Origin of the sequence: Micromonospora sp. GCM10011541 (genome assembly GCF_042650725.1) — a bacterium.
GTDB lineage: Bacteria > Actinomycetota > Actinomycetes > Mycobacteriales > Micromonosporaceae > Micromonospora > Micromonospora sicca.
The window spans coordinates 112,425-227,329 of the sequence record NZ_JBHSBP010000099.1 but is presented as its reverse complement, the minus strand read 5'-3'; the positions used below and the strand labels follow the sequence as shown (position 1 = coordinate 227,329).

Here is a 114,905-nt window from a genome sequence, read left to right as displayed (position 1 = left end):
TTCGACGGGACGCTGGCCCGCGCGCTCGGCTCGCCGGAGACCCGCCGCGCGCCGGGCACCGCCGACCCCTTCGACCCGTCCGAGCTCGTCCTCGGCCTCGCCGACGAATGAGGGTGCGCCCGCAGCCGCCAACCGACCAGGCCGACCCCGCCGGCCGGCCGGCGGCCCGGTCCGAGCCAGGCTGGCGGCGGCTGCCCGACGACCCGGGCTGGCGGCGGCTGCTGACGGCCGCCCGGCGCAGCCTCGAGCGCACCGGTGGACGACTCGATGCCGCCGTGACCCTGACCGCCCCCACCGACGACGAACGTGTCGTGATCATCGGGATCACCGGTGCCCACCGGTCCGCCGGGTCGGCGCGGCTCAGCGTGCGGCTCGCCGACGTGGACGACCAGCTTCGCGCGGTCCACGGGGTGGGCCTGCTCGACCTGCTCTCCGCCACGGTCCCGCTGCGCAACCGGCCCGCCGAGGCGGAACGCGAGGCAAAGGCTCGGGACGACCTCCTCACCCTCGCCCGGGAGAGCCGGCACGCCACCGCCGTCTGGTACGCCGACTGGCTCGACGGCCTACGCCGCGACGGCACCCTCACCCGCGCCATCCGGGCCGGGCTGCCATTCCGCGACATGCTGCGGGTGCTCGACGCACTGCCCGCGCCGGACGAGCCGATCCCGGTCTTTGCCGACCGGGTGCTCGACGACACGAAGGCCCTTGCCGAGGGTCCGCTTCGCGGGCTCGTGCTGCGGGCCCTCGCCGCCTGGCAGCAGGTGCCCGTGCCCACCGGCGGGGAGCCCGAACGGGCTCTGTGGGAATCCGTCGGGCTGGTTCCCGATGACCTCGCCAGCCAGGTGTTGATACTCAACCTGCCCGCCAGCGGCGGCCTGCTGGGACGGTGGCTGACCGAGGCCGCGGACGCGGGCGTGCCGATGCGGGTCACCCTGCACCAGCTCCGCCTCGCCCCGCTCACGCTGACCTGCGACGAGATCTTCGTCTGCGAGAACCCGGCCGTGCTTCGGGCCGCCACCGCCGCGCTCGGCGCGCAGGCGCCGCCGCTGCTCTGCACCGAAGGCACGCCCTCGATGGCGGTGCACGCCCTGCTGCGCGCAGCGCACGGCGCGATGATCCGATGGCGCAACGACCTCGATTGGACGGGCGTACGGCTGACCGCCGCGGCCCTCGAGCGCTACCCGACGGCCGTTCCATGGCGGATGACCACGACCGAGTACGAGACCGCGGCGGTGTCCGGTTCGGCCCTGCTCGGCGCCCCCGCCCGGACGCCCTGGGACCCCACGTTGTCCGACATGATGCGCCGTGCCGGGCGCGCGGTGATGGAGGAGCGGTTGATCGACCTGCTGCTGGACGATCTGCGCGAGGCGGGACGGCGGGGGCCGGTCGCCGCCGAGGCGCGGGAGGAGGGCGCGACCCGCGGTGGCGGCCTCGGCCGCGCGGGCTGAAGCTGCCGCCGTCGGCCCGGGTGGCCTGCACCCTGGCCGGTCGCGCCGGCAGGTGCGTGCCGGCGCGACCGGTGTCCGGTCAGGACAGCCGCAGCCGGGGCTCCAGGATCACCTCGAAGAGCCGGTCCCACGGCAGCTCGACCCGGGCCGACTCGAAGTGCGCCAGGGTCGCGGTGAAATTCTGTGCGCCCCGCCGGCCCAGCACGACACGGTGTCCGGCGAAGTGGTCGACGAAGTACCGCTCGGTCAGCGGCACGAGCCGGTCGCGTACCCAGCCGTCGAAGTAGCTCTTCTGCTCGGGGGTCAGCGCGATTGGATCCCAGCCCCGGGCCCGCGCGTGCGCGTACGCCTCGACCTGCACCACGTTCTTCCACGAGTCGTCCTTGACGAACCGGTAGAGCAGGTACTCGGCGTGCGCCTGGCCAGGCCCGCGCAGATCGGGCACGCCGTACCCGTTGCCGGAGGAGCGAAGGTGGGCCCAGCGGGCGGTGCCGTGACCGAGCGCCAGACCGAGTGCGTTGCCCCCGGTGTTCCATCCCGAATACGACAGCAGCGCCGTGAGGTCCAGCCGGGCCTCCATCCGCGCGACCAGTTCGTGGTCCGCCTTGTTCACGATCAGCGGGTCCACCACGATCACCGGGGTGCCGGCGGCCAGCAGCCCGCCGATCCGCCCGACGAAGGCGTCCAGGTCCGCGGCCCGCTGCGCGGGCGCCGCCGAAGGGGTGTTCACGGCGAGCACGATGTCCGCGTCGCCGTCCACTACCCGTCCACCCACGGCGGTCACATGCCGACGAATGTTCTCCGCGAACGGGATGCCCTCCAGCTGGGCGGTCCAGTCCTCGCCCGAGACACCGGCGTACTCCACCCGGTAGCTGGGCGCCGTGCCCGCGGCGACCACCCGCGCGACCAGCAGCGCGTCGACCTCGTCGGCGCCGGGGAAGATCTCCACCCGGTCGCCGACGCCGAGCCGGGCCACCAGCTCCTCCAGCTCGACCCGCTCCGCCCGGGCCAGGCCGACCGGCGCGGTGTCGTCCTCGGAGAGCACGAGGTGGGTGATGGTGCGGTCGGCGACCCACTCGACCATCAGCCGGTTGACCTGGTGGTTGCGGGCCCGCGCGGCGAGGTAGTCCTCGACCACCTGGTCCGGAATCTGCGCCCGGACGGCGTCGAGACGGGCCCGCAGCTCCTCGTGCCCGAGGTTGACCACCTGGTCGTAGAGCTTCGCCCAATCGACCAGCAGCGCCCGGTAGTTGTCCAGCTCGGTGCCCGTGCTGGTGATGGCGAGCCGCTGGATGGTGTCGTGCACCTCGATCACCGCCTCGGGCCGGGTCGAGCGCAGGTTCCGGATCGCGGCCAGGTTCTCCAGCGCGGCGGCCAGGGTCGGGGCGGCGGTGCGCGAGGCGATCAGACCGCCGTAGGCGAGCATGCTGACCGAGATGACGTACCCGTCGACGTCGTCGGTGGCGCTGAGCCAGCGGGCGATGGCGGCGCCGTCGCCGGGGGTGAAGAAGCGGCCCAGCAGTTCCCGGGGCGGCAGGTGCACCTGGGCGCCGGCGCTTGCCGCGGTCATCTGAGGGCAGTAGGTGTTGACCGGCCGGTCGTCCAAGGGCACGAGTGCCACGGTTGGCTGCCGGTCGGCGGGCCCGGCGTACGCCGGTCGGCCGATCGTTGCGGCGGTCAGGCCGGCCACGCCGGTGGCCAGGAGGGTACGTCTCTTCATCTGCTCTCCCTCTTCTCTGGGGCGCCAGCCGCGCGGGGGGTGGCCGGTACGAGCCGGCGGGTGATCCACAGCGGTGAGGTGACGGCATTGCCCATCACCACCGCGTGCGCACCGGCCTCGAAGGCCCGGCCGATCTGCTCCTTGGTGCGGTACCGCCCTTCGGCGATCACCGGAACCGGTAGCAGTGCGACGAGTCGCGCCACGAGCCCGAGGTCGGGCCCGTCAGTCTGGGGGCTGGCCAGGGTGTAGCCGGACAGCGTGGTGGCGACCGCGTCTGCACCTGCCTCGACGGCGGCGACGCCCTCTGCCGTGGTGGAGACGTCGGCCAGGACCAGTGCGTCGGTCCGCTCGCGGATCGCCCGGACCGTGTCGGCGAAGCTCCGCCCGTCTGGACGGGGACGGTCGGTGGCGTCGACAGCGATGATGTCTGCCCCGGCCCGGGCCACCTCGAGCGCGTGGGCCGCCGTCGGGGTGATGAAGATGTCATCCGTGCCGTGCTTGTACAAACCGATCACCGGCACGTCGAGCACGGCACGGATAGCCCTGATGTCGGCCGGTCCGTTGGCCCGGACCGCCACCGCGCCGCCCCGCACCACCGCGGCGGCCACCCGGCCCTGGACGTAGGGGTCCCGCATCGGGTCATCCGGCTCGTCGGGCAGCGGCTGGCAGGACACCACCAGCCCGCCGGTCAGGTCGTCGAGCACACTCACCTGTCTGGTCCCTTCGTCGGTGCCGGGACGGCTCCCACCGTCACTGTTCACTGTGTGTCATGACCAACCGGACCGCGCCCACCATGACCGCGTCGGCTCCGAGGGCGGCTGGCAGCAGCGGCACGTCGGCCCATCCGGCCGGCAGTTCGGCCGAGTAGGCGGCCGACGCGGCGGGCAGCAGGGCGCCGGCCGCACCACCCGCCACCAGGACGGCCTGCGGATCGAGCAGGGCCACCAACCCGGCCAGGGCGGCGCCGAGGACGGTGCCGGCCCGGTCCAGGACCTGCTGCGCGACGGCGTCCCCCGCCGCCGCGCGTTGCGCTACGGCCTGTCCGGTGACGCGCGCGCCGGTCTCCACGGCGTACGCGGCGGACAGCCCCCTGCCCGAGGCGATCGCCTCCAGATGCCCGTACCGGCCACACCCACAACGCAGGCGTTCGGCACTCGGCACCGGCAGGTGGCCCACCCCGCCGGCGCCGCCGCGAGCGCCGGCCTCGATGCGGCCGTTACGGATGATTGCCGCACCCAGGCCGGTGCCGATCGAGACAAGCAGCAGGTGTGTTCTGGCCCGCCCCGCGCCGGACCAGCATTCGCCCAGCGCGGCAGCGTTCACGTCGTTGGTGACCAGAACGGGGCGGGCGAGGCGCTCGGCCAGGGCGTGGGCGACCGGAGTGCCGGTCCAGCCGGGCAGGCTGTCGGTGGCATACCGGATGGTGCCGGTCGCCGGGTCGACCGTGCCGGCGGTGCCTACCCCGACCGGTCCGCTACCGGCCGCGTCCAGCAGGTCCGCGGCCAGCACCGCGGCGGCGTCCAGCACGGCCTCGGGCCCCGACCGGGCGGGCGTGGGCACCTGACGGCGCTCGAGCACGTCCCCGTCAGGGCCGATCAGGGCCGCCGCCGTCTTGGTGCCGCCGATGTCGAGGCCGATCAGGGGTGCCGATGCCGTCATCCTTTGAGACCGGTGTGCGCGAGGCCCTCGACGAACTGCTTCTGGGCGATGACGAAGACCACCAGGACCGGCAGCGCGGTCATCGACGCCGCAGCGAGTTGGACGTCCCACATCGGACCGCCGTAGGCGTCCACGAACTGGGTGAGCGCCTGAGGCAGGGTGAACTTCTCCGGGGAGGAGAGGAACACGATCGGCTCCAGGTAGAGATTCCAGCTGTGCAGGAAGGTGAAGATGGCCACCGCGCCCAGTGCGGGACGCGACAGCGGCAGCGCGATCCGCCAGAAGGTGGCGAAGCGGCCAAGCCCGTCGACCCGGGCCGCCTCCTCCAACTCGCCGGGAAGGCTGATGAAGAACTGCCGCATGATGAACGTCGCCAACACGCTCGGCGCGCCGAAGATCGGTACCAGGATCAGCGGCCAGTGGGTGTTGACCAGGCCGAGCTTGAAGAACATCTGGAACAGCGGCACGATCGTCACCTCGCTGGGGATGAGCAGGCCCCCGAGGACGACCAGGAACAACAGGTTCTGGCCGCGAAACCGGATGCGCGCGAAGGCGTACCCGGCCAGTGCCGACACGCCCAAGGTGCCGACCGTGACCACCAGCGCGATGTAGAGGCTGTTGAGGTACTGCCGGCCGAACGGCTGCAACTCGAACACCCGCTGGTACGCCTCCAGCCGAGGGCTGACCGGCAGCAGCTGGGGCGGAAAGGCGAAGATGTCCGCCACCGGCTTGAGCGACGAGGTGACCATCCACCAGGTCGGAAAGACGAACGGGACGGCCAGGACCAGCAGTACGCCGTAGAGCACCAGCTTGGTCCGGGGCGACAGGTCACGATTCATGGAAGACCCACCTCTTGCGCATCTGCCACTGCAGCAGGGTGAGCACGAGCACGATCGCGAACAGCACGATGGACAGGGTTGCTCCGTAGCCGAAGTGGTGGAACTGGAACGCCTGCTGGTAGAGGTAGTAGACGAGCACCGTGGTGGAGGTGCCCGGCCCACCCTGGGTGAGCACGGCGATCTGCGCGAAGACCTGCAACGAGCCGACCACCGTGATGATCGAGGTGAGCAGGATCGTCGGGCTGATCAGCGGCACGGTGATCCGCCAGAACTGGCGCATCCGGCTCGCCCCGTCCACCTCGGCGGCCTCGTACAGCTCCGCCGGTACGCCTTGGAGAGCGGCCAGAAACAGCACCATGTTCAGGCCGACGTTCTTGAACACCTGCACCACGATGACCGACACCATCGCGGTGCCCTCGCCACGCAGCCAGTTCGGCCCGTCCACGCCGATCGTGTCGAGCAGGCCGTTCAGTCCGCCGTTGTCCTCAAGCAGGAAGCCCCACACGATGGTCCAGGCGACCAGGGAGACGACCACGGGGGAGAAGAACAGGGTGCGGAAGACGATGGTGCCCCGCAGCTTCTGGTTGAGCAGGACGGCGAGCAGCAACGCCAGGCCGAGGTTGAACACCACCAGGCCGACGGAGAAGAGTCCGGTGGCCCGCAGCACCGGGCCGAGGTTGGGATCGTCGGCGAGGGCGGTGTAGTTGTCGGTGCCCACGAAGTCGAAGGTGTCGGCGAGCACGTTCCACTCATGCAGGCTGTACCAGACGACCAGGAGCAGCGGCAGGATCACGAAGACGACGCTGCCGAGCAGTTGCGGGGCGATGAACAGGTAGCCGGTGAGCTGGTCGCGGCGGCGGGTGGTCCAGTACGGCCGTGACCGGCCCGGGGTGGGCCGGGCCTCGACCCGACCCACCCTGGTGTCCGTCCGGGACATGGTTACTTCGCCAGCAGCGGCTGGATCTTGGCGCAGACGCCCTCCAGCACCGCCTTGACGTCCGCGTTCGGCTGCCACAGCGGGTCCAGTCCGGCGCGTACCTGCTGGCTCAGCTCGGCCTGCCCGGCGTGGCTGGGCTTGACCACGCCGCTGGTGATGCCGTCGATGACGACCTTCTGGAGCTGCTCCGGCTTAAGCTTCGGGTTGGTCTTGGCCAGCGTCTCGGCGGTCAGCAGCGACTGCCGGGGCGGCGGGAAGAACCGGGCCAGCTTCGCCGAGTTGGTGGGGTTGGTCAGGAAGGCGAGGAAGTCCGCGGCGGCCTTGGCGTGCGGGCTCTTCTTCAGCACTCCGATGCCGGCCTGGCCGATCACCGCGTAGTTCCCCTTCGGGCCGGCCGGCAGCGGGACCAGGTCCCAGCCGAAGCCACCGTCCTTCAGCAGCGAGGCGCGGGAGATCTGGGTGACCGTCATGGCCGCGTCACCGGCGAAGAAGTCGGCGGTGGTGCCCGGCCCGGGCAGCGCCTTGTCGGTGAAGATCGCCTTGTGCAGGGTGGTCATCGCGTCGACCATCTCCGGCGCGTTGAAGCCGCACGTCTTTCCGTCCTCGCTCCACGCGCGGGCGTCCCAGCCGGTCCAGAAGGTGGACAGGTTGTCCCAGCCCTTGTAGTCGAAGTCGCGGATCACCAGCCCCGCCTTGCCGGTCTTCGCCTGGCTCGCGGAGGCGGCGGCCAGCGCGGCGTCCCAGGTCCACTGACCCGCGGCGATCAGCTCGGCCGGGGTCTTCTGGCCGGCCTTCTTGAGCAGGTCGGTGTTGACGAAGATCCCGAACGGCGAGGTCGAGAACGGGTACGCGTACAGCTTGCCGTCGTTCTGCCAGAGCTTGCGGGTGGCCGGGGACAGGTCGTCGTAGCCGTACCCCTCGGTGGACTTCAGCGTGTCGTCCAGCGGCCGCAGCGCGCCGGAGGCGACGAAGTCGGGGGCCGAGTTCTCGAAGATCCAGGCCAGGTCGGGGGCGTTGCCGCCGGCGATCTGGGTGGTCAGCGTGGTGGTGTAGCTGTCGAACGGCAGCGGGTCGAAGGTGATCGTCCCGACGTCCGGGTGGCCCTTCTTGTATTCGTCGGCGATCTCGTTGAACAGCTTGAGGTGCGCTTCGTTGGCCGACCAGATGGTCATCCGCAGGTTCGCCGGACCGTCCGAGCCGGCCTTCTCGCCGCCACCGCAGCCGGCCAGCGCCAGCGCCGCGGCCAGTGCCACGGCCACGCCGCGCAGACCCTTTCCTGTTGTCACCATGTTCTCCTCTACCGGGGGTGGTGGTTCAGTAGCCCGCGATCCGGGGCCAGCGCGGTTCCACGCCGGCCGCGGTGACGCGGTCCGAGAAGTCGGCCAGCAGACGGGGGGTGTTGCGGACCGCGCGCGGAGACTCGCCCCGCGCCAGACAGAAGTCGGCGAGCAGGCCGGCGACCTCGCCTACGTTCCACTCGACCGGGTGCAGCCGGTAGCTGCCGTTCGTGATGTGCGTGGTGCCGATGTTCTTGCCGGCCGGAAGCAGGTTCTCCATCCGCTGCGGAATCAGCGCACCGAGCGGGATCTCGAACGGGCAGGAACCGACGTCGATGTAGTTGTCGCCGCCGGTCGACGGGTGCAGGTCGATCCGGTACATCCCGACGCCGACGGAGTCCGGGTAACTGACCGCGCCGTGCTCACCGCGTACGGCCAGGGACAGGTCCTGCTCGACCACGGTGTACTCGGCGCGGATCCGCCGCGCCTCGCGGATGTACGGGGCCTGGGCCAGGCCGTCGGCGCTGCCGGTCACGTCGCCGCGCAGCCGCAGCCCGGGGAAGCCGGCGCCACCATCCGGCCGGGGGGCCTCGGTCTGCAGCCAGTAGAGCACCGAGTACGACAGCTCGCGGGCCTTGGACAGGTGCCAGGCGGCGTTCGGCACGTCGATGACCGGGGCCTCGAAGTAGTCGATCATCGGCCAGTTGACCAGGGTGATGTCGCTGGCGTACGTGCCGTCGAGGAAGTTGCGCCGGGCGGCGATCCGCCGGAACGTCCACAGGTTGCCGTCACCGGGGTTGACCCGCTGGTCGGCGTTGACGGCCCACGGGTCGTCGTCCGGGTTGGGGGTGAAGCTGCGCTCGACGATCTCCAGCGTGCGCGGGTGCGGCGACTTCCAGGACAGCAGCCGGTCGCCCCAGAAGTCGGGCTTGTAGTCGCGCCAGAAGTCGTACCCGGCGGGCCGGTCGATGGTGTGGTCGCCGGCGACGTGGTCCAGGGCGAAGCAGACGGAGACCGCCTGCATGTTCATCGGCTGCGCCTCGGCGGGCGCGCTGGGCTCGCCGGTCTGCTCGCGCGACTCGAACCCGGTGACGTACTCGGTGCCGGACAGCGGCAGCAGCTCACCGGTCTCGGTGGCGTCCAGCGTGTACGGCGCGGTGATCTCGATCCGGTCGTCCCGGTCCCGGTGCGCCACGGTGACCCCGACCACCCGGTCCCCGTCGGTCGCCACCGCGACCGGCCGGTACGGCTGGAGCACGGTCAGCCGGCCGGAGCCCCGGTACGGCGCCAGCATCTCCTCGATCACCGCCACCGCCACCCGCGGCTCGTGGCACAGCCGGCTCACCCAGCCGGCTCCCGGGTTGAGGTCCGTCCAGCCGCGGGAGCGTTCGGTCAGCGGGTAGTGCCGGCGGTAGTAGTCGCGGATCCCGGCGCGCAGGGCCCGGTAGCTGGCGGTGGCGCCGAACTGCTCGATCCAGGAGTGCTCGTCCGGCGGGACGGCCTGGCTGGTGAGCTGCCCGCCCAGCCAGTCGAACTCCTCGGTCAGGATCACCGACCGGCCCGCGCGGGCCGCGGCGAGAGCCGCCGCCACGCCGCCGAGCCCGCCGCCGACGACGAGGACGTCCGCACGCATAACTGCCACTTGCTTCCTTCCAGTTGCGCGGTCGCCGCTCAGCGGCGCTCGACCGCCCGATCAGGGGTGCCGAGGGTCTCGCCCTCGACGGGTTCGCAGGGGAGAAGTCGCTGCTGCAGGCCGCTGGAGCTGCCGTCGATCACACCGGCCAGCACCTCGACCGCCTGCCGGCCCATCTCCTCGCGCGGGATGTGGAAGCCGGTGAAGGCGATCTCCGTGGGGACCGCCACGGTCGGGTCGCCGAGGGTCAGCAGGGACAGGTCGCCGGGCACGCTCAGCCCGCGCCTCCGGGTGGCCAGCTCCAGCGCCACCGCGGTGGCGTAGTCCTCGACGAAGGCGGCGGTGGTCCGGTCGGCGAGCAGGTCATCGAGGACCGCGTCGGCGTCGCGTCCGGCGGTGGAGAGCTGGACGGCGCTTTCCGCGGCCCGCGCCGACTCGGCGAAGCCACGCCGGCGGTCCTCGGAGGACTCGGCGGCCGATCCCATGCCCAGGTAGGCCAGCCGGCGGTGCCCGCGGGCGACGGCCGACTCGACGAGTTGACCCACGGCGCTCGCGTAGTCGGCGCCGACGTAGGGGACCGGTCCGCCCGCGTCGTCGCGGCGGCCGACGGCCACGTACGGGTAGCCGTCGCGGTTGAGCCGGAGCAGCTCCGCCGCGTCGATCTCGCGACCCAGCAGGATGCACCCGTCGGCCAGCCGGAGCCGGTTGTCCTGGTGGAAGATCCGCCGCCGACCGTCGACGACAGGGGCGCTGGTGAACAGCAGGAGGTCACAGCCGGCGCGCTCGGCGTACTCCTCGATGCCGACCAGGAACGGGTGGAAGAAGTCCCGGGTGCCGCTGGGGAAGGCAGGTTCGTAGGTGAAGACGCCGATGATCCGGTTGAACCCTGCGGCGAGCCGGCGGGCGACGGGATCGGCCGCGTAGCCGGTCTCCGCGATCACCCGCAGCACCCGGTCGCGGGTTTCCGGCGCGATCCGGACGTCGGCGTCGGCACGGTTGTTGAGCACCAGGGAGACGGTCGCCTGACTGACCCCGGCCAACCGCGCGATGTCACGCTGTGTCACACGTCTGGGGGTCGAGGTCACGGCGTGGCCCTTCCGGTCGGGCTAATGCGTATTAGCGAGCGGCGTTGGCAGGTAGCCTGGCCGCCCGACGATGTGGTGTCAAGAGCTGTCAGCGAAATTTCGGCGAGATGAACTCCCTGAACTAATGCGCATTAGCGGGCCGGGGGCGGTGAGCTGCGACATCGTTGTGCCGGTCGGTCGACCGCCGGCACCACGCCTCTTGACAGGACCGTCCAGTGGGTGGCTAGATACGAGAGGTATCGATGCTAATACGTATTAGCAGCGTCGATCGGTCGCCTCGCACCGACGGCGGGTGCACCGCACTTCCCCCGACAGTCACCCTACGTGGCTGCCCGTCCCGCACCGTCCACCGTGGAACGCCCCCACCATCGAACAGGACAGGAAGGCTGACATGACGAGAGCATCCGGTTCACCGCGCCGGCGGGCCGCCCTGGCCGCGGCCGGCGTGGGCCTGCTCGCCGCCGCCGTCGGCGGCGCCGCGCCCGCCACCGCCGAGGCGGCACTCGACTTCCCACATTTCACCTACGCCGGTACCGCGTTCGACAAGAGCGCGCTCGCCTACAACCCGACCAACGAGTTCATCTTCCCGAGTGTCATCCGGGCCGCCGACTACTTCCCGAACCCGCGGGGCACCTACTACATGTACTACGCCCCCCATGAGCGTCCCGGCGGGATCGCCCTCGCCTACTCCGACTCGATCGACGGCCCGTGGACCGAGTACGCCGCCAACCCGCTGATCGGCAACACCTGGCTGCCGCACTACTCCACGGTCAGCCACGTCTCCTCACCACACGCGGTGTGGATCGAGGGCGAGCGCAAGCTGTTCCTCTATTTCCACGGCGAGAACTCCATCACCCGCTACGCCACCTCCGACGACGGCATCCACTTCAGCTACGGCGGCACTGCGGTAAGCCGGGACGACACGACCGGCGGGGAAACCTCCTACGCCCGGGTGTTCGAGCAGTCCGTGCCGCGCCTGGGCACCCGGTACCTGATGCTCTTCATGGACAATCCCACCGCGGCGCTGCCCGGCCCGACCGGGCCGGTGTCCCGGCGGATCCGCTGGGCGGTCTCCAACGACGCGCGGACCTGGACGATCCAACCCGAACCGATCGTGACCCCGCAGGGCATCGAAGGCCCGAACGCCTCAGGGCCGTTCTTCCTGCGCTGGTACGACCGCAACCTGGTGATCTACCACGCCGCCGACGGCAACATGCACGCGGTGGACGTCGGAGCGGACTTCGACCAGGAGATCCACCTCGGCATCGTGCACGACTCGATGCCTGGTGGGCCCGACCTCGGACGATCGGCCGCGCCGACGTTCTACTTCGATGGTCGTACCGCGCACATGTACTACGAGGCCGGCGGCCGACTCACCGCGACCATCGGGCACGCTACCGCAGCCCTCGCCAACCCGGTGCCGGTGCGGCAGCTGGACTGTGCGGTGGACCGACCGGTCCTCTGGCCGCCGAACCACGAACTGGTCGACGTCACCGTGACGGTGGACCTTCGCGACGGTGTGCTCGGCCCGAGGGCGTTCACCCTGACCGGCGTGACCGGCGGTGACGCCGCGGACGCCAGCGGCTTTACCACCGACACGCCGGACACCAGCGGCATGCTACGGGCGGAACGGGCCGGAGACGGCGGGGACCGGGTGTACAACCTGACGTACGCCGGCCACGACGAGATCGGGCGACCGGTCGGCTGCACGGTCACCGTCACCGTCCCGCACGACGAGGGCAGCAACTAGAACAAGCCGTCGGGCGGCACCGGGGTGCCGCCCGACCACGCTCGTTGTCCGTCGTTCGAGGACCACGACCACGCGATGGACGAGCCGATGGAGGCTAAGCTGCGCCACAACGGTGAGGCGTGCACGGCCGCCAACCGGTTCTACGTCCACGAAGCCATGGCGCGGTCCTTCGCGGGCCGGCTCGCGGAGCGCTCCCGCGATTTGGTCGTCGGCCGTGGCGTGGACGAGTCCGTCACGCTGGGCCCGCTCATCGACCGGACCGCCGTCACCAGCTGATCCGGCCTTCTGCCCCATCGCGTTGACGCCGAGGCACCGGGCCTGGACCTGGTGAACGTTCTACCATTTACGTCTCCGGTCTCGTTCCGGCTGTTAAGGAAGCGTCTGCGATGCGGTCCAGAGACAATGACGTGGTACGCCATGACCTGATCCTGCGGGAGTTCGCCCGGCAGGCCGGCAGCTTCGAGGACGCCCGCCTCAACGGCGCCTTCACCCGGCATCTCCAGCGCCTCGTCGACTTCGCGAGGCCGGACCCCGAGGACGTCTGCCTGGACGTCGCCTGCGGCACCGGACTGGTCGCCCGCGCGCTCGCCGTGCGCACCCGGCACGTGACCGCGCTTGACGCCACTCCCGAAATGCTGGAGACGGGCAAGATGCGGGCCGACGCCGAAGGCGTGTCCAACGTGGTGTTCCAGCGGGGCGACGCGGCGCGACTGCCCTTCCTCGACGGTTCGTTCTCGCTGGTGATCTCCAGGTTCTCGCTGCACCACGTGGCCGAGCCGGACAAGGTCGCGGCCGAGATGGTACGGGTGTGCCGCGCCGGCGGGCGGGTGGTGGTTGCCGACATGGTGATCAAGCCGGAGCTGCCCGGCGACCCCGACCGGGTGGAGCGGCTGCGCGACCCGTCCCACGGAGCGATGCTCGGTGCCGAGGCCATCCTCCGGCTGCTCACGTCGGCCGGGGCGGCGGTCGAGACGTCCGACGTCTTCGACGTCGAGCGTCCGCTTCGTCCCTGGCTCGAGCAGGCCGGTACAGGTGGCGATGTCGCTCGTCAGATCGAGGAGGAGCTGTCCGAAGAACTCTCCGGCCACGCTCCGACCGGCATGCGCCCGCTGACCGTGGACGACGAGCTCTGGTTCACCCAGACGTGGGCACACATCTCCGTGACCGTGCCGTCATGACCGGCCGCGCCGGCGGATGGGTGTGACGTGCGGCCCGAACCGGGACGTCGCAGGCGAGCTTTCACCCGCCGGCGAGCAGCTTCTTCTGCACCTTGCCCATCGCATTGCGAGGTAGTTGCTCGACCAGATGGACCTGCCGTGGGCGTTTGTGCGCGGAGATCCGACCGGCCACGAACTCGATGAGCTGCGCCTCGGTCACCGCGTCGGCGACCACGTAGGCGACCACCTGTTGCCCGAGGTCGGGGTGGGGCGCGCCGATCACCGCGGCCTCCCGGACCGCGGGGTGGGCGAGCAGGGCATTCTCCACCTCGCCCGCGCCGATCCGGTACCCGCCACTCTTGATCATGTCGATGGAGGCGCGGCCGATGATCCGGTGCCACCCGTCGGGGTCGATCGTGGCGATGTCCCCGGTACGGAACCAGCCGTCGGAAGTGAACGAATCCCGGTTGGCCTTCGGCCGGTTGAGGTACCCGCTGAACATCATCGGTCCACGTATCTGGAGTTCGCCCGGGGTCTCACCGTCGGGCGCGACCGGGGTGCCGTCCTCGCCGACCAGCCTGCTCTCCACCCCGGCGAGTCGCGTGCCGACGAACCCGGGCCGGCGTTCTCCGTCCGCGCGACTGCTGACGGTGATCAGCGTTTCGGTCATCCCATAGCGCTCGACGGGCGGCTGTCCGGTGAGCTCGGCGAGCTGCTCGAAGACGGGCAGCGGCAGCGGTGCGCTGCCGGAGACCAGCAGCCGGGCCGACGACAGGGCTCGGGCGGCGGACGGCTCGGCGCAGACCCTTGACCACACGGTCGGCACGCCGAAGTACAGGGTTCCGGCGGCGGCGGCGTAGGCGTCCGGCCTGGGCCGGGCGGTGTGGGCCAGCCGGGACCCGACCCGGAGTGCTCCCAGTACACCGAGCACGAGGCCGTGCACGTGGAACAGGGGGAGACCGTGCACCAACAGGTCGTCGGGGCTCCACGTCCATGCGTCCGCGAGCGCGTCCAGGTCGGCGGCGATCGCCTGCCGCGGGATGAGGGCTCCCTTCGGCGCTCCGGTGGTGCCGGAGGTGTAGAGGATCAGCGCGGTGCTCTGCGGCGCGGGTTCGGGATAGCTGGTGGCCGAGCGTCCGGTCAGGTCGACAGCGGCGACGGGAACTCGCGTACCTGCCAGCGGCGCGGTGCCGTAGCTGGCCGGGGGGACGAGCAGCAGCGAGGCGGCCGAGTCGCGCAGCACGTAGTCCCGTTCAGTGGGGCCGGAGTCCGGTGGCACCGGTACGACGGGCACCCCGGCGAGCAGGCCGGCCACGACCGCCACCACGGTCTCCATGCTGGCGGTCGCCCAGATCGCCACCGCGTCGCTGCCGGCGATGCGGTCGGCGAGGGCGGTGGCGGCGGACAGCACCGCTTCCCGGGACGCCCGCTGGTCCCCGACCCGGATCGCGTCCGCGTCGTCACCGAACGCCCCGGACAAGGCCGGCAGCAGCACTTCTCCGCTCCCTCGTCGCATCGTGGTCACCGTCCGGTCCATGTCGTCGGCTGCTTGGCCGTGAAGGCCCGGACGGCGGTTCGGAAGTCGTCGCTGCCGTAGACCCGGGAGACGATGTCGTCGCCGTCGGTGCGGCCCCGGCGTAGCCGTCGGATCGCCTCCTTCGTCGCCCACATGGTCAGCGGGGCATGCCCGGCCAGGCGGTCGACGGTCTGCTGGACGGCCTTGTCGAGATCCTCCGTGGACTCGGCCACGAACCCTGCCGCGTGCGCCTCCCGACCGGAGTAGAACTTCGCGTTGAGCAGCAGATCCAGGGTGCGGGCCGGCCCGAGGTGGTGCAGCAGCAGCGCATAGGTGGGCATCGACAGGCAGTTTCCCAGAGTCCTGGCGATGGGGATCCCGAACCGCGCGTCGGGGGTGGCAAGTCGGAGGTCGCACACGGCGGCGATCGCCAGGCCCGCGCCGACGCAGTAGCCACGGATGGCCGCGACCGTCGGCACGTTGACGTCCTCCAGCCGGTCCAGCACCCGCGTGATCTTCCGCTCGTATTCGACCCCGTCGGCGCCGCCGGTGAAGTCCGCGAACTGTCTGATGTCGGTGCCGGCGACGAAGGCGTCCTCGCCCGCCCCGCGCAGCACGAGCACCCGCACGTCGTCGTCCGCGTCGGCCCGTTCACACGCCTGGTACAGGCCGTCGTACATCGCCCACGTCATCGCGTTGCGCTGCCGGGGTCGGTTGAAGGTCACGGCGAGGGCCGGGCCCTGCTTTTCGACCAGGACCTCGGAGCGGGAATCGGGCGACGAGGGCATTGCCTACCTCCTGGTCGTCGTTGTCGTGGCGGAGCTCGTGGTCGTGGCGCCGCCGACGTCGTCGGCCAGGGCGGCGCCGGCGGCGACGAGGTGATCGATCTCCGCCGCGCTGCAACCGGCGGCGAGCAGCACCTCCCGGGTGTCGGCGCCGAGGACGGGACCCGCGCCCGCGCGCTGAACCGGGGTCTCGGACATGCGCATCGGCGAGCCGAGTTGGCGCACCGACCCCAGGGTCGGGTGCGGGGCGTCCCAGAAGAAGCCGCGGGCCGCGAGATGCTCGTCGGTGAAGACCTCGCCGTAGTCGGCGATCGGGGCGCACGGCACGCCGGCCTTGTTGAGCCGCTCGATGATCTCCGCCGTGCTCATCGTGCTCGTCACGGTTTCGATGCTCTTGATCAGCTCCGCGCGGTTCTCCAGCCGGGAGAACGCGTCCGCGTAGCGCGGGTCCGCGAGCAGCCGGGTCAGCCCGAGGGCGCCACAGAACGCCTGCCAGTTGCGGGGGGTGGTGGCGCCGATCGTCACGTAGCCGTCGCTGCTGTGCACCGCCTGGTACGGAGCGTTGCTCTGGTGCGCCGAGCCCATCGGGCCACCCACCTCGCCGGTTGCGAAGTACTTTCCCGCCTCCCAGACGGCGAAGGACACCCCGGCCTCGAACAGCGAAACGTCGATGTGCTGCCCCGTTCCGGAGCGGTCCCGTTCCCTGAGCGCGGCGGTGACCGCGAGCGCCAGGTAGAGGCCGCAGACCAGGTCGCAGATCGGCACGCCCACCTTCGCCGGTGGACCGCCGGGGTGGCCGGTGATGCTCATCAGCCCGCTACGCGCCTGCGCCATGATGTCCAACCCCGGCAGATTCGCGAGCGGCCCGTCCTGCCCCCAGCCGGAGCCGGAGGCGTACACCAGACGGGGGTTGATCTCCCGCAGGTCCTGGTAACCGAGACCGAGACGGCGCATGGCGCCGGGGCGGAGGTTCTCGACGAGGACGTCGGCCCGCTCGACCAGTCGGAGGAACGCCGACCGCGCGTCCGGCGACTTGAGGTCCAGGGCGACCGAGCGCTTGTTGCGGTTGATGCGCACGAACGGCGAGCTCTCCGTCCCGAGGAACGGACCGGTCTGGCGTACGGGGTCACCGCCGGTCGAGTGCTCGACCTTGATGACCTTCGCCCCGAGGTCGGCGAGTTGCAGGGCGGCGAACGGCGCCGCCATGAACGCCCCGATCTCCAACACGGTCACTCCGGTCAGGGGCGGCGTGCGTTCGTTGGTCATCGACCTGCCTCCGGGTGATCGGCGCCGGTACGTGATCGCGGGACAACCCGTGCCGCACGGGAGAGCACAGGGTGTTCGGATGGGAAAGCTACCGGTAGAGTCCACCGTTGTCTACAGAAGACAAGGCCCGTGGCGAGGAGTTCCGATGGCGGAGAGGACGACGGTGACGAGGCCCGACGAGGCGGCCCGCCGGATCGCGCCTCCGCCGAGCATGGCGCGGCTCGCCGCGGACGCCGTGCGGAAGATGATCCTCACCGGCGAGTTGCAGCCGGGTGACCGCGTGGTGGAGAACCAGCTCACTCACCAGCTCGGTGTGTCCCGGCCGCCGTTGCGCGAGGCGTTGCGCGTGCTGGAGCAGGAGGGCCTGCTCGTCCAGCAGCCCCGGCGCGGGGTGATCGTCGTCCCGATCAACCTGCACGACGTGTACGAGATCTTCACGCTCCGCGATCAGCTTGAGCGGATGGCGGTCGAGCTCGGCGTACCCGTGCGATCGCCGGATCGTCTCGAGCGCTGCCGGGCGGCGCTACGTGACCTGGAGGACGCCGCCCGGGCCGGCGACGCCGCGACGGTCACGGATCGCGCGTTCGACTTCCATCTGGCCGTGGTGGGGTTGGCCGGCCACCGCCGGCTCGAGGACTCCTACCGCTCCCTGTCTCTGCAGATGCGGCTCTGCATGGGCATGAACCAGCGGGCCAGGGTGGCCGGCGAGGGGCTGTGGGGAATCGTCGAACGGCACCGCGCGATCCTGGCGACCCTGGAGCGCGGGGACCCGCAGGAGGTCCTCGAGATGCTCACCGACCATGGGCAGCACACCTTCGTCCTCGAACTCGGCCACTCGCTCGGCGGCCGCTCGGCCGAGGCGGAGGCCTGGCTGGAACGGCTCGGCCGGTCCCGCTCCGACACTGCCCTTGGACTGGAGGCGCCCCGATCGTGAGCACTCAAGCGCTGGTCGTCCACTTCGGTGACCGCACGCCGAACATCCATCCCGAGGCCTGGGCGGCGCCGGGCTGCACCATCGTCGGCTCCGTCCGGCTGGCGGCCGGTGCCAGCGTCTGGTACGGCTGCGTGCTGCGCGCCGACACCGAGGACATCAGCATCGGCGCCGGCAGCAACATCCAGGACGGTTGCGTCGTGCACGCCGACCCGGACTTTCCGACAGTGGTGGGTTCGGGGGTCTCCGTCGGGCACCGCGCCGTGCTGCACGGCTGCACCATCGAGGACGACGTCCTGATCGGCATGGGAGCCGTCGTCCTCAACGGCGCCCGGATCGGCTCCGGCTCGCTGGTCGCCGCAGGTGCGGTGGTGCTGGAGGGCGCGGTGGTCCCGCCCGGCTCGCTGGTCGCGGGTCTGCCCGCGCGGGTGCGGCGTCACCTTTCCGAGGCGGAACGCGTGGGCATCGTGCGCGACGCCGCGGGGTACGTCGAGCGGGCCCGCGCGCACGCCGCGGCGACAGCCCTGCTCTGACGACCGGGCCGGGCGTCAGCCGGCGATGCGATCCGGTCCCGCGGAACGGGGAACGCTGAGTTCGTCGGCCAGGTCCTCGGCGGCCTGACGCAGCAGCGGTACGGCCCGCTCGACCACGTCGGGCGTCATGCGTGGCGCCGGCCCGGAGACCGAGACGGCCAGCCGGTTCGCGATGCCGAGCACCGGTACGGCGACACAGCGCACGCCGATCTCCTGCTCGCCGTCGTCCATGGCGTAGCCCTGGGCCCGTACCCGGTCGATCTCCTCGGCGAACCGGCGTGGTTCGGTGATGGTGTGCTCGGTCTGGGCCGGCATGCCGGTGCGCTCGAGGAGCGTATGCACGTCGATCGGCGGCAGGTGGGCGAGCAGGGCCTTGCCCACGGCTGTGCAGTGCGGGTAGACGCGCCGTCCGACCTCGGTGAACATCCGCATCGACTGCCTGGACTGGACCTGCGCCACGTACACGACGCGATCACCGTCCAGCATCGCGAGGTTCGCGCTCTCGCCGAGGGCGTCGACGAGTCGGGACAGGTACGGCCGGGACCAGGTGCCCAGCAGGTGGCTCGCGCTGTCGCCGAGCCGGATGAGGCGGGGCCCCAGGGAGTACTGCCGGGACGGCTCCTGGCGGACGTAGCCGAGGTCGACCAGGGTACGGATCAGCCGGTGAATGGTGGGCAGCGCGAGCCCGGACTCCTGGGCGAGCCGGGACAGTCCGATCACGCCTCCGGCGTCCGCCATGATTTCGAGCAGCTCGAAGGCTCTTTCCAGCGACTGGACGCCACCGGGCACCCGACCTCTCGGCTGCGGGCCGTCGGCAGCCAGGTCCAGGTTCGACTCGGTCACTCAGATCCTCCTTCGCCCGGATGCGCCTGGGAGGGTCACCGGCCACGCGGCGCTGTTTCCGCATCGCAGAAGTCTATCCGGCGTGACCGGGGTCCTCCGCGCGACCCTCCCCTTGACTTCCGTAAAGCGGAAATTATTATCCACAATGATGAAGGGCGCGGATCGGCGCCCGGCGGGGTCGGCTCGTGCCGCGCCGAAGACTTCGGCCAGATCGGCCGCGGGAGACAGGAGAAGGTGATCCGGATGCCCGAGATCGACGTGACCGGCGGCCCGGTGGCGCGCGGCGACGAGATTCTCACCCCCGAGGCGCTGGCCTTCGTCGCCGAGCTGCAGGAGCTGTTCGGCGCCCGCCGCGACGAGTTGCTCGACCTGCGCCGCCAGCGCCGGGACGCCGTCGCCCGCAGCCACCGGTTCGACTTCCTGCCCGAGACACGGGAGGTGCGGGAGACCGCGTGGACCGTCGCTCCAGCCCCTGACGACCTGCGGGACCGCCGGGTGGAGATCACCGGACCGACCGACCGCAAGATGACGATCAACGCTCTCAACTCCGGCGCCCGGGTCTGGCTCGCCGATCTCGAGGACGCGAACACGCCCCACTGGGGCAACGTCGTGGGCGGGCAGATCAACCTGTACGACGCGGTGCGCCGGGCGATCTCCTTCGCCTCCCCGGACGGCCGGGAGTACGCGCTGCGCGAGGACGGGCGACTCGCGACGATCGTGGTGCGACCGCGCGGCTGGCACTTCGACGAGAGCCATCTGCTCGTCGACGGCCGGCCGGTCGTGGGCGCCCTGGTCGACTTCGGCCTGTACTTCTTCCACAACGCCGAGGAACTCCTGCGCCGGGGCAGTGGCCCGTACTTCTACCTGCCGAAGATGGAGAGCCACCTCGAGGCGCGGCTGTGGAACGAGGTGTTCACGTTCGCGCAGCAGCGGCTCGGCATCGCCCATGGCACGATCCGCGCGACCGTGCTGATCGAGACGATGCCGGCGGCGTTCGAGATGGAGGAGATCCTCTACGAGCTGCGGGAGCACGCGTCGGGCCTCAACGCCGGCCGGTGGGACTACCTGTTCAGCATCATCAAGTACTTCCGCGACTCCGGCGCCGACTTCGTGCTGCCGGACCGGAACTCGGTGACGATGACGGCCCCCTTCATGCGCGCCTACACCGAGCTGCTGGTGCGCACCTGCCACAAGCGCGGGGCGTTCGCGATCGGCGGGATGGCGGCCTTCATCCCCAGCCGACGTGATCCGCAGGTCAACCAGCTGGCGCTGGCGAAGGTCCGCGAGGACAAGGAGCGGGAGGCCGGGGACGGCTTCGACGGTTCGTGGGTCGCGCACCCCGACCTGGTGCCCATCTGCCAGGAGGTCTTCGACCGGGTGCTCGGTGGCCGGCCGAATCAGCTCGACCGGCTGCGCGAGGAGGTCTCGGTCACCGCGGACCAGTTGCTCGACGTGCGAAGCACCCCCGGCGCGGTCACCGAGGCCGGGCTGCGCAACAACATCAGCGTCGCGGTGCAGTACCTCGCCTCGTGGTTGGCCGGCAACGGTGCGGTGGCCATCAACAATTTGATGGAGGACGCGGCGACCGCCGAGATCGCCCGGTCGCAGATCTGGCAGTGGGTGCACAACGACGTCGAGCTCGACACCGGTACGACCGTCACGGGCGAGCTGGTCGAGCGGATTCTCGACGAGGAGCTGGCCAAGATCTGCGACGCCCTGGGGAAGGAGCAGTTCGACGAGGAGCGGTTCGCCCAGGCCCGGAAGCTGGTCCTCGAGGTCGCCCTGGCCGACGACTACGCCGACTTCCTCACCCTTCCGGCGTACCAGGTTTCCTCCGAGAAGTAAGCATGAGCAGCAGCTGAATCCCGGCGGGGCTGCGACAGCAGCGCCGCCGGGGCCGCACCGGGAACGCGCCGTTGCGCCCACCCTCCGGTCATCGGCCGGCACCTGCGTCAGCGGCTGCCGATGGTCAGCTCGCGGCCAACGACTGGCGGACCAGCTCGAGTGGATGCCGGGCGACCCGCTGCGTGCCGTGCCGGATCTGCTGACGGCAGGACACGCCGGTGGCAGCCACCACGGTGTCGGCCGGCTCCGCCCGGACGGCCGGAAAGAGGCGGTCGTTTCCCACCGCCATCGACAGCTCGTAGTGCTCGGACTCGAACCCGAACGAACCCGCCATCCCGCAGCATCCGGCGTCCAGCTCGACCACCTCGACGCCGGGGATGCGGCGCAGCAACGCCACGGTGGCGGCCGTACCGACCTCGGCCTTCTGATGGCAGTGCCCGTGGTAGAGGATGCGTCGGCCGGACAGCCCCGACTCGGCGAGCCGCAGCCGGCCGGAGTCGATGGCCTCGACCAGCAGTTCCTCGACCTGACGCACCCGGCCGGAGACATCCCGCACGTCAGGGTCGTCGGGAAGCAGTTGCCGGTGTTCGTCGCGCAGGGTCAGGATGCACGAGGGCTCGCACCCGACGATCGGAGATCCGGGCGTCGACGAGCGGGCCAACCTTCTGGCCAGCGACCCTGCCTTCCTTCTGGCGTCGTCGAGCAGGCCCTTGGAGAAGCTGGCGCGACCGCAACATCCCCCGCTCTCCAGCCGGACTGTCCAGCCGGCGGCTTCCAGCAGCTCCACCGCTGCCCGACCGATTCCCGGCTCCGTGAAGGTGGTGAAGGAGTCGGCGAGCAGGGTCACCTCGCCCAGCGGTGCCGTCCCGTCCACCGAGCGGGCGTGGCGGCGGAACCAGCGGACGAGGTTGCGCCGTTGGAAGGCGGGCAGCGGACGGTTCGGCGTGATGCCGGCGGCTCGGTCCATCAGCCCGCGCAGCGGCCGGACACGGCCGGGCAGGTTGGACAGCGGCGCCACGGCCGAGCCAAGGCGGTTGAGCAGCCGGATGGCGCCGAAGAGCCGCGAGCGCAGCGGTACGCCGTGGACGTCGTGGTGCTGTGCGAGGGCCTCGGCCTTGAGCGATGCCATGTCCACCCCGAGCGGACACTCGCTCTTGCACGCCTTGCACATCAGGCACAGGTCGAGGATCTCGTGCAGCCGCTCGTCACCGAGCGCCGTCGCGGGGTCCGGCTCGGAGAGCGCCTTGACCAGTGCGTTCGCCCGTCCCCGGGTGGCATGCTCCTCCTGCCGGGTCGCCATGTACGACGGACACATGGCACCGGTCTCGCTCTTGCGGCACAGCCCGATGTTCATGCACCGGTCCGCGGCCCCCCGCATGCCCCCGACAACGTCGAAGGTCAACCGCGTCCTGATCGGCGGCGCCGGGGGGAGCGCGGCGTCACGCAGGTTCTCGGTCATCGACGGGGCGTCGACGATCTTGCCCGGGTTCATGAGATTCTCCGGGTCGAAGATGCCCTTGACGGTGCGCATCGCCTCGTACAGCTCTTCGCCGAAGATCTCCCGGTTGAACTCGCTGCGGGCCAGGCCGTCGCCGTGCTCGCTGGAGTTGACCCCGCCGTACTCCCGGACAAGATCCTTGATCTCTTCTGCGACCGCGCGCATCGCGCGGACCTGCTCGGGTCTGCTGACGTCCACGAAGGGCCGGATGTGCAGGCAACCGACCGAGCAGTGCCCGTAGAAGCCGGCTTGGAGGCCGTGTCGGTCGAGCACCTCGCGGAAGCGTCTGGTGTAGTCGGCGAGGTGCTTCGGGTCGACCGCGGTGTCCTCGACGAACGCGAGCGGACGCCGGGTCCCGCTGCCGGCGGCCATCAGCAGGCCGAGGCTGGACTTGCGCACCTTGAGCAACGGGGCCTGCTGCTGGGCCGTCTCGGCGCGCAGCGTGTGATACCCGTGGCCGTGCCTGCTCCACAGCGCGGCCAGGCGATCGAGCTGACCGACGAGTTGGCGCTCGTCGTCCCCGCTGAAGGAGACGAAGAGCAGCGCCTCGGGGTCGCCTTCGAGGGTCCGCCCGAGGTCGGCGTACTCGATCTTCTGTCGGGACAGGTCGAGGATGGTGCGGTCCATCATCTCGACCGCCGCCGGGTCGCAGGCCAGGGCGTCCTCGGTCGCCTCGATGGCGCCGAGGACCGACGTGAAATGGCCGACCGCGATCACCGTCCGGCGTGGCTTGGGCACGAGGTCCACGAGGGCCTCGGTCGCGATCACGAGGGTTCCCTCCGACCCGACGACGAACGGGGCGAGGTTGAACGACGGGTCGCCGGCGAGCCGGTCCAGGCGGTAGCCGCAGGCCCGTCGCCAGTACGCCGGAAAGTCCTTCGAGATGGCGCCCGCATACGTCTCCAGCAGGTGCGGCAACTGCCGGTAGAGGCTCCCCTCCAGCGTCCGCAGGGCGGCGCGACGGGCCCGCTCCGCCGGATCCAGCGGGGCGAAGCGGGCCCGGGAGGCGTCGGCGAGCACGACGTCGAGTTCGCGGATGTGATCGATCGTCATCCCGTAGCGGACGGACCCGCTCCCGGCGGAGTTGTTGCCGAGCATCCCACCGATGGTGGCGCGGTTGCTGGTGGACGTGTCCGGCCCGAACATCAGGCCGTGCGCGGCGGCCGCGCGGTTGAGCTGGTCCTGCACGACTCCGGGTTGCACCCGCGCCACCCGGGCGTTCGCGTCGATGTCCAGGATGCGGTGCATGTGCCGGGACAGGTCGAGCACCAGGCCGGGGCCGATCGTCTGCCCGGCGAGGCTCGTGCCACCGCCGCGTGGGACCACCGGTACGCCGTACCTCCCGGCCAGTGAGACGGCGGCCGCGACATCGTCCGCGTGCCGCGGGAACACCACGCCGATCGGTTGGATGGCGTACATGCTCGCGTCCCGGGAGAACAGGTGGCGGGTGTACGCGTCGAAGCCGGTCTCGCCGTCGAGGGCGTGCTCGAGGTCCCGGGCAAGGTCCCGGCCGAGCTCCTCGACGTCCCGGTCGACGCGATCGTCACTGATGGTCACGGTTACTGGCCTCCTCTGTGGACCGGGCGAGGGCGAGATTCGGGGCGGCTCAGGGGCGTTGCAGGCGGTCGAGGGCCGCGTTGATCCCGGTGGTGTCGATCGGAACCCCGGCGGCGACGAGGCCCAGCTGGACACCGGCGAGGGTGCCCGCGAGCATCAGGTCGTTGAAGTCACCCAGATGGCCGATCCGGAAGATCCGTCCGGCGAGCTTGCCGAGACCGGCGCCCAGCGACATGTTGTACCGGTCCAGGATGACGGCACGGATCTTGTCGGCGTCGTACCCGTCGGGGACGATGACGCCGGTCAGCGATCCCGAATGCTCGCGCTCGTCCGCGCAGAGCACCTCGAGGCCCCAGCCGCGGACCGCCAGTCGGGTCGCCTCGGCGTGCCGCTGGTGGCGGGCGTACACGTTGGCCAGGCCTTCCTCGTCGAGCATGCGCAGCGCCTCCCGCAGCCCGTAGAGCAGGTTGGTGGCCGGGGTGTAGGGGAAGAAGCCGCGCTTGTTGGCCTCGATGACCGGCTGCCAGTCCCAGAACGACCGGTGCAGCCGCGCGCTCTTCGACGCGTCCAGTGCCTTCTGGCTGACCGCGTTGAAGCTGAGCCCGGGCGGCAGCATCAGCCCCTTCTGGGAGCCGGCCACCGTGACGTCGACGCCCCACGCGTCGTGCTGGTACTCGATGGATCCCAGCGACGAGATGGTGTCGACGAGCAGCAGTGCCGGGTGGCCGGTCGAGTCGATCGCCTTCCGCACCTCGGCGACCCGGCTCGTCACGCCGGTCGAGGTCTCGTTGTGTACGACCAGGACGGCCTTGATGCGCTGGCCGGTGTCGTCGCGCAGCTTGTCGGCGACCGTCTGCGGGTCGACGCCGTGCCGCCAGTCGCCGGGCACGAGGTCGACCTCGAGGTCGAGTCTGCGCGCCATCTCCCGCCACAACGTCGCGAAGTGGCCCGTCTCGAAGCACACCACGCGCTCCCCGGGACTGAGGGTGTTGACCAGGGCAGCCTCCCAGGCGCCGGTGCCCGACGCCGGATAGATGACGACGGGCTGCGTGGTGCCGAAGACCGGCTTGACGGCCTCGAGCACCTCCAGTGCGAGCTCGGCGAACTGGGGGCCGCGGTGGTCGATGGTGGACGCGGCCATGGCGCGTAGCACCCGGTCCGGCGTGTTGGTGGGGCCCGGGATCTGGAGGAAGTGACGGCCGGTGGGGGTCATACCGAGGCTGCCTCTCAGGTAACAAAGTCCGCCATGCGGAAGTTGTCTACCGCATAACGGAGACCGTATCAACGAACGGCCGGGAGAGCGCAAGCATCCGACCGTCCGGCGGGCCGCCGCGGTCTGTCCCGGCTGGACGGCGCACGGGCCGGCCGGTCGGTGGTCTTGACGGTCGATGTGACATAGCACATACTCCCGAGAACGAAATTTGATTTTCGCATTGCGGAAACAGGTCCGTGTTATGCGGTCCGTGCCGCGGCGGGTGCAGCCCTCCGGTTCCCGCCACCGGTACGCGTCCGTCCAGATGTCTTCTCCGCCCGTCCGAGCGGGACGGACATCTGCCAGCTCGAGTCCGAGGGAGGCAGACGGCGCACCGTCCGAAGTAGACCGAGTTGCCGGCTGGCACGGCTCCTGCCCCACCATCCCGCTGACCTCCGACCCCTCACCCGGGAGGCTCCCATGTCGGTAGAGCTCGTCTCGATCCTCGTCCTAGCCCTCATCTTCGTGATAGCCACGATCCGACCGGTGAACCTCGGCGCGCTCGCGATCGTCGCCGCCTTCATCGTCGGCATCTCGGTCCTCGACGGGGAGGACCTCGGCGAGAAGACCGATGCCGTCTTCGCCGGTTTCCCTGGCGATCTGTTCGTCATCCTCGTCGGCGTCACGTACCTGTTCGCCATCGCGAAGGCCAACGGCACGGTCGACTGGCTCATCCAGACCGCGGTCCGACTGGTCGGGGGCCGGGTCGGGCTGATCCCGTGGATCATGTTCCTGGTGACCGCCTGCCTCACCGCGATCGGGGCCGTGGTCCCGGCGGCGGTGGCGATCATCGCCCCGATCGGCTTGGGCTTCGCGAGGCGGTACAAGATCAACCCGCTCATGATGGGCCTGCTGATCATCAACGGGGCCAGTGCCGGCGGCTTCTCGCCGATCAGCATCTTCGGCAGCATCACCAACGGTGTGGTCGAGAAGGCGGGGCTGCCGGGCAACCCGACCCTGCTCTTCCTGGCCTCGTTCCTCGTCAACCTCGCCATCAGCCTCGCCGCGTACTTCATGTGGGGCGGCCGCGAACTGCTCACCCGCCGGGCCCTCGACACCGGCACCGGCACCATCGACGAAGCGGACCTGGTCAGCGCCACCCGCACCGGTACGACGAGGGACCGGCGCGCGGAGCCGGCCGCCGACCCCGCCGCGGAGGGAGCCTCGGACTCCGGCGTCAGCCTCGCCGACGAAGACGCCGCCGGCGCCCGTCCGGCCGGCGGCGCCGTCGCGGTCGCCGCGGGGTCGGCCCCTTCGCCCGTGCCCGCCCAGGCGACCAGGTCGTCGGGGGGAGCCGCCACCACCACCACGACCGTGCCGGCCGAGGCGGAGGCGTCGCTCAGGCTGGACCGGGACCGGATCATGACGGTGATCGGGCTGTTGGGCCTCGCCGTCGCCGCGCTCTTCTTCGACCTCAACGTCGGCATGGTCGCCGTCACCGTGGCCGCGATCCTCACCCTGCTCTCACCGGAGTCGGCCAAGAATGCCGTCAACCACGTCGCCTGGCCCACCGTGCTGCTCGTCTGCGGCATCGTCATGTACGTCGGCGTCATGCAGAGCATCGGCACGATCGACTGGCTCGGTCAGGAGGTCGCCACCATCGGTGCCCCGTTGATGGCCGCGCTCGTCATCTGCTTCATCGGCGGTGCGGTGTCCGCGTTCGCTTCGACGACCGGCATCCTCGGCGCCCTGATTCCGCTCGCCGTACCGTTCCTGACCGGCAGCAACGCCGTCGGGGCGGTCGGACTGATCACCGCTCTGGCGCTCTCGTCGTCCATCGTCGACTCGAGCCCGTACTCGACGAGCGGTGCGCTCACCGTCGCCAACGCGACCGACGAACAGCGGGAGTACGTCTACCAGGGCCTTATGCGCTGGGGCTTCAGCATGGTGGTGATCATCCCCATCGTCACGTGGCTCATCTTCGTCGTGCCCGGCTGGCTTTGATCCGCACCTGGCGCAACTCGGCGATCTGCCGACGGCCGGCCTGACGGGGCAGCGGGGAGGGACGGGCGTTCCGTCCCTCCCCGCTCCCGATGCCGGCCGAGGGCGGGTGAAAGCCGGTCGCCGCAGACCCGACAGAGGACACGACGTGTACGACGAGCAACTGGTGAGGGCCTTCGCCGAGGCGAGACTGAACGGCGTTGCCGGCCCCGGCGCGACCGCCGCCACTCAGGACGTCCACGAGGCACTGGGCCTGCAGTTGGCCGTCCTCGACCGGCTGGTGGCCGCAGGCGAGCGACTGGCCGGCTGGAAGGTGGGACTCACCTCCGGCCCGCGTCGAGACGTGATGGGGAAGGGCTTCCGGCCGTTCGGTTATCTCCTGGAGAGCCGTACGCTCGGCTCGGGGGACGTGCTCGGCCATGACCGGATCAGGTCGTGCTACCTGGAGCCGGAGCTGTGCCTCGTGCTCGGCGCGCCGTTGCGCGGCGACCGCATCGATCCGGCAGCCGCGAGGTCCGCCGTGCGGGCGGTCGCGCCGGCGTTCGAACTGAACGAACGCCGGCTGAGTGCGCAGGCGGACGACCCCACCACCATCGCCGACGGCCTGGGCAACTGGGGCATCGTGGTCGGCCCGGAGGTGCCCGTGCGGTCCGCCCTCACCGGGACCACGGCCGAACTGTGGCACGACGACGCCCTGGTCGCCACCCGGACCCCCGGTGATGCCATGGACGACCCGTTCCTGTCGCTGTCGCGCCTCTGCGCGCTGCTGCACCGATACGGCCGCGGACTCGAAGCCGGCCAACGGGTGATCACGGGATCGTTCTGCAACCAGAGCGTGCAGGGTCCGGGCGCCTGGCGGGCCGTCTTTCCGGGCATCGGAGACGTGGCAGTGCGGTTCGCGTGACCCGTCGATCGTGCGACGCTCAACCCTCGCCCTGATCCAGGCGTTCGCCCTGGCCGGGCGGCTGGCCACCGGCCCCCGCGCCGACCGTACCCCCATCTGTCGCCGGGGCCGCTGCGATCGCGAAACGATCCCGGTCTGATCACGGGTCTTGACATCCGTCAGTAATCTTCAGACCCTTTGTTTGGCCACCGAATTTACTGGCGGAAGGAAGTGCTCCGATGACGGCTGCGACCTCGGGTCCACGCCTGCGGGACGTCAACCGGGTCGCCGTGCTCGCCCTGATCGGCCGACACGGACCGATCTCGCGCGCCGACGTCGCCCGCCGGCTGGGCCTGAGCCCGCCGACCGTCACCGCGGTCACCCGCTCGCTGATCGAGGCCGGCGTCATCCGCAAGGTCGACGACGGCGTCCCGCGGGGCGGCCGACCGAGCGAGCTGCTCGCGGTGGTGGGTCCGGCCGGGCACGCGGTCGGGGTCAAGGTCGCCGCCGGGCGCCTGACCGGCGTGCGCGCCGACCTCGACGGCACCCTGCTCGACACGTTCTCCGCACCGTTCGACGAGGCCGCCGTCAACCCGTTCGAAGCGTTGTCCGCGCTGCTCGCGCCGCACCTGGCCGCCGTCGACGACGCGCCGCTGCTCGGGATCGGGCTCGGTGTCCCCGGCTTCGTCGACAGCCGTACCGGACTGGTGGAGGCGCCGCTGCTGGGCTGGCGGCACATGCCACTGCGGGATTACCTGAGCCAGCTGCTCGACGTGCCGGTGCTCGTGGACAACGACGTCAACACCCTGGCGGCGTACGAGCACCTGTACGGGCTGGGCCGGCCGTACGACGACTTTCTGACCATCACCCTCGGGCAGGGTGTCGGCGCGGCCGTCGTCTCCGGTGGCGACCTGCGCCGCGGCGGGCACGGCGCGGCCGGTGAACTCGGGCACCTGCCGATCGATCCGGCCGGGCCGCCCTGCCACTGCGGCAAGCGCGGCTGCCTCGAGACGTACGTCTGCGACGGCGCGCTCGTCGAACAGGCGCGCGAGGTGGGTGCCGTCGGTCCGGACGCCGGGCCGGCCGACCTGCGCGCGGCGGCCGACAACGGGCACGCCGGCGCCCGGGCCGTCTACCGTGCCGCCGGAGCCCGGCTCGGCACCGTCGCGGCCGGGCTGGCCACCGTGCTCGACCCGCAGGCGGTGCTGGTCAGCGGCGAAGGGACCCTGGCCTGGACGCACCTGGCCGAAGGATTCCTCACCGCCCTGCGCGCCGGCATGTTCCCGCCGCTGGCCGACGGGGTCAGCGTGCACGTCGACCCGTGGGACGACACGAAGTGGGCGCTGGGCGCGGCCGCCCTGGTGCTCCGGGCGCCGTTCACGATGAACGCCGAGCCGCACGCCGACGCCATCCGGGCGCGGCTGGCCGCCTTTCGCGGTGCCGAGGTGGCCCAGTGACCGGGCCACGTACCGCCACCCCCGCAGCCCCCACGGCGCGGGCGAAAGCTCCGACGCCACGCGTCCGCCGATCCGGTGCCGCCCGCCGCCGGTTGCGCACGGCCGTCGCGGCGGCCGGCTTCCTCGCCCCCAGCATGCTCCTGCTGCTCGGCTTCTGGATCGGCCCGATGGTGGGCACGGCCTGGGTGAGCCTGCAGGACTGGAATTTGATCGGCGTGCCCACCTTCGTCGGGTTGGACAACTACACCGAACTGCTCGGCGACGCCGAGTTCCACGCCGCGCTCGGCCACACGCTGGCCTATCTGGCCGGCTATCTGCCGCTGGTGCTGGTCTGCGGGCTCGCCGTGGCACTGCTGCTGGACGCCAAGCTCCCCGCGATGACCCTCTACCGGGCCACCTTCTTCCTGCCGGTGATCAGCAGCTGGGTCGCCGTGTCACTGCTGTGGAAGTGGCTGCTCAACCCGGCCGACGGGCTGGTCAACCGCATCCTCGGCGCGCTCGGCGTGCCGGGACCCGGGTGGTGGACCGACCCGGACTGGGCGATGCCCTCGGTGGTGCTCGCCTCCGTCTGGAAGGACGTCGGGTTCGTCGCGGTGATCCTGCTCGCGGGCCTGCAGGCCATCCCGCGCGACCTGCTGGAGGCCGCCGCCCTCGACGGGGCCGGCTGGTGGCGCAAGCTGCGCAGCATCACGCTGCCGATGATCTCCCCGTCGCTGTTCTTCGTCACCGTGATCAGCCTGATCAACGGCTTCCAGGTCTTCGACCAGGTGTGGGTGATGACCGAGGGCGGTCCGGGTGGCGCGTCCAGCGTCGTGGTCGAGCAGATCGTCAACAACGCCTTCTCGTACGGGCGGGTCGGCTACGCCTCGGCGATGAGCATCGTGCTCTTCGCGGTGATCCTCCTGGTCACCCTGGCCCAGCTCCGACTTCAGCGCAGGTGGGTGCACTATGAGTAGGAAGATCCTGCGGTATCTCGCGCTCACGCTCGGCGCCGTGGCGATGCTCGGGCCGTTCGCGTGGATGCTGATCACCTCGCTCACCGGCGACCCGCAGCTCGCCCGGGTGGACGCGCCCCTGCTACCCGATCCGCCCACCATCGAGCCCTACGGCCGGCTCGGCGAGGCCTTCCCGTTCTGGCGCTTCGCCGCCAACAGCGTGGGCGTCGCCGTCGTGTCCACCCTGCTTCAGCTCTTCACCAGCGCCACCGCCGCCTACGCGTTCAGCCGGCTGCGCTTCCGGGGCAGCGGCGCGGTGTTCGTGCTCTACCTCGCTACGATGATGATCCCGATGCAGGTGATCATCGTCCCGCTGTTCATCGAGATGCGCCACCTCGGGCTGGTCGACAGCTACGCCGGGCTGCTGCTGCCCACGATCGTCTCCAGCTTCGGCGTGTTCATGCTCCGGCAGGCCTTCCTGGCGCTGCCGATGGAGCTGGACGAGGCAGCCTACGTCGACGGGGCCGGACACCTGCGGGTCTTCGCCCAGGTGCTGCTGCCGCTGGTCGCCCCGGCGCTGGCCACCTTCGCCGTCTTCGCCTTCATGTCCAGCTGGAACGCGTTCCTCTGGCCGCTGGTCATCGCGCAGACCGAGGCGCACATGACCCTGCCGGTCGGCCTGTCGCTGCTCCAGGGGCGGTACAGCACCGCCTGGAACGTGGTCATGGCCGGCTCCACCATGTCCGTCCTGCCGATCCTCGCGCTCTACGTCTTCGCCCAGCGCTACGTCGTGCGCGGCATCACCTTCACCGGAATCAAGTCCTAGCCCCCCACCGCACACCCCCGAGGAGAGATCCGATGACCACAAGAAGACGAGTCCTGGCAGCTGCCGCCGGAGCGCTCGCCGCGGTGAGCCTGCTCGCCGCGTGCGGGCAGGACGCGTCCGGCGGCGCGGACGACGGCGCCACCGGCACCGTCACCTACTTCACCTTCTCCGCCGCGCCGGACCACCTGAAGGACCTCGACGCGATCAAGGCCGAGTTCGAGAAGCAGAACCCGGGCATCACCGTGCAGGTGCAGACGGCCGCGTACGACGACTACTTCACGAAGCTGCAGACGGCGATCGCCGGCGGCACGGCGCCGGACACGTTCGAGCTCAACTACGAGAACTTCGTGACGTACGCCCGAGCCGGCGCCCTGCTGCCGCTCGACGAGCGGGCCAAGGCCGACCAGGACTACGACGCGAACCGGCTGTACCCGAAGGCGCGGGAAGCCTTCCAGTTCAAGGGCAAGCTGTACGCGGTGCCGTCGACGTTCTCCGACGTGGTGCTCTTCTACAACAAGAAGCTCTTCGACGCGGCCGGTGTCGCCCACCCCACGGCGGACTGGACCTGGGCCGACGAGCGGGCGGCGGCGGAGAAGCTGACCAACAAGGCCAAGGGCGTCTACGGCGACTACCAGCCGGTCACCTTCCACGAGTTCTACAAGGCCCTCGCTCAGAACGGCGGCTCGTTCCTCTCGGAGGACGGCAAGAAGGCGACGTTCAACGACGCCAAGGGCCTCGAGGCGGCGCAGTGGCTGCTCAGCAAGCCGGGCACGGTGCAGCCGACCGTCGCCGAGATCGGCGGCAAGGCCGACTACGACACCGCCCTGTTCACGTCCGGCAAGCTCGCCATGTGGCACAACGGGATCTGGCAGATCTCCAAGCTCGCGGGCACCGCCGGGCTGGACTTCGACATCGTCACCGAGCCCGGTAACACCCGGAAGGCCAACGCGGTGTTCATGAACGCCACGGCGGTGTCCGCGAAGACCAAGAAGGCCACCGCGGCCTGGAAGTGGGCCAGGTTCCTCGGCAGCTCGCAGAAGGCCGTGGAGACCCGGCTCGCCTCCAACTGGGAGCTGCCGGCGGTCAGCGACCAGGCCGCGTTCGACAGCTATCTGAAGAAGACGCCGCCGGCCAACCGCAAGGCCGTCTTCGACGCGCTGGCGGACATCGCGCTCCCGCCGGTGCTCGACGCGCAGCAGTCGAAGATGCAGGACATCGTCACCCAGGCGCTGGAGAAGGCCGCCTCCGGCCAGGCCACCCCGCAGCAGGCGCTCGACGACGCGGCGGCCGCGGTCACCGCCCTCATCAAGTAACCGACCCGAGCGGGGCGCGGCCGTTTCGCACTCGGCCGCGCCCCGCGCAGGACCACACCGACACCTCCTGGAGGAGCCCCGTGCCGACCGCCGCACGGTCCGACCTGCGCACGCTGGTCGAGTCCAGCCTCACCCTCATCGAGGCCCACCAGCATCCGTCCGGCGCCTACCCGGCCAGCCCCGACTACCCCGTCTACCGGTACAGCTGGCTGCGCGACGGGGCCTTCATCGCCGACGCCATGAGCCGGGCCGGTCGGGTGGACAGCGCCGACCGGTTCCTCCGGTGGTGCGCCACGGTGATCGACTCCCGCGCCGACCGGATCGCCGACCTTGTCGCGCGGGCCGACCGGGGCGAGGAGATCGGCGCCGACGAGATGCTGCCGACCCGGTACACCCTCGACGGCGGCGACGGTGACGAGCCCTGGTGGAACTTTCAGCTCGACGGGTACGGCACCTGGCTGTGGGTACTCGTGACGCACACGGCGCGGCACGGGCGGCCGATCGACGCGTACCGGCCCGCGATCGGGTCCACGGTGGACTACCTGGTCGCGTTTGGCGATCGGCCCTGTTACGACTGGTGGGAGGAGCACGCCGAGCACCGGCACGTCGCCACGCTCGGTGCGGTGCTGGCCGGGCTGCGCGCCGTCGTCCACGCCCGCGACGTGCACGGCGAGCCGCTGCTCGGCCCCGCCCGTGCCGCCGCCGCTGCCACGGTCGACAAGCTCGGGGCGCTCGTCGCCACCGACGGCATCGCGGACGGGCACCTCACCAAGTGGCTGGGCGGCACGGCCGTCGACGGCAGCCTGCTGGCCTGCCTCACCCCCTTCGAGGTGGTCGACCCGCGCGGCCCGGTCGCCGAACGCACCTACCACCAGGTACGCGACCAGCTGCTGCGCGGCGGCGTCTACCGCTACCTCGGCGACACCTTCTACGGCGGCGGGGAGTGGCTGATCCTCACCGCCTGGCTGGGCTGGCACGAGGCGCGTACCGGCCGGACCGAGGCGGCGCTGGGCCGCCTGGACTGGATCGCCGCCCAGGCCACCCCCGAGGGCCACCTGCCCGAGCAGGTCAGCGGCAACACCCAGCGCCCCGGACACATCACCGAGTGGACCGAGCGGTGGGGGCCCGTCGCCACCCCCCTGCTGTGGTCGCACGCCATGTTCGTCACGCTCGCCCTGGAGGTCGGACTGTGAATGACCACCTGATCAGCCACCGCCCCGCCGGGACCGGCCACCCGTACCGGTACGACCTGGACCAGCGCGTCCCGGTGCATCCGCTGCGCGGCGAGGAGTACGAGATCCGGGTGCTCACCGACCCGCAGGTGACCGAGGTCCGGGTCGAGTTCGGCGACGGCACGCAGGTGCCCGCCGAGCGGGTCGACCCGGCCACGGTGACCCTCGACTTCGGTGCGCCCGCCGCCCCGCCGGCCGGCTCGGCGGGTCACCTGGCCGCCGCCGCCTCGGCCGCCCCGGACACCGGCGGCCGCACGGCATGGCTCGCCCGGGCCACGGCGGGCGGGGACGACGCGTACGCCGTCGCCGGCCGGACCGCGGCGGGCGGTGAGGTCCGCACGGACGCCTTCGGAGTACGGCCGCTGGCCTGGCAGCCCGACGGCGGGCGGCTCGAGGTGCGCGACCCCGACGGCGCCGGCGTCCTCGACCCCGACAGCGTCGAGTGGCTGACCGGCAGCGACGGACCCCGGCGGGTGCGCTTCGCGTTGCGGCTGGCCGAGGGCGAACACGTGGTCGGCTTCGGTGAGCGGTTCCACGCGCTCGACCAGCGCGGCCAGGTGCTCGACGCGACGGTGTTCGAGCAGTACAAGCGGCAGGGACACCGCAGCTACCTGCCGATGCCGTTCGCGGTGGTCGTCGGCGGGGAGGCCGGCTGGGGCTTCCATGTGGTGACCAGCCGGCGGACCTGGTACGACGTCGGCGCCTCCCGCCCGGACCGCATCCTCATCGAGGCCGAGATCGACCCGGGGACGCCCGTCCTGCCGCTGCGGCTGTACACCGGCGAGCCGGTGACGGTCGTGCGGAAGTTCCTCACCGAAACCGGGCAGCCCCCGCTGCCACCGGCCTGGGTGTTCCGGCCGTGGATGAGCGGGAACGAGTGGAACACGCAGGCCCGAGTGCTGGCCGAGGTGCGCCGCAGCCTCGCCGAGGACATCCCGGTCGGGGCGGTCGTCATCGAGGCCTGGAGCGACGAGGCGACCTTCGTGGCGTTCCGCGACGCGCGCTACGAGGTGCATCCCGACGGCGCGCCGCACCGCCTCGCCGACTTCGAGTTCCCAGCCGACGGGGCCTGGCCCGATCCGAAGGCGATGATCGACGAGCTGCACGAGGCCGGCGTGAAGGTGCTGCTCTGGCAGATCCCACTGATCCCGACCGACCGCGGCAACGACGGCCAGGTCGCCGCTGACCTCGCGACGCTCGCCGCGCGCGGCTACGCCGTCCGGGAGGCCGACGGCTCACCGCACCGCAACCGCGGCTGGTGGTTCCCCGGCGCGCTGCTGCCCGACTGGACCAACCCCGAGGCCCGGCGTTGGTGGCTGGACAAGCGCCGCTACCTGGTCGAGGAGCTCGGCGTCGACGGCTTCAAGACCGACGGTGGCGAGCACCCGTGGGGTCACGATCTGCGGTACTCCGACGGATCACGCGGCGACGAGGGGAACAACCTCTTCCCGGTGCGATACGCGGCCGCCTACCACGAACTGATGCGGTCAGCGGGGACCGACGGCCTGACGTTCAGCCGGGCCGGCTTCACCGGGTCCGCCGCCTTTCCCGCGCACTGGGCCGGCGACGAGGACTCCACCTGGGAGGCGTACCGGGCGTCGATCACCGCCGGCCTGACCGCCGGTGTCGGCGGCATCTTCTTCTGGGGCTGGGACCTGGCCGGCTTCTCCGGGGACATCCCGGACGCCGAGCTGTACCTGCGTTCGGCGGCGGCCGCCTGTTTCGCCCCGATCATGCAGTACCACTCCGAGTTCAACCACCATCGCGACCCGTCGGTGGACCGTACGCCGTGGAACATCGCCGAGCGCACCGGGGAGCAGCGGGTGCTGGAGGTCTTCCGGCGCTTCGCCCGGCTGCGCGAGGAACTCGTGCCGTACCTGGTGGACCAGGCGGAGCGGTCGGTGCGGACCGGAAAACCATTGATGCGACCGCTCTTCTTCGACCACCCCGACGACAAGCGGGTCTGGGACTGGCCGCAGCAGTGGCAACTCGGCGACGACCTGCTCGTCGCCCCGGTCACCGAACCCGGGGCCACGACGTGGCCGGTGTGGCTGCCGGCGGGGGAGTGGGAGGACTTCTTCACCGGCGAGCGGCACAGTGGCCCGGTCGAGGTTCACCGGAGGGTGCCGATCGACGAGATCCCGGTCTACCGCCGCCTGGCTTGATCCACCCGGCCGCGCCGGCCACGAATGCGAGTGGCTCCGCCGGCTGCGCCGCCGACCCGTGCGGCGCAGCCGGCGCGTCAGACCTGCGTGATCACGTCCTTGCCGTACGCGGTGAGGGTCTTCTCCTTGTCGTCGTGCATGAGGTAGAGGGCGAAGTTGTGGACCCCGATCTCCTTGAGCTCCTGCAGTCGGTCGACGTGCGCCGACTCGGGTCCGACCAGACAGAACCGGTCGACGATCTCGTCGGGTACGAAGTCGGTGGACGGATTGCCGGCGCGACCGTGGTGTGAATAGTCGTAACCCTCGCGGCCCTTGATGTAGTCGGTCAGCGCCTTAGGCACGACCCCGGAGTCGCCGTAGCGGGCGACCAGGTCGGCCACGTGATTGCCGACCATGCCGCCGAACCAGCGCAACTGGTCCCGTTGGTGCGCAAGATTCGTGCCCACGTACGCAGGTGCGGCCACACACATGGTGATCGAGTCGGGGTCCCGGCCCGCGGCGATGGCCGCGTCGCGTACCGAACCGATCGTCCACCGGGCGATGTCGGGATCGGCCGTCTGCAGGATGAAGCCGTCGGCCTGCTCGCCGACCAGCCGCAACGCTTTCGGGCCGTACGCGGCCATCCAGATCTCCAGCCTGCCGTCACGCACCCACGGGATGCGCACCGGCGTGCCGTGATGCTCGACCTCGTTGCCCTCGGCCAGCTCCTTGATCACGTGCATGGCCTCGCTCAGCGTGGCCAAGCTCGCCGGCGGTTGGCCGATGACCCGCCGGGCCGAGTCGCCGCGGCCGATCCCGCACACCGTGCGGTTGCCGAACATCTCGTTGAGGGTGGCGAAGAGCGACGCGGTGACCGACCAGTCGCGCGTGCTCGGGTTGGTCACCATCGGCCCGACGATCAGGTGTTTGGTCGCGGCGAGGACCTGCGAGTAGATGACGAACGGCTCCTGCCACAATACGCAGGAGTCGAACGTCCATCCGTAGCGGAAGCCGTTGTCCTCGGCGGCGGTGAGACCCGCCACGACGTCGCGAGCCGGCGGGTCGGTCTGGAGTACGACACCGAAGTCCACGGTCCCTCCTTGGTCAGACCAGGTATTGACTGAGATCGCGCTTGAGGAACGTGCCGTGTCCCGCCGCGCCATGGAAGGCGTTGTCGTCGACGACGACCCGACCACGGGACAGCACGGTGGAGACCTTCCCGGTCAGCTCCATGCCCTCGTACGCGGAGTAGTCCACCTTCATGTGGTGGGTGCTGGCCGAGATGGTCTGCCTGGCCGTCGGGTCGTACACCGTGAGGTCCGCGTCCGCGCCGGGCGCGATGACGCCCTTGCGCGGGTAGAGGCCGAACATCCTGGCGGGCGTGGTGGAGCTGATCTCCACCCAGCGCGGCAGGGTGATCTCGCCTTTCACGACGCCCTGATAGAGCAGGTCCATCCGGTGCTCGACGCCCGGCATCCCGTTCGGGATCTTGGAGAAGTCGCCCCGGCCCAGCTCCTTCTGGTCCTTGAAGCAGAACGGGCAGTGATCGGTCGACACCAGCGACAGGTCGTTGGTGCGCAGGCCCCGCCACAGTTCCGCCTGGTGCTCCTTGGGTCGCAGCGGGGGAGAGGCGACGTACTTCGCGCCCTCGAAGTCCGGCTTGGCCAGATCGTCCAGGGACAGGAACAGGTACTGCGGGCAGGTCTCCGCGAACACGTTCTGGCCGGTGTCGCGGGCCTGGGTGACCGCGTCGAGGGCGTGCGCGGCGGACAGGTGCACGATGTACAGCGGCGAGCCGGTGACCTTTGCCAGCGTGATCGCCCGTGAGGTGGCCTCGCCCTCCAGCTCGGGCGGCCGGGTCAGCCCGTGCTGCACCGGGTCCGTGTGACCGCTGGCCAGCGCTTGGGCGACGAGCTGGTCGATGGCGATGCCGTTCTCCGCGTGCATCATGATCATCGAGCCGGTGTCCCGGGCCTTCTGCATCGCCCGCAGGATCTCCCCATCCGTGGCGTAGAAGACACCCGGATAGGCCATGAACATCTTGAACGTGTTGACGCCCGCGTCGATGCAGGCCTCCATCTCCTTGAGAGACGTGTCGTTGACGTCTGAAATGATCATGTGGAAGCCGTAGTCGATCGCGCAGTTTCCGTCGGCCTTGCTGTGCCACTTGTCCAGCGCGGACAGCAGGGACGTTCCCTTGCCCTGTACGGCGAAGTCCACGATGGTCGTCGTGCCGCCCCAGGCTGCCGCGATCGTCCCGGTCTCGAAATTATCCGCCGAGAATGTCCCGCCGAACGGCATCTCCATGTGCGTGTGGCCGTCGATGCCGCCCGGCACCACGTACTTCCCGGCGGCGTCGATCACGCGCTCGGCGCCGGACGCCCACTGCTGCGCCAGACCTGAGTCGGGCGCGGCAAGCGCCGCGATCCGCTCGCCCTCCACCAGCACGTCGGCCGGGTACGCCCCGGTGGCGTTGACGACTGTTCCGTTCCGGATGACGATGCTCACGGCGTCACCAGCGATTCGTACGTGTCGGGCCGCCGGTCGCGGTAGAACGCCCACAGGTCACGGACCTCGGCCAGCTTGTCCATGTCCAGGTCGCGCACGACGACCTCGTCCTCGGTGTCGGACGCCGCGTCGCCGACCAACTGCCCGCGCGGGTCGACGAAGTACGACTGGCCGTAGAAGTCGTTGTCGCCCAACGGTTCCACGCCGACCCGGTTGATCGCGCCGACGTAGTACTCGTTGGCGACCGCGGCCGCGGGCTGCTCCAGCCGCCACAGATACTCCGACAGGCCGCGACTTGTGGCGGAGGGGTTGAAGACGATCTTCGCGCCGGCCAGGCCCAGCGCCCGCCAGCCCTCCGGGAAGTGCCGCTCATAGCAGATGTAGACGCCGATGCGGCCGACCGCGGTGTCGAACACCGGATAGCCGAGGTTTCCCGGCCTGAAGTAGAACTTCTCCCAGAACCCCTTCACCTGCGGAATGTGGTTCTTGCGGTGCTTGCCGAGGTAGGTGCCGTCGGCGTCGATCACAGCGGCGGTGTTGTAGTAGACGCCCGGCTGTTCCTGCTCGTACATCGGCACGATCAGCACCACGCCGTGCTGCTCGGCGACCTCGCGCATCAGCGCGGTGGTCGGCCCGTCCGGGATCGCCTCGGTGTAGGAGTAGTAGTCCGCGTCCTGGATCTGGCAGAAGTACGGGCCGTAGAACAACTCCTGCAGGCAGACCACCTGTGCGCCCTGGGACGCGGCGCGGCGGATGGCCTCGACCGCGTTGGCGATCATCGACTCCTTGTCGCCGGTCCACTTCTGCTGCACCAGCCCGGCTCGGATGATGTTGCTCATTTCTCCCCCTTCGCGTGCGAGGTGCGCGGCATCGACAGCGCCAGGTAGACGAGGAACCCGCCGATCAGACCGACCACCCAGCTGTAGTCGTAGAGCGGCTTGAGGAACGGGATGAGCCCGTCGGAGGGGAACGGCCCCTTGCCGGGTGCGGAGTAGGCGCCACCCACCGCGAGGACCGCGCCGACGACGGTGGCGACGATGGCGGCCCAGTTCCACCCGCCGGAGAACCAGTACCTGCCCTCGGGGCGGTAGAGGGCCGGCAGTTGGAGGCTGGTGCGGTAGCGGATCCAGTACCCGGCGATGAGTACGCCGGCGACGGCGCCGAGCAGGCCACCGTAGAACCCGAGCCAGACGAAGATGTAGATGTTGGGGTCCTGCACCAGGCGCCACGGCTGGATCAGGATGCCGAGCACGCCGGTGATCAGGCCGCCGGTCCGGAAGTTGATCAGTCGGGGCAGGGCGTTTGAGAAGTCGTACGCGGGGCTGACCGTGTTCGCCGCGACGTTCACCGACAGCGTGGCGACCACGACGGTGAACAGGCCGAGCGCGACGACCAGCGGGTTCTCGAACTTGGCCGCGAGCTGGATGGGGTCCCAGATCGCCTCGCCGTAGATCACGGCCGTGCCCGAGGTGATCATGATCGACAGGAGGGCGAAGAACGACATCGTGGTGGGTAGACCGAGGACCTGGCCGTACGCCTGCTGCCGCTGACTGCCGCCGAACCGGGTGAAGTCGGGGATGTTCAGCGACAGCGTCGCCCAGAACGCGATCATCCCCATCAGCGACGGCGCGAACAGCTTCCAGAAGTCGGCGCCCCAGCCCAGCTTCGACGGCTCGGACAGGATCGGGCCGAGCCCGCCCGCCTCGACCATCACCCAGATCAGCAGGGCGACGGCGACCACGATGACGAACGGCGCCGCCCAGTTCTCGAAGCGCCGCAGGGTGTCCATGCCCCGCCAGATGATCGCCATCTCGATCGCCCAGAACAGGAAGAACGAGGCCCACAGCGTCCACGGGTGGTCCATCACCGTCGCCGCGTCGACCCACCAGGAGCCCAGCAGCTTGCCGGCGATGGCGTAGATCGCCTCGCCGCCGATCCAGGTCTGGATGCCGAACCAGCCGCACGCGATGAAGGCGCGGAGCAGGGCCGGGAGGTTCGCGCCGCGGACCCCGTAGAACGCGCGGGCGAAGACCGGGAACGGAATGCCGTACTTCGTGCCCGCGTGGCTGTTCAACAGCATCGGGATCAGGACGAGCAGATTGCCCAGCGTGATCGTGAGGAACGCCTGCACCCAGTTCATGCCGAGCTGGATGAGCCCGGCGGCGAGCAGGTAGGTGGGGATGTTGTGCGCCATGCCGATCCACAGCGCCGCGAAGTTGTACGTGGTCCAGGTGCGCTTCTCGATGGGTACCGGGGCGAGCTCTTCGTTGAAGTACGGGCTGCCGGCGATCGTGGAGAAGTCACGCAGCTCGACTCGGCCATCGGGATGGGTGATCTGTGTGCCCGGCTCGACCGCGGTGGTTTCGGCGGGGGGCAGGGGTTCAACGGCCATCGCTCACCTCGCTGTTGCGCTGCCGCAACAGTGGCCGGCCAACCGGCGCGGGTGCTGCGGGTGGGGGCGGATCAGCTCGATCTTTATCTCGGAATGGTGGGTGTCCCGGACCCGCCACGGGCAGCGGCAAAGTGTCCACGCTTGCCGTGATCAGGGCACACTGTGTCCACCGGCACGGCCGCACCGGGCTGTCAATCGGCGCGGTGGCTCGATTCGCAACTCCTGCTGGACCCTTGACCCGTCACGCCTCGTCGAGTTCGTGCACCAAAAGCGCGACGTAAAGCGACAGCATCGACTCCGGGTCCTCCAGCGACACCCCGAGCACCTGCGCGATCCGCGACAGCTGCTGGTAGTAGGCCGTCCGGGACAGGTGCGCGGCGGCTGCCGCCGCCGACTTGTTCCCGCCCTGCTCGCAGAAGCAGCGCAACAGCTCCACGAGCCGGGTGCGCTGGTTGGCGTCCCGCGCCAACAGCGGACCCAACTCGCGGTCCGCGAATGCCCGGACCCGCTCGTCCTCCCGCAACAGATGCAGCAGGCCGCGCAGGCGCACATTGTCCAGCTTGTGGTAGAGCTGCGTGCCGGGGGAGCGTAGGGCCGCCCCCGCCACATGCGCGGCCTCGCCCAGGCTGCGGCGCACCTCGGCGACGTGGGACACCGTGGTGCCGACCGCCACCAGCACCGGACCGGCCGCGGAACGATGCACCTCTCTGGCCAACCGGCGCAGTACCGCGTCGACCCCGGCCTGCGCGGGCAGCGACAACAACGCCCGAACGCTCGTGTCGTCCACGACCCCCACCAGGGCGGGCACGGCCACCCGCCGTGCGGCCAACGCGGTCGCCTCCGCCAGGTCGCGCAACACCTCCTGCCAGGCCAGCGCAGGGGCGCGCGGCGTCCCCGTCGCGGGCCGGATCGCCACCCCGACCAGCTGCCGCCGCTCGAGGCCGACGCCCAGCGCGGCCGCCCGGGCGGCCAGATCCGGCGGCGGTACCGCCTGACCGAGCAGTTGCGCGAGCAACATCCGGTGCGTCTGCCGCTCCAGACTCTCCCGATCGCGTGCCACCAGCCGATGTACCGCCAGCGCCGACGCGGCCCGCTCGGCGACCACCACGTGCCGGTGCGGCGGAGGAGCCGGCGAGAGCAGGACCAGGCGGCCCCAGTCCGCGCCCTGCGCGCCGACCATCGTGACCAACCAGCCGGACTCCTCGTCGTACGCGGTCCGCTCCGGCGCGGCCATCGACCGGGACCGCTGACCCCAGTCGGCCAGCAGCTCGGTGGGATTCTGCCCGGCCGCGTCGTACGCGAGCACCTCGTGCCCCAGCGTCTCCAGCACCACCGGCAGTCCGGAGATCCTGGCCACCTCGCGCAGCACCTCGGCCGGCTCCGCCCCGGCCACGGTGAGCGACGTGAACGTCTCGTGCACCTGCTCGGCAGCCCGCAGCTCGGCGAGCTGGGCGTCGACGATCAGCGCCACCACCGCCTCGGTGACGGACACGAACCTCGTCTCCTCCGCGAGCGTGATCAGGGGGAGTCGGTGCCGGTCGGCCGCTGCCACGAGCGCCTCCGGTATCCCGTCACTCCACCGCCGGACCAACTCGATCACCAGTCCCGCCGCGCGGACCGCCGCCAGGTCGGCCACGTACCTCGTCAGCGCCGCCGCCTCGTCCGGCAGCGCGATTCCGGTGGTCAGCACCAGTTCTCCGCCGCGCAGCAGGTGCGCGATGTCGGCGACCTCCGCCACGTGGACCCAGCGGACCCGGCCCTGCATGCCGGCCGACCCGGCCACCACCTGCGGCTTCGCGCGCCGGATCACCGGCAGCGCGATGGCTTCTGCGACGGAGGGATACATCGCGGCCTCCTGTGGGAGGGACTGCACAGAACGTAATGCCGTTGCCCCCGAAGCGGCACAGGTTGTGCGTAGCGGTTGGACAACGATTGCCGCCACACTCGCCGTACGGGCGAGATACGGGAGGACGCGATGGCGCACCGCGAGCTGCTGGCCAGACACCGGTCCGTGATGCCGAACTGGCTGGCGCTGTACTACGAGCAGCCGATCGAGATCGCCAGCGCGCACGGTCGCCGGGTGACCGATCGCGAGGGACGAACCTACCTCGACTTCTTCGCCGGCATTCTCACCAACGCCATCGGCTACGACGTGGCCGAGATCAGCGACGCGATTCGCTCGCAGCTCGACACCGGCGTGCTGCACTCGTCCACGCTCTACCTGATCAAGTCGCAGGTCGAACTCGCGGAGAAGATCGCAGAGCTGTCCGGCATCCCGGACGCCAAGGTGTTCTTCACCAACTCGGGCACCGAGGCGAACGAGACCGCGCTGATGCTCGCCACCCAGTACCGCCGCAGCGAGCAGGTGCTCGCCCTGCGCAACTCCTACCACGGCCGCGCATTCGCCACCGTCGCGATCACCGGCATCCGCGGCTGGTCGGCCAGCGCCCTCAGCCCGATCAAGGTGAGCTGGGTGCACGGCGGCTACCGCTACCGCAGCCCCTTCCGCGAACTGTCCGACGCGGACTACATCAAGGCCTGCGTGGCGGACCTGCGCGAGGTCATCGAAACGACCACGGCGGGGGACGTCGCCTGCATGATCGTCGAGCCGATCCAAGGGGTCGGTGGCTTCACCACCCCGCCCGACGGGTTGTTCGGCGAGTTCAAGAAGGTGCTCGACGAGTACGGCATCCTCCTCGTCTCCGACGAGGTGCAGACCGGCTGGGGCCGCACCGGCGAGCACTTCTGGGGCATCCAGGCGCACGACGTCGTGCCCGACGCGATCACCTTCGCCAAGGGCCTGGGCAACGGCCTCGCCATCGGGGGCGTCGTCGCCCGTGCCAACCTCACGGACTGCCTGCGGGCCAACTCCATCTCCACCTTCGGTGGCAACCCGCTCGCCACCACCGGTGCTCTGGCCGCGCTGAACTACCTGCTGGAGCACGACCTCCAGGCCAACGCCGGAAGGCTGGGCAGCCGTCTGCTCGACGGCCTGCGCGCGGTCGCCGCGGCGCAACCCGTGGTCGGTGACGTCCGCGGCAAGGGCCTGATGATCGCGCTGGAGCTCGTCGGACCCGACGGCGAGCCCAACCCGGCGGCCGCCGTGGCGCTGCTCGAGGAAACCCGGGACCGGGGGTTGCTCGTCGGCAAGGGCGGCCTGTACGGCAACGTCATCCGCCTGGCGCCGCCGATGACGCTGACCCAGGCCGAGGCGGAGGAGGCACTCGAGATCCTCGCCCAGTCGATCGAGGCCGTGGCCAAGGAGGTGCAGCAGCGATGAGGACCACCCACTGGATCGGCGGCAAGCCGTGGAACGGTGTCGCCGAACGCACCGGTGACATCTACGACCCCGCCACCGGCCAGGTCGCCGGACAGGTCGACTTCGCGACCGCCGAGGTCGTCGACGAAGCGGTCGCCGCCGCCGGCGAGGCGTTCTCCCGATGGCGTACCGCGTCCCTCGCCCACCGGACGAACGTGATGTTCTCCTTCCGGGACCGCCTCCATGCCCGCCGGTCCGACCTCGCGCAGATCATCACCGCCGAGCACGGCAAGGTGCTGTCCGACGCGGCGGGGGAGATCCAACGCGGGCTGGAGAACGTCGAGTTCGCCTGCGGGATCCCGCAGATGCTGAAGGGCGGGTTCAGCGAGAACGCCTCGACCCAGGTGGACGTGTACTCCATCCGCCAGCCGCTCGGCGTGGTCGGCGTGATCACCCCGTTCAACTTCCCGGCGATGGTGCCGCTCTGGTTCGTGCCCAACGCGATCGCGTGCGGCAACACCGTGGTGCTCAAGCCGAGCGAGAAGGACCCGTCGTCGGCGAACTTCCTGGCGGAGCTCTTCGCGGAGGCCGGGCTACCGGACGGTGTCCTCAACGTCGTGCACGGCGACAAGGAAGCGGTCGATCGGATCCTCGAGCACCCCAGCGTGAAGGCCATCTCGTTCGTCGGCTCCACCCCGATCGCCCGCCACGTCTACCGGACGGGCACCCACCACGGGAAGCGGGTGCAGGCGCTCGGTGGGGCGAAGAACCACATGGTCGTACTGCCGGACGCCGACCTCGACCTCGCCGCGGACGCCGCCGTCTCGGCCGGCTTCGGCTCGGCCGGTGAACGGTGCATGGCTATCTCCGCCGTCGTGGCCGTCGACCCCGTCGGTGACGGGCTGGTCGCCAAGATCGGCGAGCGGATGGCCGCGCTGCGTGTCGGCGACGGCCGTCGCCCGGGCTGCGAGATGGGACCGCTGGTCACCGGTGCCCACCGCGACCGGGTGCTGTCCTACCTCGACGCCGGCCGGTCGGCGGGGGCGCAGCTGGTGGTCGACGGGCGGAGCCACCCGATCGACGGTGAGCAAGCCGGATTCTGGCTCGGGCCGACCCTCTTCGACTACGTCGACACCGACATGTCCATCTACACCGACGAGATCTTCGGACCGGTGCTCTCGGTGGTGCGGGTGCCCAGCTACGACGCCGCCGTCGAGCTGGTCAACGCCAACCCGTACGGCAACGGCGCGGCAATCTTCACCAACGACGGCGGCGCGGCGCGCCGCTATCAGAACGAGGTCGAAGTAGGCATGGTCGGGGTGAACGTCCCCATCCCGGTCCCGGTGTCGTACTACTCCTTCGGTGGCTGGAAGGACTCACTGTTCGGTGACGCACACGCGTACGGGCCGGAAGGGGTGAACTTCTTTGTCAGGTCCAAGGTGGTCACCAGCCGGTGGCTCGACCCGTCCCACGGTGGGGTGAACCTCGGCTTCCCACAGAACACTTGAGCACCTGACCCGGCGTCGGGCGGTCAGCCGGGCCAGGAGCGCCAGTGGGCGGCGTAGGCGCCGCCGGCACGGACCAGCTCGTCGCGGCTGCCGAGTTCGATGATGCGGCCGTCCTCCAGCACCGCGCCCCGGTCCGCGGCGTGCGCGGTGTTGAGCCGGTGGGCGATTCGATGACGGTACGGCCGGTCAGCACGGCGGCCAGCGCCCGCTCGGTGCGCCGCGAGCCGCTGCCCGGGGGCGCGGACGCCCTGCCCCGCGGTTCCGGCGGCACCTGACCGACGCCCAGCACGCGGGCGAACGAGGCGAAGCCTCGCTGCGCCTGCTCCATCCAGAGCAACAGCCGGTCCCCGGCGTGGAGGTTGGATTCGCCCCGCCGGCGGATGAGCGCCCGGAACCGCAGATCGACGACACGGATCTGGGGTCGCTGGGCTGATCCAGGCCCGATCAGCCTGCCGGTCGGCCAGACTGCAAGGGTGAAAGTCGCCGCGCCCACGATCAGGTGGACGCCGTGGCGGTTCGTGACCGCGTTCGGCGTGGTCAGCCTGCTGTCGGACGTGGTGTACGAGGGCGCCCGCTCGGTCATCGGCCCCTACCTGGCCACCCTCGGCGCGTCCGCGACCCTCGTCGGGCTGGTCACCGGCGTGGGGGAGGCGTTCGCCCTGGCGGGACGGCTGGGCACCGGACCGCTCGCGGACCGTACCCGGGCCTACTGGCCGCTCGTCCTGGTCGGCTACGCCGTGACCATGGTCGCCGTGCCCGCCCTCGGGCTGACCACCGCGTTGTGGCTGGCTGCCGCGCTCTTCATCGCGGAGCGTGCCGGCAAGGCGATCCGCGGCCCGGCGAGGGATGTCATGCTCTCCCACGCCGCTGCGGCCACGGGCCGCGGCAAGGGCTTCGCCGTCCATGAGGCGCTCGACCAGGCCGGCGGCGTCGCCGGGCCGTTGCTGGTCGCCGCCGTACTGGCCGCCACCGCTTACGACTACCGGCCCGCGTTCCTCACCTTGGCCGTGCCCGGCGTGGCCGGGATGCTCCTGCTGCTGTGGCTACGCGCCGGCGTGCCCGACCCGGGTCGCTTCGAGCCGGGCCCTCGACCCGGCGCAGCGCCGGCCCCGCCGGGCGCCCGGCTGCCCCGCGTGTTCTGGACCTATCTGGCGTTCACGGTGCTGACCACGGCCGGCTACGCCACCTTCGGGGTGCTCAGCTTCCACCTCGCCACCCGCCACGTCGTACCGGTGGCGGTGGTCCCGGTCGTGTACGCCGCCGCGATGGGCGTCGACGCGGTCGCCGCGCTGGCCTCCGGGTGGCTGTACGACCGGGCCGGCGTCCGGGTACTGGCCGCCGTACCCGTCCTGACCGCCCTGATCCCGCTGGCCGCCTTCACCACCACCCCGGTCACCGCGGTCGCCGGGGCCCTGGCCTGGGGCGCGGTGCTCGGCATCCAGGAATCCACCATGCGGGCGACCATCGCCGACATCGTCCCCGCCGCGCGGCGAGGCACCGCCTACGGCATCTTCGCCGCCGGGTTGGGCGCGGCGACCCTGGTCGGCGGGCTGCTCACCGGAGCCCTCTACGACTACTCGATCACCGCCGTGATCATCACCGTGGCGGGCATCCAGGCCGGTGCCCTGATCCTGTTCCTCGCCATCGTTCGACCGGCTACCCCTGCCCGGGCTGCCTGAGCCGGCGGCGGAAACCGTCGCACGCCGCATTGCCGTCGACTCTCCAGTGACGGGGATGCATAGTCAGCCGCCGGCGGGGGTAGAAGGACGTCACTGCATTGCAGCGGGTCAGGGCGGAGCTGCCCCGAGCGGCCTCACGCGTCGATCCGCGCCGGCTGGTACCCCGGCCCTCGGCGGACGCCGCTGACGTGCCGCCTGACCCGTCGGCGGTGCGAGATGACTACCCCATCATCGCGTTCCAGGGAGGGCGGCCAGTCATGTTGTTCCAGAATGGATCCGTTCGTCGATGGCAGGCGCTGGCCGGGGGGCTGCGCAGCCCCGGCGCCCGGAGCTGGCGGGCGTTCGCGTTCGCCGGTTCCCGCACGTGGCACGGACGCCTCGTCCGCCGGGTCGGGTGATCGCCATGGCCGCTGTGTCGGCGCCCCGGTCGGCGCGCACCGCCCCGTCGGTACCTCGCGGTTACGTGGAGTACCTGCAGGCCAGGCTGCTGGAGGCCGAAGCCAGCCTGACCGCGATGACCGAGCGGTACGAGCGGACGAAGGCCCGCTTCGATCGCTGCTACGCCCGCCACGGCATCACCCCCGAGGCCGACATCGTCAACTACATCAACGCGAAGGGGATGAACCCGGAGCTGAAGTTCTGGTACGCCAAGGTCGAGCACTTCCAGCGGGAGGTGACCGCCTACGGGGCGGCGCTGACCGGACTCGACGCCGCGCGCCGGATGCTCGGCGACCGCGTCCCCGAGTACGGGAGCGCGCGCAACAACAGGCGTGCCTTGAACCGCGCCGGCTGACGACCGCGGGGTCACCGCCGCGCCGTCGCCGGCGGCTTGCGGCGGACGAGCGCGTCGATGCCCCGTCGCCGCCTCCCGCCTACGTCGACCGGGCGATGTCATGGCCGGCGTCGTCGCGGAGGCCGCCCCCGATCCGCTCTACGCGGACCGACTCGAACCGGGTAGCGCGGACGACAGGTGGTGCCGCTGCCGCGACCGGCGGCACCGGCGCGGCGACGCGCCGGCGCGGCGGTCGCCGCCGGGCTCGTCAAGGCTCCTGCAAGGAGAGCCTTCGGCTGCGGGGGCAGGTCGTCCACGTCTCGGGCGTGACGCAGCGGGGACAGCAACAGCGGGACGGGCGTCAGCGTGAGCCCGACCCCGATGAGGAACAGGGTGGGGCGGACGCCGAGCAGGCCCCCGAGCGCGCCGCCGAGCAGCCCGCCGAGCGGAAGCGCACCCATGACCAGGAACCGCATGCTGGCGTTGACCCGGCACTGGAGCCGGGCGGGAACGGTGGACTGCCGGTAGGTGATCTGGGTGATGCCGTAGATGACCTGGCCCATCCCGCTCCCGAGGAAACCCGCGACGAAGAGGGTGGCGGCCCAGCCCCGGCCGGTCAGTGGGACCAGCAGGTTGCACGGGCTGGTCACCGCGAGGGACAGCCAGATGATGCGGGCGGAGCCGACGCGGCGGGCGAGCCGGGCGGCCGTGGCGGCGCCGAGCAGGGCCGCGGCCGGGGCGGCGGACATCAGCATGCCGGCCGTACCGGGAGAGAACCCGACGGTGTCGACCAGGAACAGGATGATCAGCGCGGTGGCGGCGGTGAACAGCAGGTTGGACAGGGCACCGGTGGCGGCGATCGCGCGCAGGACCGGATTCGCCAGGACGAAGGTCAACCCCTCCCGAGCCTGGTGCACCGTGTCGGCTCGCCCGGTCGGTGCGGGCGTGGGCTCGCGCACCCTGATCCGGGCCAGGCAGGCCGCGCTGACCAGGAAGCTCACCGCGTCGACCAGCAGCGTGTTCGTCGCGCCCACCAGTTGGGTGAGCCAGCCGCCGAGGCTGGGGCCGGCGACCTGCCCGGAGGAGCGGACGACCTCCACGGTGCAGTTGCCCCGCAGCAGATCCTTCCGGTCCAGCAATCTCGGCAGGTAGGACTGATGACCGATGTCGAAGACGACCCGCATCACGGCCATCACCGCGGCCATCGTCATGAGCAGCGGCAGGGTCAGCCGGGACAGCGCGGCCGCCAGGGTCACCGTGACCAGCGCGGCGCACCGCACGAGGTCGGTGGCGATCAGCACCGGTCGTAGCCGGCGCCGGTCCAGCCAGACGCCGGCGGGCACGCCGAGCAGGAGGAACGCGCCGTTCTGCACGGCCACCAGAGCGCCCAACTGCCACGGGGTGGCGTCCAGGAGCAGGACGGCGATCAGTGGAAAGGCGATCGTGGTGACGTCGGTACCGAGTTGGGTGACGGTCTGACCGGCGACCACGAGCCGGAAGTCCGCGGACCGCCACGGTGCACCCTGAGGTCGAGCTGTCATCTGCGCCCCCGCACATGCCGTGGACACCGGATGTCGCGCCCGTGACAGGGCGAGGTGCGAAGGGAGATCGGGGTTTTCGGGAGGACGTGGCCCTCGGTCAGAGGCTAGCCCAGCAGAACGCCGCCGCGTCGCGGTACGCCGTACGCGGGGTGGCCGGTGCGGCAACCACGCCCGCCGTGGCGGCCGTTCCCGCGCCCGGCGGGGACGGCGCTGGGTACCGTGCCGGAGTGGAGGTTGGATTCGCCCCGCCGGTCTCCGGCTCGTGGGCCACCCCGGAGAACATGATCCACGTCGCTCGCCGGGCCGAGCAGCTCGGCTACCACTCGCTGTGGGCGTTCCAGCGCCTGCTGGTCCCCGCCGACCTCGGCTGGAGCGAGACGTACCACAGCGTCCAGGATCCGCTGACCACGCTGGCGTTCCTGGCCGCCCACACCGCGCGGATCCGGCTCGGCGTCGCGGTGCTCGACATGCCGTTCATCTCGCCGGTGGTGCTGGCCAAGCAGACCGCGACCCTCGACATCCTCGCCGGCGGGCGGCTCGACGTCGGGCTCGGCCTCGGTTGGGCGGACGAGGAGTATCAGGCGACCGGTGTGAGCAAGCATCGGCGGGGGCACCGGGCCGAGGAGTTCCTCGCCGTGCTCCGCACCCTCTGGCAGGACGACGTCGCCGAGCATCGCGGCGAGTTCTACCAGGTCCCGCCGACACGTCTGGAGCCGAAGCCCGTGCAGCGGCCGCATCCCCCGATCCTGCTGGGCGGGCACGCGCCCGCGGCGCTGCGCCGGGCCGGCCGGCTCGCCGACGGGTGGGTCAGTGGCAGCCAGGCGGACCTGACGGACATCGGCGAGTCGGTCGCGGCGGTCAGGGCTGCCGCGGCGGACGCCGGGCGCGATCCCCGCTCGTTGCGGTTCGTCTGCCGAGGCGTCGTCCGGGTACGCCCGACGGGCCCCGCCGAGCGCGAGCCGCTCACCGGCACGCTGGAGCAGATCAGGTCGGATCTCGGCCGGCTCGCCGCGGCCGGCATCACCGAACTGTTCGTCGACCTCAACTTCGACCCGGAGATCGGCTCACCCCGCGCTGACGCGGGGGCGTCGCTGCGGCGGGCCGACGAGGTGCTCGACGCCCTCGCCCCGGCCCGCTGACCCGCTCCGGCCGGCGGTCACCCGGCCGCCTCCGCCGCCGACCACGCCGACCAGCCGGTCACCCGCATCGCCACCACCGGCCCGGCCGGTGGCTGTCGCACGTACTGCGGATATTTGTCGGCCAGCGCCGCGCGCGCCGCGGCCTCCTCCGCGCGGTCCGCCACCAGCCGGCCCTGCCCGTCCAGCCGGACCCACCACAGCCGTGACCAGTCCTCGTCGTACTCGTCGATCAGCAGGCAGACGTACCCGGTCGCCTGGATGTTCTCCAGCCGGCGTAGCCGCCGGTGGCGCTTGGGCTTCTCGTCGACCGCGTGGTAGACGACGTCGCCGAGCAGGACGAAACACACCGGCACCAGGTGCGGACGGCCGTCGTCCCCGACGGTGGCCAGCCGGGCCACCCGGGCCGATCCGACCCGATGTCGGAGTTCGTCGGCGGCCACCGGCGGGGCCGGACCGACGCGCTACCGGCTGCCCTTGAGATTCCGGCAGAGCCGCTCGGGATCGCGGACGAAGTCCATCCCCTTGTCCCGCACCCGGCTGAAGTCGTCGATCATGTGCTGCACCTCGCCGGGGGTGAAGCGCCGGTCCTCGTCACCCTCCTTCTTCAGCCAGTTGATCACGTCGTCGTAGTTCTTCCACTGTCGCTTGGCCATCAGGCGCTCGATGTCCGTAACGTCGTAGTCTTTCTGCATCGCCTGACTGGACGGGTCGTGGATCTTCATCACCTGCTCCTTTCCGTGCGGATGCTGCGTCGCGCGATTGCCCGGGGAGAGCGCGAGCAAACGGGGCCGGTCCGGCTGAGGGCCCGGAGTCAGGAGGGACCGCTAGGCTGGCTCTCCTCCCTCTCGTTACCTGGAGAAGCGCGCCATGCCCGACAGCGTCTTCGCGCAGTTCGCCACCGACGACGGCCAGCTCGCGCTCGGGCTGCTCGTGCAGCCGGCCATCAACGCCGCCCTGGTGCACAACCGGGTGCCGCTGGTCCGGCACCTCACGCTGACGAACCTGGGCGACGCGCCGCTGTCGGAGGTGTCGCTGACCCTTGAACTGCTCGGCCCGGACGGCCCCCTGACCGAGCCGTGGACGCGTACCCTCACCACGCCGCTGCGGCCCGGCGCGACCACCGGCTGGGACGACTTCCGCGAGTTCACCCCGGACCGGGGGCTGCTCGGCCGCACCGACGAGGCGTTCCCGGTCGATTACCGGCTCACCGCCCGCGCCGACGACCGTCCCGACCTCCGGCTGGTCGCCCCGTCGGCGGTGCTGGCCCACAACGAGTGGTTCAACAGCAAGGCCCTGTACGACTCCCTCGCCGCCTTCGTGCAACCCAACACCCGGGCGGTGAACGCGGTCCTGCGCGCCGCGGCGCAGATCCTGCTCACCCGCACCGGCTCGGGCTCCCTACCGGGCTACCAGGACGGCTCCGAGCGGGCCGCGCTCATCGCCGGCGCCGTCTACGAGGCGCTGCGCCAGCTCGACATCGCCTACCAGGCCCTGCCGGCGTCGTTCGAGAACACCGGCCAGAAGGTCCGCACCACCGCCGCCGTCCTCGACGGGCGGCTCGGCAACTGCCTCGACCTCGCCGTCACCTACGCCGCCTGCCTGGAGGCGGCCGGGCTGCACCCGCTGATCTTCATCACCGAGGGGCACGCGTTCGGCGGCTTCCTGCTCGAGGAGGAACGCCTCGGCTCCGCCGCGGTGACCGAGACCAACCTGCTCATCTCCATGGTCGACTCGGGGCGGGCGGTGCCGGTCGAGCTGACCCGGATCGGGCCGGGCGCGCAGACCGCCGCGTTCACCGAGGCGGTGCAGGTCGGCCTCGCCCACTTCCGCGGCCAGGGCCAGCGGCTCCAGGGCGTGGTCGACGTGCACCTCGCCCACCGCTCCGGCATCCGGCCGCTGCCCTCGCCCGACGAACTGGTCGCCCCGCCGGCGGTCGACGCCGAGGCGCCCACCGGGGCGGTCGGCTCCATCGAGCTGCCGACCGGGGTGGCGCTGGCGAAGCTGCGGCAGCTCGCCGACGAGGGCGACGAGGCGCCGCAGCAGTCCGACGGCTCCCCGGCGCGCATCCAGCAGTGGAAGAAGTCCCTGCTCGACCTGAGCCTGCGCAACCCGCTGCTCAACCTGCCCAAGCGCGGCCGCGGCCTGGAGCTGCACGTCCCGGCCGGCGCGCTCGCCCTGCTCGACGACCTGATCCACGACGGCCGCCAGGTGCAGATCATTCCGCAGGACGACATCAGCCACGTCCACGAGCTCGCCGGCACCCGGCGGGCGCAGGATCTCGACGCCGAGATGCTTACCCGGGAGCTGCGCACCGACGGCCGGGTCTACGGCGCGGTCACCGAGGCCCGCTACAAGACCGCGATGCGCTCGCTGCAACGCGAGGCGCGCACGATGGAACAGGAGACCGGCAGCAACTACCTCTACCTGACCATCGGCACGCTGGTGCACGCGAAGACCACCGGGGGAGAGGCGTACGCGCCGCTGTTCCTGCTGCCGGTGCGGATCGAGGGCGGCGCCGGGCGGCGCCCGTACGCCATCGTCATCGACGGCGCCGAGGTCGCCACCCCCAACTACTGCCTGATCGAGTGGCTGCGGGTCAAGCACGGCGTCCGGATCCCGGAGCTGGAGCAGCCGGTCCTCGACGAGCACGGCATCGACATCGGCAAGACGCTCGCCGCGATCAACGCCGGGCTGGTCGACAACCGACTCAACTACCGCATCGACGAGACCGCCAGCCTGCGGCTGCTGCAGTTCTCCACCTTCCAGATGTGGCGCGACCTCACCGACCACTGGCCCCGGTTCATGGAGAACCCGGTGGTGCGGCACCTCGTGGAGTCGTCCGGCGCGTCCTTCGACGACCCGGCCGGCACCGAGCAGGACGTCCACGTCGACGAAGCGCAGCTGCACCTGCCCATCCCCGCCGACGGCTCGCAGATGCAGGCCATCGTGCTGGCCGAGCGCGGCCAGTCGTTCGTCCTGGAGGGTCCGCCCGGCACCGGCAAGTCGCAGACCATCACCAACATGATCGCCCGGGCGGTCACCGCCGGCCGGTCGGTGCTCTTCGTCGCCGAGAAGCAGGCCGCCCTCGACGTGGTCAAGCGCCGTCTCAAGCAGATCGGCCTGGGACCGTTCGCCCTCGACCTGCACGGCCGCAAGCAGTCCATCAACGCGATCCGCCAGCAGCTCCGCGACGCCCTCGACCAGTACGACCACGGCGGCGACGCGACCTGGACGGCCGTCGAGACGGCGTACCGCACCCGGCTGGCGCCGCTGGCGGACTATCCCGCCCAGGTCCACACCGACAACGCCGCCGGCATGTCGCTCTGGTCGGCCTACGAGCAGACCCTGGCGTACGGCGACGGGCCGGTCGCGCCCGTGCCGGTCGGGTATCTCGGCGCGACCGGCGAGCAGCGGGCCCGGGTGGAGACGACGCTGCGGGAGTTCCCCGCCGCCGCCCGCTCGGCCCGGCTCCGGCCAGCGCACCCCTGGGCCATCAGTGGCTGCCGCACCCTGGACGGGCTGCACGCCGACGCGGTCACCGAGATCGCCGCCGAGCTGGAACAGGTCCGCGCCGACCTCGCGGCCCGCCCGGAGCTGACCGACCTGCTGCGTACGCTGACCGCCCCGGACGCGATCCGCGAGCTGCAGGCCGGCGCCTGGCTCGCCGTACGGGGAACGCTGCCGGACCGGGACACCACCCTGCGCGCGTCCGACCGCCGCTGGGACGAGGCGGCCGACCGGCTCCTGGCGGAGCTGGCCGCGTTCCGGCAGGGGTTCGCCGGCGAGCTGACCACCTTCCGCCCAGACGTCTTCGCGCTCGCCGAGCTGGCCGCCTGGCATGCCGAGGCCCAGGAGGCGGGCCGGAAGCTGTTCGGCAAGCGCAAGCGCCGGCAGGGCACCGCCGACCGGCTCGCCGTCCACCTCCAGTCCGGCGCCGCCGTCGACCCCGAGCAGGTCGAACTGGTCACCGGTCGGCTGGTGGCCGCGCAGGCGCACGCCGCCGCCCTGTCCCAGCAGTGCGGCACGCTCGGTGGTCTCCACCTGCCCGGCGGCTGGCGGCCCACCGACCCGCACGCCGAGCAGCGGCTGCGCGAGGCCGTCACCGCGACCCGGGCCGGTCGCGTACTCCTGGCGGCGCACCCCGCCGCCTGGGCGCTGTTCCACCGGGGGATCGGCGAGGGGGAGGCCGTCCTGCTCGACCGCGCGGCCGCCCGGTGGCGGGCCTGGCAGGGAGTGCTGCGCTGCGGCGCCCCGGAGCTGAGCCGCTGGGCGGGCGGGTCGCACTGGCTCGACGCCTGGCAGCGCGACGGCGCGACCTGGCTGAACGAGCTGCGGGCCGACGAGCTGTTCCCGCTGCGCCGGTGGGCGACCGTGCTCACCCACGCCGACGTGCTCGGCGCGGCCGGACTCGTCGACTACCGCGAAAAGCTGCTGCGGGGCGAGGTCAACCCGCAGCTCGCCGAGGAGGCGTACCGGCGGGGCGTCGCCGCGGCCTCGCTCGCGGAGCGGCTGCGCGCCGGCGGTCTGCAGTACTTCGACCCGGAGCTGCACGACGACGAGATCGCCCAGTTCGAGTCGGCGGCCGCCCAGTTGCGCGCGGCGCTGCCCGAGCACCTGCCGTCGGTGCTGGTCCGCCGTCGACCGTTCAGCCCGACGGACCGCCGCGGCCGCTTTGCCGACTTCGCCGCGGAACTTCGCCGCAAGCGCGGCGGGAAGTCGTTCCGGGAGCTGTTCGAGCAGTACCCGGACGTGGTGCTCGCGTTGGCCCCGTGCGTGCTGGTCAGCCCGGCCTCCGCCGCGAACTTCCTCGCCCCCGGGAGCCGGCGCTTCGACCTGGTCATCTTCGACGAGGCCTCCCAGATCCGCGTCGCCGAGGCGGTCGGCGCGATGGGCCGGGGACGTGCGGTGGTGGTGGTCGGGGACTCCCGACAGATGCCGCCGACCAGCATCATGCAGGCCGCCCACACCCCGGACGAGCCGGACGAGGGCGACGGGCCCGTGCCCGAGGACCTGGAGAGCATCCTCAGCGAGGCGGTCGAATCCGGTCTCCCGCAGCGGTGGCTCTCCTGGCACTACCGCAGCCACGACGAGTCGCTGATCGCCTTCTCCAACCGGTACTACTACGACAGCAAGCTCTCCAGCCTGCCGTCGCCGGGGGCCGGCGATTCCGCGGGCATCATCTGGCGACGGGTCCACGGGCAGTACGACCGGGGCGCCTCGCGGACCAACGAGGTCGAGGCCCGCGCCATCCTCGACGAGATCACCCGACGGCTGCACGACCCGGCCACCGCGGGCCAGTCCATCGGCGTGGTCACCTTCAACATCCAGCAGCGTGACCTCATCCTCAACCTGCTCGAGGAGAGCCCCGACCCCCTGGTACGCGAGCAGTTGTCGGGCGCCGTCGCGGAACCGGTCTTCGTGAAGAACCTGGAGAACGTGCAGGGCGACGAGCGCGACGTCGTGCTCTTCTCCCTGGCCTTCTCCACCAACCCGGAGACCGGCCAGTTGCCGCTGAACTTCGGACCGCTCAGCCAGGCCGGCGGCGAGCGGCGGCTGAACGTGGCGATCACCCGGGCCCGCCGCCAGGTGGTGCTCTACTCCTCGTTCGACCCGTCCGACATCGACCTGTCCCGGACCTCGGCGGTGGGGACCCAGCACCTGCGCGCGTACTGCGAGATGGCCGCCGCCGGCGCCGACCGGCTCGGCGACCTGGTCACCGACCGCGCGGAACGGCGCAGCCGGGTCCGCGACGAGGTCGCCGCCGCCATCCGTGCCCGCGGCCACGAGGTCCGCACCTCGCACGGGCTCTCCGACTTCACCGTCGACATCGCCGTACGGGCGCCCGGCGCGCCGCGCTGGCAGGTCGCCGTCATGCTGGACGGTCCCGAGTGGAGCAGCCGGCCGACCGTGGCGGACCGGGACTCGGCGCCCAGCCTGCTGCGCTCGATCATGGGCTGGCCGGCGATGGTCCGTTTCTGGCTGCCGTCGTGGATCCACGACCGCGCCGCGATCCTCGACCAGATCGACGCCGCGGTGACCGCCGCCAACACGCCCGAGGAGGAGCGGGAGGACGCCGAACTGCCGGCGCCGGACCAGGTGCCGGCGGCCTCCGATGCGCTACGGCAGGTGCCGGAGGAGACCGGCGTCTCGCCTGTCGTGCAGGTTCCGGCGCAGCGGGTGGATGCGTCACCCGACGCGCGAGTGCCGGGGCCGACGGCCAACGGCGAGGATCGACACGACGGGCCACCGGCCGACGCCGAGGAGCCGGCCGCCCCGATCGCCTCGCTGGCCCCTGCCGCGCCCGTGGCCCCGGCCGTCCTGCTCGGGCAGCCGGCGGTGAGCGCCGTCGCCGAGCCGACGGGCAGCCCGACGGCCAGCCCGTTCGTGCCGTACGTGCCGACGGTGATCGGGGAGCAGGCGGACATCGACCTGATCGGCAGCGACCGCCGGATCAGATCGCTGGTCCGGGAGAGCCTGCGCGAGATCATCGCCGCCGAGGGGCCGATCGAGCAGCACCGCCTGGCGCGGCTCACGCTCGCCCGGTTCGGCTTCGCCCGCACCCGGGAGGACCGGCGCGCGGAGGTGCTGAAGCTGGTGGACCGCGAGACCCTGCACCGCCATCCCCTCATCGGTGTCTTCGCCTGGCCCGCCGGCCTGGACCCGCACACGTCGCGCAGCTACCGCACCACCCAGGTCAGCTCCGATCGCCGGTTCGAGGAGGTGCCGCCGGAGGAGGTGGCCAACGCCCTGACGCACGCGTTGGAGCAGACACCGCACCTGGGGGAGGAGCAGCTGTTGCGCGCCGCGCTCGAACTGCTCGGTCACCGCCGTCGCACCGAGGCCGCCGAGAAGCTGCTGCGCTACGGGCTGCACATCGCCGTCGCCAGCGGCAGGATCCGCCGCGCCGCCGACGGCCGCTTCGCCGTCGGGCACTGACCCGCCGCGCCGTACGGCGAGGGCTCGCACCGTAGGCCCGGCGGCTGCCCATTGTGGAGCCTGCCGCCGCGTCGGGTCTGCCCTCCGCGACCCTCCGTTCGAGCATCGACTTTCTCGGTGCTCACCATGTAAAGCATTCAGGCTGTTCACGCTGCCGACTCCCGCGATATGGTCCCCGCCAGTCGTCCCAGCAGGAGGTTCCCGGTGCTCAGGAAGCAGGCGCTCCGCGTCGTCATCGGTCTTGCCACTCTCTCGGTCGCCCTCACCGGCTGCGGACGCTCGACGAGCGGTCAGACGTCGCAGGCCGGTGGGTCGGCCTCGGTCGCCGCCGACGCCAAGGCCACCGACCTCGTACCCGCCGCGCTCAAGGAGAAGGGCGTGCTCCGGGTCGCCACCGCCGAGGGCTACCCGCCGATGGAGATGTACAAGGAGGGCACCCAGGACCTGATCGGCGTCGACCCGGAACTGGCCGCGGCGATCGCCGGGCGGCTCGGCCTGAAGCTGGAGATGACCAACGCGAGCTTCCCCGGCCTGATCCCGGGACTGCAGGCCGACCGCTGGGACCTGGCGATGTCCTCGATGAGCGACACCGAGGAGCGGCGTAAGGCGGTCGACTTCGTCGACTACTTCCAGGCCGGTGGCGCGATCATGGTGGCCAAGGGCAACCCCGCCGGCGTCAAGGACCTGGCCGACCTGTGCGGTCGGGCCGTGGTGCTCGCCAAGGGCAGCTCCAACCTCGCCATCGGCGAGGGGCAGAACGCCAAGTGCGGCAAGAAGATGACGATCTCGCAGAGCGAGGACGCCCCGACCGGCCTGCTGCAGATCGACGCCGGGCGGGCGGTGGCCACCATCGTCGACTACCCGGTGGCCAAGATGCTGGCCCAGGAGAGCGGCAAGTACGAGGTGCTGGAGGCCCAGTACGAGGCCGGCCCGTGGGGCATCGCGATCGACAAGAAGGACAGCCAGCTCCGCGACGCGGTGCGCAAGGCGCTCCAGGAACTGATCGACAGCGGGGAGTACGCCAAGATCATGGAGAAGTGGGGCGTGCAGGGCAGCGCGGTCAAGGCCGCCACGGTCAACGCCCAGCAGTGAGCACGCCGGTGGACGCGACCGTCGTGGGCCCGGCTGCGGCCGGGCCCACCGGCTCGGAAGCGCCGGAAGCGAACCGGATCAGTCATCCCCTCCGGCCCGGCCGCTGGCTGGCCGCCGGGGTGACGGCGCTGGTGCTGGTCTGGCTGGGATGGACCGTCGCCATCAACCCCAACCTGCACTGGGACATCGTCGCCGACTACCAGTTCGACCGGGTCATCCTGGAAGGGCTCTGGGTCACCGTCCAGCTCACCGTCGCCTCGATGGTCATCGGTGTGGTGCTCGGCGTGGTGGTCGCCCTGATGCAGGTCTCCGACAGCCGCATCCTGCGTACCGGCGCGATGGCGTACGTCTGGTTCTTCCGCGGCACGCCGCTGCTGGTGCAGCTGATCTTCTGGTTCAACATCGCGCTGATCTTCCCCGAGATCGGTCTGGGCGTGCCGTTCGGCGGCCCGAAGCTGATCACCTGGGAGACGAACACGCTGGTCACCGGCTTTGTCGCGGCGCTGCTCGGGCTCAGCATCAACGAGGGCGCGTACATGAGCGAGATCGTGCGCGCCGGCCTGCGGGCCGTCGACCCCGGTCAGCAGGAGGCCGCGGCGGCACTGGGCATGTCCCGTACGAAGATCATGAAGCGGGTGGTGCTGCCCCAGGCGATGCGGATCATCGTCCCGCCGACCGGCAACCAGTTCATCTCCATGCTGAAGACCACCTCGCTCGTCTCGGTGATCGCCGGCGCCGACCTGCTCACCGTCGCCCAGCGGCTCTACCTGACGAACTTCGAGGTGATCGCCCTGCTCATCGTCGCGTCCATCTGGTATCTGGTCCTCACCACCGTCGCCGGCGCCGGCCAGTACTACCTGGAACGCCGGTTCAGCCGCGGCTTCGGCACCACGGTGCCGGGCACGCTGGGCGGGCGGATCGCCCGCAACCTGCGGTTCTCCGGGAGCGCGCGATGACCGCGCCGATGGTGCGGTGCCGGGCCCTGCGCAAGAGCTTCGGCCGGCTGGAGGTGCTGCGCGGCATCGACCTGACCATCGGGCGCGGCCAGGTGGTCTGCGTGGTCGGCCCCTCCGGCTCCGGCAAGTCCACCCTGCTGCGCTGCCTCAACCACCTGGAGGAGCCGCAGGGCGGGCGGGTGTACGTCGACGGCGAGCTGATCGGGTACGAGGAGCGCGGCGGGCGGCTGCGGCCGCTGCCGGACGCCCGGCTGCGCCGGCAGCGCGAGTCGATCGGCATGGTGTTCCAGCGGTTCCACCTGTTCCCGCACCGCACCGCGCTGGAGAACGTGATGGAGGGCCTGGTCGCCGTCAAGGGCGTGCGGACGGCCGAGGCCCGCAGGCGCGCCGGTGAGCTGCTCGACCGGGTCGGGCTGGCCGATCGCGCCCACCACTACCCGGCGCAACTCTCCGGCGGGCAGCAGCAGCGGGTGGCCATCGCGCGCTCCCTGGCGATGTCACCGAAGCTGATGCTCTTCGACGAGCCGACCTCCGCGCTCGATCCCGAACTCGTCGGGGAGGTGCTCGAGGTGATGAAGGACCTGGCGGCCAGCGGGATGACGATGATCGTGGTGACCCACGAGATGGGCTTCGCCCGTGAGGTCGGCGACCACCTGGTCTTCATGGACGAGGGCCTGATCGTCGAGCAGGGGCCGCCCCGGGACGTGCTGGCCGCGCCGCGGCACGACCGGACCCGCGCGTTCCTGTCCAAGGTGCTGTGATGGCGCGGCTCGACCTGGTGTTCACCGGCGGGGACGTGCTCGACGGCACCGGCGCGCCGGCCCGCCCGGCCGACGTGGGCGTACGGGAGGGACGGCTGGTGCTGCTGCCACCGTTCAGCGGCACGCCCGCCGCCGCCGTGGTGGACGCCGCCGGTCTGGTGGTCACACCCGGCTTCCTCGACGTGCACACCCACTCCGACCTGCTGGCCGGCGACGACGAGCAACGGGAGGTGCTGCGCCGGGCGCCGCTGCTCCAGGGGGTGACCACCGAGATCTGCGGCAACTGCGGGATCAGTCCCTTCCCGGTCCCGCCCGAGCGCGGCGGGCCGGTGCGGGAGCTGATCGCGGCGACCTTCGGGCCGCCCGCGGCGGCGTACGCGTCGTTCCCGGAGTTCGCCGCGGCGCAGGGCGCGGCCCGGCGCAACCACCTCGCCGCCCTCGTGGGGCACGGGACGCTGCGCGCCGCCGTGGTCGGCTTCGCTCAACGGCGCGCGACGCCGGAGGAGACCCGACGAATGTGCGGGCTGCTCGACGAGGCGCTCGCCGCGGGCGCGGCCGGCCTGTCCACCGGCCTGATCTACTCGCCCGGAGTGAACGCCGGCACCGACGAGGTCATCGCCCTGGCCCGGGTCGCCGCGGCGCACGGCAAGCCGTACGTGACGCACCTGCGCGACGAGATGTCCCAGGTCGAGTCGGCCCTCGAAGAGGCGATCGAGATCGCCGGCGCCGCCGGGTCGGCGCTGCAGGTCTCCCACCACAAGACCGCCGGCCGGCGGGCCTGGGGCGCCACCGTCCGCACCCTGGCCCGACTCGACCGGGCGCGTGCCGACGGGCTGGACGTCGCCTGCGACGTCTACCCGTACACCGCCGGCAGCACGGCCCTGCTCGCGATGCTGCCCCCGTGGGTGATCGCCGACGGGGTGTCGGCGATGCTCGCCGCCGTCGCGGACCCGGCGGTCCGCGACCGGATCCGTGCCGACCTGGTCGGCGGAGTGCCGGGCTGGGAGAACACCGTGGGCAACGGCGGCTGGGACCTGATCCGCGTCGCGTCCGCCCCGAACAACCCGGACGCGCAGGGGCACACCATCGCCGACCTGGCCGCCGCGCGCGGCGCCGACCCGGTGGACTACGCCTGCGACCTGCTCGCCGCCGAACGGGGCGACGTCACCATCCTCAGCCACTCCATGCACGAGGACGACGTCCGCCGGGTGCTGGCCAGCCCGCTCACCATGCTCTGCTCCGACGGCGTACCGAAAGGGGGCCGCCCGCATCCGCGCTGGGCGGGCAGCTTCGCCCGGGTGCTCGGGCACTACGTACGCGACGTGGGTCTGCTGCCGCTGGCGGACGCGGTGCACAAGATGACCGCGATGCCCGCCCGCCGCTTCGGCCTGCGGGACCGCGGCCTGCTCGCCGACGGGTACGCCGCCGACCTGGTGGTCTTCGACCCGCAGCGGGTCGCCGACGGCGCCACGTACGACGATCCGCTGGCGCCGCCGCGCGGCGTCCGCTGCGTGGTGGTCGGCGGCCGGGTCGTGGTGGACCGCGGTGAGGTCACCGACACCCGGCCCGGCCGGGTGCTGGCCGTGACCGGTAGGAAGCCGGCCGTGCCGGGACGGCGATGAGCGCGGCCGGTGGGGGCCCGGCCGCCGGCGTGCGGATCGGGGCGCTGGTGCGGCGGCTGGACGACGGGCGCGGCATCTCGGTCGACCCGGACCGGGTCCTCCGGCTGGCCAGCGTCGGCAAGGTGCTGCTGCTCGGCGAGGTGGCCCGACGGCTCGCCGACGGCACCCTCGCCGCCGACCAGCGGGTGGAGCTGCTCGATGAGGACCGGGAGGTCGGCGGCACCGGCCTGCTCGGCGCGCTGTCGCCCCGGTGGTGGACGGTCGCCGACCTGGCCACGGCGGTGGCCGCGGTCAGCGACAACGCCGCTACGAACGCGCTGCTCCGCCTGGTCACGCTCGACGCCGTGCAGGACCTGGCCTGCCAGGCCGGCCTGCGGGACACGACCGTGCACGACCGGATCCGGGCCGAGCGCGGCCCCGGCGTACCGGAGACCTTCGCGACCGGCACCGCCCGCGAGCTCTGCGCGTTCCTCGCCGACGTGGCGGCCGGCACCTGGCAGCGCCCGCGGGCGTGCGCGCTGCTGCGGGACTGGCTCGCCGGGAACATCGACCACACCCTGGTGGCCGACTCCATCGGCCACGACCCGTGGTCGGGCGACGGCGTCCGGGTGCTGAACAAGACCGGCACCGACACCGGCGTACGGGCCGACACCGGGATCGTGTCCGGCCGGCACACGGTCGTCTACGCCGTGATCGCGGCGTTCGAGCCCGGGGCGGAGCGGGCCGCCGTGGCGGAGCTGCGGCGCTGGGGCACGACGGTCGACCGGCTCGCCGGCGCCCACCGCTCGGACAGCTCCTGACTGAGCCCCGCGGCGGCGTCGGTCAGCCGTTCGACGAAGCTGCCCACCACCGGGTTCGGATTGCCGGGGCGCAACGCCACGCCGATCTCCCGGTGCAGCTTGCCGTGCGCGAGCTGCCGGACCGCCACCTGACCCGGGTTGCGCAGGCCGAGCGACGGCACCAGCGCGACGCCGACGCCGGCCCGGACCAGGCCGAGCACCACCTCGTAGTGGTCGTTGCGGCACCGGATCCGCGGCTGGAAGCCCTCGGCCCGCGCCGCCAGCTCCAGCACCGACACCTCGCCCTGCACGCCGAGGGTGGTGATCCACGGCTCGGCGGCGAGGTCCGCGAGCCGCAGCCGCCGCCGGCCGCACAGCGGGTGGTCGGCCGGAAGCACCACCAGCTGCGGGTCCACCATCAGCGGTTCGACCTTCACGTACGGCGAAGCCTGGGCCGGACTCAACGGGTGGTCGAACACCACCACGAGGTCCAGTTCGCCCTGGTTGAGCCGGGGCAGCAGCTCGTCCGGCTGCCCGAGGATCAGCGCGAGCTCGACCTGCGGATGGTCCCGGGTGAAGCTCGACAGGGCGCGCGGCAGCAGCTCCGCGCCGGCCGTCGCGAAGAACCCGATGCGCAGCAGACCCCGCCGGCCCTCGCCGTGCGCGGACAGCTCGTCGCGGGCGGCCGACATCAGGTCGGCGATCTGCTGCGCGTAGTCCGCGAGGCGCTGGCCGGCGGCGGTGAGCCGCAGGCTGCGCGGCCCCCGGTCCACCAGCGCCACCCCGGCCTCCTGCTCCAGCGTGGCGAGCTGGTGGGAGACCGCCGACGGGCTCAGCCGTAGCTGCTCCGCGGCGGCGACGATCGTGCCGTGCCGGGCGATCTCCAGCACGACCTGCAGGCGTGCGGTGTTGAACATCGGCGGACCGCCTTCCTGCTCCGGGGCTTGCGGCAACGTCGACACCAGTCCGCCCGGCCCACACTCTCGCATGCCGGCGGCCGGCTGCGCTCGCGGCTCAGGCGGCCGTTGCTACCGCTTCTCCTTCTTGGGTCTGGGCGGCAGCGTCGCGACGTACCCCCGAGCCCTGTCGACCCAGACCGTCGCCTGCTCGGTGCTGAACGACGGGGGCAGGGCCAGGTAGCCACCCATCGGTCGCTCCGCAGGGCCGAAGGGTCCCGCACCCTCGATCGTCGCGAGTTCGGCCAGATCGTCGGCGGCGAGTTTCACGCCGACCGACGAGCCGAACAGCCCGGCGAACATGTTGCCGTTCACGAACGCGCCGAGGTTGCCGAACATCGGCTTGACCTCGACCCCTGGGGCGTCGGACACGACGGACCGGAAGAACTGCTTGTCAGCGTCCGTGGGCTTCGGCATCTGCATCGTCGGATCCTGTCATCCGGCCAGGGGGCGACGGCCCGAGAAGGCGGCCAGCCGCTCCATCGGGTCGGCGTCCACGGGCGGGGTCACCTCGTCGCCGAACGAGGAGCCGCGGCCGCCGGGGACGATCTGCTCGGCGAGCTTGTGGACGTAGGCCACGACCTCGTCACTGACGGCCAGGGGCGTGCCGCTGGCCTGGGCCAGGTCCCAGGCGTGCAACAGGAACTCCACCGGCATGATGCCCGCCACGAACGCGGCCGGCATCTCGCCGCCGCCGGGCGCGGCGATGGCGCCGTCGAGGCCCCGGGCGCGCCATCCCTCGATGGCCTGCGCCGCCATGGTGGCCGTCCGGTCCTCCAGCGAACCCGTCCCGGGGTTCACGACCTCGACGCCGGCCATCGCGCCGAGGGTGACCATCGAGCCGAACAGGTGCTCGGCGAGGTCGTGGCAGGTGAAGTCCGCGCAGGGGGTCTGCTTGGCGCGGTCGGAGGAGGTCAGCCGGCGCAGGACCGTCTGGAGCACGGCCAGGGTGGCGTCGGCGGCGGACAGTTCGTCGAGCCGCTCGGGAGCGGCGGACCACTCGTCCGGGCCGGCATCCCCGGCGACGGCGGCCTTCTCGAGACGGCCGAGGTAGTGGTTCCAGCCCTCGGCGTGCATCGCCGCCTGCTCGTCGGTGAGCCCCTCGTGGGTGAGGGTGACCCGGGTGCCGTCGGCGACCGGCTCGATCGTGATGGAGACGGTCGAGGTGTCGGGGGCGAGGTCCGGGTTGCCCTCCCAACCCCAGCCGAACACGACCCGCTTGCCGGGTTCGACCTCTCGGAAGGTGCCGGTCGCCACGTGGCCGGGGGTGACGGTCCAGCGGTAGTCACCGCCCACGCGGAGGTCGACGCGGGCCGACACGGTCTGCCAGCGGCGCAGCCGCTCCGGCTCGGTGATGAGCGCGAATGCCTCGTCGATGTCGACGGGGAGGACGACGGTCTTGGTGAACATCAGTGGTCTCTCTCGATCCGTTGAGACTTCAGGGCGTGGGCGTCGGCGACCAGCAGGTCGAGCTCGGCGGTCCAGAACCGGTCGATCTCGGCCTGCAGCTGACGGAGTCCGTCGGGTACGACCCGGTAGATGCGCTCCCGGCCGACCTTCTCGGCCGTCACCAGGCCGACCTCGGCCAGCAGCAACAGGTGCTGGGAGATCGCCGACCGGGTGACGGTGAACTCCGCCGCGATGCTGCTCACCGTGCGGGGCTGCGACGCGAGCAGCTGCAGGATCCGTCGCCGGGTGGGCTCAGCAGCGGCAGACAACGCGTCGATCACCCGAAACACGTTAGGCCTTACTAACGCATTCCGTCAAGTGCCTGCTCAGCCGCCCGGACCTGCCGCCGAGCGTCGTCGCGCCCGCGCCGGGCGGCGAATTTAACCAGTGCCCGCTATTGAAATTCAGGAGCCAGGGGACCAGGATGGCGATTGCAGGAACCACCGCTTGGAGGGCAGTTCAGGTGACCATCGCTCCGGCCCCACGACGCGTCGACCAGCAACCGGCGCGCGACCTGGTCGCCGCCGAACAGGCCGCCGCGCGGTTCCTGACCGCACTCGGCATCGACCTGGGCTCGGAAAGCCTGCGGGACACGCCGGGCCGGATGGCCCGGGCGTACGCCGAGTTGCTCACCGCGCGCCCGTTCGACCTGACCACCTTCCCCAACGACGAGGGCTACGACGAACTGGTGCTGGCCCGGTCCATTCCCATCCGGTCGGTGTGCGAACACCACCTGTTGCCGTTCGTCGGTGTCGCGCACGTCGGCTACCTGCCGGGCGACCGGATCCTCGGACTGTCCAAACTCGCCCGCGTCGTGGAGCTCTTCGCCCACCGGCCGCAGGTGCAGGAGCGGCTGACCAAGCAGGTGGCGGACTGGCTGGCCCTCGAGCTGGCGCCCAAGGGCGTCGGTGTCGTCATCGAGGCCGAGCATCTGTGCATGACGTTGCGCGGCGTGCGGGCCGCCGGCGCCACCACCGTGACCTCAACCCTGCTCGGGACCCTGCGGGACGACGCCCGCTCCAGGGCCGAGTTCTTCTCCCTCACCGGAGCCCACTGACCCGATTGGAGAGCGGCATGGACAGCAGTCCCACGTTCGTCATCGTCGGCGCCGGCCTCGCCGGCGCCAAGGCCGCCCAGACACTGCGCGAGGAGGGCTTCGCCGGCCGGGTGATCCTGCTCGGTGAGGAACCCGAACGGCCGTACGAGCGGCCACCGCTGTCGAAGGGCCTGCTGCTGGGGAGCACGCCGCGGCGCGACGTGTACGTGCACGACGCCGGCTGGTACGAGGCGAACGACGTCGACCTGCGTACCGCGACCCGGGTCACCGGCATCGACCGCGAAGCCCACCAGGTCGTCCTCGCCGACGGCGAACGGCTCGGCTACGACAAGCTGCTGCTGGCCGCCGGCTCGGCGCCCCGCCGCCTCGATGTTCCCGGCGCCGACCTGGACGGGGTGCTGTATCTGCGCACGTTGGCGGACTCCGATCGGATCGCCGAAGCCGTCACCGACCAGGCCCACCTCGTGGTGATCGGCGCCGGCTGGATCGGTCTGGAGATCGCCGCCGCCGCCCGGCGGCACGGCGCCGCCGTGACCGTGGTGGAGACCGCCGAGCTGCCGTTGCAGCGGGTCCTCGGCGACGAGGTCGCCCGGGTCTTCGCCGACCTGCACCGCGGCCACGGCGTCACCTTCCACTTCGGCGTCGGCGTCCGACAGCTGCGGGGGACCGGGCGGGTGTCTTCGGTGCTGCTGACCGACGGCACCGAACTGGCCGCCGACACCGTCGTCGTCGGCGTGGGCATCCAGCCCAACGTGCAGTTGGCCGAGGCGGCCGGCCTGAAGGTCGACAACGGCATCGTCACCGACGCCCGGCTGCTCACCTCCGACCCGCACATCCACGCCGCGGGCGACGTGGCCAACGCCCTCCACCCGCTGCTGCACCGGCACATCCGCGTGGAGCACTGGGCGAACGCGCTCAACGGCGGCCCGGCCGCGGCCAGGTCCATGCTGGGCCAGCAGGTCGAGTACGCCCGACTGCCGTACTTCTTCTCCGACCAGTACGACCTGGGGATGGAGTATTCCGGGTGGGTGGCCCCGGACGGTTACGACCGGGTTGTGTTCCGCGGCGACCCGGCCGTGGTGGACGGCCGGGCGCCCGAGTTCCTGGCGTTCTGGGTCGCCGAGGGCCGGGTGCTGGCCGGTATGAACGCCAACGTGTGGGACGTGACCGACCAGATCCAGGCGCTGGTGCGGGCCGGCCACGCCGGCCGGGCGGTCGACCTGGCCAGGCTCGCCGACCCGGGGGTGCCGCTCGGCGATCTGCTGCGCTGAGCGGGCGTGCCGCCGAGCGGGTGGCGGTGGCCGGCGGGTCAGGCCGGGCGGATCTGTACGCAGCAGGCGCCGGGGGTGGGAGCCAGCCGCGCGTGCAGGTCCGTCCGGCCGAGCCCGTCGAGCAGACCGGCGACGAAGGCCTGGTTCAGGCCGCACACCAGCTCGGTCTGCTGGACGGCGAGTTCGTGGAAGGGGCAGTTGCGCAGCCGGATCAGCTCGTCGTCGTCGGTCGGTTCGAAGCCGAGCTCGGCCAGCACGTCCGCGACCGGCCCGCCGGCGCCGACCTGACGACCGAGGGCCACGCCCCGGTGCCCCGCCAGGCGGAGCGCCGCGGACCTGGCATCGGTGGGATCCTCGGCGACGGCCTGGGCGAGGATCTCGCCGATCAGGTCGTAGCGCCGCTCCGGGATGGTCAGCGCGATGCAGCCCGGCGCCGCCTCGTACACCTTCGGCGTTCTGCCCCGGCCGCGCGGCTGGTCGGTCGGCGCCGCGTACCTGGCCCGCAGCAGTCCGGCGGCGACCAGCTTGTCGAGGTGGAACGCCGCCAGGTTGCGCGAGATCCGCTGTGCCTCGGCGGCCTCGTCCCGCGTCACCGGGTGGTCCTGACTGCGCACGTAGTCGTACAGCGCCCGGCGGATCTGGTCGACCAGGGCCGTCACCGCCTGCCAGGGGCCCGCTGCCATGCCGAGAAGTTTATCACCAGCAGATGTTGTTGAAATTCACTGAACGGGCGTGACCGCCGGCAGGTGCCGACGGAGCCGCACCTCGGGCTCGCCGTACGCCTCCTCCACCCGGGTGCCGCCGTCGGGCGTCCAGCCCTGCCCGACGTAGAAGGCGCGAGCGGCATGGTTTCCCGCGAACACCCACAGCGTCGCCGTGTCGTACCCGGCGGCCCGCAGCTGCCCGGAGGCGGCGTGCAGCAGCGTCCGACCCAGCCCGAGACCCTGGGCGTCCGGGTGCACGTACAGGCTGAACACGTGTCCGCGGCGCGCATCGTCCGGGTCCGCGCCGAAGCGCACGACGCCCCGCACCCCGTGCCCGGCCACGTCGGCGAGGAGCACCCCGTCGGGCGCCGCCGCGAGGACCAGGCGCCACAGCGCCACCGCGCTCGCCCCGTCGTAGCGGGCCCGCACCGGCGGCGGCAGCAGGTCCGCGTACGACCCGTGCCAGCAGGCCAGGAAGACGGCGCCGGCGGCGTCCGCGTCGGCCGGCACCGCCCGGCGGACCCGCACCGGCGCGGTCACGAGCCGGACGGGGCGAGCGACCGGTCGGTCACCTGCTCGGTGGCCACGTGGCAGGCCACCTGGTGGCCGGAACCCAGCGGAAGCGGCAGCAACGCCGGGTCGAGCCGCCGGCACGCGTCCTGCGCCAGCGGGCAGCGCGGGTGGAACGGGCAGCCGGCCGGCGGGGCGGCCGGGTCGGGCACCTCCCCGGCGACGGTGGCCTCGATCGGCTGGGAGAGCTCCGGGTTGGGCGCGGGCACCGCGGCGCACAGGGCGGCGGTGTAGGGGTGCCGGGGGTTGTCCAGCACCGACTTCCAGTCGCCGATCTCGACGACCCGGCCGAGGTACATCACCGCCACCCGGTCGCTGATGTGCCGCACCATGGCCACGTCGTGGCTGATGAACACGTAGCTGAGGCCCAGGTCGCGGCGCAGGTCGACCAGCAGGTTCATGATCTCGGCCCGGACCGACACGTCGAGCGCCGACACCGGCTCGTCGAGCAGCAGCACCCTCGGCTCCACCGCGAGGGCCCGGGCGACGCCGACCCGCTGCCGCTGCCCGCCGGAGAGCTCGTGCGGGTAGCGCGCGGCGAACGCCGCGCCCAGCCCGACCATCTCCAGCAGCTCGGCCACCCGCCGCTCGCGCTGCCGGCCGTCGGCGAGCCGGTGCACGGCCAGCACCTCGCCGAGCGCCTGGCCGACGCGCAGTCGCGGGTTGAGCGAGGAGTACGGGTCCTGGAACAGCATCTGGATGTGCCGGCGCTGCCGGCGCAGCGCGGGGCCGCGCAGCGCGGTCAGGTCCACCCCGTCCAGCTCGACCGTGCCGGAGGTCGGGTCCTCCAGCCGTACCAGCAGCTTGGCCAGGGTCGACTTGCCGCAGCCGGACTCGCCGACGATGCCGAGGGTCTCGCCGTCCCCGACGGTCAGCGAGACCCCGGCGAGGGCGTGCACGACGTCGTCGCCGCCCCGCACCGGGTACTGCTTGACCAGATCGGTCGCCGTCAGCATCAGTTCCTCCACTCGTGCGGGGGCACCCAGCACGCGGCCCGTCCCTGCGCCCGTGGCTGCAGCGCGGGGCGGGTCGCGCACGCGTCCACCGCCTGCGCGCACCGTGGCCGGAACGGGCAGCCTTCCACCGGGTCGGTGGCGGCCGGTGGCCGTCCGGGGATCTGGGCCAGCGGCGGCCGGTCGTCGTCGGTCGGGTCGGGCAGCGCGGCCAGCAGCGCCCTCGTGTACGGATGCTGCGGAGCGCTGAACACCTGCCGCACTGGCGCGTCCTCGACCACGTGACCCGCGTACATCACCACGACCCGGTCGACCAGGCGGGCCACCACACCCAGGTCGTGGGTGACCCAGATGGTGGTCATGCCGAGTTCCCGGCGCAGTTCGTCGATCAGCGCCAGGATCTGCTGCTGGATGGTCACGTCCAGCGCGGTGGTCGGCTCGTCGGCGATGAGCAGCCGGGGGCGCATCGCCAGGGCACAGGCGATCATCACCCGCTGGCGCATCCCGCCGGAGAACTCGTGCGGATAGGCCCGGGCGGTGCGCTTCGGGTCGGGGATGCCGACCCGGGCCAGCAGGTCGAGCATCCGCCGCCCCGCCTCGGCCTTCGGTACGCCGTGCGCGGTCATCGCCTCGACGACCTGATCGCCGACGCGCATCAGCGGGTTGAGCGACGTCATCGGGTCCTGATAGATCATCGCCGCGTCGTTGCCGCGGATGGTGCGCAGCTCCCGCTCGGAGAGCGCGGTCAGATCGCGGTCACCGAGCCGCACGGTCCCGCCGGTGACGCGCAGCGGATCGGTGAGCAGGCCCATCACGGCGAGCATGGTCAGCGACTTGCCGGAGCCGCTCTCGCCGACGACCGCGACGGTCTGTCCGGCCTCGACGGTCAGGTCGACGCCGTGCACGATCTCCCGGTCGGCGCGACCGGACCGGGCCGACACACGCAGGTCCGCGAGCTCGAGAAGGGCGGTCATCAGACGGCTCCGGTCAGGCGCAGCGCGGCGGGGGCGGTGGCCAGTGGGTCGGGCAGACGCAGGGGCGTGGCGCCGGGCACGATGGCGCCGAGCACCCGGGCGCCGGTGGCGCCGGTGCACGACGGAACGGTGCCGGGCAGGCCGTGCGCGGTGTGCCAGCCGATCAGCGCGAAGGCGACAGCCTCCTTGGTGTCGGTCGGCGCGCCGAACTCGGCGGTGGTGGTGACCCGCACCCCGGCCAACCGCTCCCGCAGCATCGCCATCAGCGTCGGATTGGCGCAGCCCCCGCCGGAGGCGACGAGGGTGTCGACCTGGTGGCGACGCACCTGGTCGGCGACGGTCTGCGCGGTCAGCGCGGTCAGGGTCGCGGCGATGTCCGCGTCCGACAGGCCGGAATGCGCCGTCAACGCCTGCTCCAGGTAGTCGGCGTGGAACAGTTCCTTGCCGGTGGTCTTCGGCGGGTCCAGCCGGTAGTACGGCTCGGCGAGCAGTGCGGTGAGCAGGGCGTCGTCCACCCGGCCGGCGGCGGCGAGGCGGCCGTCCTCGTCGTACCGGAGCCGCCCCCGGCTGGCCCGCACCACGGCGGCGTCGATCAGCGCGTTCGCCGGCCCGGTGTCGTAGGCCACCGGGCCGCCGCCACCGGTCGGCCGCAGCACGGTGACGTTGGCGATGCCGCCCAGGTTGAGGGCGGCCGGCCGGCCCGGCAGGCCGGACAGCAGCATGACGTCCATGAGCGACACCAGCGGCGCGCCCTGGCCCCCGGCGACCACGTCCCGCGCCCGGACGTCGGCGACGACCGGGACACCGGCGCGCTCGGCGATCCAGGCCGGCTGCCCGATCTGCATCGTTCCCCGCACCTGCCGCCCCTGCACCCAGTGGTAGACGGTCTGTCCGTGCGAGCAGATCAGGTCGACCCCGCCGGCCAGCTCGGCCGCGTCGGCGGCCACCTCGGCGAACGCCTGACCGATCAGCGTGTCCAGCTCGCACGCCTCGGCGAAGGTCAGCGCCGCCGGGGGCAGGGCCCGCATCAGCCGGACGCGCAGCTCCTCCGGGTAGGGCAAGCTGTCCGCGTAGCCGACCGTGCCGTGCAGGACACCGTCGCGCAGCGTGAAGTCGACCGCCGCCACGTCGATGCCGTCGTGGGACGTACCGGAGATCATGCCCAGGACCTTCACGCGCTCGCCTCCAGTGCCTCGCGCAGCCGACCGCCGCTCGCGGCCAGCCGCTGCCGGGGATCCGCCACGTCGGCCGGGCGGTCGAGCATGAGAATCGCGGCCTTGACATCCAGGCCGGCACGGTCGAGGGCCGCCTCGGCGTCGGCGCGGGGGACCCCGGTGACCCGCCGGATGATGCGGACCGCCCGGTCGCGCAGTTTCACGTTGGTCACCCGCAGGTCGACCATGAGATTCCCGTACGTCTTGCCCAGCCTGATCATCGAGATCGTCGAGATCATGTTGAGCACCAACTTCTGCGCCGTGCCCGCCTTCAGCCGGGTCGAGCCGGCCAGCACCTCGGGGCCGACGAGCACCTCGATCGCCCGGTCGGCGGCGGCGCTCAACGGCGTGCCGGCGTTGCACGACAGCCCGACCGTCAGCGCGCCCCGCGCGCGGGCCGCCCGGACCGCCGCCACGACATAGGGAGTGCGGCCGCTCGCCGAGATGCCGACGACCGCGTCGGCGGCCGTGACCGCGCATTCCACGATCACCGCCGCACCGGCCGCCTCGTCGTCCTCGACGCCCTCCTGCGAGGCGACCAACGCCTGCATGCCGCCGGCGATCACCGCCCGCACCAGCTCCGGCGGGGTGCTGAAGGTCGGTGGGCACTCCGACGCGTCGAGCACCCCCATCCGGCCGGCGGTGCCCGCCCCGACATAGAGCAGCCGGCCGCCGGCCGCCAGCCGGTCGGCGACCCCCTCGATGGCCGGCACGATCTGCGGCAGCGCCGCCCGCACCGCGCCCGGCACCGTCGCGTCGGCGTCGTTCATGACCGCCGCCAACTGCGCGACCGACGCGGTGTCGAGGCCGGCGTACCGGTCGTCGACCTGTTCGGTCAGCAGGTCACCAAGGCGATCCGTCATGCGTTGCGTCCATTTCTCGGGTCGAGGGCGTCGCGCAGCCCGTCGCCGAGCAGATTGAGCCCGACCACGAAGACGACGATGACGGCGCCCGGCGCCGCCAGGTTCCACCAGGCCGTACCGGCCAGGATCTTGGCGTCGAAGACCATCGACCCCAGCGACGGCGCGGGTGGCGGGCTGCCAAGGCCGAGGAAGCTCAGCGCGGCCTCGGTGAGCACCGCCCACGACAACGACAGGGTCACCTGCACGATGACGATGGCGGCGAGGTTCGGCAGCAGGTGACGCACCAGGATGCGCCAGGTCGGGATGCCGAGCACCCGGGCCGCCTTGATGAAGTCGGTCTCGCGCAGCGACAGCACCGGTCCGCGGCTGACCCGGACGAAGATCGGCACGTAGACGATGGCGATGGCGATCGCGATGGTCAGCCAGTTGCGGGTGAACGTGGTCGCGAGCGTCAGCGCGAGCAGCAGCGGCGGGAAGGCGAACAGCACGTTCGTCACGGCCAGCACCGGCCCGCGTACCCGGCCGCCGTAGAAGCCCGCGCAGATGCCGGCGGTGGTGCCGACGAGGGCGGAGAGGAACACCGCGACGACGGCCACCCGCAGAGAGTTGCCCACGCCGGCCAGGGAACGGGAGAACACGTCGCGGCCGAACTGGTCGGTGCCGAACCAGTACTGGGCCGACGGCGGCTGCAGGCGGGCCTGCGGGTGCTGGGCGATCGGGTCGTACGGGGTCAGCCCGAGCAGGGCGGTGCCCGCGGCGGCGGCGACGAGCGCCACCAGCACCGCGCCGACCAGACCGGCGGGGCTGCGCAGCAGGCGCCGCCACGCCGCCGCGCGGGCCGGCGGCGCCGCCACCGGCACCTGCTGCCCGGCGACCGCGGCCGTCATGCCCGCCCTCCGCCGTGGATCGTGCCGTGCTGGCTCATGCGGCACGCACCCTCGGGTCGATGACCCGGTAGAGCAGGTCGGTGAGGAGGTTGACCACGACGAACGTGGTCGCGATCACCAGCACGGTGCTCTGCACCACGGCGTACTCCTTCTGTTGGATGCCCGCGAGGACCTGCCGCCCGAGGCCCGGCACCGAGAAGATCTGCTCGACCACCACGGCGCCGCCGAGCAGGTAGCCGAACTGGATGCCGGTCATGGTGACGATCGGGTTCAGCGCGTTGTGCAGCACGTGCCGCACCCGCAGCCGCCACGGCGCGACGCCCTTGCCCCGGGCGGTGCGGACGAAGTCCTGGGTCTGCACCTCCAGCAGCGCCGACCGCGCGGTACGCATGATCGGGGCCGCGAGGCCGAAGCCGAGGATCAGCGCCGGAAAGAGCATCTGCTGGAGGTTCAGCAGCGGATCCTGGGTGAAGTGGGCGAAGCCCTGGGCGTTGGGGTTGTAGTGCGCGTACCGGGAGATCACGGTGAGCAGCGCGGCGCCGAGGAGGAAGTTCGGCACGGACAGGGCGGCCAGGCCGACGAGCTGGCCGAACCCGTCGCGGACGCCGTTGGGGCGGGACGCCGACAGCATGGCCAGCGGCACCCCGATCAGCAGACCGACGATGGTGGCCAGGACCGCCAACTCCATCGTGACCGGCAGGGCGTTGGCGGTCATCTCGCCGACGGTGGCGCCGGCTCGGCGGGAGAAGCCGAGGTTGCCGGTGAGCACGTTGCCCAGCCAGGAGAAGAACTGCAGGACCAGCGGCTTGTCCAGACCGTAGTAGGCGCGCAGGGACTCCTGCTGCTCGGCGCTGAGCCCGGCGGCCTCGGTGCCGAGGGTGGCCGTGATCTCGTCGCCGGGAATCGCCCGCAGGGTGGTGAAGACCAGCACCGCGACCCCGAAGAGGGTGAGCACCGTCTCCACGAGCCGGCGGAGCAGCGGGTGACGTGCGATGGACCGCACCGGCACCTCCTTGAGTGAGGGTCCTGCCGGGCGGTGCGCGCACCGCCCGGCAGGTCGTGCGGTCACTGCAGCGAGGTCTCGCGCAGGTTCTGCAGAGAGCCGTTCGCCATCGGGGTGAAGCCGGCGACGCCCTGGGTGGTGGCGGTGTAGCCGTAGCTCGAGAAGAGCCACACCCAGGCCGCGTTGTCCTCCAGGTGCCGGGAGACCTTGGTGTAGATCTCCTTGCGCTTGGCCGGGTCGGTGGTCGCCTTGCCCTCGGCGAAGAGCTTGTCCAGCTCCGGCGAGGAGTAGCCGGCGACCTTGTTGAGGTTGCCGGTGCTGGTGAAGTAGCGCCCGTACATGCCGTCGGGGTCCGGGCGGCCGCCGTTGAGCGCCACGGCCGCGGTGAAGTCGGCGGCGACCCACTTGTCCACGTACGCCCCGGACTCCAGCGTCTGCAGGTCGAGCGTGATGCCGGCCTCCTTGAGCTGGGCCTGGAGGTTCTGGGCCTCGTTCACGGAGGTGGCGTACTCGCCCTGCGAGACGATCGCCGGGATGGTGACGCCGTTGGCGAGGCCCGCGCCGGCCAGCAGTTGCTTGGCCTTGGCCACGTCGCGGGTCGGGCAGGGGCGGGCGTTCGGGTCGGACTTGTACGCCGGGGAGGTGATCGGCCCGGTCACCTCGCCCGCGCCGAGGGCGGCGGTGTCCAGCACCTGCTTGCGGTCGATCGCGCAGGAGATGGCGAGCCGCACGTCGAGCTTGTCCAGTGGCGCCTTGCGGGCGTTGAGTTGCAGCACGTGGTACGACAGGCTCGGCGTCTTGGCCACCTTGAGCCCGCTGCCCTCGGCCGACTTCGCGACCAGCGGGTCGTCGAGCGTGGCGAACTGGACGTTGCCCGACTGCAGGGCCGCGACGACCGACGTCTGGTCCGGGATGATCCGGAACTCGAGGCTGCCCACCTTCGGCTTGCCACCCCAGTAGTCGCCGTTGGCGGTCAGCTTCACCGACTGGCCGGCGGTGCGGCTGCCGAACGTGAAGGCGCCGGTGCCGTTGGGCTTCTGGCCGATCGCCTCCGAGGTGTCGTCCTTGGACAGCATCGCCAGGTTGGTGGTGGCGAATCCGGCGAGCAGGCCCGCGTCCGGCGCCGTCAGGTGCAGCACGACGGTCTGCGGGTCGGGCGCGTCGACCGACTGGATCGACTTGACGGTGGCCGCGGCCACCGCCGCGGTTTCGGGCTTCTGGATGCGCTCGATCGACGACTTGACGTCGGCGGAGCTGAACGGCTTGCCGTCGTGGAACTTCACGCCCTGACGCAGGGTCAGGGTCAGGGTCTTGTTGCCGTCGGCGTACTGCCACTTCTCGGCCAGGCCGGGCTTGACGTTGAGGTCGCCGTCGAGTTCGGTGAGCGTGCCGTACACCTGCTCGAGCAGGTGCACCGCCTGGAACTGGGTGGCCTTCCACGGGTCGAGCGTGTTGGGGTCGGCGGTGTAGCCGACGACCAGCGTGCCGCCGCCGGTCGACCCTTCCTTGCCGGGTGTGCCGCTGGAGCAGCCCGTCGCGACGAGGGCGGCGGCCGCGACGGCCAGCACACACCTGGTCGCTGGTGCGCTCAGCGCGCTGGGGAGCTTCACGTTCCTTCCCTCCGGTATGCCCACGGCCGCATCGCCGCGAGTGCCGCGGGCGCCGCATTCTCTGGCCGTACGCCCGGCGACCGAGTATCAAGGGGTGACGGAACGGTGTCAATAGTTTCCGGCATGCGGGCGCTAGCTGAAGAAAGTTGCCGTCTGCGCTATGGTGCTGTCCGTGTCCAGACTGAAAGCAACGCTGGTCAGGGGCTTGGAAGGCGGACACCGCCCGCTCTACAGCGCGGCCGTCGCGCTGATCCAGCGGGACGGCCACCCCACCGACCTGGTTACTGTCGGTCACCTGTCCCGGTATGCGGACGCGGACGGCGCCCTGGTCGCGGCGGAGAGCCGCCAGCCCGCCCTGGCGTCCACGATCTTCGACCTCGCCTCGATGACGAAACTGTTCACCACGGCCGTCCTGCTCACCCTCGTCGACGAGGGCAGGACGAGCCTCGACGAGCCCATCGCCGGGTGGCTGCCCACCTTCGGCGACGGCGAGCGACGGCGGATCACCCTGCGCCACCTGCTCACCCACACCTCCGGGCTGCCGGCCTTGCTGCAACTGTGGACCGACTGGCCGGACCAGGCGTCCCGGGTCCGGGCGGTGCTGCGCACCCCGCTGGTCAACCGACCCGGCGAGAGCTTCGAATACTCCTGCGTGGGATTCCTGGTCGCCGGGCTCCTGGCCGAGCGGATCACCGGCCGGCGGCTGCCCGACCTGGTGCAGGAGCGGGTCTGCCGGCCCCTGGGGCTGACCGACACCGGCTTCCTGCCCGGACCCGCACGCGCGGCCCGGGCCGCAGCCACCGAACACCAGCCCCACCTCGGCCGTGGCATGCTGCGCGGCAGCGTCCACGACGAGAACTCGTGGTCCCTCGGCGGAACCGCGGGCAACGCCGGGTTGTTCGGCACCGCCGCCGACGTCGCCCGCTTCGGGCAGATGCTGCGGCAGGGCGGGGCCGTCGACGGGGTCCGCGTCCTCCGCCCGGACACCGTGGCGGAGATGACCCGCGACCACCTGCCGCCGGCCGTCGACCCGGGCTTCCGCCACGGTCTCGGCGTGCGCATCGGCGACCCGCACTGGATGGGCACGCGGGCGGCGGCCGGGGCGTTCGGCCACACCGGTTTCACCGGCACCGCTCTGCTCGTCGACCCCGGCCGGGACCTCGTGGCGGTCCTGCTCACCAACCGCGTACACCCCCGCCGCGAATGGTCCGACATCGCGGAGATCCGACGGGCCGTCGCCGAGCTCGCCGTGGGCACCTGACCGGCGCCTCGGTCTGGCCACTCCTTTCCGGAGTGCGTCCTGGCATCTCCTCACCCTGGCTCAGCGGCACGGCGTTCACCTATAGGGTCTGGCCGTATGCGGACGAAGCAGGAGCTGGGCGAGGCCATCCGGCGGGAACGACGCGCGGCGCTCGTCGTCAACACCCACTCCCGCCGGGGTCGCCGGCTCTACCAGGGCGCCCGGTCGCGCCTGGCGGCGGCCGGTTTCACCCTGCTCGGCACGTACCCGGTGGACCGGCCCGACGAGCTCGAGCAGCACCTGGCCGCGGCCGCCGACCTCGGGCCGGACCTCCTGGTCGCCGGCGGTGGCGACGGCACGATCGGCACGGCCGCGCGGCTGCTCGCCCACCGCGACATCGCGCTCGGCCTGCTGCCGCTGGGCACCACCAACAACTTCGCCCGGACGGTGGGCATCCCGCTCGACCTGGACGCCGCGGTCGCGGTCCTGACCGACGGCAAGGTGATCGACGTCGACCTCGGGCTGGTCGGCGACATGCGGTTCACCAACCACGTCGGCATCGGCCTGTCCGCCGACGTGATGCTCACCGCGCCGCCGCGGCTCAAGCGGGCCACCGGCCGGCTCGCGTACCCGATCACGGCCCTGGCGCTGCTGGCCCGGCACCGGCCGCTGCGCGCCACCGTGCGGGCCGAGGGGCGCGAGCACGAGTTCGTCACCCACCAGCTGTACGTGGCCAACGGCGGCTTCCACGCCGGCCGGCCGATCACCGCCGACGCGAACGCCGACGACCGCCTCCTGGTCGCGTACCCGGTGGGCGGTCCGACCCGCCGCGAGCTGCTGCGCGACACCGCCCGCAACGCGGCGACCGGGCATCGCCGCACGCTCGGCGACGACCCCTTCCTCGCGGTCCGTCAACTCTGGCTGGAGACCGACCCGCCGGCGCGCGTCGAGGTCGACGGCGAGCCGTACGGCGAGTCCCCGATCCGGATCGGCCTGGACCCCAACGCGCTGCGCGTCATGGCCGCCGCCGACAGCCCGGACCGCTAGGCGCGGGCTCGGGGCCGCGCGGCAACCGCTGTTCGCTCTGCTGTGGCCGGTGGACGTGACGAGGTGAGGGGGGCGCTGGGGATGAGGGCTGGGCGGTCGCTGGGGCGGCAGTTCGGGTGGTTGTGGGCCTCGTACGCGGTCAGCGCGTTCGGCACCCGGCTCGCGTTCGGCGCGTTCCCCCTGATCGCGATCCTGGTGCTGCACTCCGGGCCCACCGAGGTGGCGGTGCTGGCGGCCGCGGGGCTCGCGGTGGGGGCGGCGGTGGCGGTGCCGCTGGGCCCGTGGATGGAGTTCCGGCGCAAGCGACCGGTGATGGTCGCGATGGACCTGACCCGGTTCGCGGCACTGATGAGCGTCCCCGTCGCGTTCGCGCTCGGCTGGCTCAGCTTCGTCCAGCTCCTGGTCGTGTCGGTCGTCGTCGCCGCGGCCGACATCACCTTCACGGCGGCCGGCGGCGCCTACCTGAAGGCGCTCGTACCGCCGCGGGATCTGCTCGTCGCGAACGGGCGGTTCGAGGCCACCAACTGGACCGCGACCGTGCTCGGACCGCCGCTCGGCGGGGCCGCGATCGGGCTGTTCGGCCCGGTGATGACGGTGGTGGCCGACGCGGTCAGCTACCTGCTCTCCGCGGTGGGGATCCGGGCGATCGGCGGCCGGGAACCGCGCACCGTGCGAACCGAGGCACCGCCGCGGCTGCGCGCCGGCGACCTGCTCGACGGGTGGCGGCACATCCTCACCCACCCGGTGCTGCGCCCGCTGTTCTTCAACACGATCCTGGTCAGCGGCCTGATCATGGCGACCTCGCCACTGCTCGCCGTCCTCATGCTCGGCCACCTCGGGTTCGCCCCCTGGCAGTACGGCCTGGCCTTCGCGGTGCCCTGCCTCGGCGGTCTGGTCGGCGCCCGACTGGCCCACCGACTGGTCGCGCGGTTCGGGCGGCGCAGGGTCATGCTCACCGCCGGGGCGCTGCGCGCCTGCTGGTCGCTCGGGTTGGCCTTCATCCGCCCGGGCGTTGCCGGTCTCGTGCTCGTCATTGCCGTCGAGCTCGGGCTGATCACCTGCATGGGCGTGTTCAACCCGGTGTTCGCCACCTACCGGCTCGACCAGACCGCGCCGGACCGGGTCGCCCGCACCCTGTCGGCGTGGTCGGTCACCAGCAAGGCCACCATCGCGGCCATGACCGCCCTGTGGGGCCTGCTGGCCGGTCTCACCAGCCCCCGGACCGCGATCGCGATCGCCGGTCTCCTCATCCTGACGACCCCGCTCCTGCTGCCCCGACACGACCATGTGCCGCAGCACGAGCGGGAACTGGCCCGGAGTCACACCTGACACAGCGCAACTCGCCGCCCCGGTCCGAAGTGGTCCGCCGGCCCCTCTGTGGACCAAACAGGCACACCGGCCGTCGTGGGCGTCAGGAGAAGTGCGTCTTCGGTCGGGCCAGCCGCTCCCCGTCGACGATCAGGTCGACCTTCTCGTTGTAGAAGGCGACCAGGCCGGCGATCGGCAGGAGCGCGCCGGTGGGGAAGTCGTACGACCAGGCCAGGTCCGGGTGGACCGTGCCGTCGGCGCGGACCGACCAGTAGCGGCCGGTCCGCCCCTTGTACGGGCAGGAGGTCGTCGTCGCCGACGGCACGAGGTGCCGGAAGTCCACGCTCGTGCGGTTGAGGTAGTATCGGGTCGGCAGCCCGGTCTCGAAGAGCAGCACGGGCGACGTCGACTCGGCCAGGACGGTCCCGTCGAGCTCCACCCGTACGGTGCGGGTGGAGCGCAGCGCGTCCGCCCGGGCGTACGGGTTGCGGGGGTGCACGAAGACCTCTTCGTCCTCCTCGAACCAGCCGTCCATCGCGGCCCAGTCGAACCGGATCGTGTCCCGCAACCCGGGCAGCGCGTCGTCTCCGTACCATCGCCCGCACGACGGACGGGAGGTGTCGCCGACCCGCAGCCCGTGCAGCCGGGCGGTGCCGCGCCGGGACTGCTCCGTGCGCTGTTCGTCGACCAGGAGAGCACGGGCCACGTCGGCGACCGGGATGTAGTACTGGGGGTAGAACGGCCACTCCCACACGTACCGCGCGCCGGTGGTGTCCAGCACCTGCTCGCCGGCGACGAACGCGCGGATCCGGCGGGGCACCGGCTCGACGCGGTCGACCTCCGCGATCGCCTTCGGATAGCCCGGCATCTCGCCCTCCGACCGCGCTAACCGCGGGTGCGCTGCACGAACGGCGCGGTCGGGTCGGCCACCTCAGCGAACTCCGCCGGGAGCTGGGACACGACGTCGTCGTACCCCTCGGGTGCGAGGGCCTCGCGGAGGACGTCGAACACCGTGGTGACCCCGTCCTTCGCCTGCGTCACGTCGACGTCGGCGCGCCCGCTGACCCGTTGGAGGAAGACGTCGAGGCCGAACCGCTCGGCGGTCTCGCCGGAGGCGAAGGCGTACGCCCGCAGTCCCTCCGGAAGCTGGCCGGCGAGGTCACGCGCCTCGCCGCCGTCGATCCGTTCCGCCAGGGTCGTCAGCGTGGCCCGGGTGAGGGCGGTCGCCTGCTCCGGTGACGTCCCTGAGCGTTTCGCCACCAAGCCGATGAACTCGTTGTCGTCCACCTTCAGGGCCTCTCTCTCGGATGGTCAGCGGCGTCTTCCCGCGCACCGGCCGGTCAAACGAGGAAGGGCTGGCGGCCGGCGTCGACCTGCTCACTAGGGTGAGCGACGACGACAGGCGGGGCGTTGCCGGTGACGCACCACGTCGTCGTGAAGGAGTGGGCCGCATGACCGGGTCTCTCGACGGGGTGCTCGTCGCCGACTTCAGCCGGGTTCTCGCCGGGCCGTACGCCACCATGCTGCTGGCCGACCTCGGGGCCGACGTGGTGAAGGTGGAACGGCCCGGCGCGGGGGACGAGACGCGTGCCTGGGGTCCGCCCTACGACCCTGACGGCACCGCTACCTACTACCTGTCCGTCAACCGCAACAAGCGGTCGGTGACGCTCGACCTGACCGATCCGGGCGACCTGACCGCCGCTCGTCACCTGGCGCACCGGGCGGACGTGATCGTGCAGAACTTCCGCCCCGGCACGATGGAACGCCACGGCCTGGGTTACGCCGACATCGCCGTCGCCAACCCGCGTGCCGTCTACTGCTCGATCACCGGTTTCGGCTCCGGCGCGGGCGCCGACCGACCCGGGTACGACCTGCTCGTCCAGGCCGTCGGCGGCCTGATGAGTGTGACCGGAGCCCGACCGGGCGAGCCGGTCAAGGCCGGGGTCGCCCTGGTCGACGTGATCACCGGGCTGCACGCCACCGTCGGCATCCTGGCCGCCCTGCGCCACCGCGAAGCCACCGGCGCCGGCCAGCACGTCGAGGTCAACCTGCTGTCGTCGCTGCTGTCCGCGCTGGTCAACCAGGCATCCGGGTACGTCTCAGCCGGCGTGGTCCCGGGCATCCTGGGCAACGCGCACCCCAGCATCGTGCCGTACGAGCTGCTGCCCACCGCCGATCGGCCGCTCGCGGTGGCGGTCGGCACCGACGCGCAGTTCGGCGCCCTGTGCCGGACGCTGGGCATCCCCGCCGTCGCCGCGGACCCGCGCTACGCCCGCAACGCCGACCGGGTACGCCACCGCGAAGCGCTCATCGCCACGTTGTCCGAGCGGACGGCGCTGCGGTCCGCCGACGACCTGGCCGCGGCGCTCAGCCGCCGCGGCGTGCCGTGCGGACCGGTCAACGACCTCGCCGGAGCCTTGAGCCTCGCCACGGAACTGGGGCTGGCGCCGGTCGTGGACATCGACGGGCCGGAACGGGCGCAACCGGCGCGCCAGGTCGCCAACCCGATCACGCTGTCGGGTGCGCCCCCGGCCTACCACCGGCCACCGCCCCGGCTCGGTGAGCACACCGCCGAGGTGCTGGCCTGGCTGGCCGCCGGCGGGCCAGACGCCGCAGGCACCGAGAACGGCTGAGCGCCCAACCCAACCGGCCGGGTCGGCGCGGTCAGCGGTAGACGTGCACCGGTACGCCGACCCCGATGACCGACCACAGCCGGTTCATGGCCGGGATCGGCACCCGGACGCAGCCGTGACTGGCCGGGTAGTTCGGGACGGACGTGGCGCCGTGCACCGCATAGCCGCGGTAGAAGTAGTTCGGCCGCCACAGCAGGCCGAGGTCGCTCTGCCGCCAGCCGTCGATGCGGCGTTGGATGGTGTAGTTGCCGGTGGGCGTCGGGGTGCTGGACTTCCCGCTCGAGGCGTCCAGGATGCGTACCACCGACCCGCCGCGCGCCAGGTACAGCACCTGCCTGGTCAGGTTCGCCTCCAGCGAGTACCCGGAGTGCGTGTACTTCGGCTTCGGAACCACCGGGTGGCCGAGGGCTGCCCACGTGCGCGGCCCGACGATCCCGTCCCGGGTCAGGCTGTTCACCTTCTGGAAGGCGACGACCGCGTGATGCGTCGAGGGTCCGAAGATCCCGTCGGCGGAGCCCACGTCGTAGTGCAGCGCCGCGAGCCGCCGCTGAAGGTTGACCACCGCCGTGCCGCGCGAACCCTGCCGCAGGACGGGCTGAGCCGTCGTGGCGAGCGTCTGGGCGGCGAACGACGTGCTGGCCGCTGCGGCGCTGCCTGCCGCCGCCGGCGTGGCGGGAACGAGCAGGCTGGTGGCGGCCGTGAGGGCGGCCAACCCGAGCGCAGTGCGTGCGCCGGGGCGGCGTTGGTGGATGGTGTGTGGCGAGACGGGAACCATCGTCCCTCCCTTCCGAACTCCTGCACTTCACGGTAGTTCGGGCAGGCGAGGGGCCGCTGCCCTTTGGCGACCCTTGATACCGATATCGTGACGGTCGCGGCGGGGGCGCGCTTACTGTCGGCTGTGCGACGTGGTGCCCACCAGGGAAAAACCCACTCCGCGCACCGAGTCCACGGCGATGGTGGCGCTGACGTCGCGTAGCTTCGCGCGCAGTCGTTTGACGGTGGCCCGGACGGCCGAGGCGTCGTTCAGGTAGTCCGCGCGCCAGATCCGCTCGTAGAGCTGCCGGTAGGTCCAGACCCGCAGTGGCGGGCTGGCCAGCGCGACGAGGACCTCCCGCTCCAGGCGGGTCAGTGGGAGTACCTCACCGGCCCAGCTGACCTGTTGCAGGTGTTGGTCGACTGTCAGTCTGCCCAACGCGACCGCACCTTTCGCCGGGCCGGCGGTGGCGGATGTCGCCGTGCCGTCGAAGAGCACGGCGCGGACTGCCTTCAGATCGGGAAACATCAACACGACTCCGCGGCCGCTCATCAGGCGAGCCACCTGCGCCCGCTTGTTGCGGCTGGCGGTCACGCAGAGTATGACCGGCTGTTCGTCAAAATCCCCCGCAGGACTGCTCATGCCCTGAAGGAAAGCAACTTGCAGGAGGCGCCGTCAATATGAACCGTTGATCGTTCAAACCTGCGGCCCAATCTTGAACCGATATTGCCCCATTCCTGCCCGCCTTTTGACCTTGAAGGAAGATCACAGCACATCGACGATGATCGCAGGACGCCGCCTACCAGCGATTTCCGCGTCCTGCACCCTCGGCGGGCCGAGGCACCCTTGCCCGCCGCCAGCGAGGAGGTCATCGTCCGATGCGCGAAACGCGAAAAGGAATGCTGAGGGCGGGCCCGGTGGCCGCGTTGGCTGCCCTGGTCCTGCTCCTCAGTCCCCTTCCGGCGGTTGCCGAACCCGTCGACACCGAATCCCCCGCACCCGCGGCCGCGAAAGCGGAGGTGCGCCAAGCGGTCAAGCATGACCTATCTCGAAAACTGCGCGACATCTCACCCAAAAACAATCGTGCCCAGGACTCCAAAACTGCGGCGCAACCGGCTCGCTCGCTGGATCGCCAAGCGGCGGACCGGGCAGCCAAGGCCGGAAGCGACGCCGTGCAACAGGGCGTCACCGCCAGCCAAATACCCGAGTTCACCGCCAACTTCGAAGGCGTCGGCAACGTCGACGGGGTGCTGCCGCCGGACACCAACGGCGACGTGGGCCCCAACCACTACGTGCAGATGGTGAACCTGCACTACGCCGTCTACAGCAAGACCGGCAATCTGCTGCTCGGGCCCCTGCCCGGCAACGCGCTGTTCGCAGGCTTCGGCGGACCGTGCGAGACCAGGAACGACGGCGACCCCGTCGTGCTCTACGACGAGACCGCCGACCGGTGGATGATCACCCAGTTCGCCCTGCCCGGCGGATCGGCCGGCAACCACCAGTGCATGGCCATCTCCCAGACCCCGGACCCGACCGGCGCCTACTACCGGTACGACTTCCTCTACCACCAGACCCGGATGAACGACTACCCCAAGTACGGGATCTGGCCGGACGCCTACTACATGACGACCAACGAGTTCGCGCCGTCCTTCGTCGGCGCCGGCGCGGTGGCGTTCGAGCGGGAGAAGATGCTCGCCGGGCAACCGGCCCGGATGGTCTACTTCCACCTCGGCCCGGACTTCGGCGGCCTGCTGCCCGCCGACTCCGAAGGGCTCGCCCCACCGGCCGGCGCACCGAACCCGTTCGTCATGTTCGACGACGACGCGTGGGGCATCTCGCCCACCGACCGGCTGTTGATGTGGGACTTCGCGGTCGACTGGGCCAACCCGGCGAACTCCACCTTCGGCAACAACCTCGCCCCCAGCCGCTACCTGGAGACCGCACCGTTCGACTCGAACATGTGCAACTACGCCCGCACCTGCATCCCACAGCAGGGCACCTCGGCGCGGCTGGACTCCATCGCCGACCGGCTGATGTACCGGGCCGCGTACCGCAACTTCGGCGACCACGCCTCGATCGTGCTCAACCACACCGTGGACACCGACGGCACCGACCACGCCGGCGTGCGCTGGTACGAACTGCAGAGCACCTCGCCCACCAACTGGCGGATCAACCAGCAGGGCACCTACGCCCCCGACGCCGAACACCGCTGGATGGCCAGCGGGGCGATCGACGTCACCGGCAACATCGCGTTCGGCTACTCGGCGTCGGGCACCACGTCGTACCCGTCGATCCGGATGGCCGGCCGGCTCTCCGGCGACCCGCTGGGCCAACTGGGGCAGAGCGAACGGACGCTGATCGCGGGCACCGGCGCGCAGACCCACTCGGCGGCCCGCTGGGGCGACTACAGTTCGATGTCGGTGGACCCGACCGACGGCTGCACCTTCTGGTTCACCTCCGAGTACCTGACCACCACCAGCTCCGCCACGTGGCAGACCCGGGTCGGCGCGATGAAGTTCCCGAACTGCGTCGCCGGGCCGCGAGGTGAGGTGACCGGCAAGGTCACCAAGTCCGGTGGCGCGCCGATCGCCGGCGCCGCCATCCGCGTCGGCGGCAGCGGCACCGTCACCGACGACCAGGGCAGCTACCGCCTGACCCTGCCGGCCGGGCAGCACGAGCTGACCGCGTCGGCGTTCGGCTACGCGCCGAAGACCCAGACGGTCACCGTCACCGACGGCGGCACCGTGACGGCGAACTTCACCCTCGACGCCGTTCCGACGCGCAAGGTCTCCGGCATGGTCAAGGACGGCTCCGGGCACGGCTGGCCGCTGTACGCGCGCATCGATGTCGCCGGCAAGCCGGGCGGCCCGGTCTTCACCGACCCCGCCACCGGCGCGTACACCGTCGACCTGCCCAGCGGCGAGTACGGCCTCACCGTCAAGGCGATGTACCCGGCATACCAACAGGGCGCCGCGCAAGTCACCGTCGGCGACGGCGACCAGACAAAGGACTTCGGCCTCGCCGTCGAGAACACCTGCACCGCCGCCGGGTACCGGTTCAACTACGGCGATCCGCAGCTCACCGAGCAGTTCGACTCCGGTACCATTCCGCCGGGCTGGACCGTGACCAACCGCACCGCCAGCGGCGGGTGGGTGTTCACCGACCCGCGCAACCGGGGCAACCTCACCGGCGGCACCGGCAAGTACGCCATCGCCGACAGCGACGCGGCCGGCTCCGGCACCACGATCGACACCGACCTGGTCACCCCGGCGCTGGACCTGACCGCCGTGCCGTCGCCGGTGCTGAGGTTCAACAGCGACTACCGGGCACTCAACGGCTTCGCCAACGTCGACGTGAGCGTCGACGGCGGCACCACCTGGGTGACCGTGGCGAACTGGACCACCGCCAGCCGGCGCGGACCGGTGCTCGAGGAACTGCAGGTCCCGCAGGCCGCCGGGAAGGCCGACGTGCGGATCCGCTTCCACTACCGCGGCAGCTTCGCCTGGTGGTGGGAGGTCGACAACGTCTCCGTCGTCAACCGGGCCTGCGACCCGGTGCCGGGCGGCCTCGTCCTCGGCCAGGTGCTCGACGGCAACACCTCGACCGGCCTCAACGGCGCGACGGTGACCAGCGTGGACAAGCCCGCCGAGAAGGCCACCGCCGGGCCGACCCCCGACGACGGCAACCTCGGCGACGGCTTCTACTGGCTGTTCTCCTCCCTGACCGGGGACCACCCGTTCACGGCGGCGAGCGGCAACTACGGGTCCGCCACCGCCACCGTGAACGTCGCGGCCGACCGGGCCACCCGGGCCGACTACGCGCTCAAGGCCGGCCGGCTGACCATCACCCCACCATCGCTGACCGGCACCGAGACGCTCGGGCAGCAAAAGACGGTGCAGACGACGATCAGCAACACCGGCAACGCACCGGCCAGCGTGGAACTGTCCGAACGGCGCGGCGGCTTCGAGATCCTCGGACCGCGCGGCGCGCCACTGCAGAACAACCTGGTCAAGGGCAGCGGCACGTCGATCGCCTGGCGGGGCGACAGCAAGGCCGGAGATCCGGTCGAGCCGTCACCGTACGCACCGCCGTGGGTCAACACCGCCAACTACCCGATCTCCGTCATGGACAACGCCGTCGCCGCGTACGACGGCAAGGTGTACTCGGTGGGCGGCGCCTCCGCCACCGCCAACCTCGCCAACAGCTACGTGTACGACCCGGCGACGAACACCTGGACGCGGATCGCCGACCTGCCCGCGGCACTCGAGAAGCCGGCGGCGGCGTTCGTCGACGGCAAGCTGTACGTGTTCGGCGGCTGGGACGCCGCCGGCAACCCGTCGGCCAAGGTCCACGTCTACGACCCCACCACCAACGCCTGGCAGACCCGGGCCACAGCCAACCCGGCACCGAGGGCAGCCCCCGGCATCGCCGTCGTCGACGGCCAGATCTACCTGGTCGGCGGGTGCGTGGACGGCACCTGCGCCAAGTCCAACGCCGTCGTCCGGTACAACCCGGGAGCCGACACCTTCACCAACGTCGCGCCGTACCCGGTCGCGGTGGCCTGGCAGGGCTGCGGCGGCATCAACGGCACGGTCTACTGCGCCGGCGGCAACGGGCCGACGACCCTGAAGAGCACCTACGGCTACAACCCGGGCAGCAACACCTGGACTCAGCTGGCCGACCTGCCGGTCGACTTCTGGGGCGTGGCCGCCGACACCGCCAACGGCCTGCTGCTGCTGTCCACCGGCGTCATCAACAACTCCACCATCGTCACCAACCAGGGCTGGGCGTACGATCCGGCGGCCAACTCCTGGTCGGCGCTGCCCAACGCCAACTTCGCCCGCTACCGGGCCGGGGCGGCCTGCGGGTTCGTGAAGGTCGGTGGATCGACCGGCGGGTTCACCCCGACGCCGGAGAGCGAACTGCTGCCCGGCTTCGACCAGTGCGCCACCGTCACCGACGTTCCGTGGCTGTCCGCGTCCCCGACCACGGCGACGCTGCAACCCGGGCAGAGCGTCACGGTGACCGTCACGCTCGACGCCGCGGCCGAGGGCGTGGCCCAGCCCGGCACCTACACCGCCCAGCTCGGGGTCAAGTCCGACACCCCGTACGCGGTGGCGCCGATCGACGTGACGATGGTGGTGCAGCCGCCCAAGGACTGGGGCAAGCTGGCCGGCACCGTCACCGGGGTCGACTGCCAGGGCAAGAGCGCTGCGCTGCGCGGTGCCACGGTCCAGGTCAACGGCAAGAAGGGATGGACGTTCACCCTCAAGGCCGACGCCAATGGCCGGTACGCCATCTGGGCACCGCAGGGTGCCAACCCGTTCCAGGTGATCGCGGCCCGGGACGGTTGGATCCCGCAGACCCAGACGGTGACGATCAAGGCGGGCAAGACTGTCACCACCGACTTCGCCCTACGCCCCGAGACCTGCTGACCGGGGTGTGAGATCACCGGGCCCGCGCCGATCGATCGGCGCGGGCCCGGCCCATGTACAACGGCTGGCGGACCGATCACACACGTGGGCGCTCGGGGCGCTTGTCCTGCGGCCCGGCGGTCGGTGGCTACGCCACCCGGGGCGCGGGCAGGATCGGCAGGGCGGTGCGGTGGTGCGTACCCGAGATGTCGCCGGTCTGGTCGACGGCCGGCGCGGGCCGCACGGTCCTGCCCGCGACGGCCGTCCCCGCCACGGGGCCGCTGCCGACCGGGGCGGACGGCGATGGTCCGGTCGGCGCCGCCGCCGCGACCGACGTCTCGATCTCGGTGAGCAGTGCCGTCAGCTTGCGCACGTCGTCGACCGGCATCCGGAAGGAGCCGCGGCACAGCGTGCCGCTCCACAGGGACACCACCACCGCGCCACGGTCCGGGTGGTAGCTGACGCGCATCGTCCGGTCGTCGCCGCGCAGGTCGGTGAACAGGTCACCGAAGCTGGGCATCGGTCGCACCTCTCCCATCCACCCAGCATGCCCCAACCCGATGCCGTGAACTAGAGGTCGGCGAAGGGCTTCACGTACGCGAACTCGCCCCGGATCGTGGGCTGCCAGGCGCCCAGGGGGCGGGCCATGAAGAACCTCGGCCCCCACGGACCCGGCGGCGTCACCCCCAACTCCACCGCCGGCCGGAACCCGAACCGCGGGTAGTACTCCGGGTGCCCGAGCAGCACCACCAGGGGTTCGCCGAGCGCGTCGGCGGCGCCCAGCACCGCGTGCATCAGCGCGGAGCCGACGCCGCGGCGCTGCCAGGCCGGCAGCACCCCGAGCGGTCCCAGCCCGAGCGCGACCGGCGCGCCGGCCACCGTGCCCCGGGTGCAGACCACGTGACCGACGACCTCGCCGCCCGAATCGGTGGCGACGAGGGAGAGCGCGGGCAGCCAGCCGTCGTCCGCGCGGAGCGCGTCGACCAGCGTCGCCTCGACGGGTACGGCTTCCGGGGCGTCGGCCTTGGCGAAGGCGGCGCTGTGCACGGCGCGGATGGCGTCGACGTCGGCGGGGGTTTCGCGTCTGATCAGCATCGCGGACACGATAGGCGCCCCGCGACGCCGCACGCGCCCGATTTTCGGCGGCGGGCGGCTCAGGCCCCGCGCCCCTCCAGCAGCGCCTTCAGCCGGGCCACGTCCTTACGGTTCGCCCGGCCCATCGCGGCGGCCAGCATCGGCGCGGCGACCGCCGCGAACCCGCTCGGCTCGCCGCGGTTGCGCAGGGTCATCCGGGTTCGACCCGCCCCGACCGCCTCCCACCGGTAGGTGGTCTCCATCGGGAACGGCCCCTCGGCCGTCCGCATGACGAGCCGCTCGCCGGCAACCAGCTCGACGATCTCGTAGGTGTAGGCCAGCCGCCGGCCGAGGAACTGCGCCACGAAGGCGACCCGGGAGCCGACCCGCGGCGGTGGCGGGGTCAGCCACTCCACCGACCTGATGTTGACGTACCAGGCGGGGGCGTTCGACGGGTCGCCCGCGTACCCGGCCACCTCGGCGACCGGACGGTCGATCACCACCTCCGACACCACGTCCACTGCCACCGGTAACCCCATCCGCGCGTATCGGCCGCCAACCGCGGTCGTTCGTGGAACAGTCTGGCCCTTCCCGGCAGTCGGCGCTGGCGATGCCCTGGCGGAGAAGCGGGCGGTGGTCTCGCGGAGCGGCGGGGGAGCGGCAGGCGGGCCTGATCATCACGGACCCGCAGCGCGGCGGGTAGCGTGTCCGGCGGTACGCCGACGGCTGCGACGAGGAGGCTCCGGGTGGAAACGACGACGGTGGACGTGCCGACCAGCGACGGTGTCGCCGACGCCTACCTCGTCCGACCGGACGGCGACGGCCCGTTCCCAGCCGTGCTGGTTTTCATGGACGCGTTCGGGCTGCGGCCCCGGCTGGCCGAGATGGCCGAGCGGATCGCCGCCCAGGGCTACCTCGTGCTGGTGCCCAACCTGTTCCACCGGGCCGGCCGGGCCCCGCTGTTCGACCTCTCCGGCCTCGACGACCCCGAGCGGCGGGCTGCGCTCTTCAAGCAGCTGATGCCGCAGATCGGGGCGCTGACCCCCGAGGTGATCACCCGGGACGCCGGTGCCTACCTGGACTTCCTCGCCGCCCGCGACGACGTCGCGCCGGGGCCGGTGGCGATCACCGGGTACTGCATGGGCGGCACGAACGCACTGCGCGTCATCGCGACGTACCCGGACCGGATCGCGGCGCTGGCCAGCTTCCACGCCGGCCGGGTCGTCACCGACGCCCCGGACAGCCCGCACCTGGGCGTCGGGTCGGTCACCGGCGAGGTGTACTTCGCCCACGCCGACCAGGACCAGTCGATGACGGCCGAGCAGATCGCCACCCTCGAGAAGACGCTCGACGCCGCCGGGGTCACCTACCGCTCCGAGCGGTACGCGGGCGCGCCGCACGGCTTCACCATGGCCGACACCGCCATGTACGACGAGCAGGCCACCGAGCGGCACTGGGCCGCCCTGTTCGACCTGCTCGACCGCACGTTCCGCCGCTGACCTGCGCCGCCGGCCGGGCCGCCAAGCGACACAGATGACCCGACCGGGCACGCTTCACCCGCCCCCGGCCGGGTAACCGCCGCCATGGCCGACGACCGCCCCGCCGCCGACACCCTCCGGTCGCCGCTCGATGAGGTCGTCGAGCGGGGCGGCCGCGTGCTGGCCCGGGCCCGGCGGCAGGGCGAGCAGGGCGGTCGGATCCGGCTGCGCCAGCTGGAGGTCACCATCGTGATCGCCGTGCAATCGGGGCTGGCCGCCGCGCTGGCGGCGCTGATCGCCCAGAACCTGCTGGGCCCCGGCGCGCACGTCTTCGCCCCGGCCGCGGCGGTCGGCACGATCGCCACCGCCATCGGTCAGCGGGCCCGCCGAACGTTCGAGCTGCTCATCGGCGTGGGACTCGGCGTCGTCGTCGGGGACCTGCTGCGCTTCCTGCTCGGCTCCGGGCCCTGGCAGACCGGCCTGGTCGTCGCCCTGGCGATCGCCACCGCGCTGCTGGTCGCCGGCCGGGGCGGCGCCCTGGTCGGCCAGGCCGGCGGTACGGCCGTTCTGATCGCCACCCTGGCCCCGATGCAGCCCGGCCTGGAGGTGCCCCGGATCTTCGACGCCCTGGTCGGCAGCGTGGTCGGCATTCTGGTGGTGGCCCTGCTGCTGCCGATCAACCCGCTGCGGGTGCTGGACCGGGCGGTGGAGCCGATCATCACCGGCCTGACCGACCAACTGGACGCGGTGGCGCGGGCCCTGTCCGCGCGGGACGCCGACGCGGCGATCCGTGCCCTGGACCAGCTCCGCGGCCTCGACGCCGACGTGGCGCGGCTGAACGACGCGCTCAGCGGCGCCGACGAGGTGGTCACCCTCGCGCCGGTCCGCTGGCACCGCCGGGCGCAGTATCAGCGGTACGCCCGCGCCGCCGAACACCTGGAACGCCTGATCCTCTACGCCCGGTCCGTGGCCCGCCGGTCCGCCACCGCCCTGCAGTACGGCGAGCCGATTCCACCCCAGCTTCCCGCCGCCACCGCACGGCTGGGCGACGCCGTTCGGACGCTGCATCGGGAGTGCCGGAGAGGTGAGGACCCGGAGCGTGCCCGGCAGCTCGTCCGGGAGAGCGCCGAGCTCGCCGGCCGGACCTGGGCCGAGGGGGTGCGGTCCTACGGCGACGCGCTGATCACCGACCTCCGTACCGCGAACAGCGAACTGCTCCGGGCGACCGGGTACGAACCGGACGACGCCAACCGGATGGTGCGGCAGGCGGCCGGCCGGGGCCAGGCGGCGGTGCGACCGCCGGTGCGGGTCCACCTGCACCGGCCGCGCCGGAGCCCGGGGGCGCCCCGCACGCGGCGGCATCGTGGGTCGACCCGTCGGACCCACGGGCGACGCCAAGGGCAGCGAAGTCCACGAGTGTGAAAGTGGCCCGCCACCGGACCCGGACCGGCTGACTACGGTCGGGCCATGAGCCTCGATCCGCACGAGTTGCGCCGCCGGTTCGCGTCCCTGACCACCGCGCACGTGGCCGACGCCTGCCTGCGGGCGGCGGTTCCGGTCCGCTGCGCGCCCGCCGCCGTACGGGCCGTCCTGCCCGGTGCGCGGCTGGCCGGCCGGGTCGCCCCCACCCGGCACGTCGGCAGCGTCGACATCTTCCTCGAGGCGATCGACCAAGCGGCCCCGGGCGACGTGCTGGTCGTCGACAACGCCGGCCGCGTCGACGAGAGCTGCGTCGGCGACCTGGTGGTGCTGGAGGCGCAGGCCGCCGGCCTGGCCGGCGTGGTGGTCTGGGGTCTGCACCGGGACACCGCCGACATCCGGGCGGTCGGGCTGCCGGTGTTCAGCCTCGGCGCGATCCCCACCGGCCCGCAGCGCCTCGACGCCCGTCCGGCCCAGGCGTTGATCTCGGCGGCGGTCGGGGAGTGGACGGTGGACGCCGAGGACGTCGCCCTGGGCGACGACGACGGCGTGCTCTTCGTGCCCGGGCGCCGCGCCGGTGACCTGCTCACCCTCGCCGAGTCGATCCGGGACGCCGAGCGGCGGCAGGCCGAACGCATCCGCGCCGGCGTCCCGCTGCGTGACCAGGTGCGCTTCGCGGCCTACCTCGCCGGGCGGGCCGAGGATCCCGCGCTGACCTTCCGCGCGCACCTGCGCGCGGTCGGCGGGGCGATCGAGGAGTGACGGGTCAGCCGACCGCGGTCGGCGACGGCGGGGCGCTGCCGCCCTGTGGGGCCTCGGCGGTCATCAGCCGGACGATCTCCGCCCGGTCGGCCGCCGACGGCAGACCCCACCCCGGCCGGTAGCCGTAGACCTCGCGCAGCGGGGTGGCGGCGGTCCGGCCGTCGAGGATCTCCACCGCGTCGGTGTCGATCAGGCCCGGGTGCTCGACCCCGCAGGCCTCGGCGACCTTGACCAGGTCCCGGCGCAGCGTACGGAGGTAGTTGGCGGCGCGTCCGGACTTCAGGGTCGGGTCGAGGCCCCGGGCCAGCCAGGGGTTCTGGGTGGCGACGCCGGTCGGGCAGGTGTCGGTGTGGCACTTCTGCGCCTGGATGCAGCCGATCGCCAGCATCGCCTCCCGGCCGACGTTGACCATGTCGCAGCCGAGCGTGAACGCGACGATCGCGTTGTCGGGCAGGCCGAGCTTGCCGCCGCCGACGAAGACGGTCCGCTCGTGCAGGTCCTTCTCGGCGAAGGTTCGGTAGACCCGGGAGAAGCCCTGCTGGAACGGCAGCGACACCGAGTCGGTGAAGATCAGCGGCGCGGCGCCGGTGCCGCCCTCGCCGCCGTCCACGTTCACGAAGTCCACGCCCCGGCCGGTGTCCCGCATGAGCGTCGTCAGCTCGTCCCAGAAGCCCAGGTCGCCGACGGCGGACTTGATGCCGACCGGCAGCCCGGTCTCGGCGGCAAGCAGTTCCACCCAGTCGAGCAGGCTGTCACAGTCGGAGAACTCGGCGTGCCGGGACGGGCTGACGCAGTCCTGACCCCGCGGGATGCCCCGGGTCGCGGCGATCTCCGCCGACACCTTGGCCCCGGGCAGCAGCCCGCCCAGGCTCGGTTTCGCCCCCTGGCTGAGCTTGATCTCCAACGCCCGCACGGGCGCGCCGGCCATCAGCTCCTTCAGCCGGTCCAGGCTGAACCGCCCCCGCTCGTCCCGGCACCCGAAGTACGCGGTGCCGAGCTGGAACACCAGCTCACCGCCGTTGCGGTGGTACGGCGACAGCCCGCCCTCGCCGGTGTTCTGCAGGCAACCGGCCAGCGCGGCGCCCTTGTTCAGCGCCTCCACGGCGCGGCCGGACAGCGAGCCGAAGCTCATCCCGGAGATGTTGACCACCGAACCGGGCCGGAACGCCTTCGCCCGGCCCCGCGGCCCGCCGAGCACCTTGGCGCAGGGCAGCTCCACCTCGTGCCCGGCGGCCGGCGTCGACGGCGGCACCGCCCGGCCGAACGTCCGGTGCTTGATGATCGGATACCCGGGCGTGTACTCGATGTCGTTGTCCGTGCCGAAGCCGAAGTAGTTGTTCTCCTTCTTCGCCGAGGCGTAGATCCAGCGGCGCTGGTCCCGGGTGAACGGCCGCTCCTCGTTGTTGCCGGCCACGATGTACTGCCGCAGCTCCGGACCGATCGCCTCCAGCAGGTAGCGGGCCCGCCCGATGACCGGGAAGTTGCGCAGCAGCGCGTGGTCGCGCTGGAGCAGGTCGCGCGCGGCGAGGGCGGCGACGGCGGCGGAGACGACGGGTACGGCGCGACTGGCCCACTTCATGCCCGCCTCTCTCCCCGGCCGGCGCGGGCGCGAAACTACCGGGTGTCGTGCGCCGCCACCAGCCGCTTGGGCGCCTTGTTCCGCCAGGCGTGCTCGCGGGCGATCGCCCGCAGCCGCGTACTCATGATCGCCGATTGTGCGCCAGCGGCCTCGGCCGCGACGACCGGTTATCGGGCCGGGAGGTGCTGGACGAGCTGGATCGGATTGCCGTCCGGGTCGGCGATCCAGGCGATCAGCAGCCGGTCGAGCCAGGTGTGCGGCGCCGCGAGGGCGGGTGCGCCGTCGGCCGTGACCTTCTCGTACGCGGCGGTGGTGTCGTCGGTCCACAGGACGACCGCCGCGCGCTGACCCGACGGGACGGGGGCCAGGCCGTGGTCGTCGCGGGTGGAGTCGACGGACGCGATGCCGATCCGGTACCCGTCAAGTGTCAGATCGACGTGGATCGGCTCGCCCTCGGCGGGCACCCGGAAGGTCTCGGTGAACCCGAGCCTCGCGTAGAAGGCGGCCGCCCGGGTGACGTCCTCGCTGAACAGGATGACCTGCGGCGTGCGGAACATCGACACTCGTGGACGATACGACGACCGCTCAGTGATGTCAGTCCGGCAGGCGGGGCATCTCCAGGCCGGGGTCGCGGCCGAGCAGCACCGCCCGGGTCAGCGCCGACGAGCCGAACCGGTCCCGGACCGCGTCGACCGCGGCGTCCAGTTCGGCGCCCGGGTCGCGGTCGAACGGCAGCGGCGGCTGCTCGTGCCGGTCGTCGAGGTTGCCGACGGACACCCCGATCAGCGTGATGCCCCGGGCCTCGACCTCCGGCAGCGCCGCCCGCAGCAGCGCCCGCGCCGCCGCCAGCAGCGGCCCGGTCTGCGCCGTCGGCTTCACCAGCGTGTGCGAACGGGTCGCCCGGGTGTAGTCGGCGAACCGCAGTCGCAGCATCACCGTGCGGCCGGTCCGCCCGGCGGCGCGCATCCGTCGGGTCACCCGGTCGACCAGCCCGGCCAGGACGGCGTCCAGGTCCGCGGGGGAGTGCGGCTCCCGGCCGAGCGCGTGCTGGGCGCCCATCGAGGAGCGCCGCCGGCCGACCTGCACCGGGCGCGGGTCGCGGTTGTGCGCCAGGGCGTGCAGGTGCCGGCCGGCGCCCGCGCCGAGCAGCGACACCAGCGTCGCCTCGCCCAACCGGGCCACCTGCCCCACCGTGCGAATGCGCCGCTCGCGCAACTTCGCCGCGGTGACCGGGCCGACGCCCCAGAGCCGCTCCACCGGCAGCGGGTGCAGGAACTCCAACTCCCGGTCCGGCGCGACGACCAGCAGGCCGTCCGGCTTCGCCACCCCGCTGGCGACCTTCGCCAGGAACTTCGTCCGGGCCACCCCGACGGTGATCGGCAGGCCGACCCGTTCCCCGACCTCCCGGCGCAGGCGTACGGCGATGTCGAGCGGTGGGCCGGCGAGGCGGCGCAGGCCGCCGACGTCGAGGAACGCCTCGTCGATGGAGAGCCCCTCGACCAGGGGAGTGGTGCCGCGGAAGATCTCGAAGACGGCCCGGCTCGCCGCCGTGTAGGCCGCCATCCGCGGCGGCACGACGACCGCGTCCGGGCAGAGCCGCCGCGCCTGCCGCCCACCCATCGCGCTGCGTACCCCGCGCGCCTTCGCCTCGTAGCTGCACGCCAGCACCACGCCACCGCCGACGATCACCGGCCGGCCGCGCAGCCGCGGGTCGTCCCGCTGCTCGACCGACGCGTAGAACGCGTCCAGGTCGGCGTGCAGGATGGTGGCGTCGCCCGACACGAACACATGTTCGCACGGTCGTCTCGCCGAGCTCCGCTGACCTGCCGAAACAGTGACCGTCGGCGGTCCGGAACGCTCGGCGTCGCGGACGCGGGGGCGGCGGGCCGGCCCCGGTCGCAACCGGGGTGCCACGAGCTCCGACGACGATGTTCCATTTCCCGCACGCACCGCCACCGGATCACACACAGTGGGAGCGAGGCCGGGCGGGGATCGGGTCGACGTCGCCGGTCCGCCGGTGACGGCGCCGGGCGGGTGGAGGTGGCATGACCGGGTTGCGTACCGACCTGTACGAGCTGCGGATGGCGGCCAGCTACCTGCGCCGGGACATGGTGGCACCCGCCACGTTCAGCCTGTTCGTCCGCCGCCTGCCGCCCCGGCGCGGTTTCCTGGTGGCCGCCGGGCTGGCCGAGGCGCTGGCCTTCCTGGAAGGCTTCGCGTTCGACGACGACGAGCTGGGCTACCTGCGCGACGTCGTCGGCCTCGACCAGCCGACCGTGGCGGCGCTCGCCGGGCTGCGGTTCACCGGCGACGTCCGGGCCGTGCCGGAGGGACGGGTGGTCTTCGCCGACGAGCCGCTTCTCGAGGTGACCGCGCCGATCGCCGAGGCGCAACTGGTGGAGACCGGCGTGCTGAACCTGCTCACCTTCCACACCACGGTGGCCAGCAAGGCCGCCCGCTGCCGGCTCGCCGCCGGGGACGCGGAGCTGGTCGACTTCGCGTTCCGCCGTACGCACGGGATCGAGGCCGGGGCGGGCGTGGCGCGGGCGTCGGCCATCGCCGGTTTCGCGGCCACCAGCGACGTCGAGGCCGCCTGGCGCTACGGCCTGCAACCGTCCGGGACCATGGCCCACTCGTACGTCGAGGCGTTCCCCGACGAGCGGGCCGCGTTCCGGGCGTTCGCCGCCGACTTTCCCACCAACCCGGTGTTCCTCGTCGACACCTACGACACGCCCGCCGGTGTGCGGGCCGCCGTCGAGGTCATCACCGAGCTGGGCCTGACCGGGCCGCTCGGTGTCCGGCTCGACTCGGGCGATCTCGCCGCGCTGGCCGAGCAGACCCGCGCGATCCTGGACGGCGCCGGGCTCACCCAGGCGAAGATCGTGGCCAGCGGCAGTCTCGACGAGGACGTGATCGCCGCGCTCGTCGCCAAGGGCGCGCCGATCGACGCGTACGGCATCGGCACCCGGATGGGCGTCTCCTTCGACGCGCCGTCCCTCGACAGCGCCTACAAGCTGGTCGCCTTCGGCGACCGGCCGGTGCTCAAGCTGTCGCCCGGCAAAGCCACCCTGCCCGGCCCGAAGCAGGTCTTCCGGGACCCCGCCGGGGCCAGCGGCGACGTGGTGGGGCTGCGCGACGAACCCCCGCCGGCCGGCCGCGAGCCGTTGCTCGTACCGGTGATGCGCGGCGGACGTCGCCTCGAGCCCGCCGATCCGGCCGGTGAGGTGCGCGCCGCGCGCCGTCGGTTCGACGCGGACCTCGCCTGGCTGCCCGAGGGGGCGCGGCGGCTGGCCGACCCGACGCCGCTCACCGCCACGGTCAGCCCGGGGCTCGCCGAGCTGCGCGACCGGGTGACCGCGCAGGCGGGGCGGGGCGGTGCGTACTGACCCCCCGGTGCGGCCCCGGGGCGTCAGCCGCACCCCGGCGGAGCTTTCCGCATCCGGGGCCGGGCCGTAGGTTGAGGCCATGACCGCCTCGGTGGATGTGCTGATCGTCGGCGCCGGCCCCACCGGCCTGGCCCTGGCGGCGCAACTGGCCGCGCACGGCGTTCGGCCCCGCCTGGTCGACCGCAGCCTCGACCGGGTCCACGAATCACGCGCCCTGGCCATCCAGCCGCGCACCCTGGAGGTGCTGGCGCGGTTCGGCGTCACCGACCAGCTCGTCGCCGAGGGCAACCCGGCGGTGCGGCTGCACCTGCACGCCCGGAACCGGGTGCTGACCGTGCCGATGTTCGACCTGGGCCTGCCCGACACCGCCTACCCGCACCTGCTGTTCCTCTCGCAGGCCGAGACCGAACGCATCCTCGCCGATCACCTGCGGACCTCCGGCGTGCGCGTCGAGCGCGGCGTGGAACTGGTCGACCTGCGGAGCGCGGCCGACCAGGTGACCTGCCGGCTGCGCCACCGCGACGGCCGGGAGGAGACGGTCGCCGCCCGGTACGTGGTCGGCTGCGACGGCGCGCACAGCGCCGTTCGCCGCGCCGCCGACATCGCCTTCGAGGGCAGCTCCTATCCGCAGACGTTCGTGCTGGCCGACGTCGAGGCCGACGGTCTCGCCACCGGGGCGGCCCACGTGTTCCTCTCCGACGCCGGGATGCTGTTCTTCTTCCCGCTCGGCCGGCCGGCCGGCTGGCGGCTGCTGGTGATGCGACCACCGGCCGACCCCACCCCACCGGACGCGGCGGTGACCCTCGAGCAGGTGCAGGCGCTCGCCGACGGGTACACCGGCGGGACAGTGCGGCTGCACGACCCGGTGTGGATGACCAACTTCCGGCTGCACCACCGCGCGGCCCGGCGCTACCGGGCCGGGCGGATCCTGCTGGCCGGCGACGCCGCGCACATCCACAGCCCCGCCGGCGCCCAGGGCATGAACACCGGCATCCAGGACGCCATCAACCTCGGCTGGAAACTCGCCCACACGCTGCCCGGCGGCGCCGGGGCCGGGCTGCTGGACACCTACGAACCCGAACGCGCCCCGATCGGGCGGATGGTGCTGCGCTTCACCGACCGGGCGTTCACCGTCGCCACCTCCACCAAACCGCTCGTCCGGTTCGCCCGTACCCGCATCGCCCCGACCGTCATCCCGCTGGCCGCGCGAGCCCGGGCCGGCCGGGCGTTCGTGTTCCGTACCGTCGCCGAGCTCGACATCCGGTACCGGCGCAGCCCGCTGTCGGTGGAGGGGCCGCGCCCGCCCCGGCGTGGACCCCGGGCCGGCGACCGGCTGCCCGACGCGCCCGTGGTGGGCGACCGGCAACCGACCAGCCTGCACCGGGCCACCGCCGCCCCCGGCTGGCACCTGCTGCTGTGCGGCCCCGGTCGGACCTGGCCCGCCGGACCGGTCGAGCAGCTGTCCCGCGGCCGTGGCGGTCTGCTCACGGTCCAGCGCCTCGGCGCCCACGACGAGCCCGGCGCGCTGCACGACGCGGAGGGACACGCCCTGCGCCGGCTCGGCCTCGACGCCGCCGCCGCCGCGCTCTACCTGGTCCGACCGGACGGCCACGTCGGGTTCCGGTCCGGCGCCGACGGCTGGCCCGCGCTGGTCGACTACCTCGACCGCTGGCTGCCACCCTCCTGAGCAGCCGGCGCCGCGCGGAGACCCCTGAACGGACCGGGCAGCACCGGAGGGGTTGCGTCTCCCGTAGGGGGAGACGCGAGGGTGGAGGAATGAACGGCGACACTGCCTACTCGATCGGTGAGCTGGCCCGACGGACCGGGCTGACGGTCAAGGCCATCCGCTTCTACTCCGACCGCGGGATCGTGCCGCCGAGCGGCCGCAGCCCGGCCGGCCACCGCCGGTACGGCATCGAGGACCTCGCCCGCCTGGAGCTCGTGCGGACCCTGCGCGACCTGGGACTGGACCTGACCACCATCCGGAAGGTCGTGGACCGGGAGGTGACGCTTCCCGAGGTCGCCGCGGCGCACGCCGAGGCGCTGGCGGTGCAGATCCGCACGCTGCGGCTGCGGCGCGCGGTGCTCACGGCCGTGGCCAGGCGCGGGTCGACCCCCGAGGAGATGGAGCTCATGCATCAGTTGGTCAAGCTCTCCGAGGAGGAACGCCGCCGTCTCGTCGGCGAGTTCCTCGACACCGTCTTCGGCGGCCTGGCGGCCGACCCGGGATTCGTCGGGATCAGGCGTTCGATGACCCCCGAACTGCCCGACGAACCCGGGGCGGAGCAGGTCGAGGCGTGGGTGGAGCTGGCCGAACTGTCCCGGGACCCGGACTTCCGCGCGAGCCTGCGCCGGATGGCCGAGCAGCACGCGGCCGAGCGCGCCCGGAGTGACGATCCGGTCGTGCGCCGCGACGCCGCCGCGCTCGTCCGTGACCTGGCCGGCCCCGCCCTGGCGGCCGGCCTCGATCCGGCCTCGCCCGAGGCCGATCCGGTCGTCGCGGCGGTCACGGCGCGGTACGCGCGGCTCTCCGGTCGCCCCGACGACGTCGACCTGCGGCGCCGGTTGTCAAGCCTGCTGGAGACCGCGAACGACCCGCGCCGGGAGCGGTACCTCCGGCTGCTCTCGGTGATCAACGGCTGGACGGCCCCGGACAGCCTGGCGCCGGCGCTCGACTGGTTCATCCGCGCCCTGCGCGCCCGGACTCCTCGGTAGGCCGGTCAGACGCCGCGGGCGCGGGGCCGGCCGGTGGACCGGCGCGACAGCGAACTCGGCGCGTTGACGCCCGCCTCGTCGCTCACGCTCATCCCCAGCCGCTCGACCAGTTCACCGCCGAGCCAGCCGGTCACCCCGGCGAGCAGGACCCCGGCGAAGCTGCAGATCAGCGCCAGCGCGTTCGGGTCCCAGTTGTCGGCGGCGCGGCGCAGCAGCCAGCTCACCGCGAACAGCAGCAGGACCACCACGTTGCCCAGGCCGTGCGCCGTGCCGACCCGCTTGGCCCGGGTGCCGGTGGGGATGGCCCGCCAGTCGATCAGGCCGAACACGGCGGCGACCAGGCCGCCGACGATGCCGGCGCCGATCGTGTACGCGGCGGAGATCTGGAACCCCGGCCGGTCGGTGATCAGGTACAGGATGTCGAAGATGACCGAGGTGGCGAGCAGGCCCAGCGGGAACACGATCAGGGTGGGGTGGATCGCGTGGCCCATGGCCTTGGCGCGACTTTCCATGGCAGCACTCCTGTCTCCCCCCAGGCGCCGCCGGATTCCCCGTCCCGGCGGCAATACACCTGCGGGTGACGCCGCCGCCCGCGCCCGGGCAGGCCCGGCCGGCCCGGTGCCGGCGCGACGGTCAGCGCCGGTGCCGGGCGGAGAGCGCCAGCAGCGTCGGCCGGCGGACCACCGCCAGCCGGTCCCCGCGCGCGCTGATCGACGTCCGCCCGCCCCGGCGGCGGCGCACCGTCAGGTCGACGGTGGCCCCACCGACCTGCACGCCCTCCAACCTGAGATCGGGCAGCCACTCGGGCAGGTGCGGATCGACGAAGATCGTCCGCAGCGGCGCGGCCGGGCGCAGCGCCAGCAGCGCCTGCACCAGCGCGATGATCGAACTGGCCGACCAGGCCTGCGGGGAACACGAGTTCGGGTACACGCCCGGGTGCGGGTGGGCCGCGTCGCGGGGCAGGCCGCTGAGCACCTCGGGCAGGCGGTGCTCCTCGAACAGCGCCGCCGCGGCGAACATCCCCTCCGCCAGCCGGTGCAGGTGCGCCCAGCAGCCGTACCGGGCCAGCCCGAGGCCGATCGTGCCCGCCTCCACCGGCCAGACGCTGCCCCGGTGGTAGCTGAACGGGTTGTACGCCGGATTCTCCGCCGACAGCGTCCGCACCCCCCAGCCGCTGAACATGTCCGGCGCGAGCAGCCGGCCGGCGACCACCGGGGCGACCCGCGCCGGCACGATGCCGGTGGTGAGCAGGTGCCCGTCGTTCGAGTTGACCGAGCGTACCGGGCGCTTGTCCGGCCCCAGCGCCATCGCGTAGCAGCCCCGCTCGGGGAGCCAGTACGCGCGGTGGAAGCGGCGGCGCAGGGCGTGCGCCCGGGCCACGAGGGCGGCGCCCCGGGCGGGGTGACCGGCCGCGGTGAACACCACGGCGGCGTGCCGCAGCGCGGCGTACCAGTAGGCCTGCAGCTCGCTGGTCGCGATCGGGTTGGGCACCACCCGCCCGTGCTCGTCGACGACGGCGGTGTCCGAGTCCTTCCACCCCTGGTTCTTCAGCCCCGCAGGGGAGCGGCGGTGGTATTCGAGGAAACCGTCCCCGTCGACGTCGCCGTACCGCTCGATCCATTCCAGGGCGCGCCGCGCCGTCGGCAGCAGCTCCCGTACGGTGCGCAGGTCACCGGTCCAGGCGAGGTACTGCCCGAGGAAGACCAGGAAGTCCGGCGCGGTCGACCAGTCGCCGTAGTAGCTGGTGAACGGGTCCAGCCCGAGCACGGAGACCGGTCCCCGGCGGGCCTCGTGCAGCGGCTTGCCGGGCTCCTCGTCCCGCCAGTCGTCGACCCGCCGCCCGAGGTGGTCGGCGTTGAGCCGGAGGCTGTCGGCCAGCATGGTCGGCCCGGCCAGCAGCGCCTGCCAGGAGGCGGTCATCGTGTCCCGCCCGAAGATCTCCTGGTAGATCGGCAGCCCCGCCATCGGCGCCGTCGGCCCGGCCGGCTCGCCGAGCGGCAGCACCGACAGGTCCTCCACGGCGCACCGCCAGGCCGCCGTGACGTCGAAGTTGCTGCTGCTCAGCCGGGTCAGCTCAGCGGCCAGCCGGGCGCGCGCCGATCCGGCCGGGTCGGCGGGCTCGGTGAACGTCGCCGGCGGCGCGGCCAGCCGTTCACCGTCGAAGATCGGCTCCACGACCACGTCCAGCCGGGCGGTGCCGTGGGGCGGCACCACGACCTCGACGGCGAAGGCGCTGTCGGCGTACCGGACGGGGACGCCGTCGGCGCGGACCTGGACGGCCACCGCGCGGTCGATGTCGTCGCGCAGATAGCTCAGCCGTAGCTCCCCGGCCGCGGCGTCCCAGCTCGCGCCGACCCCGCCTTCCTGCACCCGGCGACCCCGCTCGGCCTCGCCGGTGTCCGCGAAGTCGGCGCCGAGGCGGAGCTCCACCGCCATCCGCAGCGGCTGCTGCGCGTAGCTGACCACGGTGAGCCGGGTACGCAGCCCGTCGCCCACGAACCGTTCCGTCAGCAGGTACGCCGCCCGCGACGGCATCGCCTCACCGTCGGCCAGCTCGGCGTACGAGAGCTGGGCGTGCCCCTGCACGTTCCCCGTGCTGAACGGGACCGGCTCGCGGCCCTCGACGGTGATCCGCTCGACGCTGAGCACCCGGGTGTTGCGGGCGAAGAAGCCCTGCGGGTCGGTGCCGGTGATCCGGCCCCGCGCGTCGGTGACCAGGGTGCTCCACCCGCTCGCCACGTACAGCAGGTCGGGCCGTACCCGCAGGTTACGGACCCTGGTCATCGCGCACGCGGCCGTTGCCCGGTCATCCCGCGCCGGTACCCCTTTGCCGAGCCGGTACACCCGCACGCCTCGATCGTCGACTGCGCCACCCGTCACGGCTCGGCACGGGCCCGGGCGCGGACGAGCAGTTCGACGGCGAGCGCGATCGCCACCGCCTCCACCGCCAGCAGGGTCAGCAGGATCAGCAGCTGGGTCGCCCCGGCCTGGATCGGTCCCGCCCCGCCGAGCAGCACCCCGACGAACGCCCCCGGCAGCGTGACCAGCCCGACCGTGCGGGTCTGGTCCAGCGCCGGGATCAGCGCCTGCCCGGCGGCCGGCCGGCAGATCTCCAGCGCGGCGTCGCGGGGGAGCAGCCCCAGGGCCAGTCCCGCCTCGTACTCGCCGTGCCGGCTGCGCAGCTCGTCCAGCGTCCGCCGGCCGGCCAGGCTCGTCGCGGTCATCGCCCCGCCGATCAGGATGCCCGCGGTCGGCAGCAGCACCAGCGGCGTCGCGGGCAGCGCCCGGCTGGCCAGCAGTACGCCGAGACTCGGCACCACCCCGGCCGCGATGGCCAGCGGGGCGACCGGGGCGGGGCAGCCCGCCCCGATCCGCCGGCGCGCGGTGACGCTGGCGACCACGTACATGAGGAGGATGAACGCGCCGGTGCTCCACCAGTGGCGCAGCACGGCGACGATGACCAGCGACACGACGCCGAGCTGGACGGTGGCCCGGGCGGCCGCGCCCAGGATCGCGCGCGCCCGGCCGAGACCGCTCAGCCGGAGCACCGCGGCGGCCGCGAGGGTGAGCCCGACCAGGGCGGCGACCAGCGCCGGCCCGATCGGAAGGGTGCCGCCGCTCATCGCCCCGCCGGGCGCGACCGCTCGTCGCGGGTGATGTCGTCGGCGCCGGACACCGGATGATCGTATTCGTGCCACCCGGCCGGCGCGCCCGATCCGCCAGCCGCCCGCCGGGCGGGAGGTGCCGGACCGATCCCGGATCCCGTCACCTCCCGCCCGGCGGGCGGGTCACCGGGCGTAGACCTCGAACTCGTGGAGCGAGAAGCCGTACGAGGTGGCCCGCTTGACGCCGTACACGCGCACGTAGCGGGCGGTGACCGGGGCGAAGGTCACGTTGTCGACGCCGCCGTTGCCGGTCGTGGTGCTGAACGCCGTCCGCCAGGTGGCGCCGTCGGTGGAGACCTCGACCCGGTACGCGCTGCCGTACGCGGCCTCCCAGCGCAGGATGACCCGGTTGACCGTGCGGCCGGAGCCGAGGTCCACCCGAATCCACTGGTTGTCGGCGTAGCTGCTGCTCCACCGGGTGCCGAGGCTGCCGTCGACCGCCTTGTCCGGGGTGTGGCTGGTGAGGAACTGGGTGCTCGACGCGGTGGCGGCGCGCCCCTGGGCCAGGTTGGTGACGTCGTCGCCGCGGCGCGCCGGGAACGAGACGACCTGCTGGTAGGTGGGCCGGTTCTGCCAGGCGATCAGGGGATGGCTGATGCCGCCGAGCCCCGACTGGGCGATCGCGTCCGCGCACCACTGGTCGCCCGCGGCGCAGGACGAGTCGCCGGGGTAGACCGTGGTGGACGGCAGCGCGGCCGCCTGGGCGAGGGTGTCGAGCAGCGCCTGCCGGCAGGCGCCGAGGTTGCCGTTGCCGCAGTACGTGCGGCCGAGGCCGCCGGTCACCGGGTCGCCGAGGACGGTCCGGATGTCCTTGTCGACGTAGCCCCACCAGCCGTACTGGAACGACGAGCCCTTGTGCGGCTGGCCGGCGGCCGCCCAGACGGCGGTGCCGTCGCGTCCGCCGCTCTGGCCGCCGGACGGTGCCTCGTTCACCTCGATGGCGTCCACCAGGGCGCCGTAGAGGTCGGCGCCGAGTCCCGGCTTGAATTCCGCCGCGGCGAGCAGCGGCCACCAGGCGTCGAAGATCCGAATCGCGTCGGCGTGCTGGTAGACCCGCGAACCGGCGGTGGTCTCCGCGCGGCGGAAGCCGGACTGCTGCCAGGCCCGCAGCTTGGCGACCGCGTCGGCCAGAGTCGGATCGGTGACCGGTTGGCTGGTGACGGCCCGGAGCAGGTCGCCGAGGACCTGCTGGCCGCGCAGGTCGGTGACCGCGGCGTCGGCCATGATCCGTACGACGGCGGCCCGGTCGAGCTGCTGCCCCGCGATCGCGGCGCGCACCGGGCCGTCGAGGAGTTGTGCCCGGTGTACCGATCCGAAGCTGAAGTTGCCGTCCGCGGCGCTGTAGTCGTACGCCTGCTTGTTGTTCCAGCTGACGTAGTAGTCCTGGTTGACGGACCGGGGGTGGGCGCCGGCCGGGGTGTAGGTCGCGGTGTTCGTGTCCGGGTTCCAGCCCTGCCACTCGTAGCCCGCCTCGGCTCGGGTGGGCAGGTTCGGGTCGGCCCCGGACGGCCGGACCGGGTTGGACCCGGAGTTGAAGTACGCCGCCTCGGTCGAGTTGACGTAGAACCAGTTGAAGGCGTAGCCGATGTTCGCGGCGGCGTCCTGGAACGCGGCGGCGGAGCCCATCGCCGCGGGGTCGTTGTACGCCTGGAAGCCGATCGCGGAGTCGGCCTCGTGCCGGTAGGTCGACCGGAGCCGGGTGAAGGCCGTCGGCTGCCCGTTCACCATTCCCCGGTACGCCACCAGCCCGTACCTGGTGCGCAGGGCGCGCAGGGTGTACGAGCCGGCCGGGGTCGAGTCGGCCAGGGTCGGCGACCAGGAGTTGGTGTGCTCCAGCACCTCCATCGCCAGGCACTGGCCGTGGTAGAGGTAGCGGTTCGACTGCAGGGTCGGGGCGCTGCCGTCGGTGGTGCACAGCGGCACGGCGTACGTGTCGGTGATGTCCTGCGCCGCCGAGGTGGCGCTCCACGCGTAGTCCTGCCCGCGTCCGAGCAGGACGTAGAGGCTCAGGCCCGCGAACGAGGCGCCGCGGGCGCTGATGCCCGGCCCCTGCAGTTCCTGCAGCATGAGCAGTTGCGGCGCGAAGTAGCCGGTCTGTGGGCCGAAGACGGCGATGGGGTTGCCGCTGACGGTGTGCCGACCGGAGATCACCACGGCGTTGGACATGCCGTGCGACCGGAGTGCGCCGAGCCCGCTGAGCAGTCCCTCGGTCGTGGCGCTCCGGGGGCTGGTCGCCGTCGCGGTGCCGGCCGAGGCGGTCGGCTGGTAGGCCAGGGGTTCGGCGGTGACCGTACCGGCGTCGGGCAGCACCACGCCGGGCGCGCCGGCCGGTGCGCCGCCGTACGGGAAGCTCTGCCCGTCGTGCAGGGTCAGCACGGTCTCCGGGTCGTTCTGCTGCCGGAACGCCTGCCACACCTGGTCGCCGGCGGTCGGGCCGAACTTCGCCCGGGCGGCGACCCGCACCAGCGCCGACTGCATCTCCGCGCCGCCGCCCCCGCCGAACAGCCCGCCGATGACGCCGGCCGTGGCGATCAGGTCGGTCATGGTGAAGTGCTGCGGGGCGCCGTTGCCGGTGAGGTTGTACTCGCCGGGGCAGTTCGCGTTGGCGACGCACTGGTCGATGTAGGTGTTGACGCCCGCGATGTAGTCGCCTACGTCGGTGTGGAGCTGCTGGCCGCGGGTTCCCTTCTGCCGTAGCGCGTCGACCTGGGCCTGCAGGTCCGCCTCTGTGTACGGGGAGTTGGCCCAGATGCTCTGCTCCAGTTCCCGGTTGCCCGGCGCCCCGCCGGCGAATGAGCTGAGCCGGCCACGGCCGGCGTGGCGGAGCAGGTCCATCACCCAGAGCCGGTCCTGCGCGCCGGCGTAACCGGCGCCGAACATGGTGCCGGAGCGGGTGGTGCCGGTGACGTGCGGTACGCCGGTGGCGGAGTCCCGCACGATGGTCACGTCCGCGCGGGGGCGCACGGTGCTTTCCACTTGCGCGTCGGGTACGCCGAACGAGGCGTCGTGGTAGAAGCGGGCGATCTGCTCGTCGGTGAGTCCCGCGTAGCCGTACACCAGGTTCGCGTACTCGTCGAGCTGGTCGCTGGAGTGGGCGGGCCGGGTGCCGAGGACCTGGTGCGCCAGGATCGCGGCGAGCGTGGCGTTGCCGTTCTCGCCCGGCGGCAGGATGTCGGCGCACTGGCCGAGGCAGTGGTCGTTGCCGGCGAACGTGGTGGCGGCGACGGCTGGTGCGGGCGGGACGACGGTCAGGGCGGTCGCGGCGGCGGTCACAGCCGCGGCGGTCAGCGCCGCGACGCGGGTGCGGATGGTGGGACGGGGCATGGCGGTGCCTCCGGGAGCTCGGAGTCGGGGCCGGGGTACGCCCGACTGCCGATGCCGACGTCTCGCCCTCCGTGCCCGGGCGTCACACCCGGAGGTGAGATTAACTCATATCGATCCCTCGGCAAGGATCGCCGATTCGCACCGCCCGGGATAGCCGTTGTTCACCAAGCGCCAATGCCGACACTTCGGTCCCGTCTACCGCAGCGCGAGCACCGCCTGATGACCCAGGTGATCCGACGCCCACCGGCCGTCGGGGGTCTGTCGCTCGGTGCCGAAGACCTCGCTCGCCACCGGGGCGACCGCGCCCCGGACCATGACCATGTCGATCCGGTGCTCGACGTCGTCGGCCGGCTCGGTCAGATCGTCGCCCAGCCCCGCGGTGTATCCAGGGTCGCCGGGGTGCAGAATCGGCCAGGTGTCGACCAGTCCGCCGGCCACCAGGGTGAAATACGCGAGCCGGTTGTTCGGATCGGGCAGCTCGGGACCGGTGTTGAGATCCCCGACGAGGATCACCCTCCCGGGTACGTTCAGCGGGCCCCGGAGCAGCTCCTGCGCCTGCAGCACCCGGACGCCGGGGTGGAACGCCTCCAGGTGGGTGTTGACGAACCGGAACGCCCGGTTGCCCAGCACCGCGTCCACGGCCGTCCAGCCGCGCGTGCTGGTGGCGGTGCCACCCGTGGCCGGAAGCGGGAACACCAGGTTCTGGACGAAGTTCCCCGACGACGTGTCGGTCACCTTCACCCGGCCGCCGTGCCGCACCAGGACGACGTCGCGCATGGTGAGCCGGACGTCCACGTTGTACGGCGCGCCGGCCGGGGCTTCCAGATCCGCCTCGTCCTGCACCACGGCGACGTCGTACGGGTGGCCGGAGCCGGCCAGTTCGGCCATCAGCAGCGCCAGGTAGTCGTACCGGACCTCGGTGGCCGGGGCCGGGTCGCCCATCCGTCCGGTGCGCCAGAGCGCCACCTCCTGCAGGCCGACCAGGTCCGGCTTGCGTTCGCGGATCTCCTCGGCGAACAGCGCGGCCCGGGCGGGAAAGTCGACCAGGTCCACGTGCCGGAGCAGGGCCGAGTTCGCGGCCAGGAACGCCGGCAGCGTCGGCGCCCCGATCGACGGCGTGAGGTCCCCGCCCAGGTAGAGGTTGCGGGTCAGCACGTCGACCTTGGGCCCGGCCTCCGCGTGCGCGGGTGGGGCGACCAGCCCCAGGGTGGCCGCCACGACGGCGGCCGCGGCGACCAGCCGGGTCAGGCGTCGACGGTGCGAGGGGATCCTGCCGTCCATGAATCTGTCCTCTCCGGCCGGGTGTCCGCGTCGGTGCGAATGCTCCGTACGCTAACGCCGGCAGGACCATCGTGGACACCGCCGTTCGGGCGACCTCCCCTGGCCGGGGCGGGTCAGGCCTGGGGCCCGGCGATGTTGACCATCCAGCCGATGCCGAACCGGTCCACGCACATGCCGAACTCGTCGCCCCACATCTGCTTCTCGAGTGGCATCGAGACGGTGCCACTCTCCGAGAGCTGCTTCCAGTAGCCACGCAGCTCGTCGGCGTCGTCCCCGCTGAGGCTGATCGCGATGTTGTTGCCCGGCTGGTATTCCATCTCCGGCGGGGTGTCGGAGGCCATCAGCGTGAAGCCGCGGTCGGTCTCCAACATGGCGTGCATGACCTTGTCGGCCACGGCCGGATCCGGGTTGCCGAACTCGCCGAACGTGCTCAGCGTCAGGTTGCCGCCGAACACGTTCTGGTAGAACTCCATGGCCTGCCGCGCGCTGTCGCGGAAGCTGAGGTACGGGTTGAGCCGAGACGCCATGAGGCCCTCCTTCGTCGTCTTTGACGAGGGTCATCGTCGCAGCCCCGGATGACATGGACAACGACGTACGACGGGCGAGTCGCGCGCCGCACGAGCTGGCGGTGGAGGTGGCGCCGTTGCCACCTCCACCGCTTCCCCGCCGGTACGTCGTCAGTTCTGCTGGAACGACTGACGCACCACACCACCCACCAGGGCACACCAGGTGGTGGTGCTGACCTTTCCGTTCGCGTCGAGACCGTGCAGCTCCTGGAGGTCCTTCAGGGCCTTCTTGGTCACGTAGTCGTACTCGCCGGTGATCGCGACCTCGGCGTAGCCCTTGGAGTTCAGCATGAACTGCAGCGCGCTGACCGGGATGCCGGTGGCGTCCTTGTCCAGCTCCGGCGCGAGGGTCTCCCAGGTCGGCGCGGTGAGCGTGGCGTCGATGTCGACCGGGATGCCGTTGCGGGCCTGCCAGTCCTGCACGGCGGCGACGGTGGCGGCGTCGAAGACGCCGGTGACCGGCACGGTGTAGCCGCGGAAGGTGAGCAGGTACTGCGCGACGCGGACGACCGGGCCGCCGACGAAGCGCCAGATGTCCGGCCAGCGGCGGGCCGGCACGTCGGCCAGGTCGGTGCCGAGCTTGGCGAAGACCCGCCGGCGCAGGGCGGGGAACTCCCGGTAGAACATCGCGCCCGGGCACTGGGTGGCCCGGAAGTCCCAGTGGCCGAAGATGTCGTGGGCGTGCAGGCCGTACTGCTGGCAGACGGTGGTGCAGAGCTTGACCAGCGAGTCGAGCAGCTCGTGCGGCGGCGTCTCGGTGACGTAGGTGCCCTCGTTCTCGATGCCGATGGCCCGGCCGTTCTCGCCCGGGCAGTGCGCCGAGATCATCTGCCGGTCGCCGGCCTGGAGCCGCTCCAGGCTGCCGTGCCGGCCCTCGAGGACGTGACCGCCGCGGCTGACCGTGAAGTGCTGCCCGGTGTCCGACCAGTGGTTGACGTCCAGGTGCAGGTCCTGGCAGTCGCGGGCGAGCTGCTTGGCGTGTTCCTCGGAGTAGTCGGTGCTGTTCGGGAACGCCATGTGGTGCACGATGATCTTGTTGGTGGCGATCGCGCTGATCGACAGCGGGTCCGCCGGCGGGCGGGCTCCCCACTCGTCACAGCTGATGATCCAGTCGAGGTCCGCGCCCGGCGCGGCCTGAGCCGCCGCCGGGAAGGCGAGTTCGCTGCCGACGACCGCGACCGCGGCGGCGCCGAGGCCGGCCCGCAGCAGCGTGCGGCGGTCCAGCTCAGGGTGGTTGAAGTGCATGTCGTCTCCTTCGCGGCGGCGAGGATCGGCGAGTGAAAAGGAACTTCAGACGCCGCGCGTGAGACGGAGGATATTGCCATCGATGCGGGAAGGTCCAGGGGGGACGGCGAGAAGAATCGTCGTGTCCGCCCGCCACCCGCCCAGCTGAGAGGGGCGAATGCGTGCCGGTGTGGTCAACTCGGACGGTGGCGGATGACGTCACCGAGCCCGCCGGAAAGACGAAGGGGCCGAACTTCGGCATTCGGGGTGCACATCGTGGCCGGACCGGGATGCTGCACGTATGCGAGACGTAGCTGATGTGCCGATCGTGGGCGGACCGGCCGACGGACGCACCGCCACGGTCGAACTCGACGAGCACGGGGAACCGCCGGCCGAGCTGCATCCGGGCGAAATCGACGTCGTGGGTGACGGCCTGTACGTGTGCCAACCGGTCACCGGCTCCGGGCCGCCCTGGTCCTACCAGTGGCAGCCGGCGACCTCGTGACCGCGGGGCCTAGCGGCCGTTCTCGAGGAGTTGCTTGAGGTTCTGGTAGCTGGTCGGCGCCGCCTGCCGCGCCTGCCGGCGTACCAGCGGGACCAGCGCCACGCCGAGCCCGTGGGCCGCGAAGTCGAGTGTGAACGTCACTCGGGATCTGGTGCCGTCCCCGATCGGCTCCACGCTGACCGTGGCGTGCGGACGGATGGGCCCGTCGGTGCCCCGGGCGCCCCAGCGGTGCGGCGGATCGTTGTGGGTGATCTGCTGCGTCATCGTGCGCTCGGCACCCCTGATCCTCCGGGTCGTGGTGAACCGTGAGCCGTCGAGAAGGCGCACCCGCACCACATCGTGCTGCCACTCGGCGAAACGCGAAGGATCGGTGGCGTAGGCGAAGACCTCGTCCGGCGGACGCGCGATCTCGATCGTGGAAACCAGTGGTGCCATCGCTCCTCCTTGTTACCAGTGGGTGCTCGTACCCGTCAGTGGTAAGACGGAGGACGCGGCGGAAGGGTAACGGTGGAGGATTTCGAGGCGCACCGAGGTCACCTGCGGGCGGTGGCCTACCGCATGCTCGGCTCGCGAAGCGAAGCCGACGACGCGGTCCAGGAGGCGTGGGTGCGGACGGCCCGGTCGGACACCAGCGAAGTCCAGAATGCCCGTGCTTGGCTCACCACCGTGGTGGCACGCGTGTGCCTGGACATGCTGCGGTCGCGTACGGGGCGTCGGGAGGTTCCCCTCGCCGCACCGTGCCCCGTCGACGGCCCGGACCCGGAGCAGGAGGCGGTGCTGGCCGACTCGGTCGGGCTCGCGCTGCTGGTGGTGCTGGACACGCTGACGCCCGCGGAGCGAATGGCGTTCGTGCTGCACGACATCTTCGCCGTGCCCTACCGCGAGATCGCACCGATCGTCGGGCGCTCGACCGACGCGACGAAGATGCTCGCCAGTCGCGCCCGTCACCGGGTGCGGGCCGCCGAGATGCCCGACAGCGATCCAGCCCGGCAGCGGAAGGCCGTCGATGCCTTCCTCGTCGCCTCGCGCGACGGCGACTTCGCGGCGCTGCTCAACCTGCTTCACCCTGAGGTCAGCGTCAGCGCCGACGGCTTCGCGGCGCCCTCCCGGAGCCCGATACGGCTGCGCGGCGCCCGTGCCGTCGCCCGACAGGCGCTGTTCTTCTCGCACCGGGCCGAGCATGCCCAGGTCGGGCTCGTCGACGGCGTCCCGGCGCTCCTGGTGAAACGCCATGGACGTCTCGTCACGGTGATGACCTTCGAGATCAGCCACGACAAGATCACGGCGATCGAGGTGATCGCCGAGCCGCAGCGCCTGGGCCGGCTCTCCGTCGAAGCAGGTTGAGCGTGGTTGGAAACGTTTTCGTAACGAGCCCTTGACCTGACCGTCGGCTCAGGCGCAGACTCCCGGAAACGTTTACAGCAATGAGGTGGAGGTGCCAGGGCGTGGGTCGTAAACGTTTACAGGAGTCGGCCGACGGCCGGCCGACGGTGCACACCGTCGCCGCCCGGGCCGGCGTCTCGATCGCCTCCGCCTCCCGCGTGCTCAACGGCGTCGGGGGCAGCCCCGAGACCATCCGCAAGGTCCGCGCGGCGGCGGCCGAGGTCGGCTACGTCCCCAACGCCATCGCCCGCTCGCTCCAGTCGCAGCGCACCGGCCTCGTGGCCCTCGCCGTCGAGGACATCGGCAACCCGGTGTACGTCGAGATGATGCGCGCCATCGAGTCGGTGGTCGCCGCCTCCGGCCGGCAGCTGCTGGTGCACGCCACCGCCGGTCAGGTCGCCAAGGAGACGGCGCTGCTGCGCCGGCTGGCCCACCGCTACGTCGACGGGATGATCGTCTCGCCGATCCGGGTCACCGACGACCACCTGGCCGCGCTGGTCGACAGCCCGGTGCCGGTGGTGGTCGTCGGTCAGCTCGGCGCGGACGCCCCGGTCGACAACGTCCGCACCGACTCGCGCACCGGCGTGGGGCTGGCGGTCGACCATTTGGTCGCCGCCGGACGCCGGCGGATCGGCTTCGTCAACGGCCCGCTCGACACCGTCCCCGGCGCCGCCCGTGACGCCGGCTTCCGGACCGCCCTCGCCGGTCACGGCATCGAGCTCGACGAACGGCTCGTCGAGGTCGGCGACTTCCAGTACGCCGCCGGCCGCGCCGCCGCCGAACGACTGCTCGCCCGGGCCCGCCCCGACGCACTGGTCTGCGCCAACGACCTGATCGCCGTCGGGGCGCTGCACGCCCTGCTCGCCGCCGGTCGCCGGGTCCCCGAGGACGTCGCGCTGGTCGGCATGGACGACACCGAGCTGGCCCGGATGATGTTCCCGCAGCTCTCCAGCGTCTCCCTCGGCTCGGCCGAACGTGGACGACGCGCCGCCGAGCTGCTCCTGCAACGGATCACCGACCCGGCCCTGCCGCCCCGCCGCGAGCAGGTCGCCCCCCACCTCGCCGTCCGCGCCTCCAGCGCCGCACCGCGCCCCGTGCTCGCGCCGTTCCGGCGAGCCGATGCCCGGACGGCGGAAGGAGCCCTGCCGCTCGTGCCCGGCCAACCGGACCAGGAGCCGACGGCGCCGAAGCCACCCGCACCGCGTACCCCGGAGGTGACCGCATGACCACCGTGGCCGAACGGCCGGACGTCGCGCGCGCCGAGGGTCCGCGCGCCGCCCGGTCCCGCTCCGACCGGATGGGCATCTACCTGCTGCTCCTGCCGTCGCTGCTGCCCATCGTGGTGCTCTCGGTGTTCCCGCTGCTGCGCGGCATCTACCTGGGCTTCACCGACGCCCGCGCCGGCCGCAACGTCGAGGTCAGCTTCACCGG

97 protein-coding genes and 1 pseudogene (2 of these 98 cut by a window edge) are annotated in these 114,905 nt (G+C 72.1%); 44 read left to right on the top strand and 54 right to left on the bottom strand.

Annotated elements, in window-relative coordinates; translation table 11 throughout:
- Nucleotides 1–111 carry the 3' end of a TIGR02680 family protein gene (locus ACFOYX_RS33275; protein WP_322438736.1) on the top strand. Its footprint begins 4,029 nt before the window's first position, so only the last 111 of its 4,140 coding nucleotides appear in the window; its start codon lies off the left edge, out of view; it ends in the stop codon at nt 109–111.
- On the top strand, nt 108–1,448 hold the full coding sequence (locus tag ACFOYX_RS33270) for a TIGR02679 domain-containing protein (RefSeq protein ID WP_377534709.1): 1,341 nt from the start codon (nt 108–110) through the stop codon (nt 1,446–1,448). Before ACFOYX_RS33275 ends, ACFOYX_RS33270 begins: the two co-directional genes overlap by 4 nt.
- A gap of 79 nt (nt 1,449–1,527) precedes the next feature.
- On the opposite strand, the gene ACFOYX_RS33265 is transcribed toward ACFOYX_RS33270, so the two are convergent.
- The 8 genes from ACFOYX_RS33265 to ACFOYX_RS33230 are packed head-to-tail and all read right to left on the bottom strand — an operon-like array spanning nt 1,528 to nt 10,577.
- The gene (locus ACFOYX_RS33265; protein WP_322438734.1) at nt 1,528–3,168 is read right to left on the bottom strand and encodes a DUF4127 family protein; all 1,641 of its coding nucleotides are present in this window, start codon (nt 3,166–3,168) and stop codon (nt 1,528–1,530) included.
- A complete protein-coding gene (locus ACFOYX_RS33260; protein ID WP_322438733.1) occupies nt 3,165–3,878 on the bottom strand; it encodes an N-acetylmannosamine-6-phosphate 2-epimerase in 714 nt (237 codons plus the stop codon). The genes ACFOYX_RS33265 and ACFOYX_RS33260 overlap by 4 nt, the downstream gene beginning before the upstream one ends.
- A gap of 40 nt (nt 3,879–3,918) precedes the next feature.
- Nucleotides 3,919–4,827, bottom strand: coding sequence for an ROK family protein (locus ACFOYX_RS33255; RefSeq protein WP_322438732.1), 909 nt, complete (start codon nt 4,825–4,827; stop codon nt 3,919–3,921).
- A complete protein-coding gene (locus ACFOYX_RS33250) occupies nt 4,824–5,666 on the bottom strand; it encodes a carbohydrate ABC transporter permease (protein ID WP_322438731.1) in 843 nt (280 codons plus the stop codon). Before ACFOYX_RS33250 ends, ACFOYX_RS33255 begins: the two co-directional genes overlap by 4 nt.
- The gene (locus ACFOYX_RS33245; protein ID WP_322438730.1) at nt 5,656–6,603 is read right to left on the bottom strand and encodes a sugar ABC transporter permease; all 948 of its coding nucleotides are present in this window, start codon (nt 6,601–6,603) and stop codon (nt 5,656–5,658) included. Before ACFOYX_RS33245 ends, ACFOYX_RS33250 begins: the two co-directional genes overlap by 11 nt.
- A gap of 2 nt (nt 6,604–6,605) precedes the next feature.
- Nucleotides 6,606–7,889 (bottom strand): sugar ABC transporter substrate-binding protein, encoded by a 1,284-nt coding sequence (locus ACFOYX_RS33240; RefSeq protein ID WP_322438729.1) that lies wholly within the window; start codon nt 7,887–7,889, stop codon nt 6,606–6,608.
- 28 nt (nt 7,890–7,917) lie between these two features.
- Nucleotides 7,918–9,513, bottom strand: coding sequence for an FAD-dependent oxidoreductase (locus ACFOYX_RS33235; RefSeq protein ID WP_322438827.1), 1,596 nt, complete (start codon nt 9,511–9,513; stop codon nt 7,918–7,920).
- A gap of 38 nt (nt 9,514–9,551) precedes the next feature.
- A complete protein-coding gene (locus ACFOYX_RS33230; protein WP_322438728.1) occupies nt 9,552–10,577 on the bottom strand; it encodes a LacI family DNA-binding transcriptional regulator in 1,026 nt (341 codons plus the stop codon).
- 412 nt (nt 10,578–10,989) lie between these two features.
- On the opposite strand from ACFOYX_RS33230, the gene ACFOYX_RS33225 reads away from it, so the two are divergent.
- The 3 genes from ACFOYX_RS33225 (at nt 10,990) to ACFOYX_RS33215 (ending at nt 13,526) form a co-directional block, all read left to right on the top strand.
- Nucleotides 10,990–12,348 carry a hypothetical protein gene (locus ACFOYX_RS33225; RefSeq protein WP_322438727.1) on the top strand — a complete coding sequence of 453 codons (1,359 nt, stop codon included), beginning with the start codon at nt 10,990–10,992 and terminating at the stop codon, nt 12,346–12,348.
- Between the two features lie 24 nt (nt 12,349–12,372).
- Nucleotides 12,373–12,624, top strand: a complete 252-nt coding sequence (locus ACFOYX_RS33220) for an aldehyde dehydrogenase family protein (protein WP_322438726.1) — start codon at nt 12,373–12,375, stop codon at nt 12,622–12,624.
- A 110-nt stretch (nt 12,625–12,734) separates the two neighbouring features.
- A complete protein-coding gene (locus tag ACFOYX_RS33215) occupies nt 12,735–13,526 on the top strand; it encodes a methyltransferase domain-containing protein (RefSeq protein WP_322438725.1) in 792 nt (263 codons plus the stop codon).
- A 61-nt stretch (nt 13,527–13,587) separates the two neighbouring features.
- Here ACFOYX_RS33215 and ACFOYX_RS33210 read toward each other — a convergent pair whose 3' ends face one another.
- From ACFOYX_RS33210 to ACFOYX_RS33200, 3 genes are read right to left on the bottom strand one after another with little or no spacing between them, the layout of a single operon-like run.
- Nucleotides 13,588–15,042 carry an acyl-CoA synthetase gene (locus ACFOYX_RS33210; protein WP_322438724.1) on the bottom strand — a complete coding sequence of 485 codons (1,455 nt, stop codon included), beginning with the start codon at nt 15,040–15,042 and terminating at the stop codon, nt 13,588–13,590.
- Complete coding sequence (locus tag ACFOYX_RS33205) at nt 15,027–15,809, bottom strand: enoyl-CoA hydratase/isomerase family protein (RefSeq protein ID WP_322438723.1); 783 nt, start codon at nt 15,807–15,809, stop codon at nt 15,027–15,029. Before ACFOYX_RS33205 ends, ACFOYX_RS33210 begins: the two co-directional genes overlap by 16 nt.
- A gap of 3 nt (nt 15,810–15,812) precedes the next feature.
- Complete coding sequence (locus ACFOYX_RS33200; RefSeq protein WP_322438722.1) at nt 15,813–17,072, bottom strand: CoA transferase; 1,260 nt, start codon at nt 17,070–17,072, stop codon at nt 15,813–15,815.
- Nucleotides 17,073–17,217: 145 nt separating this feature from the next.
- Between ACFOYX_RS33200 and ACFOYX_RS33195 the strand changes: the two genes are divergently transcribed.
- Both ACFOYX_RS33195 and ACFOYX_RS33190 read left to right on the top strand, forming a co-directional pair.
- On the top strand, nt 17,218–18,006 hold the full coding sequence (locus ACFOYX_RS33195) for a GntR family transcriptional regulator (protein ID WP_322438721.1): 789 nt from the start codon (nt 17,218–17,220) through the stop codon (nt 18,004–18,006).
- Nucleotides 18,003–18,536 (top strand): gamma carbonic anhydrase family protein, encoded by a 534-nt coding sequence (locus ACFOYX_RS33190; RefSeq protein WP_200210420.1) that lies wholly within the window; start codon nt 18,003–18,005, stop codon nt 18,534–18,536. The genes ACFOYX_RS33195 and ACFOYX_RS33190 overlap by 4 nt, the downstream gene beginning before the upstream one ends.
- 15 nt (nt 18,537–18,551) lie before the next feature.
- Here the strand turns inward: ACFOYX_RS33190 and ACFOYX_RS33185 are convergent, their stop codons facing one another.
- Nucleotides 18,552–19,379, bottom strand: a complete 828-nt coding sequence (locus tag ACFOYX_RS33185) for an IclR family transcriptional regulator (RefSeq protein ID WP_322438720.1) — start codon at nt 19,377–19,379, stop codon at nt 18,552–18,554.
- A gap of 243 nt (nt 19,380–19,622) precedes the next feature.
- On the opposite strand from ACFOYX_RS33185, the gene aceB reads away from it, so the two are divergent.
- Complete coding sequence (gene aceB / locus ACFOYX_RS33180) at nt 19,623–21,224, top strand: malate synthase A (RefSeq protein WP_322438719.1); 1,602 nt, start codon at nt 19,623–19,625, stop codon at nt 21,222–21,224.
- Nucleotides 21,225–21,348: 124 nt separating this feature from the next.
- On the opposite strand, the gene ACFOYX_RS33175 is transcribed toward aceB, so the two are convergent.
- Nucleotides 21,349–24,279, bottom strand: coding sequence for an FAD-linked oxidase C-terminal domain-containing protein (locus tag ACFOYX_RS33175; protein WP_322438718.1), 2,931 nt, complete (start codon nt 24,277–24,279; stop codon nt 21,349–21,351).
- Nucleotides 24,280–24,328: 49 nt separating this feature from the next.
- Nucleotides 24,329–25,492, bottom strand: a complete 1,164-nt coding sequence (locus tag ACFOYX_RS33170) for an aminotransferase class V-fold PLP-dependent enzyme (protein WP_322438717.1) — start codon at nt 25,490–25,492, stop codon at nt 24,329–24,331.
- Between the two features lie 459 nt (nt 25,493–25,951).
- Between ACFOYX_RS33170 and ACFOYX_RS33165 the strand changes: the two genes are divergently transcribed.
- From ACFOYX_RS33165 to ACFOYX_RS33130, 8 genes are all read left to right on the top strand, one after another.
- A complete protein-coding gene (locus ACFOYX_RS33165; RefSeq protein ID WP_322438716.1) occupies nt 25,952–27,475 on the top strand; it encodes an SLC13 family permease in 1,524 nt (507 codons plus the stop codon).
- 145 nt (nt 27,476–27,620) lie between these two features.
- Nucleotides 27,621–28,376 carry a hypothetical protein gene (locus ACFOYX_RS33160; protein ID WP_322438715.1) on the top strand — a complete coding sequence of 252 codons (756 nt, stop codon included), beginning with the start codon at nt 27,621–27,623 and terminating at the stop codon, nt 28,374–28,376.
- Between the two features lie 218 nt (nt 28,377–28,594).
- On the top strand, nt 28,595–29,812 hold the full coding sequence (locus tag ACFOYX_RS33155; protein WP_322438714.1) for an ROK family transcriptional regulator: 1,218 nt from the start codon (nt 28,595–28,597) through the stop codon (nt 29,810–29,812).
- Nucleotides 29,809–30,768: a sugar ABC transporter permease gene (locus ACFOYX_RS33150; protein ID WP_322438713.1), complete on the top strand. Its 960-nt coding sequence runs from the start codon at nt 29,809–29,811 to the stop codon at nt 30,766–30,768. The genes ACFOYX_RS33155 and ACFOYX_RS33150 overlap by 4 nt, the downstream gene beginning before the upstream one ends.
- Nucleotides 30,761–31,573: a carbohydrate ABC transporter permease gene (locus tag ACFOYX_RS33145; RefSeq protein WP_109804498.1), complete on the top strand. Its 813-nt coding sequence runs from the start codon at nt 30,761–30,763 to the stop codon at nt 31,571–31,573. Before ACFOYX_RS33150 ends, ACFOYX_RS33145 begins: the two co-directional genes overlap by 8 nt.
- Before the next feature lie 32 nt (nt 31,574–31,605).
- Nucleotides 31,606–32,886, top strand: coding sequence for a sugar ABC transporter substrate-binding protein (locus ACFOYX_RS33140; protein WP_322438712.1), 1,281 nt, complete (start codon nt 31,606–31,608; stop codon nt 32,884–32,886).
- Nucleotides 32,887–32,966: 80 nt separating this feature from the next.
- Nucleotides 32,967–34,079 carry a glycoside hydrolase family 15 protein gene (locus ACFOYX_RS33135; RefSeq protein WP_238455035.1) on the top strand — a complete coding sequence of 371 codons (1,113 nt, stop codon included), beginning with the start codon at nt 32,967–32,969 and terminating at the stop codon, nt 34,077–34,079.
- On the top strand, nt 34,076–36,283 hold the full coding sequence (locus ACFOYX_RS33130) for a TIM-barrel domain-containing protein (protein ID WP_322438711.1): 2,208 nt from the start codon (nt 34,076–34,078) through the stop codon (nt 36,281–36,283). The genes ACFOYX_RS33135 and ACFOYX_RS33130 overlap by 4 nt, the downstream gene beginning before the upstream one ends.
- A 77-nt stretch (nt 36,284–36,360) precedes the next feature.
- On the opposite strand, the gene ACFOYX_RS33125 is transcribed toward ACFOYX_RS33130, so the two are convergent.
- The 5 genes from ACFOYX_RS33125 to ACFOYX_RS33105 all read right to left on the bottom strand — a co-directional run bounded on the left by ACFOYX_RS33125 (nt 36,361) and on the right by ACFOYX_RS33105 (nt 43,008).
- The gene (locus ACFOYX_RS33125) at nt 36,361–37,353 is read right to left on the bottom strand and encodes a TIGR03842 family LLM class F420-dependent oxidoreductase (RefSeq protein ID WP_238453167.1); all 993 of its coding nucleotides are present in this window, start codon (nt 37,351–37,353) and stop codon (nt 36,361–36,363) included.
- A 13-nt stretch (nt 37,354–37,366) separates the two neighbouring features.
- Entirely contained in the window at nt 37,367–38,770 is a 1,404-nt protein-coding gene (gene hydA, locus ACFOYX_RS33120) for a dihydropyrimidinase (RefSeq protein WP_322438710.1), read from the bottom strand.
- Nucleotides 38,767–39,609 carry a nitrilase-related carbon-nitrogen hydrolase gene (locus ACFOYX_RS33115; RefSeq protein ID WP_322438709.1) on the bottom strand — a complete coding sequence of 281 codons (843 nt, stop codon included), beginning with the start codon at nt 39,607–39,609 and terminating at the stop codon, nt 38,767–38,769. Before ACFOYX_RS33115 ends, hydA begins: the two co-directional genes overlap by 4 nt.
- On the bottom strand, nt 39,606–41,162 hold the full coding sequence (locus ACFOYX_RS33110) for an NCS1 family nucleobase:cation symporter-1 (protein ID WP_322438708.1): 1,557 nt from the start codon (nt 41,160–41,162) through the stop codon (nt 39,606–39,608). Before ACFOYX_RS33110 ends, ACFOYX_RS33115 begins: the two co-directional genes overlap by 4 nt.
- A gap of 241 nt (nt 41,163–41,403) precedes the next feature.
- A complete protein-coding gene (locus ACFOYX_RS33105) occupies nt 41,404–43,008 on the bottom strand; it encodes a PucR family transcriptional regulator ligand-binding domain-containing protein (protein WP_109804491.1) in 1,605 nt (534 codons plus the stop codon).
- A gap of 129 nt (nt 43,009–43,137) precedes the next feature.
- Between ACFOYX_RS33105 and ACFOYX_RS33100 the strand changes: the two genes are divergently transcribed.
- Together ACFOYX_RS33100 and ACFOYX_RS33095 are read left to right on the top strand one after the other, a co-directional pair.
- Nucleotides 43,138–44,442 carry an aspartate aminotransferase family protein gene (locus ACFOYX_RS33100; RefSeq protein WP_322438707.1) on the top strand — a complete coding sequence of 435 codons (1,305 nt, stop codon included), beginning with the start codon at nt 43,138–43,140 and terminating at the stop codon, nt 44,440–44,442.
- Nucleotides 44,439–45,929, top strand: coding sequence for a CoA-acylating methylmalonate-semialdehyde dehydrogenase (locus ACFOYX_RS33095; RefSeq protein ID WP_322438706.1), 1,491 nt, complete (start codon nt 44,439–44,441; stop codon nt 45,927–45,929). Before ACFOYX_RS33100 ends, ACFOYX_RS33095 begins: the two co-directional genes overlap by 4 nt.
- Before the next feature lie 23 nt (nt 45,930–45,952).
- Here the strand turns inward: ACFOYX_RS33095 and ACFOYX_RS33090 are convergent.
- Nucleotides 45,953–46,152: pseudogene (locus tag ACFOYX_RS33090) on the bottom strand (ABC transporter ATP-binding protein); the annotation flags it as partial.
- A 250-nt stretch (nt 46,153–46,402) separates the two neighbouring features.
- On the opposite strand from ACFOYX_RS33090, the gene ACFOYX_RS33085 reads away from it, so the two are divergent.
- Nucleotides 46,403–47,608, top strand: coding sequence for an MFS transporter (locus ACFOYX_RS33085; RefSeq protein ID WP_238453160.1), 1,206 nt, complete (start codon nt 46,403–46,405; stop codon nt 47,606–47,608).
- A gap of 403 nt (nt 47,609–48,011) precedes the next feature.
- Complete coding sequence (locus ACFOYX_RS33080; RefSeq protein WP_322438704.1) at nt 48,012–48,401, top strand: hypothetical protein; 390 nt, start codon at nt 48,012–48,014, stop codon at nt 48,399–48,401.
- A gap of 98 nt (nt 48,402–48,499) precedes the next feature.
- Here ACFOYX_RS33080 and ACFOYX_RS33075 read toward each other — a convergent pair whose 3' ends face one another.
- A complete protein-coding gene (locus tag ACFOYX_RS33075) occupies nt 48,500–49,921 on the bottom strand; it encodes an MFS transporter (protein ID WP_322438703.1) in 1,422 nt (473 codons plus the stop codon).
- A 227-nt stretch (nt 49,922–50,148) separates the two neighbouring features.
- Between ACFOYX_RS33075 and ACFOYX_RS33070 the strand changes: the two genes are divergently transcribed.
- Entirely contained in the window at nt 50,149–51,060 is a 912-nt protein-coding gene (locus ACFOYX_RS33070) for a TIGR03619 family F420-dependent LLM class oxidoreductase (protein ID WP_322438702.1), read from the top strand.
- Nucleotides 51,061–51,077: 17 nt separating this feature from the next.
- Here ACFOYX_RS33070 and ACFOYX_RS33065 read toward each other — a convergent pair whose 3' ends face one another.
- Together ACFOYX_RS33065 and ACFOYX_RS33060 are read right to left on the bottom strand one after the other, a co-directional pair.
- A complete protein-coding gene (locus ACFOYX_RS33065) occupies nt 51,078–51,500 on the bottom strand; it encodes a TIGR03668 family PPOX class F420-dependent oxidoreductase (protein WP_322438701.1) in 423 nt (140 codons plus the stop codon).
- Between the two features lie 21 nt (nt 51,501–51,521).
- On the bottom strand, nt 51,522–51,782 hold the full coding sequence (locus ACFOYX_RS33060; RefSeq protein WP_161557970.1) for a hypothetical protein: 261 nt from the start codon (nt 51,780–51,782) through the stop codon (nt 51,522–51,524).
- A gap of 145 nt (nt 51,783–51,927) precedes the next feature.
- Here ACFOYX_RS33060 and ACFOYX_RS33055 point away from each other — a divergent pair, with 145 nt between their 5' ends.
- From ACFOYX_RS33055 to ACFOYX_RS33030, 6 genes are all read left to right on the top strand, one after another.
- Complete coding sequence (locus ACFOYX_RS33055; RefSeq protein ID WP_322438700.1) at nt 51,928–57,996, top strand: DUF4011 domain-containing protein; 6,069 nt, start codon at nt 51,928–51,930, stop codon at nt 57,994–57,996.
- 204 nt (nt 57,997–58,200) lie between these two features.
- Complete coding sequence (locus ACFOYX_RS33050) at nt 58,201–59,088, top strand: ABC transporter substrate-binding protein (protein ID WP_322438699.1); 888 nt, start codon at nt 58,201–58,203, stop codon at nt 59,086–59,088.
- Between the two features lie 8 nt (nt 59,089–59,096).
- A complete protein-coding gene (locus tag ACFOYX_RS33045) occupies nt 59,097–60,044 on the top strand; it encodes an amino acid ABC transporter permease (protein WP_322438698.1) in 948 nt (315 codons plus the stop codon).
- Nucleotides 60,041–60,805, top strand: coding sequence for an amino acid ABC transporter ATP-binding protein (locus ACFOYX_RS33040; RefSeq protein ID WP_322438697.1), 765 nt, complete (start codon nt 60,041–60,043; stop codon nt 60,803–60,805). Before ACFOYX_RS33045 ends, ACFOYX_RS33040 begins: the two co-directional genes overlap by 4 nt.
- On the top strand, nt 60,805–62,427 hold the full coding sequence (locus ACFOYX_RS33035; protein ID WP_322438696.1) for a D-aminoacylase: 1,623 nt from the start codon (nt 60,805–60,807) through the stop codon (nt 62,425–62,427). The genes ACFOYX_RS33040 and ACFOYX_RS33035 overlap by 1 nt, the downstream gene beginning before the upstream one ends.
- Complete coding sequence (locus ACFOYX_RS33030; protein WP_322438695.1) at nt 62,424–63,227, top strand: serine hydrolase; 804 nt, start codon at nt 62,424–62,426, stop codon at nt 63,225–63,227. Before ACFOYX_RS33035 ends, ACFOYX_RS33030 begins: the two co-directional genes overlap by 4 nt.
- Here ACFOYX_RS33030 and ACFOYX_RS33025 read toward each other — a convergent pair.
- The 4 genes from ACFOYX_RS33025 to ACFOYX_RS33010 all read right to left on the bottom strand — a co-directional run bounded on the left by ACFOYX_RS33025 (nt 63,110) and on the right by ACFOYX_RS33010 (nt 65,892).
- Nucleotides 63,110–64,123, bottom strand: coding sequence for a LysR substrate-binding domain-containing protein (locus tag ACFOYX_RS33025; RefSeq protein ID WP_322438694.1), 1,014 nt, complete (start codon nt 64,121–64,123; stop codon nt 63,110–63,112). The genes ACFOYX_RS33030 and ACFOYX_RS33025 overlap by 118 nt on opposite strands.
- A gap of 111 nt (nt 64,124–64,234) precedes the next feature.
- Entirely contained in the window at nt 64,235–64,585 is a 351-nt protein-coding gene (locus tag ACFOYX_RS33020) for a TfoX/Sxy family protein (protein ID WP_322438693.1), read from the bottom strand.
- Nucleotides 64,586–64,597: 12 nt separating this feature from the next.
- Entirely contained in the window at nt 64,598–65,572 is a 975-nt protein-coding gene (locus ACFOYX_RS33015; protein ID WP_322438692.1) for a TIGR03086 family metal-binding protein, read from the bottom strand.
- A complete protein-coding gene (locus ACFOYX_RS33010) occupies nt 65,572–65,892 on the bottom strand; it encodes a helix-turn-helix transcriptional regulator (RefSeq protein ID WP_109805022.1) in 321 nt (106 codons plus the stop codon). The genes ACFOYX_RS33015 and ACFOYX_RS33010 overlap by 1 nt, the downstream gene beginning before the upstream one ends.
- A 182-nt stretch (nt 65,893–66,074) precedes the next feature.
- Here ACFOYX_RS33010 and folE point away from each other — a divergent pair, with 182 nt between their 5' ends.
- A complete protein-coding gene (gene folE / locus ACFOYX_RS33005) occupies nt 66,075–66,668 on the top strand; it encodes a GTP cyclohydrolase I FolE (protein WP_377534703.1) in 594 nt (197 codons plus the stop codon).
- A gap of 17 nt (nt 66,669–66,685) precedes the next feature.
- On the top strand, nt 66,686–67,939 hold the full coding sequence (locus ACFOYX_RS33000) for an FAD-dependent oxidoreductase (RefSeq protein WP_322438690.1): 1,254 nt from the start codon (nt 66,686–66,688) through the stop codon (nt 67,937–67,939).
- Between the two features lie 38 nt (nt 67,940–67,977).
- Here the strand turns inward: ACFOYX_RS33000 and ACFOYX_RS32995 are convergent, their stop codons facing one another.
- From ACFOYX_RS32995 to ACFOYX_RS32955, 9 genes are all read right to left on the bottom strand, one after another.
- A complete protein-coding gene (locus ACFOYX_RS32995; RefSeq protein ID WP_322438689.1) occupies nt 67,978–68,622 on the bottom strand; it encodes a hypothetical protein in 645 nt (214 codons plus the stop codon).
- Nucleotides 68,623–68,658: 36 nt separating this feature from the next.
- Nucleotides 68,659–69,183, bottom strand: coding sequence for a GNAT family N-acetyltransferase (locus ACFOYX_RS32990; protein ID WP_322438688.1), 525 nt, complete (start codon nt 69,181–69,183; stop codon nt 68,659–68,661).
- Complete coding sequence (locus tag ACFOYX_RS32985; RefSeq protein WP_322438687.1) at nt 69,180–70,169, bottom strand: oligopeptide/dipeptide ABC transporter ATP-binding protein; 990 nt, start codon at nt 70,167–70,169, stop codon at nt 69,180–69,182. The genes ACFOYX_RS32990 and ACFOYX_RS32985 overlap by 4 nt, the downstream gene beginning before the upstream one ends.
- A complete protein-coding gene (locus ACFOYX_RS32980; RefSeq protein ID WP_322438686.1) occupies nt 70,169–71,140 on the bottom strand; it encodes an ABC transporter ATP-binding protein in 972 nt (323 codons plus the stop codon). Before ACFOYX_RS32980 ends, ACFOYX_RS32985 begins: the two co-directional genes overlap by 1 nt.
- Nucleotides 71,140–72,300 carry an anhydro-N-acetylmuramic acid kinase gene (locus tag ACFOYX_RS32975; RefSeq protein WP_322438685.1) on the bottom strand — a complete coding sequence of 387 codons (1,161 nt, stop codon included), beginning with the start codon at nt 72,298–72,300 and terminating at the stop codon, nt 71,140–71,142. The genes ACFOYX_RS32980 and ACFOYX_RS32975 overlap by 1 nt, the downstream gene beginning before the upstream one ends.
- 11 nt (nt 72,301–72,311) lie before the next feature.
- Nucleotides 72,312–73,217, bottom strand: coding sequence for an N-acetylmuramic acid 6-phosphate etherase (gene murQ, locus ACFOYX_RS32970; RefSeq protein WP_322438684.1), 906 nt, complete (start codon nt 73,215–73,217; stop codon nt 72,312–72,314).
- Nucleotides 73,214–74,104: an ABC transporter permease gene (locus tag ACFOYX_RS32965; RefSeq protein ID WP_322438683.1), complete on the bottom strand. Its 891-nt coding sequence runs from the start codon at nt 74,102–74,104 to the stop codon at nt 73,214–73,216. Before ACFOYX_RS32965 ends, murQ begins: the two co-directional genes overlap by 4 nt.
- A gap of 34 nt (nt 74,105–74,138) precedes the next feature.
- Nucleotides 74,139–75,107 carry an ABC transporter permease gene (locus ACFOYX_RS32960; protein ID WP_109805036.1) on the bottom strand — a complete coding sequence of 323 codons (969 nt, stop codon included), beginning with the start codon at nt 75,105–75,107 and terminating at the stop codon, nt 74,139–74,141.
- A gap of 62 nt (nt 75,108–75,169) precedes the next feature.
- Nucleotides 75,170–76,717 (bottom strand): ABC transporter substrate-binding protein, encoded by a 1,548-nt coding sequence (locus tag ACFOYX_RS32955; RefSeq protein WP_322438682.1) that lies wholly within the window; start codon nt 76,715–76,717, stop codon nt 75,170–75,172.
- Nucleotides 76,718–76,889: 172 nt separating this feature from the next.
- On the opposite strand from ACFOYX_RS32955, the gene ACFOYX_RS32950 reads away from it, so the two are divergent.
- The 3 genes from ACFOYX_RS32950 to ACFOYX_RS32940 all read left to right on the top strand — a co-directional run bounded on the left by ACFOYX_RS32950 (nt 76,890) and on the right by ACFOYX_RS32940 (nt 80,333).
- Nucleotides 76,890–77,978, top strand: coding sequence for a serine hydrolase domain-containing protein (locus ACFOYX_RS32950; RefSeq protein WP_322438681.1), 1,089 nt, complete (start codon nt 76,890–76,892; stop codon nt 77,976–77,978).
- A gap of 96 nt (nt 77,979–78,074) precedes the next feature.
- On the top strand, nt 78,075–79,004 hold the full coding sequence (locus ACFOYX_RS32945; RefSeq protein WP_322438680.1) for a diacylglycerol kinase family protein: 930 nt from the start codon (nt 78,075–78,077) through the stop codon (nt 79,002–79,004).
- A gap of 81 nt (nt 79,005–79,085) precedes the next feature.
- A complete protein-coding gene (locus tag ACFOYX_RS32940; protein WP_322438679.1) occupies nt 79,086–80,333 on the top strand; it encodes an MFS transporter in 1,248 nt (415 codons plus the stop codon).
- A gap of 82 nt (nt 80,334–80,415) precedes the next feature.
- Here ACFOYX_RS32940 and ACFOYX_RS32935 read toward each other — a convergent pair whose 3' ends face one another.
- Nucleotides 80,416–81,180 carry a DUF427 domain-containing protein gene (locus tag ACFOYX_RS32935; protein ID WP_322438678.1) on the bottom strand — a complete coding sequence of 255 codons (765 nt, stop codon included), beginning with the start codon at nt 81,178–81,180 and terminating at the stop codon, nt 80,416–80,418.
- 17 nt (nt 81,181–81,197) lie between these two features.
- Nucleotides 81,198–81,599, bottom strand: coding sequence for a DUF2267 domain-containing protein (locus ACFOYX_RS32930; protein ID WP_238453854.1), 402 nt, complete (start codon nt 81,597–81,599; stop codon nt 81,198–81,200).
- Between the two features lie 164 nt (nt 81,600–81,763).
- Between ACFOYX_RS32930 and ACFOYX_RS32925 the strand changes: the two genes are divergently transcribed.
- On the top strand, nt 81,764–82,945 hold the full coding sequence (locus ACFOYX_RS32925; RefSeq protein WP_322438677.1) for a CoA transferase: 1,182 nt from the start codon (nt 81,764–81,766) through the stop codon (nt 82,943–82,945).
- A 31-nt stretch (nt 82,946–82,976) separates the two neighbouring features.
- Here the strand turns inward: ACFOYX_RS32925 and ACFOYX_RS32920 are convergent, their stop codons facing one another.
- Nucleotides 82,977–83,720, bottom strand: coding sequence for a L,D-transpeptidase family protein (locus ACFOYX_RS32920; RefSeq protein ID WP_322438676.1), 744 nt, complete (start codon nt 83,718–83,720; stop codon nt 82,977–82,979).
- 111 nt (nt 83,721–83,831) lie between these two features.
- A complete protein-coding gene (locus ACFOYX_RS32915) occupies nt 83,832–84,227 on the bottom strand; it encodes a winged helix-turn-helix domain-containing protein (protein WP_322438675.1) in 396 nt (131 codons plus the stop codon).
- Between the two features lie 644 nt (nt 84,228–84,871).
- Here ACFOYX_RS32915 and ACFOYX_RS32910 point away from each other — a divergent pair.
- On the top strand, nt 84,872–89,134 hold the full coding sequence (locus ACFOYX_RS32910; protein ID WP_322438674.1) for a carboxypeptidase regulatory-like domain-containing protein: 4,263 nt from the start codon (nt 84,872–84,874) through the stop codon (nt 89,132–89,134).
- 127 nt (nt 89,135–89,261) lie between these two features.
- Here ACFOYX_RS32910 and ACFOYX_RS32905 read toward each other — a convergent pair whose 3' ends face one another.
- Genes ACFOYX_RS32905 through ACFOYX_RS32895 form a run of 3 tightly spaced genes read right to left on the bottom strand, consistent with a single transcriptional unit; the run spans nt 89,262 to nt 90,714 of the window.
- Entirely contained in the window at nt 89,262–89,633 is a 372-nt protein-coding gene (locus ACFOYX_RS32905; protein WP_322438672.1) for a hypothetical protein, read from the bottom strand.
- 50 nt (nt 89,634–89,683) lie between these two features.
- Entirely contained in the window at nt 89,684–90,208 is a 525-nt protein-coding gene (locus tag ACFOYX_RS32900) for a GNAT family N-acetyltransferase (RefSeq protein ID WP_109803374.1), read from the bottom strand.
- Nucleotides 90,209–90,267: 59 nt separating this feature from the next.
- Entirely contained in the window at nt 90,268–90,714 is a 447-nt protein-coding gene (locus tag ACFOYX_RS32895; protein WP_322438671.1) for an SRPBCC family protein, read from the bottom strand.
- Nucleotides 90,715–90,933: 219 nt separating this feature from the next.
- Between ACFOYX_RS32895 and ACFOYX_RS32890 the strand changes: the two genes are divergently transcribed.
- From ACFOYX_RS32890 to ACFOYX_RS32880, 3 genes are all read left to right on the top strand, one after another.
- Complete coding sequence (locus ACFOYX_RS32890; protein ID WP_322438670.1) at nt 90,934–91,686, top strand: dienelactone hydrolase family protein; 753 nt, start codon at nt 90,934–90,936, stop codon at nt 91,684–91,686.
- A gap of 84 nt (nt 91,687–91,770) precedes the next feature.
- Nucleotides 91,771–93,087: an FUSC family protein gene (locus ACFOYX_RS32885; protein ID WP_322438669.1), complete on the top strand. Its 1,317-nt coding sequence runs from the start codon at nt 91,771–91,773 to the stop codon at nt 93,085–93,087.
- A gap of 45 nt (nt 93,088–93,132) precedes the next feature.
- Nucleotides 93,133–93,846: an RraA family protein gene (locus tag ACFOYX_RS32880; RefSeq protein WP_322438668.1), complete on the top strand. Its 714-nt coding sequence runs from the start codon at nt 93,133–93,135 to the stop codon at nt 93,844–93,846.
- 4 nt (nt 93,847–93,850) lie between these two features.
- On the opposite strand, the gene ACFOYX_RS32875 is transcribed toward ACFOYX_RS32880, so the two are convergent.
- From ACFOYX_RS32875 to dinB, 3 genes are all read right to left on the bottom strand, one after another.
- Nucleotides 93,851–95,425, bottom strand: a complete 1,575-nt coding sequence (locus ACFOYX_RS32875; RefSeq protein WP_322438667.1) for an FMN-binding glutamate synthase family protein — start codon at nt 95,423–95,425, stop codon at nt 93,851–93,853.
- Between the two features lie 167 nt (nt 95,426–95,592).
- Nucleotides 95,593–95,982 carry a glyoxalase/bleomycin resistance/extradiol dioxygenase family protein gene (locus ACFOYX_RS32870; protein ID WP_236648149.1) on the bottom strand — a complete coding sequence of 130 codons (390 nt, stop codon included), beginning with the start codon at nt 95,980–95,982 and terminating at the stop codon, nt 95,593–95,595.
- A gap of 37 nt (nt 95,983–96,019) precedes the next feature.
- A complete protein-coding gene (gene dinB / locus ACFOYX_RS32865; protein WP_109803375.1) occupies nt 96,020–97,207 on the bottom strand; it encodes a DNA polymerase IV in 1,188 nt (395 codons plus the stop codon).
- 263 nt (nt 97,208–97,470) lie between these two features.
- Here dinB and ACFOYX_RS32860 point away from each other — a divergent pair, with 263 nt between their 5' ends.
- The 3 genes from ACFOYX_RS32860 to ACFOYX_RS32850 all read left to right on the top strand — a co-directional run bounded on the left by ACFOYX_RS32860 (nt 97,471) and on the right by ACFOYX_RS32850 (nt 101,526).
- Nucleotides 97,471–98,811 (top strand): nicotinate phosphoribosyltransferase, encoded by a 1,341-nt coding sequence (locus ACFOYX_RS32860; RefSeq protein WP_322438666.1) that lies wholly within the window; start codon nt 97,471–97,473, stop codon nt 98,809–98,811.
- A gap of 79 nt (nt 98,812–98,890) precedes the next feature.
- Nucleotides 98,891–100,498 (top strand): FAD-dependent monooxygenase, encoded by a 1,608-nt coding sequence (locus ACFOYX_RS32855; protein WP_322438665.1) that lies wholly within the window; start codon nt 98,891–98,893, stop codon nt 100,496–100,498.
- 89 nt (nt 100,499–100,587) lie between these two features.
- Nucleotides 100,588–101,526 carry a MerR family transcriptional regulator gene (locus ACFOYX_RS32850; RefSeq protein ID WP_322438664.1) on the top strand — a complete coding sequence of 313 codons (939 nt, stop codon included), beginning with the start codon at nt 100,588–100,590 and terminating at the stop codon, nt 101,524–101,526.
- Nucleotides 101,527–101,531: 5 nt separating this feature from the next.
- On the opposite strand, the gene ACFOYX_RS32845 is transcribed toward ACFOYX_RS32850, so the two are convergent.
- From ACFOYX_RS32845 to ACFOYX_RS32815, 7 genes are all read right to left on the bottom strand, one after another.
- Nucleotides 101,532–102,038 carry a DUF2231 domain-containing protein gene (locus ACFOYX_RS32845; protein WP_109803349.1) on the bottom strand — a complete coding sequence of 169 codons (507 nt, stop codon included), beginning with the start codon at nt 102,036–102,038 and terminating at the stop codon, nt 101,532–101,534.
- 121 nt (nt 102,039–102,159) lie between these two features.
- Nucleotides 102,160–104,310 carry a glycogen debranching N-terminal domain-containing protein gene (locus ACFOYX_RS32840; RefSeq protein ID WP_322438663.1) on the bottom strand — a complete coding sequence of 717 codons (2,151 nt, stop codon included), beginning with the start codon at nt 104,308–104,310 and terminating at the stop codon, nt 102,160–102,162.
- 92 nt (nt 104,311–104,402) lie between these two features.
- Entirely contained in the window at nt 104,403–105,149 is a 747-nt protein-coding gene (locus ACFOYX_RS32835; RefSeq protein ID WP_322438662.1) for an ABC transporter permease, read from the bottom strand.
- 165 nt (nt 105,150–105,314) lie between these two features.
- Nucleotides 105,315–108,515, bottom strand: coding sequence for a penicillin acylase family protein (locus ACFOYX_RS32830; RefSeq protein ID WP_322438661.1), 3,201 nt, complete (start codon nt 108,513–108,515; stop codon nt 105,315–105,317).
- 195 nt (nt 108,516–108,710) lie between these two features.
- Nucleotides 108,711–109,796, bottom strand: a complete 1,086-nt coding sequence (locus tag ACFOYX_RS32825) for an endonuclease/exonuclease/phosphatase family protein (RefSeq protein WP_109803352.1) — start codon at nt 109,794–109,796, stop codon at nt 108,711–108,713.
- Between the two features lie 113 nt (nt 109,797–109,909).
- Nucleotides 109,910–110,323 (bottom strand): VOC family protein, encoded by a 414-nt coding sequence (locus tag ACFOYX_RS32820; RefSeq protein WP_109803353.1) that lies wholly within the window; start codon nt 110,321–110,323, stop codon nt 109,910–109,912.
- Nucleotides 110,324–110,473: 150 nt separating this feature from the next.
- The gene (locus ACFOYX_RS32815) at nt 110,474–111,607 is read right to left on the bottom strand and encodes an N-acetylmuramoyl-L-alanine amidase (RefSeq protein WP_109803354.1); all 1,134 of its coding nucleotides are present in this window, start codon (nt 111,605–111,607) and stop codon (nt 110,474–110,476) included.
- A gap of 280 nt (nt 111,608–111,887) precedes the next feature.
- On the opposite strand from ACFOYX_RS32815, the gene ACFOYX_RS32810 reads away from it, so the two are divergent.
- Entirely contained in the window at nt 111,888–112,091 is a 204-nt protein-coding gene (locus tag ACFOYX_RS32810; RefSeq protein ID WP_322438660.1) for a hypothetical protein, read from the top strand.
- A gap of 9 nt (nt 112,092–112,100) precedes the next feature.
- Here the strand turns inward: ACFOYX_RS32810 and ACFOYX_RS32805 are convergent, their stop codons facing one another.
- Complete coding sequence (locus ACFOYX_RS32805) at nt 112,101–112,526, bottom strand: SRPBCC family protein (RefSeq protein ID WP_322438659.1); 426 nt, start codon at nt 112,524–112,526, stop codon at nt 112,101–112,103.
- A gap of 72 nt (nt 112,527–112,598) precedes the next feature.
- On the opposite strand from ACFOYX_RS32805, the gene ACFOYX_RS32800 reads away from it, so the two are divergent.
- The 3 genes from ACFOYX_RS32800 to ACFOYX_RS32790 form a co-directional block, all read left to right on the top strand.
- Entirely contained in the window at nt 112,599–113,435 is an 837-nt protein-coding gene (locus ACFOYX_RS32800; RefSeq protein WP_255420219.1) for a sigma-70 family RNA polymerase sigma factor, read from the top strand.
- Between the two features lie 101 nt (nt 113,436–113,536).
- Complete coding sequence (locus ACFOYX_RS32795) at nt 113,537–114,700, top strand: LacI family DNA-binding transcriptional regulator (RefSeq protein WP_236648143.1); 1,164 nt, start codon at nt 113,537–113,539, stop codon at nt 114,698–114,700.
- Nucleotides 114,697–114,905: the start of a carbohydrate ABC transporter permease gene (locus tag ACFOYX_RS32790; RefSeq protein ID WP_109803358.1), read on the top strand. 724 nt of this gene lie beyond the right edge of the window; 209 of the gene's 933 nt are visible here — the first part of the coding sequence; the start codon lies at nt 114,697–114,699; its stop codon lies beyond the right edge, outside the window. The genes ACFOYX_RS32795 and ACFOYX_RS32790 overlap by 4 nt, the downstream gene beginning before the upstream one ends.

Bases quoted from the DNA above. Each gene is read 5' to 3' on its own strand.
- ACFOYX_RS33270 (WP_377534709.1), top strand. From the start codon at position 108: ATGAGGGTGCGCCCGCAGCCGCCAACCGACCAGGCCGACCCCGCCGGC.
- ACFOYX_RS33265 (WP_322438734.1), bottom strand. From the start codon at position 3,168: ATGAAGAGACGTACCCTCCTGGCCACCGGCGTGGCCGGCCTGACCGCC.
- ACFOYX_RS33255 (WP_322438732.1), bottom strand. From the start codon at position 4,827: ATGACGGCATCGGCACCCCTGATCGGCCTCGACATCGGCGGCACCAAG.
- ACFOYX_RS33250 (WP_322438731.1), bottom strand. From the start codon at position 5,666: ATGAATCGTGACCTGTCGCCCCGGACCAAGCTGGTGCTCTACGGCGTA.
- ACFOYX_RS33245 (WP_322438730.1), bottom strand. From the start codon at position 6,603: ATGTCCCGGACGGACACCAGGGTGGGTCGGGTCGAGGCCCGGCCCACC.
- ACFOYX_RS33235 (WP_322438827.1), bottom strand. From the start codon at position 9,513: ATGCGTGCGGACGTCCTCGTCGTCGGCGGCGGGCTCGGCGGCGTGGCG.
- ACFOYX_RS33225 (WP_322438727.1), top strand. From the start codon at position 10,990: ATGACGAGAGCATCCGGTTCACCGCGCCGGCGGGCCGCCCTGGCCGCG.
- ACFOYX_RS33215 (WP_322438725.1), top strand. From the start codon at position 12,735: ATGCGGTCCAGAGACAATGACGTGGTACGCCATGACCTGATCCTGCGG.
- ACFOYX_RS33210 (WP_322438724.1), bottom strand. From the start codon at position 15,042: ATGGACCGGACGGTGACCACGATGCGACGAGGGAGCGGAGAAGTGCTG.
- ACFOYX_RS33205 (WP_322438723.1), bottom strand. From the start codon at position 15,809: ATGCCCTCGTCGCCCGATTCCCGCTCCGAGGTCCTGGTCGAAAAGCAG.
- ACFOYX_RS33200 (WP_322438722.1), bottom strand. From the start codon at position 17,072: ATGACCAACGAACGCACGCCGCCCCTGACCGGAGTGACCGTGTTGGAG.
- ACFOYX_RS33195 (WP_322438721.1), top strand. From the start codon at position 17,218: ATGGCGGAGAGGACGACGGTGACGAGGCCCGACGAGGCGGCCCGCCGG.
- aceB (WP_322438719.1), top strand. From the start codon at position 19,623: ATGCCCGAGATCGACGTGACCGGCGGCCCGGTGGCGCGCGGCGACGAG.
- ACFOYX_RS33170 (WP_322438717.1), bottom strand. From the start codon at position 25,492: ATGACCCCCACCGGCCGTCACTTCCTCCAGATCCCGGGCCCCACCAAC.
- ACFOYX_RS33165 (WP_322438716.1), top strand. From the start codon at position 25,952: ATGTCGGTAGAGCTCGTCTCGATCCTCGTCCTAGCCCTCATCTTCGTG.
- ACFOYX_RS33155 (WP_322438714.1), top strand. From the start codon at position 28,595: ATGACGGCTGCGACCTCGGGTCCACGCCTGCGGGACGTCAACCGGGTC.
- ACFOYX_RS33145 (WP_109804498.1), top strand. From the start codon at position 30,761: ATGAGTAGGAAGATCCTGCGGTATCTCGCGCTCACGCTCGGCGCCGTG.
- ACFOYX_RS33140 (WP_322438712.1), top strand. From the start codon at position 31,606: ATGACCACAAGAAGACGAGTCCTGGCAGCTGCCGCCGGAGCGCTCGCC.
- ACFOYX_RS33115 (WP_322438709.1), bottom strand. From the start codon at position 39,609: ATGAGCAACATCATCCGAGCCGGGCTGGTGCAGCAGAAGTGGACCGGC.
- ACFOYX_RS33110 (WP_322438708.1), bottom strand. From the start codon at position 41,162: ATGGCCGTTGAACCCCTGCCCCCCGCCGAAACCACCGCGGTCGAGCCG.
- ACFOYX_RS33105 (WP_109804491.1), bottom strand. From the start codon at position 43,008: ATGTATCCCTCCGTCGCAGAAGCCATCGCGCTGCCGGTGATCCGGCGC.
- ACFOYX_RS33100 (WP_322438707.1), top strand. From the start codon at position 43,138: ATGGCGCACCGCGAGCTGCTGGCCAGACACCGGTCCGTGATGCCGAAC.
- ACFOYX_RS33095 (WP_322438706.1), top strand. From the start codon at position 44,439: ATGAGGACCACCCACTGGATCGGCGGCAAGCCGTGGAACGGTGTCGCC.
- ACFOYX_RS33080 (WP_322438704.1), top strand. From the start codon at position 48,012: ATGGCCGCTGTGTCGGCGCCCCGGTCGGCGCGCACCGCCCCGTCGGTA.
- ACFOYX_RS33075 (WP_322438703.1), bottom strand. From the start codon at position 49,921: ATGACAGCTCGACCTCAGGGTGCACCGTGGCGGTCCGCGGACTTCCGG.
- ACFOYX_RS33060 (WP_161557970.1), bottom strand. From the start codon at position 51,782: ATGAAGATCCACGACCCGTCCAGTCAGGCGATGCAGAAAGACTACGAC.
- ACFOYX_RS33055 (WP_322438700.1), top strand. From the start codon at position 51,928: ATGCCCGACAGCGTCTTCGCGCAGTTCGCCACCGACGACGGCCAGCTC.
- ACFOYX_RS33040 (WP_322438697.1), top strand. From the start codon at position 60,041: ATGACCGCGCCGATGGTGCGGTGCCGGGCCCTGCGCAAGAGCTTCGGC.
- ACFOYX_RS33035 (WP_322438696.1), top strand. From the start codon at position 60,805: ATGGCGCGGCTCGACCTGGTGTTCACCGGCGGGGACGTGCTCGACGGC.
- ACFOYX_RS33030 (WP_322438695.1), top strand. From the start codon at position 62,424: ATGAGCGCGGCCGGTGGGGGCCCGGCCGCCGGCGTGCGGATCGGGGCG.
- ACFOYX_RS33025 (WP_322438694.1), bottom strand. From the start codon at position 64,123: ATGTTCAACACCGCACGCCTGCAGGTCGTGCTGGAGATCGCCCGGCAC.
- ACFOYX_RS33020 (WP_322438693.1), bottom strand. From the start codon at position 64,585: ATGCAGATGCCGAAGCCCACGGACGCTGACAAGCAGTTCTTCCGGTCC.
- ACFOYX_RS33015 (WP_322438692.1), bottom strand. From the start codon at position 65,572: ATGTTCACCAAGACCGTCGTCCTCCCCGTCGACATCGACGAGGCATTC.
- ACFOYX_RS33000 (WP_322438690.1), top strand. From the start codon at position 66,686: ATGGACAGCAGTCCCACGTTCGTCATCGTCGGCGCCGGCCTCGCCGGC.
- ACFOYX_RS32995 (WP_322438689.1), bottom strand. From the start codon at position 68,622: ATGGCAGCGGGCCCCTGGCAGGCGGTGACGGCCCTGGTCGACCAGATC.
- ACFOYX_RS32985 (WP_322438687.1), bottom strand. From the start codon at position 70,169: ATGCTGACGGCGACCGATCTGGTCAAGCAGTACCCGGTGCGGGGCGGC.
- ACFOYX_RS32980 (WP_322438686.1), bottom strand. From the start codon at position 71,140: ATGACCGCCCTTCTCGAGCTCGCGGACCTGCGTGTGTCGGCCCGGTCC.
- ACFOYX_RS32975 (WP_322438685.1), bottom strand. From the start codon at position 72,300: ATGATCTCCGGTACGTCCCACGACGGCATCGACGTGGCGGCGGTCGAC.
- murQ (WP_322438684.1), bottom strand. From the start codon at position 73,217: ATGACGGATCGCCTTGGTGACCTGCTGACCGAACAGGTCGACGACCGG.
- ACFOYX_RS32965 (WP_322438683.1), bottom strand. From the start codon at position 74,104: ATGACGGCCGCGGTCGCCGGGCAGCAGGTGCCGGTGGCGGCGCCGCCG.
- ACFOYX_RS32945 (WP_322438680.1), top strand. From the start codon at position 78,075: ATGCGGACGAAGCAGGAGCTGGGCGAGGCCATCCGGCGGGAACGACGC.
- ACFOYX_RS32940 (WP_322438679.1), top strand. From the start codon at position 79,086: ATGAGGGCTGGGCGGTCGCTGGGGCGGCAGTTCGGGTGGTTGTGGGCC.
- ACFOYX_RS32935 (WP_322438678.1), bottom strand. From the start codon at position 81,180: ATGCCGGGCTATCCGAAGGCGATCGCGGAGGTCGACCGCGTCGAGCCG.
- ACFOYX_RS32925 (WP_322438677.1), top strand. From the start codon at position 81,764: ATGACCGGGTCTCTCGACGGGGTGCTCGTCGCCGACTTCAGCCGGGTT.
- ACFOYX_RS32920 (WP_322438676.1), bottom strand. From the start codon at position 83,720: ATGGTTCCCGTCTCGCCACACACCATCCACCAACGCCGCCCCGGCGCA.
- ACFOYX_RS32915 (WP_322438675.1), bottom strand. From the start codon at position 84,227: ATGTTTCCCGATCTGAAGGCAGTCCGCGCCGTGCTCTTCGACGGCACG.
- ACFOYX_RS32905 (WP_322438672.1), bottom strand. From the start codon at position 89,633: ATGCCCAGCTTCGGTGACCTGTTCACCGACCTGCGCGGCGACGACCGG.
- ACFOYX_RS32900 (WP_109803374.1), bottom strand. From the start codon at position 90,208: ATGCTGATCAGACGCGAAACCCCCGCCGACGTCGACGCCATCCGCGCC.
- ACFOYX_RS32885 (WP_322438669.1), top strand. From the start codon at position 91,771: ATGGCCGACGACCGCCCCGCCGCCGACACCCTCCGGTCGCCGCTCGAT.
- ACFOYX_RS32880 (WP_322438668.1), top strand. From the start codon at position 93,133: ATGAGCCTCGATCCGCACGAGTTGCGCCGCCGGTTCGCGTCCCTGACC.
- ACFOYX_RS32875 (WP_322438667.1), bottom strand. From the start codon at position 95,425: ATGAAGTGGGCCAGTCGCGCCGTACCCGTCGTCTCCGCCGCCGTCGCC.
- ACFOYX_RS32870 (WP_236648149.1), bottom strand. From the start codon at position 95,982: ATGTTCCGCACGCCGCAGGTCATCCTGTTCAGCGAGGACGTCACCCGG.
- ACFOYX_RS32860 (WP_322438666.1), top strand. From the start codon at position 97,471: ATGACCGGGTTGCGTACCGACCTGTACGAGCTGCGGATGGCGGCCAGC.
- ACFOYX_RS32855 (WP_322438665.1), top strand. From the start codon at position 98,891: ATGACCGCCTCGGTGGATGTGCTGATCGTCGGCGCCGGCCCCACCGGC.
- ACFOYX_RS32850 (WP_322438664.1), top strand. From the start codon at position 100,588: ATGAACGGCGACACTGCCTACTCGATCGGTGAGCTGGCCCGACGGACC.
- ACFOYX_RS32845 (WP_109803349.1), bottom strand. From the start codon at position 102,038: ATGGAAAGTCGCGCCAAGGCCATGGGCCACGCGATCCACCCCACCCTG.
- ACFOYX_RS32840 (WP_322438663.1), bottom strand. From the start codon at position 104,310: ATGACCAGGGTCCGTAACCTGCGGGTACGGCCCGACCTGCTGTACGTG.
- ACFOYX_RS32835 (WP_322438662.1), bottom strand. From the start codon at position 105,149: ATGAGCGGCGGCACCCTTCCGATCGGGCCGGCGCTGGTCGCCGCCCTG.
- ACFOYX_RS32830 (WP_322438661.1), bottom strand. From the start codon at position 108,515: ATGCCCCGTCCCACCATCCGCACCCGCGTCGCGGCGCTGACCGCCGCG.
- ACFOYX_RS32825 (WP_109803352.1), bottom strand. From the start codon at position 109,796: ATGGACGGCAGGATCCCCTCGCACCGTCGACGCCTGACCCGGCTGGTC.
- ACFOYX_RS32820 (WP_109803353.1), bottom strand. From the start codon at position 110,323: ATGGCGTCTCGGCTCAACCCGTACCTCAGCTTCCGCGACAGCGCGCGG.
- ACFOYX_RS32815 (WP_109803354.1), bottom strand. From the start codon at position 111,607: ATGCACTTCAACCACCCTGAGCTGGACCGCCGCACGCTGCTGCGGGCC.
- ACFOYX_RS32810 (WP_322438660.1), top strand. From the start codon at position 111,888: ATGCGAGACGTAGCTGATGTGCCGATCGTGGGCGGACCGGCCGACGGA.
- ACFOYX_RS32805 (WP_322438659.1), bottom strand. From the start codon at position 112,526: ATGGCACCACTGGTTTCCACGATCGAGATCGCGCGTCCGCCGGACGAG.